This window comes from Allomuricauda sp. F6463D, from assembly GCF_023015965.1.
In the GTDB taxonomy this organism is placed as follows: Bacteria; Bacteroidota; Bacteroidia; order Flavobacteriales; family Flavobacteriaceae; genus Flagellimonas.
In genome coordinates this window covers 1,635,558-1,750,900 of the sequence record NZ_JALKAN010000001.1, presented here as the reverse complement: position 1 = coordinate 1,750,900, position 115,343 = coordinate 1,635,558, and the positions used below count along the sequence as shown (strand labels likewise).

Genomic DNA, 115,343 nt, shown 5'->3' with positions numbered 1-115,343 from the left:
AGCGTTTTCCCAAGAAAAAAAGAACGAAAAAAGCATGGACAAAATGTGGGGAGATTCCCAAGTTACCTTAGATGCCCTGAAAAATGGGAAAGGTAAGTTGTTCGACGAAGGCAACTTCGGAATGTTTATTCATTGGGGACTTTATTCTAGCTTGGGTGGAAAATGGAAAGACAAAACGTATTATGGTATTGGCGAATGGATTATGAACCCGAGAGTGGCAAATATTCCGATTGATGAATATAAAAAAGTTGCAGAAACCTTTAATCCATCGGAATTCGATGCAAGGAAAATAGCACAATTGGCCAAGAATGCCGGAATGAAATATATTATTGTCACCAGTAAACATCACGAAGGGTTTGCTATGTTCGATTCCGAGGCAAGTGATTTTAATATCGTTGATGCCACACCATTCGGGAGGGATCCGATGAAAGAATTATCTGCCGCTTGCCATGAACTTGGACTGGGTTTCGGGTTTTATTACTCACATTTTCAGGATTGGACTACTCCTGGTGGCGGCAATGGTCCAGATACGGACGAGAATGGGAATGAGGTTGACTTTAAAGATTATTTCTATAATAAATGTAAGCCACAAGTAAAGGAAATCTGCACCAATTATGGCGATATAGATTTTATTTGGTTCGATACGCCGGGCGACATGCCCAAAGAATATGTAATCGAATTGGCTGATATGGTAAGAAAATTACAGCCAAATGCTATGTTGGGCAGTAGGATCGGTTATGGCATGGGCGATTATGCCAGCCAGGGTGATATGGAGGTGCCAACTCAGAATCTTAACGGCTTGTGGGAAACCGCCGATACCAACAATGATTCTTGGTCATATGCTTGGTACGATAATAATTTTAAGAGCCCAAAAGAAATACTTCATAGGCTCATTGAAACCATAGGTCGGGGAGGTACATATTTGTTCAATGTGGGCCCCGATGGCAAAGGGGAAATTCTCGAGATAGGGGTGAGATTCTTGGAAGAAACCGGAAAATGGATCCAGAAATATCCCCAGGTTATATATGGAGCAGGTCCTTCACCTTGGGGATATGCGTTGCCGTGGGGAGATGTTACTACAAACGGGAAATCATTGTTCCTTTCTGTAAGCGAATGGCCTCAGGACGGAAAATTGTATTTACCTGGCCTTGAAAATCAGATAGAATCAATAGAATTATTGAACGCTTCCGACGAAAGTAAGATTGATTTTCGCAAAAACGGTGATTGGTTGGTTATGGATGTTCCGTACAAAGCCCCGGAAGAGTTGATATCGGTGATTGAAATCAAATTAAAGGAAGAAGCGAACAAAGTGTCCATAAAAACGGTAACGGGCGTATACCCAAACATTGATACTCCATTGATTTTGGAGTTGGGCGAAGTTGCAAATGCTGAGCAAAAAGAAATCCGTTGGATGGAAAAGTTCGGAGAATGGAAGCACGCCAATCAGGTCAGTGGTTGGAAGGAAGATGGAACCGTTACATGGACAGTAAATGTACAAAAACCCGGGTACTATTATCTAGAACTGGAATATAAGGGAGAGGACAGGTTGGTGTGGAAAACGGTGACTGATGAAGCAATTATGGTGCAGAATCAACAAGCTGCCACGGAAAAGTACGCATTGTACAATATGGGAATAATTGAATTCAAAACGCCTGGAAAACATGTCATTACGACATCCTTGGTCGAAGGGAATAGGAGTACATCAAGCTTAAAATCATTAGTGTTAAAGCCTATTAATTAAATATTCAAATGTGAACCAATTTAATGAAGATATAGTTCTGACTATAAGACTAACAGTTCTTAATTGAAAATGAATCGGAATCGTAATAAAAATGCGATAAAAGAGAGCACCAAGCTATCTTGACCTGAGTTCATAAAACAGAAAAATTTTTAAATAAAAAATAAAGTAAAGACCTATGATAACACCCCGGGCATAGGGGATTATAACAACCAGTATAATGCACATAAATAAATTACTAACTAAAACTCTAAAAAATGAAAAAAAGCAAAATCAATTGCTCGCCATTTAACATGCGGTCAAGGTTGCTCTTTGGAATAGGATTTGCACAATTCTTATTCTTCTTTGGTGTCTCCCAGATCCATGCTAGCACATATACCGGTGACTCTCTTGCTAGTTTAATGGTTCAGCAGCAAATTACCGGAACAGTTGTGGACGATTCAGGGGAACTGCTTCCCGGAGTCAATGTCCTTGTTAAAGGAACGGTTAGGGGTACGCAAACGGATTTTGATGGCAATTATTCCATTGAGGCCGCAATCGGTGATGTACTTGTCTTTTCCTATGTTGGTATGAAGACTCAGTCCATCACTATTGAGGGCGACTCTAGTACTATAGATGTTGCAATGCAGGTGGATGCTGCGGGATTGGATGAAGTCGTTGTAGTGGGTTATGGTTCACGTAAAAAAGCAACACTAACAGGCGCTGTAGCAACAGTAAGTGGTGAAGAACTATTAAATAGCCATTCGGCTAATATTACTACGGGCCTTGCCGGTCAAGTCCCTGGTCTAGTTATCAACCAACGAGGTGGTAGACCTGGGGCAGAAAACGTCGAGATCTTTGTGAGGGGAAAGGGTACCTTGGGTGACGCAAATAATAGTCCTTTGTTGGTAATTGATGGAGTCCCTTCAAATGTTGACGCCCTCTCAAGGCTTAATCCAAATGATATAAAATCAATGTCCGTTCTTAAGGATGCTTCTGCTGCAATTTATGGGGTAAATGCTTCCAATGGAGTAATACTTATTGAAACCAAACGCGGTAACAAAGGCGATCCTGTTTACTCAGTATCAGGTACGTTTTCATTAACTCAACCAACCGTAAAACCTAACTGGACAAATTCATACCAGACAGCCGTTGCAATGAACGAAGAGGCAGCATATAAGGGAGCTCCTATCATCTATTCCGAGGAGGATTTGGAAAAGTTAAGGACAGGTTCTTCTCCTTTGACACATGCAGGCCAAGATGTTGACTGGTTTGACGAAGTATTTAAGGACTGGGCTTATCAACAGCGTTACAACCTTTCTGTAAGAGGAGGCTCCGAAAAGATCGATTATTATTTTTCGGGAGAACTATTAAACCAAGACGGGCAGTACAAAGAAAGCGATGCGGTGTATTTTAAGCGTTATCAAATAAGGTCCAACCTAGATTTCCAGGCATCAAAAGACCTTAAATTATCTGTAGATATTTCAGCAAATGTAAGTAATCAGAGTCAAGAACAATTAACGAGTCAGACGAGGTTACGTGCTAAACAAGCCTTGCCAGAGACTATTTTTAGGTATCCAAATGGTTTGGTCGGAAATATGCAATATGGTTATAACCCAGTTATAATGGGTTCCGAAGTATTTGGCTATGACCGGACAAATGGCACAGGAATTAGGGGCATTTTCCGTTACGATTATAAAATGGATTGGATTACTAAAGGACTTTCTTTTGCGGGATTCGCAAGGTATAGTGTTGATAATCAAAAAAATACAAACTGGTTGAACACATGGAATACTTATTCTTATGATGAAAACGCAGATGAATATATATCAATCCCAAGTGGTTGGACAACGCAAAACCCTTTACTACAAAAAGAATATAGTGATAGTAATTCAAGTCAGTTAAATGCTTATTTGAAATACATCAGGACTTTTGGTGACCATAGTTTTGATACGTTTGTTGGTATGGAAGCACGTAAGGGTACTGGCGAAGTACTGTTCGCATCCAGAGGAGATTATTTAACCAACATTGTACAGCAAATAAGTGCGGGGGATGAAGCAACTGACATCAATAGCGGTTCAGATTTTGAAACTTCATCATTAAGTTATTTTGGACGTTTTAATTATGGTTACAAGGATAAATACCTGATAGATCTTACTTTTCGTGCCGATGGAAGTTATAAATTCCCTAACGGACAAAAATGGGGTTATTTCCCAGCTGTATCAGCTGCGTGGCGTATTTCGGAGGAACCATTTTTTAAAAATAATATCGGTATTTTTAATTACTTCAAAATCAGGGGTTCCTGGGGACGAATGGGGCTAGATAACACAGAACCATTTCAATACTTGGCAACCTATTCCCAGGAACAAGGAACGTATAGGAGAACATACCTCGGAGAAGATGGGGAACCTGTTGTGTCGTTCACGTTGGATGGATATCCTAATTCTAATATTACCTGGGAAGAACAGGAAACCTTGGATATAGGAGTAGATCTGCAACTTTCAAATGGATTATTCAGTCTAACAGCAGATTATTTTAAAAACAGGAGGACTAAAATTTTGATTCCAAGAAATGAGTCGGTACCTGATTATTTTGGAATTACCCTGCCAGATGAAAACATAGGTATTGTTGATAGTTGGGGGTTTGATGGAGATGCATCCTTTAATAAGAGAGTAAATGAAGACTTTAATTTTTCAATAGCCGGTACCTTCACTTACACCAAGAACAAGGCCGTATTTTTAGATGAAGCAGCTGGAGTACTTGATTTTCAGAAAAAGGAAGGGCATCCAGTTGATGTAATTGATGATGGTGGAACCAGTCCACTTTCACGATTAATTTTGATTGCTGACGGACTTTACCAAAATCAGAGTGAAATTGATAATTCTGCGCACTTGCCGGGAACACAGCCTGGTGATATTAAATATGTCGATCAATTGACTATTGATACCGATGGCGATGGGGTTTATGACACTGCTGACGGTATTATAGATGATCAAGACCGGGTACGAGTTGATAAACCACGTACCCCAGAAATTGTGTACGGTATTAACTTAAGTGCAAAATATAAAACTTTTGATTTTGTTTTACGCCTACAAGGGCAGGCACGGGCATGGACCATGGTTCAACCTGAAATGCTTCGCTATGATAAAGCTTGGTTCGAAGGAAGATGGCAAGAGGAAGGCGATAATGTATATCCTAAAACCTATGCCTTTTTGGGAGATAACCAAATTGGAAGCCACAATAACGACAGACGTTCGACTTTTTGGTTAGTGGACGCGAGCTTTTTACGTGTTAAAGCGGTAGAACTTGGTTATTCTTTACCGCAATCTTTCCTTACTGGAACCAATATTAAAGAAGTGCGGTTTTTTGTGAGTGCAGATAACCTTTTCACCTTCGATAATATGCCAATTTCGCGTGATGTTGAACTAGATAGCTGGCAATCTTATGAAATTTCGCGGGTTATTTCAACCGGTCTAAGTATAAATTTTTAAAAAATTGAAATCATGAAAAATACAACATTTTTACTATTATTTATCATGACATTCATGTCATGTTCAAAGGACATGCTTGATTTGACCCCCAGAGACAGCCTTTCTGATGTAGATTTCTGGGAAAATGAAACCACAATCCAAGGATATGTCGATTATGCTTACCACATGGTAAATGAATATACCGCAACTAGGGTTACAGATGGACGAATGATGAGTTGGGGTCATTATAGGGGTGAAGCCGGCGATGAGGCTTTTGCACATATCCCATGGGGAGGTGGTCTTGAGATTACCGATGGTAAAATTAACCCTTCATCTGTGTCTTCAATAGGGTCGTGGTACGACAATTATAAAATAATTCAGCATATTAATATATTTTTCGAAAATTATGAGAATGGAAAGTTTGATGTAGCTGAAGATAAAATTAAATTATGGTTGGCTGAAATGCATTTTATAAGGGCCTATATTTATAACCAAATGATTAAAGCTTATGGTGGGGTGGTTATTTCTACAAAACCATTCACCTCGGATGACCCGGTTGATCAAAAAAGGGCCAGTTATGATGAGTGCGTTGATTTTATTTTAGATGATATAGCGGAGTCATTAAAAGGGTTGCCTGTTGAGCCGGCTACAGCTGGCCGTATTACTAGTGGTGTTGCCCTGGGATTAAGGGCTCAGGTATTATTACATGCAGCAAGCCCTTTGCACAATCCTACAAACGATCAATCCAAATGGGAAGCTGCAGCCGCAGCTAACAAAGCAGTACTTGACCTACCTCAATATCAATTGTATAATCCGGCTGATTATCGCAATGTTTTCTTTGATACTAAAAGCCAAGGGAACACCGAATTAATGCTTAGCAAGAACGCACGTGCCAATTCCGGTGAATTGATTTTCTGGTTTAATTTCCCTACGACATTGTTTGGCCCGCCCAGTTTTGGAGGATGGGGACTAGCCACTCCGATTCAGGCTCTGGTCGATGATTTTCAAATGGCGGACGGTACCCCTTACAACAGGGCTATTCATGGGGATGCCCCTTTTGAAAATCGGGAATTGCGTTTTTATGCCAATATTTTGTACGATGGTGCAGAATTCAGTCAAACCATGCCACGTGTTCCTGATGCCTCAGAGGTGGGCTACAAAATTGAAACAGGAACCTACAAATATATAGATGATTCAGGAGCAGTTATAACCCGGAATGGATATGACCGCCAAGGAGGTGTTTTACAGGAAGTAAATAACTACACCCGTACCGGTTATTATTGCCACAAATACGTAAGGGATGATACCACAACCAAATTTAATGTAGGTGAACCTGTTCAAATGATCATGATGCGCTTGACAGAGTTTTATCTTAATTACGCCGAGTGCTTGGTAATGCTAGGTAGAGGCGCTGAAGCACGTGACTATATTTTGCCAATTCGCCAACGTGTTGGCCTTCCTGACGCATCACTTCCAACAGTCATTACTATGGATGAGGTAATGCATGAAAGAAGGATTGAGTTGTGCTATGAAGGGTTTCGTTTCTTCGATGTACGTCGATGGAAAATCCTTGACCAGACCTTCAAGGATGCATATGGAGTGGATGTGGCAAATGATCTTACCGTTGATCCCCCGACAGCTACCTATGATTATTTCAAAGTACAAACGAGGACGTATGATGAAAAGCTATATTATATGCCTATCCCGCAAAGTGAGATTAATAAAAATCCATTATTGGAACAGAATCCTGGGTATTGAATCGTTAGAATGAGTTATGAGTTAGTTTTTTTATTAGGGTACACAAAGCTTTGTGTACCCTTTTACTTAAAAATAAATAGGTAAAAGTGCTGTACTATGGCCAATATCGATTCTAAGGATAAGTAGAAACCACTCATTTTTTAGAGTGAATATCTGTCTGCTTCATGCTGGATTTCAAGTGTTAATCTAGGAAAAGGTGGGTCCCAGTAAAATGTAAAACAACCGTCAATGAAATGTTCACAGTTCATAAAAACTGTGTGCTTTTTCCTATGAAGAACCGTAGTTGCATTAAGTTAAGAAGTGAGTGTAGGAGCTATTATTAATGAAAGCTATCAAAATGATACACATTTCCAGAGATAAAACGAAGCCAAATTAGGGTTGTTTGCTCACAAGGATACTTACAGCGAGAAAGAAGGAAAATTTTTGAATTACAACATAGTAGTTTTGAAAGAATATTATACATAGATTAAAAAGAACCTTTACCTGAGTCCTCAATGACATAATACATACAATTAATAATAACTGATTAGAGTAAAATATTGATAGATTAGAGAAACTACCCTTAAAAATGTTTCTTTTTTTTTGATAATTCAAAAACCTTTATGGATGAATTAATAAGCTTTAAGCCCATATAAAACCCGAGATTGATTAAGGATATAATATTAGAGTAGATATAAAACCAATATGTAACATGAAAATGGAACACCAGCGAAACCAAATTAAGTCATTTGTATTGATACTCATCTTAGGGTTGTTATATATGTCTTGTTCAACGATTTCAGAAGATAAGATACCTAGGGAGATTTATGTATCAGTTGATGGAAACGATGACGGAGATGGAAGTATTTCCAATCCTTATGCGACACTTCCCAGCGCTGTAAAAGCATCAAGAGATTTGCGAAAATCAGGGGTGGTAGAACCCATTATTATTTATTTAAGGGAAGGACGTCATCAGTTAAATCAAACCTTAGTTTTAGGAATAGAAGATGGAAGACCAACAAATTCCGACATGGCCATTCTTGATAAATATGGTGCAGGTGAGTCAACACAACCTGCGTATTTAACTATTTCTTCATACCCAGAGGAGCATGCAGTAGTGAGTGGTGGTGTTCCAATAACAGACTGGAAGCTGGTGAACACAGCACCCTCAGAACTTCCTTCAATTGCATTGGGTAATGTATGGGAAGCCGAAATTCCGGAAGGTCTTGATATATTCCGTACACTTTATGATGGGAAAGGACGTCTAACGCGTGCCAGAAATGACGGGTTTGCCCCAACTCAAAAAGGAGATAAAAAACACATCTATTTTCCGAAAGGTGCTTTGAAAAACTGGGATAACCTCGAGGATGTAGAGGTTCAGGTAAGACCTTTTCGTCCATGGGTAATTAACATGTTGCCTCTAGCTTCCGTAGACGAATCCGAATTAGTCGCTCAAACAGGTGTCTCCGCAACTTATGGTATAGATAAGTTGCCCGCTTGGGTCCATAACCCTTCAGGTGCCAGTATTTGGGTTGAAAATATTCTTGAGGCATTGGATGAGCCAGGGGAATGGGTGGTAAATACCAAGACCAATAAAATTTACTTGTGGCCATCTGATCCTGCCCAAGATGGGTCACCCCGGGGTATTTTGGCACCAACGACCAGTGAGCTTATTAGAGTTGAAGGAAATATTAATTATGATGGACCCACAGATAGTCCGGTTAGTGGAATAACCTTAAAAGGTCTCACCTTTACACATGCCGATCGTTTGGCTTGGACAAATGATGAAGACCGTTTAGGGTGGGGAATGCAACATGATTGGGATATGTTCGACAAACCTTCAGCGATGATTCGATTTCGAGGGGCTGAAAATTGTGAAATCATAGATTGTAATTTTCTTAATTCAGGCGGGTCAGGGGTAAGGCTAGATCTTTACGCCCAACGTAACCGTATTGAAAATTGTGAATTTGCCCATCTGGGTGAAGCAGGTATTCTTTTGGCTGGTTATGGGGCAGGGACAAAAGATGTTAATCACCATAATGATATTATCAATAACCACATTCATCATTTTAGTGAAATTACGTGGCACTCCCCAGGAATATGGGCTTGGCAAAGTGGTCATAACCATATTGCACAAAATTATGTGCATCATAGTGGCTATTCGGCAGTACTGATTACAAATCGAGTAGAGCCTGATAGATCCTTAAATGGTGAAGGAGGAAGAACCATTCGTCAAAATGAAATTCCAGAAGAAGTAAAGGTCAATACCACAGAAACGTATGAAAACTGGAAGGTTCGTGAAAAGTACAATCATTCAAGGCACAACCTTTTAGAGAACAATGAAATTACTCATACGGTACAATTATTATCAGACGGTAATGCCATTTATGTTTCAGGTGCAGGATCGGGTAACATCGTTCGTTATAATTATATACACGACAATTTAGAGCATTCCTTTCCTTCAGCAATCCGATGTGATGATGATCAGCATGAAACACTTATTTATGGCAATATTCTCTATAATAACTACGGGTTTTCAGCCCAAATTGCTTCAAAAGGTGTCAATGACATTATTAATAATTTCATCGTTGAGCCCTTGGTTTCACCGCACTGGGGTTATGTGAGTTTTGAATGGGCTAGTGTAAAAGGAGCAAAGGTTCATCACAATATTATTATTTCTCACCCTGATGGCGGTAATGCACATGGTGAAAGGCCTATTGCGAGAAGTGAGGACGGACACCCTTTATTAGTTGAAACAGAAATGGATTCAAACCTGTATTATCATCCCAGAAATCCAGAATGGATGGATGAGCACTTTGTTAAAATGCGGGCTGTAGGAAAAGAGCAAATGAGCATGTTCGCAAATCCTATGCTGGTTGACCCAGCCGGCGGTGATTTCGGTTTTAAACCAGATAGTCCGGCCATTAAGCTAGGTATCGAAACACTTGATGTATCGAAAATGGGACGGATAGATAAACCATAAATAATAGGTGGTCAATAAAATGAAAAAGACATTTAATAAACTGAGAATACGCTTATTTGTAAGTATCGTACTAGTCGTATCAATATCATTTGCACAAACAACACAACCATCCAACTTCTCGGATGATGACCTGATGAGTTGGTTTCGTGAAGCAAGGTTTGGTATGTTCATACATTTTGGCTCTACAACACCAGAGAGATTAAAAGATAGCGATTTGACTCGTACAGAGAAGTACGAAGCTGGTGTTCGTGAATTCAACCCAGTTGATTTCGATGCCAAAGAATGGGTGCGAATTGCGAAAGAAGGCGGAGTAAAATATATTGTTTTCACGACCAAGCATCACGACGGTTTTAGTAAATGGGATTCTGACCTGACCGAATGGGATGTTATGGATCAGTCCGTTTTCAAACGTGATATCGTTGGTGAACTGGCAGAAGCTTGCAAAGAGGCAGGAATTCGTTTGGGTTTCTACTATTCAATTGCCGACTGGCATCATCCAGAATATGATGCGAGTTATAGTAATAGAAACGGATTTCATTTCAACCCAAATCCAGATGCCGATATTACCAAGTACATGAATTTTATGTATGGACAAATAAAAGAACTATGCGAAAAATATCAACCTTCACTCTTTTGGTTTGATGGCTCAGCTGGTTTCAGGGATGCAGATCGTAAGCGCTTGCTAGGTATGCAGGAAATGGTGGATATGCTAAACTCTTATGGAGCAATCTCCAACAGCCGGTTGGGCGATGATGACGATTTGAAAATTGTCAATTATTTATCTATGGGCGACAACATGATACCTGCAGGAGATATTGGTGTTGACTTTGAGGCTGCTGGGACAATGAATGAGTCCTGGCATTTTAATGCGGAAGACGAGGATTGGAAATCTGAAAAAAGATTGCTTTCTAATTTAGTTGACATTACAGGAAAAGGAGGTAATTATTTGCTGAATGTTGGTCCGGATGACAAGGGTGTAATCCCTGATGCTTCCGTAGTCAGGTTAAAAGCAATGGGTGATTGGCTTGAAAAAAATGGCGAAGCTATATACGGAACCAAAGCTGGCCCCCATCCTCATGATTTGGGTTGGGGTACCATCACGCAACGTATGGATGGAGGGAACACTAAGCTTTATCTAAATGTGATTGATTGGCCAAAGAATGGGACTTTAAAACTATATGGATTAAATAATAAAGTGTTGGACGCATCGCTTCTAATCAGTGGCGAAAAACTAGCTTCAGAGACGAAATTTAATGCTATTGCAGGATTAAACGTCCTCACAATAAAAGTTCCAAAATCGGCACCAGACCCCAATGTTTCGGTAATTACTTTGAATATACAAGGCGCCGTTTCAATGAATCAGGAGCTTATGCAACAGCAAGACGGAACAGTTCTTCTTGATGGTTACCAATCAACTATACGAGATAAAGAATTTATTCCAGGAAAGCCGTTACGTCCTTTGGATCATAGAGTATTTACCATAACCAAAAGTGGTGATGGAATCAAACCGACATATGGAATGACGATTCAAGGTCTTAATCAAGTGGGGCAAGCACTCAGTTGGGATTTTAGATTGGTTGAACCAGGAACCTACGAAGTGGCGATAGTGAGTATGATCAATAAAAATACTGATTGGAAAACAGACGGTAGAATGCGCGTTACAGTTGCCGGACAGTCGGTAGAAAACAAATTGAAAGAACGTGAGCGTTTAGATGATCCCAGACAGTCGGATAAGTTGAAGAATTCAATTTCCATTCTCGGAACTGTAGAGATTGGGGCCGCTGGTATGCAAACCCTGACACTAGAAGTTGCTTCTGATTTTGTTGATACAAATCCAAGAATCCGTGCAGTACAACTACTACCCGTTAAGTAGGTGCTAGTGAGGGTTGTAAAAATAATTGACTTAATTCAATACAGTCTCTTAGTACAGATGTTCAAAAGCATGAAATTTAAAGTTAAAAAAATAATTGCATGAAAAATAGAGTGCTACTATTAACAATGATTTGCATGCTGTTAGCTCCTAAGTATGGGGTGGCACAAGACCATGACCATGGTGCTGGTAGAGAGCCGCATGTTCTTCCCCATGTAAAGGAATTTGTGCCAGGGGTTTATGCCACCGGATTTGCTCACAAGTATAAAAATGCAAACTGTGGATGGATTGCCATATCAAATGAATGTATGCTGGTGGATCTCCCGAGGGGCTTGGAACCTCAGATGTTTTTAAAAGAAGTAGAGCGGATTTCTGGCACTACACCCAATACATTAGTACTCACTAAATTTCAGGATGGAGATGAAAAGACGGTGAAATCCTTAATCGATCATGGAGTGAAACAGGTTTTGACAAGCCATTCGATTCGGAACGCACTTGTAGCAACTAAAACTATCCGAGAAGAATTTATTCGAGGAATGTCTACACCAAGTGAAATTGGTGACAATAGCAATTCCATTAAATTTATGCCACTGGATGGAATTGTTGGACCTTACGGAGCAGCTGTTTATTTGCCCAATCAAAGTGTACTATTTACCGGGCCCTTGGTGGTGAATGGACCTTATACGGATTTGACTACATCTAATACGGCACATTGGATTACCGCATTGGAACATCTCGAGTCCCTAAATGCCAAACATGTTATTCCCGGATACGGTTCATGGGTAGGTGATAACGTCATAGATTTTGAACGGCGGTATTTGGTTGAATTACGTCGGCAAATTGGCTATGTGATTTCGCAGGGAAGACCCAGGGAATTGATAACGGATTTTGAATCTCACTACCTGCAGCGTGAAGTCCGTATTCAGCCAGATTACGTTGTTTGGAATCCTTATGATGCTCCGAAGCGTGAAGACCTAGAACATGTTTATGATGAAATGACCGTTCCCAATGCCCCTTTCAATGGGCAAGATCCAAAACCTTCCAAGGAAAATCCGCAAGCTTTAGTGTTGTATGCCGATCAACCACATGAACCCGGCTACAGCCCTCCAGGTCTTCGTCTCGTTTTTGAACAAACCGGTGTCACACCTCACTTTACTGTGGATGTTCGTGCTCTGACCGAAGAGAACTTGAGTAACATTGATTTACTGGTGATTTATCGTGATGGGCTCCTACGGCCTAACGCTGATAAAGATTCGAATTATATCTGGATGACACCAGAGCAGGAATCAGCAATCGTAAACTTCGTAAAAAATGGGGGTGCATTTTTGAACCTTCACAATTCAATGGGTATGTACCCAAAGGATGGTGCCTATCTTGATTTGGTGGGAGGACACTATGTCGGGCACGGTCCACTGGAGCGGTTTCGTGTTGAAGTGGTAGATTACGAGCATCCCATTACCCAGGGTGTTGAAGATTTTTCAATCGCCGATGAGCAGCACACACCACCCTACGACAAGGACAAGGTAAACTTACTTTTACAAAGTAGAGCGGATGGTGCCGAGCCTGCCGCTGCTGGTTGGTATTATGAGCCTGGCAGTGGACGACTTTGTCACCTTGCACCCGGCCACACACGAGAAGCCTTATTTCACCCCATGTACCAACGATTGCTGCGAAACGCCGTTAATTGGTTGTTGCGACGGGAATGATATTCAGAATGAATTTCGGAAGTCAATCCTAATATTTGAAGTGTTTTAATAAAGAAAAAGAACCATTAAAATATAAATTAATAAAATCTTGGAAAATATTCCATCACCTATATGACCATTCCGAAAAACGCTTTTTGGAGGATTTTTCATTTAAACCAAATTACAATCAACAATGGGACACAACAAAATAAAAACCGATAAGAACTTTATTTTATTATTTCTTACAGTTATTGTAATTAGTTTTTCTGCTTGCAATAATGAGAAAAATAACAAGACCAATATCTATGTGTCGCCACAGGGAAATGATGCCAATCCGGGCACAAAGGAATTACCCTTGGCCACTCTTAATGCCGCAAAGAATCATGTTCGAAAAATCAAGTCTTCAACAAAGGGAGATATCAATGTGTGGCTTCGGGGCGGGAAGTATAATTTGGATGAAACCGTAGTGTTTGGTTTGGAAGACTCTGGAGAAGGAGAATCTATGATAATCTATCAAGCTTATCCAGATGAAAAACCGGTGTTTACTTCGGACGTACCTATCAAGAGTTGGAAAAAACTGGATAGTGAAAATACGGCACTCCCAAAAGCTGCCGTCGGAAATATTTGGGTTGCAGATGTACCAAAAGGGAGAGATATACCATGGCGTTTTTATACCTTATATGACACTGATGGACGATTGCCAAGGGCAAGATCAAAGGGGTTCATACCTACCGAACCATCTGTAATATTGTCCGATTCTACTGACAGGGATATGCTACATTTTCCAGAAGGAACCCTTAAGAATTGGTCAAATTTAGAGGATGTTGAGATTGTTGTACGTCCTTATCAAGGCTGGGTTATGAATATACTCCCGCTGGAATCGGTGGATGAAAAGGCTAAGATTGCCACCACGGCTTTCACTGCCACCTATTTGATGAAAGAACTTCATTTAATCCGAGGAAAAGAGTCTGCTTGGGTCGAAAATGTGATGGAGGCACTTGATGAGCCAGGTGAGTGGGTTTTGAATAGTAAAGAAGGAAAACTCTATCTCTGGGCAAGAAATGGAAAGCAGCCTCGAGAAATTGTGGCTCCCTTGTTAAAAGAGTACATCCTTGTAGAGGGACAGGTTAATGAAGTAGGTGTTGCTGATACACCTGTTCGTAATTTGAGCTTTAAGGGTTTGACCTTTATGCATGGTGAACGTTATTCATATACTGAAGATGACAAAGGTCTTCAGCACGATTGGGAAATGTACGACAAGGCCAATGCCTTGATCAGATTTCGCGCTGCGGAAAATTGCATAGTAGAGCAATGTCACTTTCTTCAGAGTGGGGGAACTGCGATACGATCAGACTTATATGGCCAGAAAATTACCATTAAAAATAACCATATAGAGCATATTGGAGGAACGGGTGTTCTTCTTTGTGGATATGGGCCAGGAGCAAAAGATGTTAATAAGTACAACCTTGTATATAATAACCACATACAAAATGTTGGTGAAATCTATTGGCATTCTCCGGCTATATTTCTTTGGCAAAGTGGAGAGAACCGCATCGCCAATAATCTAATTCACAATACACCTTACTCGGGTATCATCATTTCCGGACTTTTAGATAGCTTCAAAACTAGGAGCGAATACAAAGAACTGGATTTGTCCAATCCTTTCGAAAATAGCATAGAGAGTGACGAGTCGCTTCATTTTGCATATGACAACCTCATCGAATACAATGAAATTCACCATGCCGTAGAGTTATTGGGCGATGGCAATGGTATCTATCTTAGAGGTGCGGGTACAGGAAATCATATAAGCCACAATTATATACACCACATGCTACAGTCGATTGTTATGCAAAGCCCTATTCGTACAGATGGTCTGCAGAGAGGAACGCGCATAACCGGAAATGTGCTTTATAAATGTGTGTCACATGGTATCCATTTAAAGCATAACAATCATGCAGATAACACTATTATCGTCGATATGATAGCACCGCAACACAATGGTGAAACACGCCCACCCTCTTACCTTAAACTCCGTACAGGCCCCCTCACAGGGGGAGCCATTCAGCGAAATATACTCTATCATACAAAAGGAAATGTCGATTTCTATGATCAGGGGGTTGCTGGCGGGCATCTACCGGCATGGGCAAAGGAAGCGGATACGGATTACAACATTTATTATTGCGCCGAAAATCCTATTGTGGGCGAACAAGTACTCAAGAAAGCTCAGAAGGATGGCATTGATATGCATAGTTTGGCCACCGACCCATTATTTGTCGATCCAGGGAATGGTGATTTTAGATTAAAACCAGAATCACCGGCTCTAAAACTGGGTTTTGTCCCAATCGATATGTCCAAGATAGGGTTGAGAGACATTCCGTAGGATTCCATGTTAAGGCTACTATTAAGCGCCTATTAACCGGATGAAGAATAAGATTGGACTACTAATTATTGTTTGTTTTCTACATAGAAATAATAAAATATGATGAATCTATTTAAAAGGATTACAATTCTGGTAATTATCGGTAATTGCCTAAGTCTTTCGAGTTGCAGGAGCAATAAAAGTAAAGTTAACCAAATCGATTATGTGACCGAAACAGGGGGCAAAGTGGATTTTGGAAAAACGGAAGTTTCTGCTTACACGCCTGAAATAAGAGCGAACATGGAAAAGTTATATGAAGACAAATTTGGAATGTTTGTTCATTGGGGACCTTATGCGCAGCTTGAAGGGGTCTGGAAAGGAAAAGAAGTTTCGGCAGAATGGATTATGCACAACGCTAAAATTCCGGTTGATGAATACGAACAGTATGCTGCTAGTTTATTTAGACCCGAAAAATTTAAAGCTTCGGATTGGGTCGATATTGCCGAAAACGCAGGTATGAAATTCATTGTTCTTACTGCCAAGCATCACGATGGATTTGCCATGTATGATTCCAAAAACCCATATAATTTGGTTGATTTTGCTGGTTTTGATAGAGATATTCTAAAGGAGTTATCTGAAGAATGTGCAGAACGGAACATGAAATTGGGATTTTATTATTCACAAAGCCAGGATTGGCATGAAGAAGGCGGAGCAGGTAATAGCTGGGACTTTGGCAGTAGAATTAAACCTCAGGATAAATTTGATGCATATTTCAACGAAAAAGCTGTTGAGCAAGTGAAAGAATTAACCACTAATTATGGAGACATTTTTATGGTATGGTTTGATACCCCCATTCAAATGGATGATGAGAAGTGCCAATTAATGATGGATATAGTAAAAGACAACCAACCAGGAGCATTGGTTAATTCAAGATTAGGACAAGGTTTTGGACATTTTGATGTGTCTATAGATAATGGTAAAACGCCAAGTGTAAGTAAGGCTACTTGGTTGTCTGATTTAAAGGTGCCATGGCAGACACACGAATCCGTTACTCAACGTGGCTGGGGCTACACTTCTTATGGTGGCGAAAACGACCGTTCAGATGAATACAGTGATTTCATTTATAGTCTCTGCCGCATTGTAGGTAATGGAGGCGTTTATTTATTGAATGTTGCACCACGTCCCGATGGCACCATACCGCAATCACAAGTAAATAGCATAACAGCCATAGGCGACTGGCTCAAAGTAAACGGAGAAGCTATTTATGGCGCTGATCCTAGCCCGTTGAAATTCCCTCCATATGCCATTACAAGTAAACCTGGTAAAATATATCTTCATATTAAAGATTTAGTTGATAATCAGGTAGTACTTAACGGCCTTTTATCTAAGGTTAACAAAGCATATTGTTTGGCTGATCAAACAATGCAATCATTAGAATTTGTTCAGGAAGGAGAACTTTTAAGTGTAACTGTCCCAGAAGCGCTTAAGCAACCTAGAGTAACTGTGGTTGTATTGGAAATTGAAGACGAGGCGGCTAAAGTAATCAATGAAATCATCCAACAAGAAGCCGACGGTACAATTAACCTTCCTGTGGCAAAATGTGAATTTGCAATTAGAAGGATAAGTTATGATTATGAAGAACAGGTAACGCATAGATGGGGAGAGAATAACAAACAAGGTTTGATTTGGACTGTTAACATAACTAAGCCAGGAGTTTATAACGTCATGAGTGAGGATAACGGAAATAATGATTATGTTTTTGAGTTGCGAACACCGTCTGACACCTTGGATATAGCTCCTAAAGGAAATATTGGGGAAATGACACTGAAAAGTCATGGAACTATTCAAATTAATCAGAATGAGAATGTCACAATATCCGCTTATCCTAAAGCCTTAATTGGCATGTCAAGTCGATTTAACTTCAAAGGATTAAAGCTTGTACCTGTAAAATAGCCGTTATATATTTATATGATTATGAATTATAAAAAAGCACTTATACATCAAAAGTTCATACTATTTGTTGCAATTGTTTTTGCAGCTGTAATGGTTCGAGCTCAAACCAACACGAAACCATTAAGAGAATTACTGGACAGCAAGGTTTATCAAGTTCCTGAGGTTTTTTGGGAACCAACCAAAGATCAAGGGGATATCAAAGCACTATTTTATGAAACCCTTCCATACAAAGGAAAATCCACAAGAGCTTTTGCCTATTTGGGCATTCCAATAAGTGACAAACCAGTACCAGCAATGGTATTGGTGCACGGAGGAGGAGGTAAGGCTTTTCATGAGTGGGTAAAAATATGGAACGATCGCGGTTATGCGGCAATTTCAATGAGTTTGGAAGGACACATGCCTGATTCTAGTGGAAACGGAAAATTGACTCACGATTACAGTGGGCCTTCACGTGTTGGACGATTTGATGATGTCGATTTGCCAATAGAAGAACAATGGATGTATCATGCTGTTTCTGATATCATGATAGGGCATTCACTCCTGGAATCATTAGCTGAAGTTGATGCTGATCGTATTGGTATTACAGGGATTTCATGGGGTGGTGTATTAAGTAGTCTGATGTCTGGACTCGACTCAAGGCTAAAGTGTGCCGTGCCTGTTTATGGTGCAGGATATCTCAATGAATCATTGGGACATTTTGGAGAGCATGGGAATAAACCTCCAGAATTCATTGAGAAAAAGAAATTTTGGGATCCATCACAACAGTTTTCTACAGGTTCTGTACCGACACTTTGGGTCAATGGTGATAGTGATGGGCACTTTTCTATTAATATAACATCTGATTCATATAAAACTACAAGCGATCATGCCTATCTCACAATTCACCCTGGTATGAAACACGGACATAAACCAGGTTGGGAGCCTAGTGAAGTACCAGAAATATATGCTTTTGCGGATTATATATTAAAGGGGAAAGAACCGGGATTAGGTCGTATTATCAAACAACCATCGCGAAGAAATGTTGTTCTTGCTTATGAGTCTAAAGCAGCTATTCTGAAAGCAACAATTTATTACATCACCGAAGCGTTGACCTACCGCAAACTTGATCCCGAATCAATTCATTCAAGTCCAGGCCCTTGGTTGAGTATGCCTGCGATAGTGGACATTTCAAAAAATGAAATACATGCTACACTTCCCAAAGAAGCGCTCACTTATTATGTGAACATACAAGACTCACGGAGTTTTATTTTTTCTTCAGTTTTGGTGGAATTAAAGAATAAATGATGAGAAAAGGTATAAAATTGATATGGTTGTTGTTTGTTTTTATGATGGTAATTTTCATTGGTCAAATAGCATCATCAAACACTAATGTTTCTGAAGTGACTAGTTCGATAATTTTTCCTAATTCCGCTCCTAGAAATACCTTCATGGTATTCGGAAATACTTATGTTAAAACTCCCGAAAAGGCTCAGACAAGCATTATGGCGTCCATAAACAAGGCGGTGGAAGATGCCGATATTGATTTCGTTATCATAGTGGGTGAGTTAACCATTAGTGCCGGGATAGATCAGTTTAATGTGATTAAGTATGTGATGAATAATTCACCAGTGCCAGTTTATGTGACTGCCAGCAATCATGACCTAGTATACGACAATGGTGACTGGAAAACTGGTAATGACGATGACTATGACCGATTTCGGAAAATGCTGAAGACTGAAACTGAGTACATCCTCTCTAAAGGTCGAAGCCGTTTTATTATGCAATCCCATACCGATAGTATTGGAACCGATTTTACCAGTTACGAGCTGGCAAAGCTTGAAAACAATAAGAGATATGACTTTGTTTATCAGGTTACGGAAGTCCCCTTGATCGCTCCAATCAACCTCACTAGCAAGCCGGTTGTTGGTATCAGTGGCGGCAATCCCAATGGAGTTAAGTTAGAACCGCTTTCCGGTCGCCATGTCCGAGTCTGGCCCACGGAGAATAAGATCAATGATGATGAAGATGACTATCTGATTTTTAAAGAGAATGAAGGTTTTCTGGTGGTGGATTCATACGTTGATCGTAGCTTGAATAAAAGCTTCAAAATTATTATTGATCGCTCTGCGGGAACTCTTTCTGTTGAGAGTCTATGATAATTTATATATTCGAACATCTTTATTCTGCCTTGCCCTATTGGTTTTTAGCCTAAGGTATAATTAAACCCCATAGCGTATTTAGCCCAAGCGAGAGTAGGCTGGGTACTGGGTGCGGTGGTTTTTGAAGGCTCCTAGATTTCAAGAAAAGTAAAACTAGCCTAGCCCGAGATTGTTATTTGAGTTTTTGTTTACTTTTTTATCGATGAACCTATTTTTAGAAAGTGACTTCAAGCGCATATCCATAATTTCCCAAGGGGAGCTCATTTAGGTTTACTTCCAAGCCTTGATCATTTTGTTTCCAGTCAATCTGAGCGCTACTTCCGAGAAGGGTAACTTTTTTAATTTTACCACGACTCAAGGCAAGGGATTTAATCTTGATAGGACCATCGGCCTTTACCAAAGAAATTGCATAAACACGATTCGCAAGAGATGTAAACCAGAAATCATTACGGGTAAAAGTACGATTAAAACCTTTTTCTGCCCGATCTTGGGTTCCATCCAATAAGGTTTCTTCCTTGCCTTCTTTGGTTATTTCCCAACGCGTTGTACCATAGATGGCCTTGCCGTTAATCGATAACCAATTACCGATTTCTCGTAGTCGGATTGCACTTTCTTTAGGAACACGTCCTGTTCCATCTGGCCCTATATTTAAGAGGTAATTTCCTCCTTTTGATGCTATGTCTACCAGGTAGTACAAGATTTCTTGAGTGCTTTTCCAATCATCATCATAGGATTTATAGGCCCAGGAATTGTTTGTAGTCCCACAAGTTTCAAAATACTTAGTCAATTGATCTGATACTGAAGGGATTTTATTGTCTCCCGCATCTAAATAGTCCCCAAAATCAAATCCAACTCTCCGGTTTACCAAAATGTTGGGGTTGGTGTCGTAGATAAGTTTATAAAAGTCAAAGGCTTGGGCCTCGGTGATAAAACCATCACCATCAAACCAAAATAAGCGTAATTCCGGAAGTAGGTCCAGTAACTCCTTAACTTGGGGTATGGCTTTGTTTTCAATATAGGAGGCATGGTAATTAGGGCTGGGATCCCAGAGGTTTTTTCCAGTCGCGTGGGTGCGTATTCCAAAAGAGTCATTGTGTTTTTTAACATTGGCATAATTCCCATCCGTGCCATCATACCAATCGTTGCCATGGGAATAATAAACGCTAAATGCTAAACCTTCGGCCAAACAGGCATCGTATAATTCCTTTATGACATCAGATTTGTAGGGTGTGGCATCTACCATATCATAAGTAGAGCATTCAGAATCGAATAAGGCAAACCCATCGTGATGTTTGGTGGTAATGACCACATATTTCATGCCGGCATTCTTAGCTAGTTTGGCAATGTTTTGGGCAAAGGAGGTATCCGGATTAAAGGTCTGGGCCAATTGGGCGTACTCATTCCTTGGAATTTGGAATTTATGCATCAACCATTCTGAAACCGTCGGACCTGGGTTTTTTGAATCTTCCATGCGCTCACCCTTCCAAACACCTCCCGCTTGGGAATACAAGCCCCAATGAATGAACATACCATATTTAGACTCTTTGAACCACTCTAAAGCAGCTTGTTTTTCTGAAGATTGGTGCATTTGTAACCATTCTTCATAATATTGATCGGTTCCAAAACCTAAGTTCCTGGAGTACAAGGGGGTAATACGAATTTTGTCAATTCCTGAATCAATATTCAGGGTCAAAGTTTGCAAACCAGCTTTGTTGTATTTGATGGTGGCATTCAGTTGTGAGACTGTTTTTTTTTCGTCTGCTTCCTCAATTATAAAGGTGGTTGGCGGCGCTTCTTCTAGTTGTACGTCAGCGCTACTTATGGCAATTTCACCTAAGGGGGATTGCTGTTCTCCATCCCTTAAAATTTGTAGGTTGTAAACGCCGGGCCGATTGAGTTGAAATTCCCAGGATAACTGGTCTGCGGTATCTATCGCATCGGCTGCATCAAGGACCACCCAAAACTTGGCATCTTGTACCGCCAATTTTGATTGCTGTTTACAACCACATAGAAACCCTAAGGTTAGGATTCCACAGAAAAACATTTTGGATAAATAGTTTATCATTTTGATGTGGTTTTATAGGGTTCCCTATTCGGAAATATTGATCTGTTTCTTTTGAGGGGGGACACGTCCATATGAAGGGTCATAAACAGGTATGCCCATACCCTTGGGAGTTTGCCAACCTGGCTTAGCTTTGTGCGTCACATAGGCATAGTAAGGGGTGGCCGTTAAATCAGGTCCGATAAATACCGGAGCAAGTTTAGTGACTCCTTTTTTTAAATTCATCTTAAAGGTAACCTCTTTGGCACCCTCAGGAATATCTATGGTCTTATCAAAGTCTCCGATACGCATACGAGCCTGTTTATAGTTGAAAGCCTTACCATAGGTCCCATCATTGATGCCTTTGTCAGCTTCCACGGGCCAGCGCCTCAAGGAAATTTCATATTCCCCATCCTGCTCTACCTCAATGGCCCAATACGATTCTTCAGCAACATCCCCATTGATGATATGCCCTTGGTTCCATGGTGGAAGTCTATCGATCAACCAGTCATGGGAGGACAGGGAAACAATGGGTGAGCGGTCTGACCCGATAATCATATAACTGGTTAAATCATGTTCTTGGGAAACATCGTTCCAGAAAGTGTCGTATTGATCGCGAAGTTGTTTCAGTACTTCCGGGTGCTGATCGGCAATATCAGTGTTTTGCTTTGGATCTTGATCTAGTTGATATAATTCTTTACCGTTTACCAAACGCCAGCGGTCGTACATAACGGCACTTTTACGCCACTTTATGGGGTCAACAACACGTTGGGATTCCACAACCAACGAACGCTCGGCCCAATTAGGGGCATCTGTATATAGCAAATCACGAATACTTCTGCCATCATATGAGGTTTCTGGAGTCTCCAATTCGCAAAGGTCGATTAGGGTTGGAAGAATATCAATATGGGCCGTAAGCGCTTCGATGGATTTTCCTGCTTCGATGTTTCCATTGGGCCAACGAATTATAAAAGGTACTCGATGTCCACCTTCATATTCGGAATTTTTCATTCCCCGCATACCGCCGTCAAAACCTCTTCCATCTATTATACCACTGGCCGTGCCGTTGTCGGTCATGAATACGAGTATGGTGTTGTCCGCAATACCCTCTTCATCTAGCATTTGGGTAAGTGCTTTTAGGTTATCATCAATATTGGTAATCATCCCATAGAATTCGGGCGAAGAAACCCGCGGATCATTTTCATATGGTTTTACATATTCTTCCGGACAGTATAATGGCTTGTGTGGTGCATTAAGGGAAATATATGCGAAAAATGGCTTGTCTTTATTGGTTTTGATGAATTTTTTCCCTTCGTCAAACCAAACATCAGTACAATAGCCTTCAAAGCGTTGAGGTTTTCCATTTACAATATAGGTATCATCAAAATAATCGTTCCCCCAGTAATCCGGGGCCTGCCCCACACCACCGGCCTTATGGTAAACACTGTGTTGGAAACCACGGTCTTCCGGGCGGTAAGGATAGCAATCCCCTAAATGCCATTTACCAAATAGGCCCGTTGCATACCCGTTGGCTTCAAATACATCGGCCATTGTGGTTTCTCGTTTACGCAACATGTTGCGTCCTTGTACAGTATGCCAAACGCCTACGCGGTCAGAGTATCTTCCTGTCATCAAAGCAGCTCGGGTAGGTGCACAAGTTGGATCCACATGAAAATTGTTCAAGAGGGTTCCTTCCCTGCTCAACTTGTCTATGGTAGGGGTGTTTATAGCTGGGTTTCCAGTAAACCCCAAATCACCATAACCTTGGTCATCCGTAATGACTATGACCACATTTGGTACTTTCTTATTTTCTACATCATTTTCTGATTCCTTCTTTTGCTTGACCTCCCCACAACTGATTAATAGTAAGTTGAGGACAATTGAAGCAGTTCTTAAACCATATAAATTCATCTTTTTCCTTTAGGATATTTTGCTATTTAATTTTCATTTGTTCTTATACTAGTTACATGTAATTACATGATTTTCTCTTAGTTTCCCTTATTTGATTTTCAAAGCAATGAAGCAAAAATTTTTCATGGACCTAAACTTTATACTTCCTTGCCATTATTGTTTGGGAAATCACCAAAAGCGGTCAAACGATCAATTTGTTTATCTGGAATAGTACCAACTGCTGTTAAGGCTGGATTGAGCATTACTGTACCAGTCTTGTGCGTGTTTTTTAACTAGCATCCACCTTCAACCAATTAGAGTTCAAATAATCCTAAATTAAGACATTTTTTTGTTAACCGACGTTCTAATTAACTTTCAAAGGCCTTTTAAATCATACTATAAATTGGAAATTCTCCTCATAGTTGTTCAAAATTAGTAGGGTACTCCATTTAATGTCTTCTCTATTCAATCATTCCCTTGCTTATATCAATCAACTATTATTTTCAAATAGGAATGCTCAAAAAATCTTAGAGTTAACACTATGAGCATGGTGTTTGATAATGTGTTGCTCTAACTCGCTTGTTTACTGTGTTTTATGCTGTAATAGTTCTTGCTAAGTTGGATAGGGTCATCATCATTCAAATGAAAAATTGGTTGCTTATTTTTACTCAATGGCTATAATTGGGATTATTCAAAACTTTTTATATTTATAGGTTTGATATATTATTTTATGTGATTTTTTTACTAAAATGTGGATTTAATAATTGAATTCTTAAATAGTTATAGTTTAAATTGGAAACGTTTATAAGAAATAATGGTGATAGTAAGAGTTAGGATAAAAGATGAATAGGGATTTTATTACTATATGATTATGAAGAGAAGGTCTATAGGCTATCTTATAGTATGTCTTTCTCAATTTGCACTGTTAGTGTGGGGTTTTTCTATACCAGTATTTGGCCAAAAATTTGAACGATTTTCCAATGCAGAGGGATTTAATCAGAATACCATCACTTCCATCGTCCAAGATAAATACGGCTTCATCTGGCTCGGAACGCCTAACGGACTTATCCGTTATGACGGATATGAGTTTAAGACCTTCACCACCCAGTCGGAAACTGAGGGAAATATTCATAGTAATTTCATTTCCAGTTTATGCACGGATAGTCAAGGTGTAGTATGGATAGGTACAGATCTCGGGTTAAATGCTTATGTTCCTTCTTTGGAACTATTTCACACCGTACCCTTGCCTAAAAAGTTGCACGTCAATACTATAAGCGCTAGGTCAGAAGGGCCTGTTTGGTTTACTGGAGAGAATGAGCTGTTTGTTGCTAAATTAAACCATAAAAAGGACGGGGTTTTCAGTGTCTCTAATAACCTTTTAAAAAGCGAACCTGATATTGCAATTATCAATAGTTTTGGGTTTTTGGACTCTTCTTCAATCGTCCTTGCTACCAATCAAGGTTTGAAGAAGTTGAATTTGATCACAAAGCCTCAACTAGATTTTCCTGAAGTAGAATCCATAATTACTATTGAATCTTTTAAAGATGAGGAGGTAACTAATGTTTTGGTTCAAAAAGGTCTTTTTTGGATAAGTACAACTAAGGGCTTATACAAGGCCACTTTTGAAGGGGACAAAGTGCACGTTTTAGAGGTGTATGAAGATTTAGGTGATATGGCCTCTGCTGATTCTGAGTTTGCTATAATGACAATCGTAGAGGATAATTCAGGAGCTATTTGGATCGGAACTAAAGAAGATGGGCTATTTAAATATAAAAATGGAAGTTTTAAGCACTTTGCTTACAATCCTAAAGATAAATCAAGTTTAAGTAGCCCACATGTTAATGCTATTTATCAAGATGATTTTGATGTATTTTGGGTTGGCACTGCTCAATCTGGCCTTAACAAACTCAATTTAGCGCAAAAACAATTTACTGCTTATTCCCATAATCCATATGATTCAAGGTCTCTTTCGGATAATCTATTGATGGCCATACTTGAAGACAATAAAGGCAAGTTGTGGCTGTCGGGATACGATAAAAACTTGTTTAGAACTACCACCTCTGTTACAGATACCACGGTAAATACACTAAGGTTTGAAACTTTAGAAGATAAATTGAATTTGGAGATTTCTGATGTAGTAAGGAGTATTTATGAGGACAGAGAAGGTTTCATTTGGTTTGGGACAGATTATAAAGTGATTGTTTACAATCCAAAAACTAAGCAATATAAACAAGTTTATTTTACAGAAAATGGAATTCCTTTCCACCATAGTGAAACAAGGAAAATTTATCAGATAGATGATGAAAATGTTTTGTTAACAGGTTCTTCGATTGTTGTAATTTCTAATCCTTGGCAGGTTATTCAAGAAAATGTAAAGCCGCAGATACCGGTAAAATCCAGTGTTCTCCTTCAATCTGAAAGTGTTCAAAGTTTAGTGGAGAATGAAAAAGGGTCCTTTTGGTTTGGAACAGATAAAGGACTGATACATGGAAATTTTGATGGTGAAAGTATAAAAATTGATCATAATATATCAGAAGATGCTACTAATGGGTTAAAATTGAGCTATCGTAAAGTATTTACTTTGGAAACGGATGATAACGGAGCTATATGGATTGGTACTTTTGGAGGTGGACTTAACAAAATGACCTTGAATGAGATGGGTATACCCACTCAAATGGAATACTTTAGAAAGAATGATTTGCTACCAGATGACGCTATTTATGGGATTTTAAAAAAAGGGAATAAGCATCTCTGGATGAGTACAGATATGGGATTGGTAAAACTAAATGTCGTAGATAACACCATAGATGTATTTGACGTTAGAGATGGACTACCACAGAATAATTTTAGACAAGGTGCATATTTCAAAGGAGCATCTGGATTTTTATATTTTGGAGGTTTAAATGGGTTGACAATTATAAAACCGGAAAACATTAAGCTTAATGAGCAAGCTCCCAAGGTGCTGGTAACTGATTTATTGGTAAATAATGAGCGCGTTAAAATTGGTGAAGAACAAAACAATCACGTCATTCTTCAAAAATCAATTTCAGAAACGGAGCACATTACCATTAATAAAACGCAACAACAAAGTATAGCATTTAATTTAGCGGTAGAACATACCGCCAGTCCATCTAAAAATAGATTGGCCTATAAGCTGGAAAATTTTAGCGAGGATTGGATAGAAGAAAGTTCAGGAAAAACCACGGTCACTTTTACCAATCTGGCAGCGGGTGATTATACTTTTAAAGTAAGAGCGGCAAATGGGGATGGTGTATGGGCTACGGATATAAAGACATTACAGGTGTCAATATTACCACCTTGGTATCAAACTTGGTGGAGCTATTTATTGTTTATTATACTTGTAGCAGGGATATGTGTTGGCATTGTGGTTTATTTTACGCAGCATGAAAAACTCAAACAGAGACTTAAGTTCGAAAAGCTAGATAGGCAAAGGCAACAAACAATCAACCAAGGTAAATTTCGTTACTTCACAAACTTATCCCATGAATTTAGGACGCCCTTGACCCTGATTTCAGGTCCTTTGGAACATATATTAATCCAGAATAAAGATCCAGAAAACAGAAAGTATTTGGAAATCATTCGGAAGAATACAAAGCGATTATTAAGCCTGGTGGATCAATTGATTACCTTTCGTCAAGCCGAGCAAGGCCACTTGAATTTACAACTAAGTAAAGATACCTTGGGAGGATTTATGTACCCCACTACAGAGGCTTTTGAGAATTATGCTCAAGAAAGAGATATTAATTTTTATTTTAAGGTGAGTTCCCCTGATGAAGAAATAATTATTGATGTTGAAAAAACGGAACGGATAATTTTTAATTTACTTTCTAATTCCTTTAAAAACACGCCTCCAAAGGGTAGTATAAGTGTCGAATCCAAAATCACCTTTGACCAGGGACAAAAAATAATCCATATCGATGTGATTGACAATGGCAAAGGTATTCCTGCCAATGATTTGGACAATATTTTCGAGCGATTTTATCAGTTAGGCAATAAATTTGGTAATGTTAGTGGAGGTGGTATTGGACTGTCATTTTGTAAGTCTTTGGTTAACCTACTAGGGGGGGATATTAGTGCGATGAGTAATCCAGGACTGGAAACTAGGTTCTCAGTTAGTTTACCGTCAATGACCATCTCAGAATATGGTTCTTTAGATATAGGGCAGTCAGAACAATCTTTTATCAAAGATTGGATACCTTTAGGAGCTGAAATTACTAAAACTGGAAATACCGTAAAGGAGAAGGTGGATACAAAAGATTTTAGTATCTTGATTGTAGAGAACGAAGAGGATGTTCAAACATTTTTAATTAGTACGTTGTCTCAAAAATATAATATTGATGTAGCTAACAATGGAGTGGAGGGCTTGGCTAAAATCAAGGATAAACAACCTGATCTAGTGATCAGTGATGTTATGATGCCCGAAATGGACGGGTTTGAATTGTGCAAAAAAATTAAATCAGATTTTGATTTGAGTCATATCTCTGTATTGCTTCTAACAGCTTTAGGGGGGCAAGAAGATTTAATTAAAGGACTGGAATTTGGTGCTGATGACTATTTGAGCAAACCTTTTTCCATTCGTCATTTGGAGCTTAGAGTTAATCGTCTCATTCAAAATAAAGCGAAGTTACGGCAGTATTTTACCAAGAATAGTGAAATGCCCAAGGAAGATATTGAAATTTCTACTCGGGATAAATATTTTTTGGAGAAAGTTATTGCAGCTATTGAAGAGAACCTTTCGGATTCTAATTTCGGGGTGGAAGAATTGGCATGCCAAGTAGGCTTAAGCACCTCTCATTTTTATAGACGATTAAAACAACTTACAGGCCAGGTGCCCAATGTGTATTTAAGAAACTTTAGACTGCAGCGTGCGGCCGAATTGTTGAGGAACAATGAGGGATATAATGTTACCGAGGTCATGTACTTAATTGGTATAGAGTCAAACTCCTATTTTTCAACGTCCTTTAAAAAACTCCATGGTGTATCACCATCAGAATTCATTAAACAAAAAGTAGTTTAATCCCTTTTTATCCTTTGTTCATTCGTATTTTAGGATTAGAGACCCTTTATAGTGTGTTAAAGTTCATGTGTAATACTTTACCGACTAGAATCCTTAGGTTATACCCCATTCTTCTATTTTTAAAATAGATATCGATTTGGTGCCTTTTAAATTGATTTTAAACTACTTTAAATAAAAAAAACCTGTAAATCAATGATTTACAGATTTAATGTGTTGTTTTGATAATGTTTTAGTGGAGCCGGAGGCACCAGAACCTACCTTTGGAATCCCTTTATTTATTGGGCTTTCGGGTCCATTTTAATTTTATGCTCACCGAATAGGTTACTTTATGATTAAACATTTGATTATCAATTAAATGTGATATAAGATGATCGAATTCATATGGTCTAAATGTTGGTTCTTTTAAATGCTGTCTATTTAAACAGTATAAATAATCTGTTCAATACTAAGCTTTGGCTGGAAGTGCGATTATACAGTGTTTCCCCTCTAGTCAATTTTTTCAAATAAGGATTTGGAAAGATGAGTATCTCGTAAAATTACTGTTTTAGCGGTAATATTTAGCCATTGCACTAGTTTAACTAGAGAACTTGATATTAATAGGTGATATTACTGCTATAACGGTAATTACAATCAAATTAATTGGTTTCAACAACTATTTAATTGATGAAATACGTATATTTACTGTTTAAACGGTAAAAATGTCGGATTTTAATTTAGGTTTGATGGTTAAAAACCATCGCAAGAAAGCAGGGCTGACACAGCTTGAACTGGCCAATTTGGCCGGTATAGGTAAGACAACCGTCTTTGATATCGAAAAAAATAAGGAGACTGTTCGTTGGAGCAACATCCTTGCCGTGCTCCAGGTATTGAACATAGAAGTGGAATTTAAAAGCCCATTGACTGAAAACGTATGAGAAAGGCAGTGGTATATACCCATGGAAAAAGGGCGGGTGTTTTAACGGAAATCTCTCCTCAGGAGTATATGTTTACATATGATGATGATTACAGTGGTCAGGCGATTTCATTGACCATGCCCGTTGATCAAAAGGAATTCAGTTTTAATGGGTTCCCTCCCTTTTTTGAAGGATTGTTGCCTGAAGGTATTATGTTGGAAGGACTACTTAAGATTTCCAAAATTGACCACAATGATTATTTCTCCCAATTAATGGCCACTGGTGCTGATTTGGTAGGTGCAGTAACCGTAAAACCTATGGAAGATGAATAGGTGTCCTATCACATATGAACCTTGCGGTATGGCAAAATATAGTGAGAAAGGTCTCAAAATGATTGCTGCCAAGTTGACCGGTTTAAATGATTTGCCCTATACAGCCTCGGAATTGAGGAGAGAGGCGGCAAACAGGGCAAAGAAATTATCCATACAGGGAGTACAGCCTAAATTAAGTGCGAATATTTCCGTGGTCGAACAAGAGTTTAAAGTAGTGGATCAATTCGGAACCTACATCATAAAACCCCAAAATGATATTTTTCCGGAATTAACGGAGAATGAGGACCTGACCATGCGCATGGCCAAGGTCCTTGGTATCAATGTGCCCTTTCATGGAATGGTTTATGGCAAGGATGGCAGTCTGTCCTATTTTATCAAGCGTTTTGACAGATATGGTAAAGGGAAAAAATATGCAACGGAAGATTTTGCCCAGTTGACTGGAAATACCAGAGATACCAAGTATCGTTTTAGTATGGAGAAATTGGTACCCGTTATTGAGGAATTTTGTACGTTTCCTGTGGTTGAGAAAGTGGAATTCTTCAAGAGAATGGTTTTTTGCTTTGTGACTGGAAACGAGGACATGCACCTTAAAAACTTTTCCCTAATTACAAAGAATGGCAAAACGACGCTGGCACCTGCTTACGATTTGTTGAACTCCTCCATTGCGATCAATAGTCCTGAAGAAGAAATTGCATTGAACCTGAAAGGAAAAAAAAGTAATTTAAAAGCATCGGACTTTACGGATTATTATGCGAAGGAGCGATTGCAATTGAACGAAAAAACTATAGAAACTATACTTCAGGACATGTTTAAGGCAAAACAGAAATGGAAGGATTTAATATCGATTTCTTTTCTTTCCGATGACATGAAAGAAAAGTATTCCAAAATACTTGAGCATCGGTTGAAGATGTTTTAACGATTCATTTATTGGTGTCTTAAGATCAAATCGATGTACTTTCGAATGAAGTGTTTGTTCCATATATACAATTTCATATTGTCATTTTATGATTAGATAATCGGATTTTTTCCGATTAGGTATACTTTTTAAAACAACTGTATGGAGGGTGGTAACAAGTGTACATCAGCAAGGATGTATTTAATGTATTGGACAATGAAGGTCGGATTCCTTTTATCCCAAATTGCTGCTTTGTATCAATAACATCCACATGGCTTTTTTTGCGTTTATAATGCCTTTGGGTTGATTTCAGTTCCAAAGATTTTTGTTCGAAGGACGTTTTTGGAGCTTTTTAAAGAATATCTTGGGGAAAGCCATAACAATCACATAGGTTACAGGTAAACCGATTTTATAGATTGTAACCTAATCACAGTTCTAATGTCCTATTTTGACAATCGTTCTATATTAAGTCCTATTATGCTGGAAACGCCGGACATAGTATACCACCTTCGCCAGACCAAAGTGAGCATAGCTAGCCGGTGGCTCAGTTTACCCGGCTCATCCAGTCAATGAACGGATTGTTTCTTTATTATAGAAATTAGTCTTAAAGATTATAGTTTATATGATAATTTGAACATCACAATTCTAGGCATCACTGCAGTATACTGATCGCTGATCAAAAAGTCGGAAAATGTGTTCTGCCTTTTAAACCTTACATCAAAAAGGTTTGTCGCCGAAATTTCAATCCCCCAAGGGCTATCTTCTTTTTGGTAGAACAGGGAAACCCCAGCTACATCAAAAATATTGGTAAGGTTTTCGCCTATATTTTTGTATTCATTCCTTTCAAAGTCTCCCTTCAAATGAAAGTCATCAAGAAAAATAAAATCTAAATATGCAAAAAACCTTGAATTGACGAAGTTATTTTTAGTAGAGGCGGTAGAGTAAATGGAAGGCTGATGTGCGTACCCAACTTCCAAATTGGGCCATTTTTCGAAATAAGTCTCTAACTTGCCCGTAGCCGAAATGGAACGTGAAAGGTTTTTTGATACATTGTCGTTGACCAATTGGTAGAATTCATTATGATTGCCCCTGCCCTTAAGAATCATTTTGACTTTACCGATCTTCTTGCCAAAGTTGAAATTGGCGGAGAAGGAATTTTCAGGTTCGTTGAACATGGTATAAGCTACAAATTGTTCAATACCTTCCAATATCGTGTTGTTTTTTATACTCTGTGTCTTTTTATTGTAGGTCAATCCAACATTGAGGTTCAGCCCCCTGAACAGGCTGAATTTGAAATAATTCAAAGAAAAGGAGTGGTAGCGTTCGCTTTGGAGATTGGGATCACCCAATAATACGGAATTGAAGGAGCCTAACAAAAAATTGGCAGCCAACTCCCCAATCCTTGGAAACTGCATGCGTTGCCTGTACTGAAAGCGTAATTTTTCACTTCTGTTGAACTCGGCTTCTACATTAAAGGCAGGTAAAAGGGCTTGGGTGTCGTTGTTGGTTGAAATTCCAACTTGGTCGTTGTCCCAAATATAATTGTGGTAAAAAAGACCTGATTTTACAGTAAAGATCCCTGCCAGAAATTTATATTCCAATCCCAAAAACGTATCATTGAACCGATGTTCAATGGAATTACCAAAACCATTTGTTGAGAAATCGTTGACGGTTTCGCTCACAAGCTGTTGGTATTCTTGACTTATAAAATTCTCAAATATTAAGTTGGTGCCAAAAGTGGTATAAATATGGTTGAAATTGTTTAGCACCCAATAATTTTTTAACACCATATCAAACGAAGTGCTTTGGTTTTCTTTTTGCTGAACGATATTGTAAATGTCATCTTCGACTAAAGGAACAAGTCCCAAAAGAAAGGTCTCGTTGGTTTTCCAGACATTATTTGGGGTGTTTTTTTTATGAGAAAATGTGGCTTCCAAACTAAGAGTCTGTGCGTTGGAATAACGTTTATTGTACTCTAGGTTTTGCTTGAGGTTTAAGTCGGATACATCCGAAATAGTATTGAAAATGGTGCTTTGGCCAAAGCTTTGGGTCAAAATGGTGCCATTTACCTCGTTGTTGGTCAATTTTACAAAAGAATTTACAGATAAGTTTGCCTTTCGATTGAGCTCGTGATCCAAGGTCAGTTTTCCCAATATGAAAAAATTGTCAAAATTGTTGTTAACGTTTCTGCTCTCGCCAAATGACCCATCCGAGTTGTTGTATATATTCAGGTTATCCGTTTCTGTTTCCGTATTACTCCCATTTGCGATGGTATACCCATTGATATCCGTTTTTGAGGAAACTGACTGCCTTATGTTGAGTGCACCAAAACGATTGATGTTGGACTTGAAGTCATTCTTAGCCAAAAACTGGGAAAAGTTATCACTGCTAAGTGAGATATAGCTACCGACATCACCTATCAGTTTTCCAAACCCACCATTGAACTCCAGATAATCTGCAAGGGTGAAACTTTTGATTCCCATATTGTTTAGGTCCCCGATAAAGTTCAGATTGGTCTCGGGACTATAATAGAAAAGGTTGGGGTGGACAACATACCGTTTTTCGATGCCCCCGCCTACTTCCATATCGCCAAAGGCAAATTTCTTCTTGTCCTCCTTGAGCTTAATGTTCAGGGCGAGTTCTTCGGAATCCTGGAGTCCTTTTAGGAACCCAACCTTGTTGTAGTTGTCCAGAACTTGGACTTGATCTACCACATCTGCGGGAATGTTGTTCACGGCCAATTTACTGTTACCGGTAAAAAAAACCTTGTTCTCCACCAGTACCTTGGTTACTTTTCTACCTTGTGCGGTGACATTTCCCTCCCGGTCTACTTCAAGGCCTGGAAGCTTTTTGAGCACTTCACGCAGTTTACGCTCTTCTCCCGTAACAAAGGCGTCGGTCTGATATATTATGGTGTCCTCTTTGATCTCGATGGGAATCTTATAATTCAACACCACCTCTTCCAAATCATTGGTCTTAGGGGTCAAGAAAAGGTTTTTGATACCGTCCTTGGTAGCCGTATGCTCGAAAGAAAGGCTTTGATAGCCTAGATAACTTACCTCGATGGAGTAGGTAATACCTTTATCCAACCGCAGTACATACTCCCCTTTTTCATTGCTAATGGCAAACCTAGTCCTTTCCATACTATTGTTGGGGAAGGCAAGAATATTGGTGTTCGCCAAGGGGGCCTTACCAATCGAGTCTGTCACATTACCGAACAAAACAATCTGGCCCAAGGCACTATTTAAGGAAAAAGCCAGTAAAATTGAAGTGCCTATTTTTTTTATCAAAGCCTGTCCGATGATTGTAATTAATTTATTTTACCGTTGTGCATTTTAATGGAAGTTTGTCAATTTAAAGTGCTAATTCTATTTGTTTTGAAATAGCGCACCCCATGTTTTTTCCATTAAATTTTGATAGTCTGTTTCAGTTATTATATTCTTGAACATTGGCCACTTGTCAATTTTTGTTTCGCCAAATTTTATATTGGAGCATTTGTATGTTAACAAAGGCTCTTTTAATTCCAAAATCAGTCCCGGGAGATTTCCGAAATATTCTTTAGGCCCTAATTGAAGTGGTATTTCGGGCGCGTACCACGCAATAATCTCTTGCGACTTTCCATTGACCTCTCTTAAAAAAACTGCTTTATGACAAATAAAATCACCTATTTTCTTTTTCTCATTTTGTAGCTCCCATTTATTTTCTTTTTTTTCTTTTAAAACGTTGATTTTTTTTCCATCGGATTCCGTAGCCCATATTTGAAGATTTTCTTTAAGATTACTATAGTAAATTCCATTACTGATAAATGATTTGACAAGATTGTCTAGTTCATTTCTTCCATCCAAGGAAAGTGATTGTGGGACTTTAAATATACCCCGATAACCATCGAATTCTAATTGTACCTTAAATTTTTTTATTTGATTGGCCGTATTGACCATCAAATTGTCCGAGGGCCTTGACTCGTTGTCGGATTCCATACGCTCGATGTATTCGTCCATATCAACACTATAGGTAACAACACCATTGGTATAGGTCTGAGCAATTCCAATAGTATAAGATGTAAAAAAAATAGCGAATAAAAATCGTTTGATCATCTTTGATTTATTTAAATGTAATTGTAAATCTTTGGGCTACTTGAGTTCAAGCAGCCCATGAGTGATTGTTCAAGTCTAGGTTATTAATTATAATAATCACAAAGTTCCTTTGCATAGGAATATGCTATCCCTGCCTCACCTATGCTGCCTGTCTCATCTAGAATCCTATATGCATAGTCCAGTGCAACATCATGACAAGTTAACCCAAATAGTTCCATTTCAAGGGTCTCGGAACCTTGTTTGACTTCCTTTGCGTTTGCGATTCCTATTGAAAACGCAAAAGCCGCCAGAAAAAAAATTGTTTTTTTCATTTTTTAAAATTTAAAGTTTACTAATTAATTCCCTATAGGTGGTACTAAAACTATCAACCTTTTTTGGGTAATCATAAGTGGTTATTAAGCATTTTATAAAATGCCGTTTATTTATGAACCATTAGGTTTATATTTAACGGAGGTAGTCTCAACATACATTTCCATTCTATTGTTAAAAGCTTAAATGATGATTCGAGACAGGTTTAATGTTGTCATTGTATTTTTTTTATTATCCATGATGACCATGAAAAGTCAAAACACTGATTTTGAAATGGCCGCTTATAATGTAGGGTTTGGAGCCCTTGTCGGGGGCGTCGGGGCCTTGATCAATAAAAAACCAAAGCAAAAGTTGGGAAACGCTTTCCTGTCTGGTGTTCTAAAGGGGTCTTTAGGAGGGTATCTGATATTTGAGAGTAAACGGACCATAAGAAAGATTGCATCGACGGAGAATTTGGAATATGCTTGGCCGGCCAAAATTGTTAATTCCTTGGGGACATCAGTGGTAGAAAGTGCCGCTAGAAATGATGGCAACTGGAACAGATGGTATTTGCATATCGGGTTCAATAGAATTGAGCTGGGCCTTTATGACAAACCAAGAATTAAATACAGAATGATGCCAGTGTCATTCTTGTTGACGGCTTACATAGCTTTTGGCAATAAGTTTGAATTGGAAAAAAGTCTATTGACCGGTGAGTTTATTTTTTCCAATGAAAATTCAAATATATTTTCAAATGATTTTGCCGCAGTAAATTTAGGCAATGTAATATTATATAAACCAACACAATATACCCCTGATTTGATAGCTCATGAAATTATTCATTCCTACCAGTATTACGATTTTAATTTTATCAACACATGGACAGAAAGACCCGTTTCAAAATGGTTGTCCAAAACCAACATCAATTCCAAAATCCTTGATTTTTTCTATTTTGACCTTAATGGAATTCCTTTGAGGGCGGCCTATTTGATTGAGAATACCACGGGGCCTTCATATTATGATAATTTTTTTGAATACGAAGCCGGGTACTGGTCGAATACCTTGGATAGGTAGTATAGGTTTTTATTTGGAAACCAAAGAGTGCTACCGGATACACGCGTTGAATTTTCCAATTTACCGATTGGAAAAATTTCTCCATGAATCTAAATTTGACTAAACCATTGAATTCTATGCGCTCATTGAGTTGTCATGACCTTAATGCGATAGGATTTGAGGGGGTAGGGAGGCATTTCTTTTAAAGAATTTACTGAATCCATAGAGCGTTTTGAATCCTAAAATTTGAGCAATCTCCTTAATAGGAGCAGTGTCCTGCAATAACGTTTTGACTTCCTCCGTGAGAATTTCACTAATATGGGCCTTGACTTTTATGCCCGTATGCTTTTTAGTTGTTCTAAAAAGATCAAACAACATTCCATACCAAGAAAAGGAATGGTGGTAATGATATCCAAGATGACCTGGATTACCCCAAAGACCGTTATAGAAGCTCCGTGACCCGGTTTGATTTCCACCTAGATGACTTGACAAGAGGAAACAGTTCGATAGTTATATAAATTATCCAATGCAATGTTCAAAATAATGATAGGTGGCCTACTGCCATTTTACAAACCAGACAAACAGGGTTTAATCTGTAATTATGCGAATTTGGTTCATGAGTTTCCTTGAAATATCATTGTCGATTTCTTTGCTGGTTGCACTTTTAATTAAAAGATCCGACTTCATGGTTGCACAACGCTCAAAACTGGAATTGAGATAGCTAAAGTTCATTTCAAATCTTGCAGAGCTATAATTATATCTTCCTATTTTTAGCTCAATAAGAAAATTAATCCCGAACATTAAAGGTTTAAAGATTTCAAGATGGGTTCTTTGTACATGAGGATAAATCTTCATTTTATTAAGGCTTTGTCTTGAAAATCCCAATTCGTTGAGAAAATTGTAAATATGCCTTAAGGAATAAGCATAGTAAGCATGGGTCTCCATTACCATATGATCATTTACATCAGTTCCGGAGACCCTATATCGAATGGTACACATTAATGTTTCCTTGATAACTATACAGACTATAACTTTTTGAGCTGGTGTCTCTTTTTACGGCCGCCCGTTTGAAACGCTCTTGAAATGTTGAAACCAAAATGGATGTCGGCATCAAAGAACCCTCCTGTAGTCTCTGTTATAAAGCCCTTTTCTATCATGGTGATGGAATTGGAAAGAATCAACTGGAATACGTGTCCTCCCGTTTCAATATCCACTCCAAAAGCCAAGGAATTTTTGGTATTCAGGGATTCCAATGGATTAAAGGTGTAATAATACTCAGCATTGAGAGTGACCCTATTGCTGAGTTTTATTCTGTTTCCGAACCCGAGTGCAAAAATATCGTGTGGATCATCTTTGGTCCGAACCGTATTGTTGTGAATATAGGTGGGGCTCAATTGGATGGAAATCCCAGGTGATAATTTGCTGCCTATAAGCACTTGGGAGGTGTAATATAGCCGATCGTTGAAATCAGGTTTATCATTGGGGTCATAATCCTTTATAGATTTGTAGGCAGTGCTCCCGAAAAGTGAGATAGTGGCAGGAAAAGCGTTTTTTCCGGTGCTCTGACGTACTAGTTTATATTTGAAAAAGCCATCATAGGTTTTTTCAAAACTACTCCTTCCAATGCCCAACATAAAATTATCCGTCAGCGCATGTTCAAAGGCAAACCGGATATTGGATTGATCAAGACCAAATAATTCATCTACACCTAAATTTACCCTTCCAAAACGATGGGATATGATAAATTCCAATGTTCCCTTTTTCCGGTTTTCGACAGAATGACCGTTTAAAATTCGGGTTCCCTTAAAAGTAGATGAAACATAATTTTTGGTTTCCGGTGCCTCATCTTCTAAAATCCCCAAAAGATCTTGTGCATATGATGTGGCACCCAATCCCAATAGTGCTATGAGTATAATTGCTTTTTTCATTTGAATTAATTGTAGGGTTGATGAATGAGTTCGAAGGATACTTTTATAGTCTTGGCAATATTATTGGCCACAATAGATGGTATTTTGATTTTATAATCTTTGACTTCCACAAGGAAGCTGCCAGTTAGAACAATACTGTCATCCATTTTTTTAATGTTGGCTGTGGTTTCAATGGGTTTTGAAATGCCCCGTATGGTAAGTTCACCTTGAATAGTTGCAGTTTTATCATTTTCCGTCAAATCCCCTAATTCCAAAATTTTCCCTCTGAAAATAGCTTTAGGATATTTATGCGATTCCATGTAGTTTTCGTTAAAATGTTCCTGCATCAATGATTTTTCAAAAATGAAGGATTGAATAAGCAATGACACTGCAATCTCTCCATCTGATGTATCAACAATACTTAAGACTTGGTTGTTCTCCGCCTCGATGTCCTCCACGGGAGAATGGGAATAAAAAGAAATATTGCCCTGTTTGGTAATATATTTTTCTTGCCCGTGGGCTAACCCTATAAACAGGGCCATGAATAGTGTAAGTGTTAACGTTTTCATATTTTTCTAATTGACTAAAACACAGTTTATAAGTATTACATCCATTAGGTATCCGGTACAAATACCCTTTACCATGATTTCTTGGCCTTCGCGCAACGAAACCATTTTTTTATTTTCCGTACCCGATAGATGGCATATGATACTTCCCATGGAGTCTCCATTGTTCAATGTAATTGTACCATTGCCATTAGCGGTTCCAAGTTTTTGTATTTTGCCCGTGACTTGGATAATCTGCTCCAGATATTTTGTGTTGGCACTTATTTCATCACTCTCAAAATCCTCTAATAAGGTTTGGGAAAGCAATACAAGGTCCGGGTCGGATTCAGCCACGTTCACATGGGGCTTGTTGTACATTCTTAATGCTATATAGCCGCCAAGTACAATAAGTACAGCTACAAGAACCAATATGATTTTATTTTTCATCGCGCTATCATTTCATTAATTATTTGGCGCTCCATTGTCCACCCAACAACGAATCAATTCAATTTCTTCATTGGTCAATGCCCCCCCAATGGGCATGGTCCTATTCACTACCTGGGTCTTGACAATCCCCGCATTGGTGCTTACTCCCTGGTATGTCCTTAAATCGGGGAATTGGGTTCCACTGTGGCAACTCAAGCAATTATTGGCTATAATGGCTTGGATGTCGTCTGTATAAGAGGCTATACATGGTTCTTCTTCCATGCCCACCATGTCCTCAATGATCGTGTCCTCTTCCACATTGGTTTCACATGAGGTGAAGAAGATGATGAATAGGCCGGTACATAGCATACCAATACCCATGCTTATTTTGTTTCTCATTTTTTTTGTTTTAATGGGACAAAAGCATCCCGATTTGGTGTTATATGATTTTTAAGGAAAAATGGAAGGTGTGGTAAAGACGTAGTCCCTATTTTTTACTGGCAAATGGCATTCTATACAGCTTTGGGTAAACGACGGATCTTCACCAAAAGGCTTTAATTCCGTGCCTAACCATCTGGCCCATCCCCAGCCGTGGGTGTCCTTGTACTTTTTTGCATCCTTGAACATGAATTCGGCATGGACAAAGGATGAAGGCACTAACGCTGCCTCCCAATTTTCATCGCTACGTTGCTCCCAGATGACCTTGCCCAAGATGGCACCATCCGGCCATGGATTTATTTCATTATCATCTATGGCCTTGATGGCGATATCATTTCCTAAAATTACCCTGAGTGAATTATGGTCTACTCGGAAGGAACTACTGACTACTTTCCAGTTCCTATAGTCTTCAGGAAAAGGAATCCCATTTGGGGATTTTTCAATCTTTTTTTCTTTTTCTTTATTTTTTTCCCATCTCTCATATTGCTTCTCATAGCGCTCTTTGTACTCTGCGTTTCCTGTATTGCTGGCGAAATTGTTCAATCCCTTGATATAGGTTTCCAATTCTTCCTCTTGGTTTTGTGTCAATTTTGCTTCTGGGTGAACAAATACATATTCCTTTGGAGGCATTATATCCTTTTTTACCTTAGTCAACATATTGAAGAGGATAGTTACTTGCTCCTTTTCCGAATATGTATCCCATTCTGAAAAATTGATATGCTGCCTTCCCTTCTCTACATCCGCTTTTACCATGTTGGCAATTATAGGGAGTTTATGAAACCATTTTAATCGGGTTTCATTGGAGTGGCAGTCATAACAGGAATTACGGACAATATTTTTGATGTTTTCTGGAGTATCGCCAAAATCACTGGTTATTGGCGGGTTTACCACAACATTTCTAAACTGTGAACCCAGGATTGATAACCCAATAAGAAAAATAAGAAGTAAAATATATCCTGATACTTTTTTGTTCATCTTTAAAAACTTTTTAGTGTATAAACCCGCACTTCAAATAACCAACCAATAAACTTATCTGTCCATGCTATGTATTAATTACTAGGAGCCGTTGGTGTGTCCACATTGGCAATAGGCCATACGCCTGGGGCAGGGAAGCTCACCCCTTTGTTGTCCCCTCGCTGATCATCTTGTCCGAAGTAGTACAACGGCCATCCCTTATAGGTCAATTGAGTTCTGCCATATACATTAATAGTCCCAAAATCTTCACTGTTCAGAATGCTTGGAATTTTATCCAAAGTGATTTCCGCAATGGGCCATACCCCATTGTTGGAAAAGTCTTCAGCGGTAAAGTTGTTCTGTCCGTTGGTATCATTTGCAAACGTATAAAGGGTCCTTCCATTGATGTCAACGATGTAGCTGGTCTCTCCATCTCCCTCTGTGTAATCATCAATGTAGTTTTTACCATCATGTCCTACCAATTGTTCTTTTGCATACATTAGGGAATAATCGGGTTTGGCCACGTACCAAACATGGTTTACATCGTCCCCATTGGTGTCGCCAGGAGTGTTATCGCTCATGTAATAGTATAGTGGCCACCCCTTGTAAGTGGTTTGCTTGGCCCCGTCCTGTCTTGTGATTTCACCAAAGTCCGAAGCGGAAAGTCCTTCGTCCAAAATCAGATCTTCTTGGTAAAACACTGGCCAAGTATCGATGCAGTTTCCAGCTTCTCCACAAGCAGATTGTCCATCTTGGTCTTTGGAGAAGAAATACAGCGAGTTCCCTCCAATGTCTGTTAAGATTTTACCATGGGTATCATTGTCAGCTAGTTTTACCGTAGCTTCTGCCTCAGCTTCAGGAGCGGGGGGAGTGTCCACATTGGCAATTGGCCATACGCCTGGCGCAGGGAAGCTCACCCCTTTGTTGTCCCCTCTCTGTCCATCTTGTCCGAAGTAATACAATGGCCACCCTTTATAGGTCAATTGGGTTCTGCCATATACATTAATAGTCCCAAAATCTTCACTGTTCAGAATGCTTGGAATTTTATCCAAAGTGATTTCAGCAATGGGCCATACCCCATTATTTGAGAAATCAGGGGCCGTGAAATTGTTCTGATCTTTGGTGTCATTGGTAAAGGTGTACAGGGTTCTACCATCGATGTCGACAATATAACTGGTTTCGCCATCGCCAACCGTGTAGTCGCCTGTATAGTGATTGCCATCGTGTCCAACCAGTTGTTCCTTCGCATACATTAAAGAATAATCGGGCTTGGCCACGTACCAAATGTTGTTCACGTCGTCCCCATTGGTGTCTCCCGGGGTGTTGTCACTCATGTAATAGTATAGTGGCCAACCTTTGTAAGTTGTTTGTTTATCACCATCTTCCCTGGTAATCTCGCCAAAATCTGCTGCCACAAGGCCTTCACCCAGTGTCAAATTCTCTACATAGAAGAGGGGCCAAATGTTGATGCAATCACCTGCTTCCCCACAGGCAGATTGTCCATCCTGGTCTTTAGAGAAGAAGTATAGTGAATTGCCATCACCGTCTGTTAGGATTTGACCGTGAGTGGCATTGCTTGCCAATTGCACACTTACTGTTGGTTCGGGTGTTGGTTCGGGTGTTGGATCCGGGTTTGTTGTTCCATAACCGTTGTCATCACTACTACAACCGTGCAGTAAAAACATTGATGTCACGAACAGAAGAATTGCTTTTTTCATGATTATTTACATTTAAGAGATTTACTTGTGCAAATGAACCCATATCAACCTCTTACCTCAAAAGAAAACTCCGTGACAGGGAAAAAAGCGCCGTGAAAGGGATAAAATAACCTTGAAAAAAAGGAGACTTCTTTTTGAGTTTCTTTTGTCACTTTTGTGACTTAACTTTTAAATGGATATATCTATTTTTAGCAACAAAATGTGCCAAATGAAGAAAGACAAACTCTATTTATTGACTTTTTTATCCTTGCTGGTTATTGTTTTTGTTACTGCTTATTTCAGTATGAATTACTTGGTAGGCCTTAGTACAGAACAATTTCTCAAAATACAATTGGAATCCAGTAAGCGTGAGGCACAAGAACTGGCCAAAATGATTACCTATCAAATCGATAATGAAATAGATGAGGAAACCATAGTACGAAACTTTCAAAATAGCATTGAGAACACGAACACCCAAGCGGGATTTGTCTGCATGTTTGATTGGTCCGGTAAGGAAATTTGTCATCCCGATCCGGAAAAAATAGGTAAAATAACCGGACCGAATGAATCCTATGTGAAAGGGGTGGGTCAAGAAGTGAATTCCAAAGACTTTTATACGTATTTAAAAAATCAAGAAACCGGTGGGGGGGTACGAGATTTTGAAGACCCCAGTAGAGATTCAGAGATCATTTACCTATATCCTGTAAAGAATACGGATTGGATTGTCGCGGCGCATGCTAATATGAATAAGATTCATGAAGAGATAGAAAGTGTCCAAGACCACTTTCTTGTTGTGCACGTATTAACAGGGTTGGCTATTGTTTTTTTATCGTTGGTAATGGTTCGATCTATTGGAAGTTCCTATGAAAGACAACTGGAACAGAAAAATGAAAAACTCTCTGAAGAGGTATTGAGCCTCACAAAATTAAACCATGATTTGGCAGCATACAAGAAAAAACTGGAAGCTACAGATACAAGTAGCTTAAAACCGGACGGTTCAGAGGGAAAGAAAAGAGTATTGACCTATTTAAAAAATGAGTTGGTCTCACTGAGCATCGAGGATATCGCTTATATCTTCACTGAAAACACAGTCACCTACGTAAAGCGATTGGACGGAAAGGTTACTACTAGTAACAATAGTTTGGAAGAACTCTCGAATGATTTAGACGACTCCCAGTTTTTCAGGGCCAACAGGCAATTTATCCTCTCCATCAACGCCATTCATAAGATTTTGAGGTATGGTAACAATCAGTTGAAAATTGAAGTGGTGCCAGAGTCCGACATTAACATCATCGTTAGTAAGAATAAGGCATCGGAATTTAAAAAGTGGCTGAATTCATGAATGTTGTGTAACTACTGCCATATAATACGGAAGACATAAGAAAAACTGTATTGCTCATTATTTCAATTTAAAATAAAGATAACGGCTTGTTTCTGTTCAGTACGACTCAAAAAAGTCAACCTTAAACGTTCCTAAATTGCCATTAACTTATGTTAGAATGAAAGGGTGATGCCAATTGTAGGCTATGTGTTTTTCTATGTATCCCAATAAGAAACGGTTTTCATATCACTTGGCTGGAAGCAATCATTGAATTCTATGTATTTATTGAATTGTCTTGATTTTGATGCGATAGGATTTCGGAGATAGGGAGGCATTCCTTTTAAAGAATTTACTGAATCCATAGAGTGTCTTGAACCCTAATATTTGGGCAATTTCCTTGATGGAAACCGTATCCCGGAGCAACGCTTTGGCCTCCTCCATAAGAATCGTCTTAATATGTGCCTTGACCGTTATGCCCGTATGTTTTTTGACCGTCTTGGAAAGATGATCTGGTGTTACGTTAAGACAATTTGCGTAAAACCCGACTCGGTGCTCCCTTTTAAAATGGATGGCCAATAAACCCATAAATTGAAGTACTAGCATATGTCCTGCTGTATGTGTAATGGAAGGAACTTTACCATCTTTTCGGAAAAGATCGCTCAATTCCCATAATAGCATGTAAAGCCCATGGCGAAGGACATAACCATGGGCCAAGGAAGTTGTTGGAAAGCTGACTTTGGTCCCTAATAATTGTAATAGGAGGAATAACCAAGAAACCTCTTTCTGCATAAGGTCAATGGACTGGAAGTTACTGCTCCATAGTCTTATAAGTGAATAGGGGAGCGGTCTTATGCCATTTTCAAGAACATATTTCATGGTAAAGCCGAGTACTCCGATATGTATTTTCGGGGAAGGCTTGTCCATGGACCAAGGTTCTTCTTTCGATATTAATAAGAGCTTGCCGGGATGTATCCTAAAATGATTCCCGTTGACTTGCAATTGTGCCTTACCCTTTTTAATAAGCAATAGGATAAAATAGTGAGGGTCAAAGGATGAGTTGGCTGACCGTACCAGGTTCTTATCCTTAATAAAAAGAATCAGTAACCCATGATTTAGGCGCTTGTCTAAAGTCTTTGGTGGTTTCAATTGCGGTCAAGGTTTCTTCATTTTGTAAATCTTGACATCAAGGCGGTCACAATAATGAAAAGATTGCATAACACATTTATGAACAAGAGCCAAGCCAGTTTCTCGGGATGTATGCTCTTGGCAACCCCTTCATAATTGTAATGATCCACAAGTTCATCATAACCGAACAGGTCTATAATGATAAAGATGGCCGATAGATTGAGAACAGCCAAGAATATGCCCCATATAATCCCCCATTTCCGTTTTCTATCCAAAATGATTTCAATCATTACTCTTGGATAAATGGTTTTGCTGTAATAGTGGAGCGGGATACAATTCTTTAATATGATTCATGACAGATTGGATTACCACACTGGCATTTGGGGTGGAAATATCCCAATCTTCGTCTTCAACCTCACTTGCACTTTCAGAAGTTGCCATAGGATGACTAGCATGTCGAATGATGGAAGTAAAGGTGAGGATGACCTGCTTATCGAAATCCGTAAGTACAGGGTCATCCATAATTTGTGCTTCGTAGGAAATCATACTATGGTATAACACGGCATATTCCTTATGCTGGATATTACCTAAGGTGTGGACGAAATCCATTATATGGGACTGCACTTTGTGGCTTACACCGAGGTCTTTGACGACTATTTGTAAGTTTGGCCCCTCCAATTCCTGCCATGTCATATCATCAAAGGAGGTATCATTAAGTTGATTGCTCCGATAAATTCGTCCTATCTCGTCATAGGGGTTGTCATTGTTATCTGGGGACAAAGTCATGTTTGTTGTCTCGGGTTTGAGTTCCTCAAAGATGTGGTAGTTAGTTGTTTGTTCATCTGGACTACAGGCAATGCATAGTAAAAGAATTATTGTTATGGTATATACAGATTGTTTCATTTTTGATGAGTTATTAAATTACCGATTATTGATTCGGTCCATACTCACCCGGGTAATCAGAACCTTTATCCTCCGGAGAATTCCGGTGGTCGTGATCATTGAATTCACTATAAAACTATGGGCAAAAGTAGTGTTCTTGCAAAGGTTTGTTCGGCGCTTTCAGGAAAATGACTGGATGGATTCCAGAAAACGTCCTACCTGCTTTTTTTCAATTTTGTAGGTAAAAACGTACAGTTATTGTATCTTGGGGAGTGGCTGCCCAGAGTTGGTCGTCGATGAAGCATAGCTATTCGGCCCCTTGGGAGCTGATTTAGGGTTCATTCCACTTTCACATACCATTACCAAGGCCTATGATTGGAAAACGGTTGTCATTTCTGTTTCTATTAGCCATGTTCACTATGAAGGGCCAAGAGCCCTTTGACATGGCTTCCGATACACTTACCGATTTGGGGTACGACGTGCTGTTTGATAGAATTAAAAGTGCAGCGAAGGGTTCAAGGAAACAAGGTGGATATCTTCACGCCTATTTGGCCAAAGCCAAGGTAGAGGACAATTTAGGAGAATTGGTGCAAGGATATAAAAACTACCTTCACCGCTCAGTAGGGAGAACCAAGCTAGCTTATGCGGACAGTATGGTGTTAACTTCCAAAAAAGCAGGGAAGCCCGATTTGATTGGAGCGGCCTATCTCACCAAAGGGATTGTGTTCTATAATTCCAAAACTTATAAAGAGGCCTTGGAAAACTATCTTTTGGCCGATCAGTATTTGGCAGGGACTACGAATGCCTATTTGCAGCACAAACTCAAATACAATATCGCCCTTGTGAAATACTATACAGAACACTATGACGAAGCACTTGACCTACTCAGGTCCTGCCGTTCGTATTTTCAGGAGAATAGTGTCCCTGGGTATTTGAATACCCTGTTGTTGCAGGGACGTTGTCATCAACAGATGAAGAATTATGGGCTGAGCCGTTCCGTTAACCGATTGGGCCTGATGGAGGGTGAAAGATTGGGCTATCCGGACTTGACTTTATATTTTCTGCAGTCCGAGGGAATTAACCATACCATGGAGGGGAATTATCTATTGGCACTAGCCCATTTGGACAGTAGTCTGCACCTTATCCGTGCCAGAGGAAACGATTTTGCCAATGAGGTGCTGAGCGAATTTTACCTTGGAAAAAGTCATTGGGAGTTGGGGCATCGGGAAAAGGCGGTGGAATATTTCAAAAAAGTAGATGCCAGTTTTACGAACCGAGGCTATATGAAAGCAGAGCTACTGAGTGCTTATCCCTATCTTACGGAGTACTATTCCTCTTCGAAAAACCAAGAACTTCGATTGCAATATCTAAAGAAACATATAGAGGCCATAAATTTTATGCGTTCCCAGAGCCAATATTTGGATGACAAGATAAAGGATGGCTATGACCTGAAAGGAATCCAACGGGAGAAGCAGTATATGGAGCGAATTTTATGGATAAAGGAGAGGAGGGAGCATATAGGTATTGCCATTGGGCTATTTTTAATTCTTTTATTTATAATGCAGGCCTATCGATATCAAAGAGCTCGAAAAATATACCGCAAAAGGTTTGAAGCCATCATTAATGGTCAAAACCCACAACCTAAGAAGCCAAAAGTAAAGAACAATTTCCCTTCTCAAAAACTAGAAATCTCCAAGGAGAAGATTGATATGGTTTTGGCCAATCTAGAAGACTTTGAAAAGAAAAGAAAGTTTCTGGATAAAAAAATGTCAGCAAGAAAGCTGGCGGTCATTTTAGAGGTGAACAATAAATACCTTTCCCTGATTATCACCCATTACAAGGGAAAGCACGTGATGGAATATATCAATGATCTTAGGGTAGACCATATCATTGCACAAATGAAACAAGATCGAAAACTTGCCCATTATAGTAATCGTTCATTAACTGAGGAAGCAGGGTTCAATAGTGAACGTACCTTTACCAAGGCCTTTAAATCGCGAGTGGGTATTACCCCCATATTCTTCATGGAACGGTTAGAGGCAGAGCAGAATGTCGGGTAGAAGGGCATAACATTCTGCTACCTGTGGGACTATACCCGAACAGGGGTATACAAAAATCACAACAAGGGTGTTTTTTGGGTGTGACCACTCGGGGCCGGGCTTTTCATTGCAAGGCCCTACCCATCGGAGACAGGGCTATTCACTGTAATCCCTGACATATTGGAGGTTGGGAAAATTGGGGGCTGAACCAATGCTGCCTGCCGGATCATCCTTGCCCTTTGATGACAGAACACGTTGCTAGCGAGAATTTACTTTGTACTCATCGATTCTAGTACAAAATCCGCTCTTTCTGTAACGGTTGTTTTGGGCACTTCCACGAGATCGTACTGATAGCTTCGGTACGTTTGGATCATTTTGTTATAGGTAAAGACTGCCTCGTTCCAATCTTGTTTTCGCTGGGCATCGGTTTGGTAGATGTCCTTCCATGGTGGCAATATGAATACCTGGTTGTTGTATCTGGTTGTTTCAGCAAAAGTCTTCATTTCGTTAGTAACGGGGATACCTTCCAGAGCAGCACAGCAAAGGGCATCCAAAAAGCCACGGTCGAAAAATACAGGTTCGGTGCCGGTATAACCATGGATTACTTTTTCAAAACTCTCAACCGACCGCTGATACAGTAATTCCATATAGTTTTTTTTGTTTTTCCAGGGAAGGAAATCACCATTGATAGCTTGTTGTTCTTGTATCAGTTCACGGGCGATTTCTGGGACAACGCTAAAGCTCCTGTTCTTTAGTTCATCCAAAAGGGTTGTCTTGCCCACACCTGGGCCGCCTGTGATGATATAAAACGGATTATGGTTTTTGGTATGTTTCAAGGTTGACGAAAATAGATTGGTTTTATCCGGTTTTTTTAATGGTCGGCAAAATTACAGACTTCTGGGGAATCGAGTAATCGCCATCGGATGATGGGAATAAGGGTTCCATCAATAGGTGTCGCAAAGTAAACGTCGCAGCCTGTCTTCGGACAAGGGACGGCATAAAGCCGTTCCTGTCGTCCCTTTATATTCCGTTTCCTTGCCACTCCACAGCCTGTCTTCCGTTTGGTGCGTCCGGCACATATTGTTTAACCTTAAATCCATAAATTATGTATTTGAACAGATTGCAACAGGACGAGGTCTTTGTACCAACACAAGTAAGACCTTTTGAAGAAATGACCGGAATGCCCACTAGGAAAGGCATGGAACAGGCTATTGTGAGTAATGGCAAGATTGTGAACGTTGTCTCCAAACGCTACGGGCACATTCCCAATGAACTGTTTTTTGGGAAGGCCGAGGCGCGGGTCATCAAAACCGGTCTGGCGTACCAACGTCAGATCATCAATCGTTTGGACCGGAGCTTCAGCATGGACTTCATCCTGACCGATAGCACCCAGTTTTCCGTGGGGCAGCGCGAGGATGCCATTCTGCCCATGCTCCGCTTTACCAACTCCTACGATGGGAGCGAAAGGACTTCGGGACATTTTGGGTTCTATCGCAAGGTGTGCTCCAATGGCCTGCACGTGGCACAGATGGAGATCGGTTTTTCGATCAAGCACCATAAGAACAGTGTGAACCTGATCATGCCCGAACTGGAAGGACTTTTTCAAAAGTTCATGGACAATGAGTTCTATACCATCTCCGATAGATTCCACCAAATGATGACCGTGGAGCTTTTGGATACCAAGGCCTTTGTGAAAGAGGTACTCGATAAGACCCCACTCTTCCGTTATGAATGCAGTGATACCAATGATGATCCCTCTAAAAGAGCCCGTGAAGTCCTTGATATCCTTGATGACGAGGCCACTCAACTTGGTGTGACACCAAACCTTTGGTTGGGTTATAATGCCTTTAATGCGGTACTGCATAGCAGTCTCAAAAAAAGCTTTTCACGTCAGGAAAGACTGGACAAGGAGTTGTTCCAGACCGTTTATGAAATGGCCTAATGCCAGCTAAGGCCCCTCCGGTGCCTAGGTAAAACCGGAGTTTTTAAGGGATGTTACGATGTTGTGTCAAGTTGTCTTTTATAGAGGGGTAGGGGATGGATATTTTTTATGGACCATGTCTTTTAGGGTCAAATAAGCGGGTTCATTGCCACATCACGCTGTCTTTATCAGCCGTTTGTGCCCCCATCACCCGCCAGGTGCTGGCCCATCCTTGACCGTGGTGTGGCAACTATATGGTAAAATTACTAAAAAGGATTGGTGATGTCATTGATATAGTCGATGATAAAAGGACTTACCTGCTCTGTACTGTCTACCCCATCCCATCATAAAGGTTTCCACAAAGCCTTTTACCTTGCCCAATACCCTTTCGGATGAGGTGGCCCTATCCCTAAGGCTGGGCCTTTCTTTTATTACAGCAATGATCTCATCCCGTAAGGGCTCCTTTTCCGTAAACAAGTAATTACTGACCAGATCGACTAATTTCTGGTAATCCAAGTTTTCGTCTTTGGCCAATTGAAGTATGGCCTTTTTCTTCTCTATGGTCCAAAAGGACTCGAATTCATTGGCCACCAGTTCGGAGTCCGTTATCAATGGTAGATTTTCTGTTATAAACTTTTCGATCAGTTCCTTTTTGCTCCTTAATTGCGTTTCTGAGCCCAACATGTCCGAAATCGCTTTTCGTTTCTCTTCTTGCTCCTTTGGCTCCGCATCGTGAAGTTTGGCCAATAGGGTCAAAATATACGTGACATTTATTTCATCCCTTCGGATCAGTTCCAGTTCAAAATCGATGTCGTTTAGAATGGATACCTTCTCCTTTTGGGTTTCCGATCGTATGGTGTCAGATAGATTCAAGTACTTGCTCTTGTAGTTTTCAAAGGTCTGCTCATCCATGCCAAGATCGTCAAAACTGAACTCCGTAAACGTACCAAGTACATTTTTTACCCGCATCAACTCCCTAAAAGCCTTAACAAATTCCAGTTCTTCCGCTTCGGATACCAAATCGTTAACACTGTCAAAAGTGGGGACAATGGCCCTTACACGTTCCACGGCCTCATCAAACTTTTCAATATAATCCCCATAGGGCTGCACAATGATTTCCTCCTTGGTCCGTTCATTGAAAAGCCTGGACAGGGAGCTGGAGGGCCTTCAATCACGATTGCTCGCATTGGTCAAGAAAACGCGGCAACGGCAGCTTACCAACCTGAAGAGCATACCGGGACTCGGGGACAAAACAGTGGCTCTTCTGATCGTGCTAACAGAGGGCTTTACGAAATTCGAGAATGCTGGGCAGCTTTGCAATTATTCAGGTATAACTCCGACGACCAGGCGTTCGGGCAGCAGTGTACGGGGAAAGAGCAGGATAAGCAAGGTAGGGAACAGGAAATTGCGGAATCTTCTATTTCTATGTGCCTTCTCGGCATGCAAGCACAATAAGGCATGTAAGGAAATCTATGAACGTTTGACAGGGAAGGGGAAGAGCAAGAAGCTGGCTTTGATAGCGGTATCCAACAAACTGTTGAAGCAGGCATTTGCCATTGCAAAATCAGGGCTGCCCTATGATGAGAACTATGTGTCGAGATTGGCTTAAAAAGACTTGTTTTTTAACTCAGTTCTTTGTTGTGCACAGTATTTTTAATTTTTTCTACTATTTCCATCTCCAAAAACTTCGGGTTCTTTGGAATAATCTCGATTTAAATCAACTTTGCATAGTTCAAACTTTTCCTCAATTGTTAAATTCGCTCGATATTCCTTTTCGTATTCATATTGTTTTCTTCCCTCAAATGAATTTATATCCAAACTATAACTAAATCTTTTATATTGTCTTTTTAGTGTTTCAGACCAACTTACTTTTGGAAAGTCCTTTGGCTTTTTATTCTCAAAAATTTCTTGACAAACTAAAAAAGCACTATTAAAGTCAAGCAAGTCCAAGTTAGAAATCCAACCTTTTGAGCATAAGTAAACAGGTAGTTCATAAACATAATTGTCGCCTTTTTTTATAACGCTCCAAATTTCAGAAATACTGAACTCAACAGGTGCATTATTATCTTTTGTTGTTTCAATTCCATTGTCGGTAATTGTCCAACGTCCTATTTTAATCTTTTTCTCCATATTCAATGAAATCCCAAGGAATTTCTTTTTTAAAGGTCTGAATACATTCCTCCATTAATTCGAGCGGAATATTTTCTTTAAAAATCCGTATTGTTCTTGTTTTTTCCGTATCGTCTCTAAATATTTCCGCAATCAACTCGTCATTTCGATAGATTTCAACTCCAATTCCGTCGCGTTCATTTACGTCACTTGCAATTATAACTCTATCTTTATTTTCTTTCATTTGCGTTCTGTTCAGATATTGTGCACAACGGTTCGTATAACCGCCAGTTACGAGTTAATATGCCTTAATTTTCGGTTTAGCACTAGCCTTAGCAATTCCGCGTGGATTCGGACGTAGTCGAATCCGCCGTAATTGCGGTTAGCATCTATGTAAAAGCAGCCTGTCGAGTATCTTTAAGATTCACCAAAATCAAAAGATATGAAAACACAACAGACCGCCTGTCCCAAGTTATTCATTGGTATCGACATACACAAGCGCAGTTGGAAGGTCCACTGTTCGACGGATTTGTCAGGTGGACGCACCTTTTCCATGCCTCCCGATCCTGGGAAACTATTCGAATACGTAGAGAGGCACTATCCGGATTACGATGTGTCCACGGCCTACGAAGCGGGATGTTGCGGTTACAGTGCGCACCGCGCCTTTGTGGGCTATGGTTGGAGCTCATTGGTCGTCAACCCTGCGGATATTTTCAGAAAGGGCAAGGAGCGCCATACCAAAACCGACCGTATCGATGCCCAGCTGATCGCCCGGGAACTGAAGGACGGCCGCCTGGAGGGCATCGTGGTCCTCGATAGATGTAGGGAGCAGTTGCGGAGCCTTTTCCGTCGCCGCAACGACCTGGTCAAGGACATGCGCCAGATCAAGAGCTACATCAAGATGCAGCTGTTGTATTGCGGGATAGTTGTTCCCGAGGAGTTCGACAATGACCATTGGAGCCACGGTTTCAGGGACTGGTTGGACGGCCTGGAGTTTGAATACGATGCGGGCAAAGAAGTATTGCACAGTCGTATGCGCACATTTCGGTTCGTCGACCAAGAGTTCAGGGACGTGTCCACCCTGTTGAGACGCCATACCAAGGCACACTTTAAAAAGGGTTACATGTTGTTGCGCAGCATACCGGGGATAGGCCCCATCGTGGCCAGTGGCATCTTGAGCGAGCTTGGGGACCTCCGCAGGTTCAACAACATCAAGCAGTTGGCGGGCTATGTGGGGCTGGCCCCGGGCATCTACCAAAGTGGGGATGCCATGCGGCACACGGGGGTGAGCATGCGGGCGCACCGATTGATAAGGAGCTATTTCATCGAGGCCTCCTGGCAGGCGATCAGGACGGACCCGGTGATGCAGGGGTACTATCGCAGGCACCGGGGCAAGAACGTGAAATCGGTGATCGTCAAAGTGGCCCGAAAGCTTTTGAGCCGGACATTGGCAGTTATAAAGACGGGCGTTCCCTATGAGATAGGGGTAGTGGAATAAGGAAATTTAAACGGATTGAAGAAACATAACAAAGCTCACAATAGAAGTAGAGAAGTTCGGATCACAGAACAATGTAGGTGACTATGAAGAATAGATCACATCGGTTAGCAAGTGACCAAACTTATTATAGCTTATAATCATACAGATGCTGGTGAACACTGAAAAGAAGTGTATCACATATAGGATGCCGAGCAAGTTATATTAAAAGAAAAGAGGGTGGTTTAAGTAAAAAAGAAAATATTATTTAACTTTAGAGAACTGGACTAGGGCTTTTCATAGGATACATTGTTGCCTGTAGTTTTTATATCATAGTTAGTTTTTTTTCTTTGATTAATTCGTAAGCGATTGTTATAGCATCTATTCCTTCATTCCAACTTGGGAACTGATTTTTAAAATGCTTAATCATATTAATAAACCTTCTTCCTTGATGCAATTTATTTGTTTCGTTTTCAGTTAGGCCTTTGAATTCAGATAATTTATTAATCACTTCAACTAAGTTTTCTCTCGGTTCAATCAAATTATTATTGTTAGCGTGCATTCTTATGCTAATTTCAAATAATGCTGCTATTCCGTAAATTGAATCAGGAATATCAGTATCAGTTATTTTTCCGTACTCATTATAGCAATCGAGATAAAATTTTTGAAGAGATGGATTCGCATTAAATAATCCCAAAAAATCAAAGTCATCTTTCCTTGCGATGTTGTCGGATGTAATTTTTCCTTTGTTATAAACAACTGTATGAGGCACTTCTCCTTTTACAGAATTGATAAACTCAAAATAATTTCCGTGTCTAATCATTTTAAATTCAGGGATGAATTTGTCAATTTTCGCTTTGGATTTTAAAACTTTCAGCATATAACCAACCGTAGTTGCAAATGGGATTATTAATTCTTTCATTCTGATTCTTGGTTTCGCAAATTACAGGCAACGGTCTATGAGTAGTTGCGTGGGTTAGCACTTAACTTTGCAAGTACACACCAAACTGAAAATCCGCGAGGATTTTCAGAAGTAGGCGAGAACAAGCAATTACTTATAGCCATCTTTGTTGGCAACTGGCTTTTATTTTTCCGATTCTACATATTTTTTAAAATTTCCTAAAATAGCTTGCCATCCTGCTCGTTGTTTTTCGTCCGAATTAGTTCCTTCTGCATCGAAAGTTTCACTTATGGTCACTTCATTTCTATTTTCTGAAAAGTCAATTTTCACAAATCTTCCATCGGCCATTTTGTATGTTATTAATTCCTTTTCGATTATTTTTTCATAATCTCCAGTAAAATCGAACCCCATACTACCATCTTTGGCTTCCATTCTCCAAGAGAATTTACCATTTGGTTTTAAATCATTTTCAGCTTTTGGACAGCACCATCCATCTGTGGCAAAATTCCAATTCTTGATGTGTTCAGGTTTGGTCCAGAAATCCCAGACTTTATTAATGTCTGCTTTTATAGTAGTTTGGACAGTTATTGTAGTATTTTTTGATTTCATTTTATTTATAGTTGGTTTTAAACTATTGCTAAATTCCGATTACGAATGATGTTATTGATTTTATTTTCACACCTCTTGCCCCTTTAAATCTGTAGAAGTCCGAGAACGCATATTTTTTCCCGTCTTGCATTTTCATGATTCCGCTTGCCGCTCCTTCCTTTCCATGAGACAATATTTGCTTAAGAACTAATTCGCTTACTTTTTCGGGTTTCATTTTTTCCAATTCCACAGTTAACTTTTCTTTCCCTTCGATTTTTTTGTCGCCAATTATATTCCAAACAATATCATCTGTTACGCTATCGACAATAAATTCAATGTTTCCTTTTGCAAAAGCAATATTAAAATCTTTTAGAAATTCCATTTTCGGTGAATTTCCACAATTCGGACTTGAGATAATTTTTGTCATTCCCTAAATGTTTGATTTCAGTTCGGTTTTTTAGCTTGTTGCCAACGGTCTTGTATAAGCGCAGTAGCGGTTTTTACGCACTAACTTTTTGGCTTAACAACGACCTTAAATTTATACTATTTCTTTGGTTTTATCACTTTTCCCGCTATTGCGCTTATACGTTGTTGTACATAGTGCTTTTGCGCTCAGTTTGTAGCGTTGGCAGAGACATACTCTTTTACAGTTTGGGTTGTGCGCTGGATGTTGCGACTGTAAATGTGTGTGGCTCGTAGCATTGGTTAATTCTGCGTTTCATTTACTCGATTAACAAATTGTTCCAATATCATAATATCAGCTCGATGTTCTGGTGGGAAACTTGATAAATATGCTTTGGGTACTACCAATTGCACATTGTATTGTTTCATTTCAGCAAGTTGGTTTTTCGATATTCCTTGTTGAAGAGTGAACAAGTGTTTTGTTTCTATTCTGTCAGCTTCATTTAAAATTTGTCGCCACCTGTCTTTACAAGTCGTTTTTGATGCCAACAAAATCAATTTATTTTCATTAAAGCTCGGATTGTGGTAAGCCTCAATATTTGGAAATAGGAAGTCAGGTTTTTTATTGTTTTCTGTGGTTACTTGAGTTTGAAAATTAAGTTCCGATATCCTAAATATCTCTTCTAAGTGGTGTTCGAGAGATTTTCCTGCACGACTTTTTCTGCGATTAAGGATTGTGTTGGCAGAAATAACCAATTCTTCAACAGAGGGAAAAGGATTTTTAATCAACTCAGCATACCTGTCATTTTCCAATGTTTTGAACAGGTCGTATTCCGTTTCAAGCCACTTTAAAATCTGTTTATCTGGATTCGCCTTAATTTGACTTGGCGTTACACCAAAGGAATTGATGTAACAATTTCTCGCATTTGTTGCTATTTCTAAAGTTGGTGGAAAATCGACGGCCAAAGCATTTATATATTGTAAAAAGCAACCAATTAATTGTTCTTCAGCTGTTTGCTCTAATTGCTTAGGTATTATTCCATTGGTTTCAGTAGATGAAATGTTTAGAGCAGTAAAAAAGTCCTCTATATCTTCATCTGTGCTTAAAACAAATGCCTCAAAGTAGTCGTTCGACCTTTTGGAAATTACAAGCAAATCACCAACATTATCGTCTGTTAAGTACGGAAAACCTCTTCCAAACCGAGTTAAGCGATACTCATTCCTTGTGCCTTTTCCGTAATAAATAAATCTGCTTGTCGTTTCAAAATCATCTTGCCATTTAATCGTGGCAAAATGGTCTTTGTTCGAGCCTTTTTCTCCCTCTGTTTCAAAAAATAATGGCCAAGAGCTTTTGTGCAAGTGAAAACCAGCTTGATGTCCTCCAGTTGAACCTGTATCGTTAGGCTTAATGAATTTGCTAAATGCTATTTCAGACTGCTGTGCTGATTGAATTGCTTTCTCTAATATGCTCATTTAATTTTGAAAGTTCTTTTACAATGTTGTTGCCGACTGCTTGTATCAAAGGCATTACAACAGAGTTGCCAAATTGTTTGTATGCTTGGTTGTTTGAAACAGGAATTATAAAATTATCTGGAAACCCTTGAAGCCTTGCACATTCTCTTGGTGTCAATCTTCTTGGATTCTTACCTCTTTGCGGAATTAATATTTCTGCTCCGTCTTTATAATACCGTGCACTCATTGTCCTCGATATTCCATTGAGGTCAGTTAATCCAAATCCAAATCCGTTACCTTTTGCTTGGTGCTTTTTCTTGTATTCTTGAAGATAATTCCACAATTTGTCTGAAAGCGTGTATTTATCGTCCACTTTTCGTTGAAGAATTTCTCGAATGGCAAAATTTGCAACTTCGGGCTGTGGAAATTCAAAGGTTTCTTTGCCTTTGAAAACCGATTTTTTGAAACCAACAATGATTATTCGTTCACGGTGTTGTGGAACATAATATTTGCCGTCCAAAACTTTGTAATGCAAGGAATATCCTAATTCGGTCAGAGTTTCGGTAATTATTTTGAATGTTTTTTTCTTATCGTGAGAAACAAGATTTTTGACGTTTTCGAGCATAAAAGCCTTTGGCTTTTTGTGTTTTATTATTCGAGCAATGTCAAAAAATAATGTTCCTTGGGTTTTATCCAAAAAACCGTGTTGTCTTCCAAGCGATTTTTTCTTTGAAACGCCAGCAATTGAAAATGGTTGGCAAGGAAAACCACCCAATAAAATATCGTGGTCTGGAATTTCTTTTTCTGAAATTTTAGTTATGTCTCCAAAGGGGACTTCGCCAAAATTCGCCTCGTAAGTTTGTTTTGAAAACTTGTCCCATTCACTTGAGAAAACACATTTTCCGCCATTATTCTGATATGCAAGTCGTATTCCTCCAATTCCAGCAAACAAGTCGATAAATTTGAAAGTCGGATTTTTCGGTGGCGGAAAAGGAATATCCCATTCGATAGGTAAATAATATTGAAAATCAGGTTCTTTCAGGATGTTATTTTCCTCGTGAAGTTCTGTAAGGTATTCAGTTGCAGTTGGCTTAAAATATTGTGAAACACCATTTTTGTGATTCTGAAAATAGTGCGTTAAGTACGCCAAATCGTTGTCAACTATTTTGTCAACTTTGATTTGTAACTCTTTTTTTATTTTCGAATATTTCTTGGCCATACTAATGCGTAAAGAAACAAAATTCTGAAAGCAATTCACAACATATTCAGTCGTGTTTGTTCACAATCTTGTTAACGGTTTTTCGAGCGCAAAGGCAGAAACAGCTCTTTTATTTTTCAGCTTGGGATGGTGGGTTTGGGAAAAATAAATGTGCTGTTTTAGCGGTGGGATTGCATTATGTACAACGCCCTGCTAAACCCAGAACGTTATCAAATTGCTTTTAGGTAATGTTGGGTCGGGTTTTTGGTGTTTTCAATCGTGGAGCCGAGGACTTACAGTCCCGACTGCATTGGCAATTTGGTTTAGCAGGGCGTTGGGACGGATGCCCAAGGGGCGGGAATTGCGGAGCAATGTAGCTACTTGGTTGAGGCCGGAGGCTTTCAAATTCCGTCCCAACGTTCTGTGTATGGTGTCGTAGCATCCCGCAGGGTGCTATGCACTATACACCTTGTTGTATGCCGTTTTTATTTTATTTATTACGTTCTTCTTAATCGTTTGCTTTGCAAGCTCTTTTGCAAAGCTTTGGATTGAGCATTGGCTTGTGCGGCTTTGGAAATGTGCTTGAAAATTGGGCTGGCTATTCATATTCTGTGTCTCATCATTTCATAAAATGGAAATAGAAGTTTAAATACTGTTAGCATTTCACTTGGCATGTTGGTCTCGGACATTTCATCATTCTGGATTTCATAATCTCTTCCTATGATAAAATACATTTGATTATTGTCCTTTTTAGTGAAATTATGAAGTACTTCTGGTGAAGTAAACTTGTTGCAAAACTCATTTACTCCACCTACTGAAATAAAATATTCATTAGGCAGTGATTTAATCATTTGGTAGAATTTGTCTCTGAAAGTTCTGTCTCTCATCTGTCCTTTAAAAAACTCTCTGTCGAATAATCCACCTTCATTTTCTTTTGCAAATAGTAGCCAAATCCCAATGTTTCTGACATCAATTCTAATTTGCAATCTTGCATGATGAATAAATGTCTGTTTGGCTTTTTGATCTGGGCCAACTAATTTTTGATACTCTTTAATTTCATTTACATTTTTTCCATAACTCAACCACATAGCATTGATTGCTCTTGGTTTCGAAGGGTCTATTAGTCTTATCATTGATATTAGGTGATCAGACATTGGATTAGGTTCTAAAATTTGGATTCCATAATCCTTAAATCGAGGAAAAACAATTTCATGTAACTCTATACATTTTGATCTAGCCAACTCTCTTTCGTCAACTGCTTCTTCACTGTCAGAATACCAAAGTTCTCGTCTAAATGCCCAATGATGTTCCTTCTTAAAAAACCTGTCAGAAAAATCAATAGCGTCAAGCGGATTAACTGTCGAGTGTGTCTTTTTAAGAACAATTGATTTACGTTTCCTTTTAAGTTCTTTCTCAGTTTCTTTGATTGACTCCAATTGACTTTCATACTCGTCAATATTTTCGTCTGTTAAAGGGTACCCATCCTTAAATAGTGAATTAAACCAATTCAAAATATGAAGACAGTCTGCTTGATTAGATATCTTATAATTTAATTCAACATTATTTTCAAAACCACCGTCTGTTAAATTAGCTGAGCCAACAAATGCAACGTATTCATCATTTGATTTTATTAAATATACTTTCGGGTGAAAATTGAAATCTGATTTATAAATAGCACACTCAAATGATTTTTTCTCTTGTTTGGCTTGCATAGAGTGTAGAACAGATGGAGGAGTTGGAAGGTCAATACCAACTATGTAATGCTGAATACAGCTCTCATTTATTGTGTTTTGAATGTATTCAAAGGTCTTGTCTTTTATTAGGGCAACAGCAAACCATGATTCATCTGCATTTTTAAGCAGAGGTTCAATTTCCATTTTTAGTTTACTTAATATCATATAGGATAAAAATTAGGCTGCCTTTGTTTCAGAATCATCTTTTATTTTGGCTATATAAAGTATCTAAAGTCATAAGCTCTATTACCAAGTTCTTCTAATTGCTTCCCCATTACCGAAAGTCGTTTTGAAAAGTCGATAGATACTGGCATTGTTTTGTATAGTTCAGCTCCATTCCAATTCATTTTGGTCAACTTCAAAATGTCATTCGCCACGGTTTCAATTGGGTCTGTTCCTCTAAATCGTTTTATCAATAAAGGGGAAGGGATACCTCTTTTTCCTTGGTAATATTTCCCGTTTAATTCAGGGCTTTCTACAATGCCATGTGTCCATAATAAAAAGCTGAATTCATCTAGTTGTATAATTGTTCCTCTATCAATTGGGAAACCATCATACTCATGTTTGCCTGTTGAATGATTCTTTCTGAGCTTTAATGCTCTCCAATTACTGAATTGTTGAATTTGAAGAAGTTCAATGTTATCAATGCCTTCTAAGGCATTGCAAATCCCATCCATTTCGTCTCTTGTAAAATGAGTGGTCTTATGTAATACCAATTTTTTGAGTCCAATTACAGGGTCTATTTTATGATAGGTATTTCGAATGTTGGTTATCAAACGAAATGCATCATCCTTACTCATGAATGGGTTTTTATTGTAAAAAATAGGCTTCTCAATTGGCTGAAGTAGAAACCTTAAACCGTTTCCATTACCGTCAAAAATCTGACTACTCCCTAAGACTACTTTTTTACTTGCGTTTTGTCGAACCGCATATCCTAACCCAACGAAGGCAGTTTCAGTATTATCAGTTTTGACTTTCCATGGAGTACCATTAGATTTTACATATATGCCAAGTGAAAGCCACCATTTAACTTTTGCTTGATCCTTATAATTGATTGATTTGTCTTCGATGAACTGCAATCGTAAACCTTTCTTTATTGCATAAAGTTTGAGTGAATCATGAAGGTCGAAGTAGGTTTGTTCATTCTTAAGTTCTCTGAAATTCGTCCAATAGTCTGGTATGTAAACCGCTACACAATCTATCTCTGTATTTTTTAAAGACAGCTTGTCAACTTTGTTCTTTATTAATTCATAGAATTGAATTGCGGAATATTGACTTACTTCTGTACTGTTAATTACAACCACATATTCGCTTTGAATAGAATTGGGAATTACTAAATGTTTTTTATAAACTTCATCAAAGCCTAGGTATTCTTTTAAGTACTCCTTTTCTGTTGTTGGTGTTACGGGGCTCAATAATGACTCTAAATGTGTTTTAACTCTTTCAAAACCTTTATCAGGAGAGATTATTGCTATTTGAATCTTAGGTGTACTGCCATTTGCTCCGAAACTTTCTTCAAGGGGTCCCAAAATTTTTAATCCATTTATTGGGTGTATGGATTGCTTTGTTTCGTCTTGATGATGAAAGTAAATTAGAGGTTCCTTTGCTTTCGAGTAACTATCAAAACAAAAGAAGCTATCCATTTTTTTTGCTGCTGTAGAGTAATACCCCGAAAGTTTTATTTCAAAATCACCAAGTCGAAAAGTGAGATCTGATTTCCTGTTCTTTAACTCTTTAAACCAAAAGCTTAACTTCTTTCCATATTTTCCATTCCAACGGTTTGAAACAATTGTATTGGTGATATCCTGAACAGTTTTCCTATCAGGCTCTTCGCCTGTAGTATTTTGTATATGAATGGTTGGGCAAATAAGGAGGAACAATTCCTTATTGACAAATTCTACTTTAAACTCAAATGCTTCAAAAACTTGAATTCCTTTTGGTATTCGGAAATTGAGCCATTTAGGAATGCTGTTGATTTCTTCTTGACTTAATGGATGACTTGTGGAATAAAACTTTCGGATATGCCTGCCTTTAGTGTGCAAAGCCAATCCATAATCAGAAATCAATGATTTTTCAATCAATCCATACAGAAGACCAATATAGAATGAATCTGGCTGATGGAAGAGATATTCAGGAATATCAACCAATCTTAGTTCGTCAGTAAAATAGTCCTTGAAGAGTTCCTTAATTTCATTCTCATTTCCGAAAAGTGAAAGAGTTTCTCCTTTACTAAAAGCGGCAACTACACTTGAACCATCTAATACTTCACGTAGTTTTTTCCATTTCCCTTCACCATTGATAGTTGTTTTTGTCGAAAATATTGCTTTTGGAAAAGACTTTGTTTTTACAGCATTTAAGAGAATAGGCGTAGTATTAGATTGATTTTGATTCAATCGAAAGAACTTTCTCTGTTCAAATCGATCATCAGCAATTGAATCAATCTGTTCATTTTTTAATTCACAAACTTTGTACAATTCATGAATGAAATAATCGAAGCTATCTATAACCATAAACCCTGAACGTCCGTTTTGGTTATTGGCTTTTTCTATAATCTTGATTAATCGTTCATTTGGAGCTATGTCTTTAGGAATACACCAAATCAGGCCTTTTGGAAAGGGATTCGATTCCTCTAATGATTTTTCAAGTGTCTTTAAGACAGATTCGTCACTACCTGAATAACCCACGACTAATAACCCTCGTTTATTAGTAGACTCTATAAAGTAATGATGAAGGTTCTCTTCAAGCTGTTGCAATTCCTCATCAGTGTTTTGCAAAGGATCGTAGCGGAAATCTCCATGAAGTTTTACTACAGTTGGAATATCTTTTCTGAAATTCTCAACAGAATTAGCATTTTCAGGTGATACAACTTGGCAGGTTATGTCAAGTTTACTTATTGCTCGTTCTATTAGGTCATCAAAGTTAGTTGTCCAAACAGTATTAAGCTTTTGTTTCTCAACTAGCACAGAAAGACACATAAACCCAATTGAAGGCTTTTTGTCTCTTACGAGATTAGTAAGGAACTCTTTTCTTACTAATGGGTCTGGATAACACTTTTCAAAATAGTGGGAGTAAGGGTTTAGGGTTTGAGTATCTTCTTCAACGAAAAAGCTTTGAATAACCTTCTTATTCGCATCAACTTTAAGATCTAGAAGTTTCTTTCCGTTAATTTCCCCACTAGTACTCAGGAGTTCTCTCTTAAAAAGCCAAACTAAATCGCTACCTGATGGAATTCCCGAAGAAATTGACGCACCTGCTCCAAGAAATAAATCAAACGACTGATTTGAAAGTACTTTATAACTTCTTAGAAATGTGTTTTTGTCAATTTTTATCATTCAGTTTCTATTACAAAGCGTTGGCGAAAAAATAGCTCTTTTGGTTTTTTTGCGATTGCCTGTGCGTTGGCAAAACCAAATGTGCTATTTGTGCGTTGGCTTTTCTTTTTTCAATGGCATACAACGGACTTGTGTATGAAACGTAGCGGGCAAAAAGACACCAGCTTTTCGGATTAACACAGAGCCGAATTTTTATATTTTGTTTTAATATTTCACTTTTAAAGCCAAATTAAAAATTTGGCGGTTTTTGCAAATAAATACAAGCCCTTTGGTTAAGCACTTATTAGCTATTTTTTATACACGTTGTTAGGGCAAGTACTTATTCCATAAAGTTGTAGTGTGTAAATCTCCAACCTTTTATTTTAGCTCCTGTTCTTTTTTGATATGCCAAATACTTTTGTACTAATGGTTTCCCTAATCGACTATTTAATATATTCCAAACTGATTTAGCTAATTCTTGAGGCTCGTCAGTTCCATTTCTCACAAATAATTCTCTAACTAGCAATCCAGCATCCTCATTTTGGATTGCTTTCTCTAATATTATTTTGTCAATTTTTTTAGCTAGTTCCATTGCGATATAAGGAACTTTAATGACATCAGCATCTTCTAGATTAAGTGGTGTGCCAACCGCAGAATACCTAGAATTCCAAACTCTAACTAAATCCTCTGAAGTTTCTCTTCCATTGTGAATTATTGCGTTTCTTACATATGTCCAATTGTTCCAATCTTCTACAAGTCCGTCCTTGGGGTCATTTATTTGATATTTCAATATTTGTTCTAATCGCTTGAACATTTTTAAATGCGATTTATTTCTAATATACTTTTGGGTAACTTTTTCCGCAAACCATTCTCTTACGCTATTATTTTCCATTTCTTCAGCTATATCCTTCGCCTCAAACGGCATTTCAGATTCTCCAACTAAAGATGGTTTTAAGTACATCATTCTTTTGACAATGTTATAGAGATACACTTCGAAAACTGTAATGAAATTTACTATTGAATTTTCGCGTGTAAGCTGTAATACATTATTATGATTTGCTAAATACGTTTTTGGCGGTAAGTCAATACTTGAAAAAGGTGTTTTATTATCTCCAGGAAACAAAGTAATTCTTGCAGGCAAATCGGCTTCTGGTATTCCATTCCACCATCTTTCGGAATAAATCAATGAGGTGTTTATTTGCCAATAATTTCGGATTTCCGCTTCAATAGATTTGTAGAAATGTTGAAGAGCTAATGATTTTCCGTAATTTTTCTTTGCCATATGCTTTTTTCGTATTTGCCCTAACGGTCTTGTATATGAAAAGTAGCGGATTTTAAGTACAAACTTTTCAGGTAAACTCTGACCTTAAATTTATGTAATTCATTTTGATTTAGCACTTAACCGCTATTTTTTATATACGTTGTTACCCACTGGCTTTATTCCGTTCAGCTTGGTTTTCAGCGTTGGATAAGACATACTCTTTTGCAATTTTTGGCTTGTGTGTTGGTTGGTGCGAATTGCAAATGTGTATGGCTTTTAGCGTTGGCTTTTTAACAACAACTTTTATTTTCTTGAATTGGTGGACAAGCAACTGTTCCGTATGAGCAATAAACACAGCAATCTCCTTCTTTTGGTTTCAAAACCGTTTTACAATTCTCGCATTCGTAGAAAAATTGACAAGCGTTTGTTGGCATATCTTCTACTTTTTTATGTCCGCAATTAGGACAAGTGATTTCTGATTTTAATTGGACTTCCATTAGTTTTCTTTTTTGTCGGTTACTTTATAACCTGTTGAGTTAATTGCATTCTCGATTTCTGTTTCGTTGGTTTTGGTTTTGTCAAATTCAACGATTGCATTTCCATTTTCGTAAGACGCTTTTGAGTTCACAATTCCGTTGAGCTTATTTACTTCGTGATTTACGTGTTCTTCGCAACTCGCACAAGTCATTCCGCTTATTTTAAATTCAGTCGTTTTAATGTCCGATTTGTCAACTACGATTATTTGCTTTTCTGTATTTGGGTAAAATATTCCTGAATAGTATGGAAAAACCAACATTACAATTGCAAATACAGTTACGATTCCTAAAAACTTTTTTGATTGAATAAATTTTGGTTTTTCGTCCGTCTCGCATTCGCAGTCAATTTCTTTTTGAGGTTTTAGTTTTTGATACCAAGCAAAACCAAGAACTAAAATTGTCAGTCCGATTAAATAAGGTCTAAAAGGTTCAATCCAAGAAAATGCAGAAGCAATTCCGCTTGTTCCTGCGATTAGAGCCAAAACTGGTGTAATACAACACAAGGAAGCTGTAATTGCAGTTAACAAACCTGCACCAATTAATTTATTTTCACTTTTCATATCGTTTCTAAAATTTTGTTTTTATCAAGTATCTCAAAAAACGGATTTAGTAATTTTTCGTATTCAGCCGTAAGTGAGTAAAAAATTGTTTGAGCATCTCTTTCTGTTTCTAATAGATTTCGGTCTTTCATTTTCCTTAAATGTTGAGAAATAGCGGATATGTTCATTCCAAGAATATCGCTTAAATCACAAACACAAAGTCTTTTTTCTATAAAGAGTAGGTAAAGTATTTTCAATCGAACGCTATTTCCGACCAATGAAAGTCCATTTGCCAAATAGTCGAACGATTCGTCTAATTCCGAAACGGTTTCTTTGCAACGATTTATTTGTTCAATATCAGCTTGTTGTCTTATGCAATAATTATTTTCCATATAACAAAGTTACGTTTATTTCTTATTTAAGCAAATACTTAAATACATAATTTTCAAGCGTTGGGAAAATTTTAGCTCTTTTGGTTTTTACAGCGTTGGATTTGTGTGTCGGAAAAAACCGAAAGTGCTAAAATATGCGGTGGGTTTACAGCTTGTGGGTAACGGATTTGTGTATGATTAGTGGCGTGTTTAAGCACCTAATTTAGCAAATAAAAACCGAATAGAAAATCCACGAGGATTTTCGTAAGTAGGCGAGAACCAGCCATTAATTATACACGTTGTTGTAAGTAGTGCTTTTTTAGTTCACTTACTTAATTTCAAAATCCGAAATGCTCCTTGAATTACCAATGCAAAAACAATTGTTCCGATAATCAAATCAGGTTTATTAGAACTCAAATAATGCACTAAAATTCCTGCAATAATTACTCCCAAATTGATAATCACGTCATTCGAAGTGAAAATCATACTCGCTTTCATATGTGCTTCTTCTTTGCTCTTTGACTTTTGCAAAATATAAAGACAAATTCCGTTTGCAATAAGTGCAAAAATCGAAACTATAATCATTGTTGAAAAATCGGGAAGTTTCTCGTTTCCGAAAAATCTTCTCAAGACTTCTACAAATCCAATAATCGCAAGTATTATTTGAAAATATCCAGCAAGTTTGGCAATCCGTTTTTTCTTTATTACTGTTCCGCCAACCGCAAACAAACTAATCCCGTACACAAAACTGTCCGCAAGCATATCTAAACTATCGGCAACAAGTCCCATAGATTTTGAGATAATTCCTGTTGTCATTTCAATAATGAAAAAAGCAAAATTTATGGCAAGTACAGACCAAAGTAGTTTTTTCTGATTTTCGTTTTCTTTAAATTCCGTTTGGTCGGTTTGTTCCGTTGAGATTTTTTTTCCACCTAAATTCAGTTCGATAACTGACTTTTCGATTTGGTCAATTTCTCCGCTGTGAAAAACGGTCAATTTTCGATTAGGAATATCAAAGTCCAAATTCGCAATGCTTGAAATTCCGTCCAATTTCATTCGGATAAGATTTTCCTCTGAAGGACAATCCATTTTGGTAATTTCAAATATTGTTTTATTCACTTGGTTTCTGGGTTTTTCGGCATTACTTACAACTTGTTTATATACCCAACTTTTATCAGCTTATACCTCCAATGGTGATGGCTATGCCCAAGTAAGAGATATTTTATTAAGCATATTTTTTAGCAATGCTCAATTTAGATTTTGGGTAAAATGAAGTTAAATGTAAGAATATTCTATAAAATGAAAATGTGGAATTCTGTAAGGAATTCTAAAAAAGGAAGAAGCTATAAGTTGGATGAAATTAGAAATTATTGATTTTTCTTATTCAATTTCGAAATCAAAATCGTATAAAACTTTAACGTGTACCCCCAAACCTTTAGCTATTGGAAGCAGGGTAGTTACTTTTGGTTCGTTTTCGGCACTAATGATTCGATAGACTTGTTTACTTTCGATATTACCCAAGGAGGCAACTGTTTGAACATCCGTATCATGTTCATTGATTAACCTTAAGAGATTCTCTCCTAATTTTCTTCTATATGCCATCCTCCAATCTTTCATCAAGGCAATGTCTATGGTTTTTAGGAGAAAAAATTGTCAAGTTTGACAATAACTCTAAAATTTTACTATATTCGTTTTAGTATTAAGTATTTTTGCGATTCTTCGTTTAGACAATATTTGAAGCTTTCGCTTAGAGTCTCGTACTAGAAAACTGGTAATTTTTATGGAAACGAGATAATAAGTAGATTGCTCACGACCCGGGGCGTGGGCTCTCTTATTGTTTCCAAGGCATACCAGTGCCCCTAGTGCAATAAGTTGAGTTCCGCGCCTTTTTTTTGGGTAAATGGTTCATAGCAACTTTTTCTAAGCGTTTGTTTTCTTTAGTTCTTTCGGGGTATCGCCCAACCATCTGGGTTATGGGAAACATTTGGCAATTTTTTTATGTAGGGTTCACACCGTGTTTTTGTTCCATTTTCGGGGCCTGTCACTCGGTGTTCGATATCCTGTTCAAGAAAAAGCCAAAGAATCCCGTTTAATCCTTGGACTATAGTTATGGGATACACGTTACACACTTTTCCGGTTCACGATATCCTTTGGTCCCATAACTGATGACTACATTTTTTTGGGCAACCGGCCCGATCACGAAACCATGGTCTTTTTGGTTTGGGAATCCTATTTCTGGGTATGCTATTACCCGGACAGGATGGCCTATGTCCGAACCTTGATGTCCTTTTTGGAAGTTACGGATTTTCCGTGACTTATGGGGCAGTGTGGAGAATAACTAACGCTTTAATCAAAAGAACTCAATTTATGCAATTAGCTACAATACGCATGCGCAGGTTTTTCCTGTCCGTGCTCCTCTATGTCTTTTTAACACCACTTTTTTCATTCAATGTGCAGGCGGGCACTGTCTTGGAACCACCACAGGCCACCATTACCGGCACCGTGACCGATATGTCCGGGAAACCCCTGGCCGGGGTGAATATTGTGGTGGAGTCCAAGAATATTGGTGCCATGTCCGAATTGAATGGTTCCTTTTCCATTCATGCAGGTTCTTCGGATGTCCTGGTCTTTTCCATGGTGGGTTATAAAACGCTTTCCGTGCCCATTGGGGGTAGGGAAGAGCTCTTTGTTGCCTTGGAGGAAGATGTAACGGTACTGGGTGAGGTGGTCCTCAATGCGGGTTATTATACGGTTTCCGAACGGGAAGGGACGGGCACTATCGAAAAGGTGAGTGCCGTGGAGATCGAAAAACAGCCCTTGTCCAATCCGTTGGCCGCACTGCAGGGCAGGGTGGCCGGTGTCGAGATCAATCAGTTCTCTGGATTGCCAGGTTCCAATTTCAATATTCAGATACGGGGTAGGAACAGTATCCGTCCCGGGGCCAATGAACCGCTCTATGTCATCGATGGCGTTCCCTTTGCATCGGGTAGCCTCGGGGAGGAGCAGGCCTCACTGCCGTTGCCGGGAGGTGCCATCAGTCCCTTGAACAATATCAATCCCTCTGATATCGAGAGCATCGAGATTTTGAAGGATGCCGATGCCACGGCCATATATGGTTCACGAGGGGCCAACGGGGTAGTGCTGATTACCACTAAAAAAGGCACGTCCGGGGATACTAAGGTCGAACTCCATGTGCAGACGGGATTGGGATCTGTAACTCGGAAGCTGGACCTACTGAATACCGCCGAATACCTTATGATGCGGAAGGAGGCCTATGCCAATGATGGGATAGATCCCTTCCCGAGCAACGCCTATGATGTGAACGGTACTTGGTATCCCAATAGACAAACGGATTGGCAAAAGGCCCTTTTTGGCCGTACCTCGTACTTGACGGATGTAAGGGGTTCCATCTCAGGGGGCAACGCGTCGACACAGTTCTTGGTCAGTGGCAATTATTATTCCCAGAGCAGTGTGTTCCCTGGGAATTTCAGTAATAACAAGGTATCGGTATTGAGCAACCTTGGCCATAGGACAAAGGACAATCGCTTCTCGGTACAGCTTTCCACCAGTTTTACCTCCAATACCAATGACCTGCCCGGGGACGGTCTATTGGTATTTCAGGCCCTACAATTGGCACCCAATGCCCCTGCGCTGTACACAGAAGAGGGGGAGCTTAACTGGGAGGGTTCCACGTGGCGAAATCCCTTGGGCGCTCTCAATGGGGTCTATGTTTCCAAAGGCACGACCTTGATTAGTAATGTCAGATTGACCTATAAGCTTTGGGGCGAGCTGTCCCTGACCACCAATCTCGGGTATACGGAAAACCACCTTCGTGAACTGAACACCGTACCCTCGACCATCTATGACCCCGCGTACGGGATTGGTCCAGAATCTTCCTATGCGGTGCACAATACAGGGGAACGCAGTTCCTGGACCATTGAGCCACAACTGCAGTACCAAAGATTTTTTGGCGGACTGAGACTTACTGCGTTGGGAGGGCTGACCTTTCAAAATCAGGAGACGAAACGGCGCTCACAGTTTGCCTTTGGGTTTACCAATAACAGTTTGATCGAGAACCTATCGGCGGCTTCCGAGCTGTATCCCGTGGCGGATATTACGGAGCAATACCGATATCAGGCATTCTATGGACGGATCAACCTGTCTTTACATGAGCGTTATTTCGTGAACCTGACCGGAAGAAGAGACGGTTCAAGTCGGTTCGGACCGGATAAGCGCTACGCGAATTTTACTGCGATCGGTGCGGCTTGGCTTTTTGGGAGCGAAAGCTTTGTGAAGGAGGGACTCCCCTTTGTAAGTTATGGAAAACTGAGGGGCAGTTATGGGACTTCCGGGAACGATAAGATCGGGGAATACCAATACCTCGATACTTATTCCTTTGGTTCCCAGCAGTACCAAAATACCATTGGTCTGTATCCTACGCGATTGTTCAATCCCAATTTTAGTTGGGAGGAAAACAAAAAGTTGGAACTGGCCCTTGAACTGGGATTGTTTCAAGATCGGATCTTGCTGAACACAAACTACTACCGTAACCGGTCCACCAATCAATTGGTGGGGATTCCCCTACCAGCCACAACGGGTTTTTCATCGGTCAATGCCAATTTGGGCGCAACGGTCGAAAACAGAGGCTGGGAACTGGAACTCTTAGCCCATTTGATCCGTAAGGAAAAGTTTAGTTGGACCATGGGATTGAACATGACCTTCCCCAAGAACGAATTGCTGGAATTTCCCAATTTGGAAGGGTCAACCTATGTCAATCAGTACGTGGTCGGCAAACCCTTGAACATTGCCAAGGTCTACCAATGGAACGGGGTAGATTCCCAAACCGGGCTCTATACATTTGAGGATTTTAATGGCGATGGTGCCATTGCAAGCCCGGATGACCGCCAATTGGTGAAGGAACTCGATCCCTCCTATTATGGAGGACTGACCAGTAACCTGGGTATCGGCAAGTTCACCATGGACCTGTTGTTTCAGTTTTCCAAACAGGAAGGCTATAATTTCTGGGCCACCGGAGGTGTATTGGTGGGCAGGTTGGGCAATCAGCCCAAATCGGTGCTACAAAGGTGGCAGGAAGGAGGGGATATGGCCCCCGTGCAGCGCTTTTCCACGGGCACATCACAGACCACCCAGGCCTTTAGGAATTATGGGCGGAGTGATGCCGCTATATCGGATGCCTCTTTCCTTCGTTTGCGGACGGTATCCCTATCCTATCGATTGACCGATAGGAAAGTACAAGGGTTTGGCTGTGAACTGTTCCTCAGGGGACAGAATCTTTTTACAATCACGGGCTTTGAGGGGCTGGACCCCGAAACCCAGAGCAATCAGGCCGTACCACCCTTACGGATGGTGAGCCTTGGAACCAAATTAACTTTTTAAACAGAAATTATGAAAATGCGAAATATGCAACTTTATAGGTTTGGTCACCTCATGTGCGGTGCTCTGCTGTTTTCCATCCTGTTGTCCTGCGAGGACTTTTTGGAGGTAGACCCACCGATCGATCAATTGACGGGAACCGTGGTGTTCGAGGATGCCGCTACCGTGGATGCCGCCTTGGCCCACATCTATGCGGAACTGCGGGAAAGTTCCCCAGTGGCCGGGACATCCAATGGACTGGGGTACCTCATGGGACATTATACGGATGAACTGGAGCTCTTTAGTCTTAATCTGCCCGATGTGGACAATGTGGCACAAAATAGTGTATTGCCCAGCGATAATACCGTTCAGAACCTCTGGAACTCCAGTTACAACCTGATCTATGCCGCCAACCGTATTCTTGAAGGTGTGGAAGAATCCAATGCTTTGACGGAAATGGAAAAGGACCGGTTTAAGGGAGAAGCCCATTTCATCAGGGGGTTGCTACATTTTTATGTGGTCAATCTCTTCGGGCCAGTACCCTATGTCGACACTACGGACTATGATGCCAATCGTGAGGTATCCCGCATCGAAGTTGATCTGGTGTACCAAAACATCTTGGAAGACCTGAATATGGCCAAAGCCTTGTTGTCCCCCTCGAATGGGGATATGGAACGCCTGCGCCCGGACCACTGGACGGCGGCAGCCCTGTTGTCGCGTGTCCATCTCTATTTGGAAGATTGGGAAAAGGCACTGGCCGAAGCTTCTTATGTTATCTCCAATGGTGGGTTTGCCCTTTCCCCTGATCTTAATGGGGTGTTCTTGAAAGAGAGTCCGGAGACCCTTTGGCAATTGGGTCCCAACCTTTCAGGGGACAACACCAATGAAGGATTTACTTATATCATAGTATCGGGACCGCCCCCGAATTCAGCTCTGTCCCAAAGGCTGTTGGCCAGCTTTGAGGAAGGGGATGCCCGAAGTACTTTATGGGTAGGGGCCGTATCCGAAGGAGAACAGGTGTGGTACTTTAACAATAAATACACGGAATTTGCTCCAACAGCAGTGACTAGGGAGTATTCCGTGCAGTTCCGCTTGGCAGAACTCTATTTGATCGTTGCGGAGTCGCAGGCCTATTTGGGAAACCCAATACAGGCCTTGACCTATCTCAATGCCCTTCGCAGTAGGGCCAATCTTGATCCTTTGCCCTTTACGGATCAGACCACCCTGGTGGAGGCGATCCTTGCGGAACGAAGGGTAGAGCTGTTTTTGGAACAGGGACACCGATTTTTTGATTTGAAACGGACCAAGAGGGCCGATGCGGTGTTGGGGGCTTTCAAGCCCGGTTGGGAAGGCACCGATAGCTTACTGCCCATTCCGGAATCGGAACTCTTGTTGAACCCTAAACTACAGCCACAAAATGAAGGATATTAATAAAAATCATACCCCTATGGCAAAGTACATGAAATGCCAATTTTTGTTTTCATGCATTGTTTGGTTAGTCGCCTGTCCCCTCTGGGGGCAGGTTTTTTCAGGGGTATCCGCAGAATTGAAGGACGAACGTCTCATACTTGGATTGGAACCAGAGGTCTTTGGGGTTCCCATGTTGTTTGTCCGGCATGGTACCGGGGACCATCAAGTGGTGTGGACCAGAGAGGAGGATTATGTGCTTTTGACCATACCAAGGGTCAAATCCGAATTGGATATTGAACTTCCCCTATTGGGAAACCAAGCAATTGCATCAAGGGTCATCGGCCGTTTTCCCATACTTGGTGATGGACCGACCGTACATATCGATGCGACCGACTTGTTTTTACAGACCCACATCCCATGGCAGCCCGGACCACCGGAAAGTGTACTGTCCAACCTGTCCTATATTGAAGAAGTGGTCTATTTGGACAATGAGACCATAGTACGGACCCAAAGGACAGTGCCCTATAGAGGGGCCAGCAGGACGGTGGAGGCGGATTTCAGCCTCTATAGGTTGCCCAAGGCCATGCAGCCGAGATTGTACGATCATCGCATGGCCTATTCATATGAGAATCAAAATTTTTTGTTGGGCGAACAACTTCGTACCGAAAGAGGCAGTATTACCCGTTGGCGCTTGGAAAAAAAGAAGGGGGCAAAAAAAATAGGGGACCCTATCAAGCCAATTGTATTGTACCTTGACCCTATAACTCCTGATAAGTGGAAACCTTTTCTAAGGGCGGGTGTATTGGAGTGGTCCAGAGCCTTTGAAAAAGCAGGGTTCTCCAATGCCATCGAGGTACGTGAGCTACCTGAGCACTTGGATGGACGTATCGGGAACAGTGTCAATTTTTCCATGATCCGTTGGAACAGACATGCCAAGGTGAGGAATCCCGAAGTTTCTGGTGGCGGGTCTTCCGCAATCACCATCATTGACCAGCGTAGCGGGGAGATCCTTAAAGGGGATATCCTTTTATCCACTTTAATTCCTGGACTGTCCGAAGATTATTTAATCCGTTGTGCCCCCTTGGATGAAAGGGCATGGGAATATCATTTTTCCGATGAGCTGAACGGGGCGCTGATCCAATACCTTACGGCCCATGAAATGGGACATATATTGGGTATAAAGGATGCCAATTTCGGGGAGTATGCCTACCCCTTGGAAAAGATGAGAGATCGATCCTGGTTGGAAACCATGGGACATACTCCCAGTATTATGAATTATTGTAGACATAATACCGTGGTGCAACCTGAGGATGGGATACCACCTTCACTATTGATCCAACGGGTGGGGCCTATGGATGAATTCCATATTGCTTGGGGATATCGATTTTTTCCGGGGACACAATCCCCTGAGGATGAATTGCCCTATCTTGACGCCATGGTCAGCAAACAGGACAGTATTCCATGGTTGCGATTCAATAATGGTCAGATGGAAGTTTTGGGGCCAGGTACGGTCAATGAGGTGGTCGGGAACGATGACCCCGTGGAAAGTGTACGTTTGAGCCTTAAAAATATGAAACGGGTCATGGATCTGTTGCCCAGTTTGAACAATGATCAGCGGGACAACACTGTATTGGTTCGACTCTATCATAAGACCCTTAAACTGTGGTACAATTATATGTATCAGATCGTATCCATGATAGGGGGCTATGGCATTCAATATAAAATGGGATCTCAGGATGGTGCTGTGTACGACCCCATTCCGATGGCAAAACAAGAGGAAGCTATGCAGTTTTTGCTCAAACATGCCTTTGCCCAACAAGCGTGGTTGTCCAATCCTGAGTTTTTGGATAAGATACAATATTCCACCAATGGAGATCAATTTCTGCAGTATCAAGTGAAGTTGTTGAATGAAGTATTGGATGGCCGTCGTTTGAAAAGACTGGAATTTATGGAAGGTTTGGAATCCCATCAAGGCATATCAAAAAAAATGATGTCCCAGTTGCGTGCCGGACTTTTCTCCGATTTAAAGAATGTGGATAGGCAACAACAGGAGTTGCAAAGGGCCTATATCGTGCAGTCCGGCAAATGGATCTCCCATAGAAAAAACTACTTCTTTGCCGTTCCAAGAACCGATGCCAATATGTACAGTGATTATGCCAAAAGTGTGCTGCTATCAGAAATCTATACGGTCTGGGATCAGGTCAACAAGGCACTGAAGGCCCATAAAGATGCCATAGTCGAGGCCCATCTGTTGTTGTGCCTGCAATTGATGGAGGAATTTGTTCCTTCGGATTAGGTTATATAAGAAAGGAGCCTTCATCAAGGCTCCTTTTCTGGATTAATTGGGCGTAGTTTTCTTTAATTGAAAGCTACAGGAGGTGCCATTTTCATCACGATAAACCTGGAACCCGTCCGAGGTACACAAATAAGTGCCCGCTAGGGAACAATCCAGATTGTTCACCTGTTCACAAGATTCCTGTGGGTCAGGTTGAATATATCCCTGGGTAATCATGGATGCATCGGCCGATTCTAGTTCAACGGCGGTAAAGGCACTTGCGGCAATGGCAAAAACGATGGTCAAGGCCGGCATTACAAATTTGATTGCTTTTGTTTTCATAATACATAGATATTAAAATGATGATCTACTCTATTAATGGGTTTTCGATCTTCTCCCAGCTACAGGCCTGTAGTTTCTTCGGTGTTTGTTGTTTGGTCAAAGTAGGCTTTCCCGGTGCGGTACACGGATAACTGGTCACCGATCAGAGCAATCACATATGCCCCTCGGATCGCAAATTCCCGAACCTTGTTTTTTCGAATATGGTACAGGTAAAAACTGAACTCGTATGTGCCTCTTTGGTGGTTGTATACATCTATGATGGAGGCCTGGTCCAACATGGACTTACTTTCATTTCGGCCCAATCGATCCGATTGTACCAAGAATAGGTTCCCGTCCATGGCCCCCGATCTATTGACGATCAAAGGAGGGGCCTGTAATTGAATTTGGTCGTGGCTGTTGGCTTCAGCTACTTGAATTTGACCCTGCTCTACCGTATCTATGGTCCGTTGGTTTTTTGGATTTTCCATCTTGGAATCCAGGACTATGAATATGTTACGGTAAAAATATAGATAGCCCAAGTACATGCCGTCCCCGCTTTGAACCAACATCCCGTCCACATCGAAAATACCATCCAATTGGGTCTCCAATAGGGTGGTGTCCAAACGGATGTAAAAACTATCTGTTTGTTGAATTATACCCAAGGCGGACCGTTGGGTTTGGCTGCTGATGGTACGGATAAACAAATGGTTGCTGTCAATGGGTATGGCCCGGTTGAAAAAGGCCGTTTCTTCCATCCAAGGGGCGGCTTTCCAGTCCCCAATCGTTCCCCGGAGGATAAAGGGCATGGTTCCGTCCATGATATAGAAATAGGGAGGGAGTACCCTGGTCTCCAAGGAACGGTACCGAAGACCTTTATTTAATGGTTCCATGCGGATATGGACGGTATCCCGGGTGCCCAAATCCACACGGAGCAGATGCCAGGGTGCTGTGCTATTGCCCAGGTACAGGAAATCTGTATCCCATCCTGCTACATAATAGGAATTATAGCCAATGTCCAGATTATATGTTTTGACCACTGGATGGGGTGGATACCTCCGGGTAAAAGCATTGTTGCGGTGAACCTGCTGTTCCGAAAAGAGAAAGACGATGATGACCGCTCCTATACTTAGAGAGGCAGTGCCCAATAGTTTGAAAAGGACGCGGTTTATACCCATGGTTAAGGTTTTAGGATTTTGGGTTATTGGGTTGGATCAGACGACTCCAATCTCAGGATACCGATGACCGCCAAGGCCACAAAGAACAGGTTGAATACAATATGTTCGGTCCAACCCATATTTTCTAGAACCCCTCCACAGGAACAGGGGATGTAATCACTGAAGTTAATTACCAGTGCAATATAGGTAGTGAACATGACCATCAGGGCAAAACTGCCATACAGAGCCCATAATCGGAATTCGTTGAACACGAATAATATGACCAAGAAGTATTCCACTACGGGAATGCCCCATGCCGCCTCATTGGCGTAGGCCGTAAGTACTGGAGACTGGCTCAATTGGATTGTGAACTGTTGAAAATCCATCAGCTTGCTCGTTGCAGCATACACAAATAAAAAAATGAACAATACTACAATGGCAGTGATAAGATGTTTCTTATGGACAGCGTGTACTTTCATGGATTCATGGGTCAAATTAATTGAACTCTGTTTTTGGGGAAACTTGTAGCATATCATACATATGATATTACACTGCTAAACTATTGGATAACAATGGTGTAGAAAATGGTAAAACACGGGAATCGGTTGGCAAAATCCGGTTATTTGCAGTTTTTTTCTTTAAGAGGTTGTCGGATCAGTAACCTTAAAGTCGAGTGTAGAGTGCTTTCAAGCTTATTTTTGAACATATCCATGCTACGTTTTACAGTGTTATTTATAAAATGCCCCTGTTTCTGTGGTGCATTTCCATTTACCGCACTGTTCTTTGTTCAATACAGTTACTGTAAGGCTTTTGGTTGATTAGTGGGCTCATGTAGCCCGTGTTAAAATCCCTAGTTTTGTAAACTACTGATATTTTACTTTTTATTTCTTGATTGGGTTGGTCATATTTGAAGAGTTCATCGATCATGATGGAAAGACCCCAATCTTTAACGACCTGTTTATGTGCCTTAACCTTTTAAATATGAAAAGAACATTGCACAAATCCAAACTTGAAATAAGAATAGCGGAAATCGAATCATCAACATCCAGTACCATTGATGCAGCCATGGAGATTATTGCCCTCTGCCGTACCCGTTTATGGGAACTTAGAGACAAAGTTACCGTTCAAGCGTTTTCGGACGACCGGGAGGAAATTGAGTTTTTTAAATACACCAAACAAATACCCATGGTCAACCTAATCTATTATACTGAAGTACTGGACTTTGAACTTAATTGTCCTGCTACGGATCTTGAGGCGTTACGAAAACTTGTCAAGGCCAGATCCAAGAAATGGAATGCCTTTTTCACAACGCACTCGGATTTTATAAAATATATGAAATTGAAGTTGAACCATTTCGATGCACAGTTCTTTACCCGAAAGTACACGGTAGATTACTTTGGTAAGTATAAGCCTTCTTATATGCTCGATCCCCAATTCAATACTTCACATGACCGCTTGTGGGCAAGGATACAGGCTGGTCAACAGGCCATGATATACATCCGAGATCGGTTGGCAAGTACTATAAACTCCAATAAATCGAGTGATCTGTATTGGACTTCCTCTAAAGTTTCCTTGACCGAATTGGTATATGCCCTTTATGTATCCCGGGCCTTTAATCATGGGAAAGCGGATATCAAACAAATAGCCAGGGCATTTGAGCATATGTTCAATTTCAATTTAGGGGATTGCTATCGCACCTATATTGGGATATGTGCAAGAAAAAAGGACAGGGCCAAATTCTTGGATGAACTGTCATATCGGTTATCCCAACATATCGAAAAAAGCGATGCCTAATGTCTTTTTTCAAGTTCGGTTTTGGTGAAAAACAACATTTTAGCATAGTCTTCGACCCAATCTATCTCATGCTCGGCATCAAATTTTACGTCCAATAAATAGGGCTTGTCGTTAGCCATGTTATACGATTGTAAAAGGGCTGTGTATTTTCCGGGACCCGATGGTGGGATTAAGTAATCATTAAACCCTATGATCATAAGTGTGCTCGGATATTCCTTGTCCTTGGATAGATTCACGACTGGATCCATTCGAAGTAAATCCTGGTAACTTTCCTTTTCTTTGATGCTCCCAAATTCAAAAGCTGTATCGGAATCGTCAAAGCCTTCCATATATTCGGTCCTGATCACATTCAAATTGGGGACGAAGCCCGTAAAGACTCCATATAGATCCGGTCGTTCGTTAACGGCCATGCCGCCGGTTATCCCCCCGGCACTGCTAACTGTGAGCCCAAGTCTCTTGGGATGGATGTAACCATTGTCGATTAAAAATTGACTGCAGGCGTTCAAATCTTTCCAAGAATTCGCTTTGGAAGACTTCATGCCCGCTTCATGCCATTTAGGTCCTTTTTCTCCACCGCCCCTGACATGGGCAGAGGCATAGATGTTCCCCTGATGGACAAAATCTGCAATAGGGGAGTGGAACCACGGGGTTTCTGAGATGCCATAAGCTCCATAGGCCGTGATAATGCCCATGGATTCCTTATCAAATGCGTGGTCTTTTCTCCTCACGATGCTCAGTGGAATCTTTGTGCCATCGTGTGATGTCACTTCCACGACTTCACTTATAATATTCGAAAACTCGGGGAAATCCGGCCACATGCCCAATTTCACAAACTCAAATTTTCCGGTCTCCGGATCTAAATAATAATCCTTCGGGTTGGAAGTCCACCCCGATAGGGAAACCCATAGATCATTCTTATAGGGAGAACGGTAGTCGAACGTTATTTCACCTGCAGCAGCAGGTAGCTCTATTGGCACATCTTCCGTATTTTCCATGTATCTATACAAAACCGAAGCAATACCGTTGGTGCTCACGGTATAATATATATTGTCACGGGTAACTTTAAATCCACTCAATTGGTCTTCTCCCTTGCCTGAGTACAACACCTTTGGATGTTCAAAATCGGCATCTTCCAAATCGACCATGCATAATTCTATATTATCCTCATGAAGTCGCTTAAAATAATATTTGCCATCGCGTTCCGTACCCCAATCATGGAATATCATGTCGTCACTGGAGTATAGTTTCTTCCAGGAATACCTCCCCGCTTTATAATCTTCAATTGGAATGTAATAACTATCCCAAAAATCCGATGCATTCCCGGCATAAATGAACATAAAGTTGCTCTGGCTTGAACGGAACATGGGTACCGGATAGTACTCTTGATTTAGATGTACCCCATTTTTACCATCTTTGAATATGGATTTAGCTGTCCCATCCAAGTTGTCCAGACAATACAATGCCGTATAGCTATTTCGATCATTGTGGTCTTCCCCATAGTTCGGATAGGCAATAAAGGAAATGCACTTGTTGTCCGGGGCCCACACATAACCGCCTGCTTTTTTAGGCTTTGTATTTACTATAGGCTCTCCTATGGTTTTTTTGGCCTCGCAATCCAAAATAAGGAGTTCGTCAAAAAAATGGCCTTCCTTTTCCATGGCCATGGCCACATATTTCCCATTATAGGAGGGTTTGTAATAAGCGATGTCATAGGAGCCATCCTTATAGACTTTGGGGTCGTACAGCAATTGGGAGCTGCTCCCTTTCTCCTGACGATATAACAGGTTTCTTTTGTCCTTGGCCCTTGATAAATAAAAGGTAGCACCGGATTCATTATAAAAAATCCTGCGTGCCGGATCCTTTTCCTTGTTTTCCAAAGAATCGTAGTAGGCGTAAACTTCCCGGTACTGCGGTGTCGCATCAAAATAGGATTCCGTGATGGAGTCCTGCTCTTTGAACCATTGTACAATGGAGGAATCGTTGATTTTTTCAAGGTTGGAGAACGCATTTGTGTATGAAATTCCATAATGCTCCTCTACCACACTGGTATTAGGGATTTCGGGATAATCAAACCTATGTTGTTCGTTTTTTTTGCATCCCAATACAAGGAAAATGGTCAGAATGGCAAGTACTAATGATCGTTTCATATACGGCAACATACTAAAAATCCCTATTTGTACATAGGGATTTTAGTGAAAAAAATTAATGGTAGTGTTAGTCGACCTTTTTTATTTTTCCTTTTTCGATGTCACCATCGTCTCCTCCTCCTTTGATTTTTCCGATGTGTTTCAATTCGTTTTCCTTGAACATTGTTTTGATGTTTTTGATTTTTTCCATGGTGTAATGGTCTTTTTACGTTTATATATTAGACTGGTCCAATCTAATGGATATCCCTGTTTTTAGAATAAAAAATTATCCTCATTTTATAAATTGCCGTTTTTTTGATGTTCAAACTGAAAGGCGAGAAGTCGGAGTTGACATGTTATCCGTATTTTCGGATTGTCATGACGTGATACAATGAAGTCATTGTGGTGTATATTGTTTTGAATTATTCGATGTGCGTTGGATCGCGCCCTTATCCTTCATGTACTATACGGAAAGGATTACACGGATATTAGTAATGTTACCTTGGGTGCACTTGTTCTGGGTAGCAACCAACAGGTCTTCAAGATTCAATTATACTGTAAACCAAGAATTATGATGAAGAATTCAACTGCTTTTCAATTGGCATCGACCGTTCAGCTGATGGGAATGATCTTTCTGTTTTTTTTAAATTCCTGTAGATCGCCCAAGGTGTTGATCGATGCAGAAGTGCATCATGAAATGACTTTTGGCAAAGGTCAATGGATACTGGTCGATCCGATTTATGATAGGAATTGGAACCATTTTGAAGATTTGTACGTGGAAGGGTTCACATCCCTTATTGGTGATTCGTTGCATACCCTGAACCAGGTCAGACAAACCCATCTATTGGCGGAAGAACTAAATTTTGAGCAATCAGGAAGGAGTTTGGAGGAGCTTGGGACAATCTTGAAAGAATTTGATTATCTGATCATGTGCAAGGCGCTGACAGTGGCAGAAGAAGCATCTTCCATTTCATCACATGAGATAGGCCAAGGAGCGTCCGTATTCCATAATGAGGTGACGGTCGGTATTGCCATATACGACCTGAAGGAACAACAGCTCATTTCAAAAATTACTGGAACGGGAACAAGTCACGATGTTTCCAGCCCAGGTGATTCCTGGCGCCTGATGGATACTCCGGATGTGATTGCCCATAAAACACTACAAAAGATATTGGAACATTATGGACTTCACTGATCCCTGTTCATGATAAAGCCAAGGTTGACCTGTATCATGACCGGGAAAATACCAGCGTTTCCCTTGGTGTCAAAATATAATTGAGGCCCTACGTCCACTAGAAGCCTAACTTTATCAAAGGTACGTTGGATACCCCAAGTAGGTCCGACAACGAAATCCAAATCGTCCGTTCTTGTTACGTTTTCCGCTATGGAAGGCCCGCGCCCCATGGCCCTAAGGGAAATAAAATTCCCAGCATTGTGCATAATTGACTTTCCTTTGCCCTTCCTTGATCTTCTATTGTACAAAAATTTGAACTGTGTATCCAAGAAAGGGGCTATCACATAGTTGAACCCATTGTTTTCTATAGCCGTTATTTCATCATAAGCTCCACTGTACCCAATGCCGAGTCCAAAGCTAATAAGGGGTTTGTTGCCCAAAGGAAGCTCATAATCCAATCCTGGATTGATAATGTTGACGATGAGCCTTTTCTGAAGGCCGTCAGCGCTCTGTCCGAAAGTATAGGTGCAGAATAAGAGCGCGATAATAAAAAGATTGTATTTTTTCATGTCAATGGTGTGTTTGTAACTAAGATATGAAATCAGGCCATCTCAGACGGCCTGATTTCAGTCAATTCTTTTATTCTCAAGTTAATCTGCAGCAATGACCTTACTGCCCTTAATTGTCCCGTTCCTTAAGGCCAAGCCATAAATGTCAACTTTGGCCACATCATATTTTTTGGCCTTGAACTGTTTGAAAAAATCAAAGTTTACATTGCCACTATCGATACCATAACCTAGGGTCAAAAGAAAATTGAAGTCGAAGCGATGGGTTTCATTGGATTTTCCCCTTTTTATCCGATTCATATCGATCATTTCCATTTTGTTATCGCTAAACCGGACAATTTTAACGGCCACCTTGTCCTGGTTGATTTCATTTTTTAGGGAAGTCAGTGAGGTCTTGGTAATCTTAGCCAATAAATTATATACCGAAGAATTAAGGTTTCCCACGGTAAATTCTATTTGTTTATTGATGGTTTTTCCGAAGATGTCGTCTACATATATTTCCAGATCGATCAATTTTTCGTCTTCGCCCCAAACCGGCCAGTCTTTGGGCCTTGGTGGTTGTTGACCTACAAGGACGTTTCCTGTCTCCCCATCATAGACAACACCCTTGTACTTATAAGTGACGTGTTTGGTTACCATCGGAGCATTAGGTTTAAGTACATAGTTATAGGTGAATTTGACGGCGTTAATTCCCAATTGCACATATTCTGCTGTACTGGATTCGCTCCAACCGATCAGTCTCTTTTTTTGATATTTGACCTTTGTCCCAATGGATGCCCATAAGAAATAATTCTCGTTCCAAAACTGGGTCTGTACCCTATGGGTCGAATCGTGATATTCATTGCATTTTTCACGATCACCGAATATACTTTCCCAGATACTGTCCTCATCGTAGACGCACGTCCTGAATCCTTGTGGTTTTAATATGGGATAATTTGTGGCCGTGGTCGTACCGCCTGAGGATCCACCAGTGGATCCGCCACCGGAGTATCCGCCACCACCGCCACCGCAGCCATCTATTTCATAGCGCAAAATGGCATCCGTGACCTGTACTACGGTTCCCTGTTTGGGACTAATGGATAAGCTGCTTTCGATTTCAGCTTTTTTTATCGCACACCTATGGGTCAAACCTCTAGGTTTAAAACCTTTTTTATTGCCCAATTCCTTCAAATACGTTTCCAGTTTTTTCTTGTCTTCCCTTTTACAAAAATAGAGTCCGTCGGTTGTATACCGGTAATAGGAATCGCCGACGATAATGCCTCTGTCCCTATCCAAAAGGGCTGCAAATCTTGGGTCGGAGATGACCTCGTCATCCAAGTCGATAGCATCATCGTCCTGACCTCCCTTTAAAGAATACAGGATGCCTGATTTCTGTAGCCTTCCCAATTTTTTAGAAAGAAAACTTTGTACCTCGGGTGACTCCAAATCATCAAAAACAGGTCTCAGCGATTGAAATCCATTATCCGTTAGTTCTTGGATCTTTGCGTTGAACGTAGTTTTGTCCGTCTCTTCCAAGAGCTTTGCCAAGGATGCCTTATCGGTGAATTCAAGGGACCCTCCTTCTGTCAAATGCACAGCTACTTCAGATGCATCAGCTGGGGTTGCTGCCGTTTCCTCGTTCAGGTCGAGTTGATCCTCTTTTTCACAACTGAGGAAAAATAGGACTGTACTGGCCAATGATAGTGTTAAAAATGCTTTTTTAATCATGTTGTTCAGCTTTTAAATAGTTATGGTAGTGTTATTGTTCAAGCCGAAACTAATGGTTAATAAAATTCAAGGCATTTTAATTTCTGCGCATTTTATAAATTGCTTTTCTTTAGTTTCCTAAAGTAGACCGCCGGGGTCACCCCGATCTTGGATTTTATGGCCCGGGCAAAGACATCCAAAGAGCTGAACCCGAACATTTCTGCAATCTGAATTGTAGAATGGGTATCGATGATTTGAGGGTTTTCCTTTAAATGGTTGATGGCATAGGTTACCCGAAGGTCTTTTAAATAATTGGAAAACGTTTGCCCTTTATAGGTATTGATGATTTTTGAGAGATACGAGGTGTTTGTATTTAGGTCAGAGGCCAATGAATTTTGACTGGTTTTTTGCTCAAGGTAACCGAGGTCTGTTTCCCATTTATCCAAAGCTTTGAGTGTACTTTGAACAACCTCCGGGTCAATATCCATTTGAGCAATATCATCCTTTTTAGGGTAACGTTTTAAAGGCTCGACATCTTGATGCATGATTTCCCTCAATTTCTTTTGTGTCCTGCTGTATTTGATGAAGTAAAGCGCCAAAAGGAAAATGAGCAGGACGGATAAGAGGATGTAGTTCCGAATCGTTCCTTCTTTCTTTTGGATCTCATCCGACAATACTTTTTTGGAGGCCTCTTGTTCTGGAAGGTCAAATTCGGTCCACAGGATACTGCGGATCTCTTTTTCCGCTGTAGTCAAGATACTGTCATAGTAGACCAATCGATCGGCATAATTCTTTACCATGGGTTCCTCGTCTTTTGAGATGGCCTCTTTTAAAAGGAATTGAAAGATTTCCTTCACATTGTCCATTAAAGGATAACCATTCTTGTTCAGTAAGGAATCGATTCGTTTGAAATATCTCCTTTTTTTTGCTGAATTTCCAATTTTCCCCTCGATCATGCCCAAATAAAAAAGGCGGTCCGCATGCGAAAGATCGCCAGTACCCTTTACATATTTTAACAGCGTATCCCTAGACTTGATATAGTTGCCATCATAATAGTTTATCTGTGCATAGAGCGCACTTAAAGATCGATAGGTGTCCAGATCCTTCATCTGGGAAGAAAGGTCCAGGCCCTGTTGGGCATAGTGCCGTGATGAATCGATTTTTTTGATTTGTAGATAACATCGGGCAATGTTATCCAATGTAATGAGTTTGGTCAAATCATAGTTATCGATTTTTTCTTCATACGTATTTAAATAATCCAAAGAAAGTCGAAGTAGGGATATCGCCCTTTCTTGATGGCCATATTCTCCTTTAATGATGGCTATGGCGTTGAAACAGTCGACTATCCGTTCATAATCACTGGCTTTTTTGGCAAATTCATAGGCGGTTACAAATTCCCTGACCGCTTCATCAGGTCTATCGGCTTCATACAACAGACCTCCTTTGGTGTAATGCACTTTGGATGGGAATCTTTTTTCATGGACACCTGTGGATATTGCGATGGCGGAATCCACATATTTGATGGCCATGGCAAAATCCTCGCCCCACACCCGTTTTCTATATGCCTCGGCAAGTTGTCCCGTGTCCTTTGCGTATTTGGCTTTGAGGATATGTGCATCAAAAACCTTTTTTGAATACAAGGTGCCATATTCCAGTTTATTTTCGATCCGATCAAGGGAATCGAAGGACAGTTGGAGCAATTGATCTTTGTTCAACTCCTGTGAAAAAACTGGAATGGTCATCATTGACAATAAAAGAAATACTAGATAAGGCCGCATAAGATCTCTGTGTTTTTTAATTTAATATATCGGTCCATAGTCCTCTGAACTGGTAGAAAACCCTCTCTAACAGGGAAGCTTCCTGAAGCACTATTTTGGCCGTTCCCATCATTTCCTGTTTGAACTCGATCTCCTTCCCATAGGTAGTTTTTAAATGGGGCATCTCAACATATACGGAATAATAGACATCATCCCCTTTTTTTGGCGTTAAGGACATCTGTGACACAACCCCCTCCAATAGACCCCATTCCCGATAGGGATAGTTGTCCAATTTGATGATAACATCTTGGCCTTTTTTGATTTTGGCGGAATTTCTGATGGGAACTTTGCATTTGCCGATTAATCGGGCCTTTTTGTTCGGCACTACGGTTAAGATATGCTCCCCTTGGGATACCTGTTGATGGGTACTCCAAATGTCAAAAACCGTTACCGTTCCAGAGACCGGGCTTACTAATGCATAGTTGTTTTCCCATTCATCCATTTTACCTTTCAATTCTTGTTTTGCCAATTGAAGTTCCGAGAAATAGGATGACGCATTTATAATATCCCTGTTCAATGATTTTAAACTAAGATTTTTCAGGCTCAATGTATCCACTTGTAATGCCTCCAGTTCTTCTTTGATCGTATTGACCTCGTTTTGTGCGAACAACATTTCTTGTTCGTTACCATCCAATTGCTGCTGTGAGATTACACCCTTTTCAAGAAGAGCTTCCTGTCTATCATAACTTTGCTTGGCCAGGGAATAGTTCCTTCTTGCGGTCTTTAATTGCGACCGCTTGATGGCTATCTGACTTTTGTACCTTGCCAACCTTAGGTTCAGGTTCTTGCTTTCAAGTGCTTCCTGGCCCAGGTTCAAATAAAGTAGATAGTTTTGGTATGCTTTTAAATATTTCTGATAGGACGTATGCATATTTACTTCGAGTTCCAGGTCACTGGGGAACTTTTGAAAGAGCCCCTCCAGCGTATGGATCAACGTGGTGTCGTTCAATTGCTGCCTTAGGTAAAATACATCCTCCCATTTTGAAGGGTTTTCCACAATGGCCAGAATTCCTCCCTTGTCCACTTGCCGACCTGCCCCAAAATTCATATAGACCAATTGGCCTTGACGCTTACTATAAAGAGCGACCGGAGGATTTTCACTGGTCACCAGTATATCTGCTTCAACTACTTCGTTGTATTGTATAAAGTAGGCCAGTAGCACCAACAAAATAAAGAAAACGAAAAAAATCAGGTTGCCTCTCCGAACCATCCAGCTTGGGGGACGGTTCAAAAAGTCTTCTGAAAAAACTACCTTATCTTCCATAGTCCACCGAATCCATTTGATATTGTACCAATTTCCAATACACTCCCTTTTTACTCAAGAGATCTTGATGTGTTCCTTGCTCTTTCACTATTCCGTTATCCAGAACGATAATGTTGTCCGCATTACGGATAGTGGATAACCGGTGCGCCACAATAACAACGGTTCTGTTTTTGTTAAAGGAATCCAAGTTGTTCAGTATTCCCTTCTCATTGATGGAATCCAGCGAACTGGTGGCCTCATCCAAGAAGAAGTAGTCCGGGTCTTTGTATATGGCCCTTGCCAATAATACCCGTTGCTTTTCTCCGCCGCTCAATCTAATCCCATTTTCCCCGATCTTTGTATGGGTACCGTGTGGCAAATCATCGACAAAGCTCTTTAACATGGCATAGGATAAGGCCGTCTTAAATCGATCCTTATCCAAGGGGACCTTGGATTTGGATTCGGTTATATTGCGTTCTATAGTATCCTCGAAAAGACTTCCCTCCTGCAATACCACACCACAGTTTTCTCTCCAAATTCTTGGTGCTATACTCGATAATGGTGTGTTTCCAACAATGATCTTTCCCTCGGTGGGGCTATGGAACTGTAATAGAAGCTTGAGCAAGGTCGATTTTCCTGATCCACTGTGTCCAACTATGGCGGTTACCTTTCCTTTAGGTATGGTTATGGAAACATGGGACAGGGCTTCCTTGGTCCCCGGAGGACCATATCTAAAAGACACCTCACGGAGATCAATGTTTTCATGGACCTTTTTTTCAATTGGGTTCAAATCATGACCCTCTGGTTCCTCGTTCCAAACTTCAAAAAGCCGCCTCAATGCCAATTCCGCTTTTTGGTAGTCCAATAAAAAATCCATCATCTTGCTCAAGGGAACATTAAGCTGACCAATGATGAACTGGATGGCCAACATCACACCAAGACTGAAGACTCCTTCGATAACGGCATAGGCCGATAGAAAAATAATGGCTATATTCTTTAGTTCATTGATAAGCTGTCCTCCATTGGTCTGTAATTGATGGATTCTTAAGTTTTTTGATGTGACCCCAAACAGTTCCAATTGTGTAGCGTACCACTCTTTCTTCCGTCGATCTTCGGAACCATTGACCTTGATGTCTTCAATATTGTAAATGATCTGTAGGATCTTGGATTGACTTTTTGCACTGGATTTAAAGTAGGCAGTGTCCAACAAAGCTTTTTTCTTCATGAAAGCCAATGACCAAAGCAAATACATTCCAGATCCGATCAGAAAGACCATAAATATCCTGAGGTTGTAATAGGCCAGCACAAAACTGAAAAGCAGAATGTTGAATACATCGAATAAAAAAGTCAAGGAACCATTGGTGAAAAATTCCTCGATCCGCTCGTTGTCGTTGATACGCCTTACCAAATCACCGATGCCCCGACCTGAAAAGAACGAAATAGGCAATTGTATCAATCGCGTAAGGTAATCATTCATCATTCGGATGTTTATCCGCATGGACATATGCAACAAGATCCAATCCCTTAAAATGGCTATGGCCCCTTTTGACAATACAAAGAATACTTGCCCTATCAGAATGATTTGGATAAAATTCAGGTCCTGGTTCTCGATACCATAGTCAACTATGCTCTGGGTAAAGAAGGGCAGGGCCAATTGGATAATGGACGAGAGCAAAAGCCCTATGGCCAATTGCCCGACCAACTTTTTATAATCAAAAAGGTATTTTAATGCATGTAGGAGGTGGCTTTTGTTTTCTGCCCTGCCCAATTTTCCCTTGATGAAAACATCCATCGGTTCCAAAAACATGGCAATTCCTTTCTTTTCCGAAGAAAGCCACCCTCTTTTGAACGCATCGGAACTTAAACTATATTTCCCCTTGGCTGGATCGGAAATATGTACTTTGGTAGGGGTTATGCGATAGACCACCATAAAATGATTGCCTTCCCAATGAACAATGCATGGCAATGGGGCTTTTTCAATAAGGTCTTCCCATGTGATCAAGACCGAGAAAGTCTCTAAGTCGATTTGTTTTGCAGCTTCCTTGATACCTGCCAATGAAACCCCCTCTCTATCAATATAAGCCGCCTGTCTAAGACGCTCTAAGGGCACCTCCCTGCCATAGTATTTTGCGATGATCCTGAGGCATGTGGGGCCACAGTCCATCTTGTCCAATTGCCGATAGTTGGGAAAAGTGGTGCGAAACATGGTTAGTGTTTATAGTGCATAAATATAATGGATTAAGAATTTACAGCGATATAGTAAACATTAATCCTACGATACTCCCTGATAAAAGTAGTTCAAATGTTAAAATTTGACCCAACTTGGGAACAACTTGTGAATTTGTTTTTACCCCGATCCTCAAATTTGATGGTAAACTAAATGTAGAATTATGCCAGCAAATATTGTTACCCAAGAGGATTTGGAGGGATTCAAGAAATCTCTTTTGGAAGAGATCCGGGAAATGTTGTTAAAACACGACCGTATTACCTTGGATCGATGGATCAAGTCAAACAGTGTCATGGGCAAATTGGGGATAAGTCCGGGGACACTTCAGAATTTCCGGATCAATGGAACCATACCATATACCAAATTAGGAGGCATCATATACTATGATGAGGAGGAAATCCATAACATCCTTAAGAATAACAAGAATTTTATGTTAAAGAATCGGTCATGAAAATAGCCTTTTACAACATACAAAACATCTTTCATCGTCATATAGATTTAGTAGATAGGTATCGTGACGAAAATAGATCCCGATGGATAGCGGAGTTTGAGACCCTGTTGACCCAGCCTGAACGTACCCCAAAACAATATGATAGGATGAGGATGCTTTCCCGTTTATTGGAATTTGATAACCAAGGACAGATGCCCTATTTTACGGTAAAGAACACCATGGGCCAATTACGGATCAGAAAAGGTTTGGATGGGGAGATGTCCAAAGCATCCCATTTGACCGATTGGGAAGGGTGGGCCAAAGTTGACTCTTTGCCAATCCATGAAATTGCTGTCAGGAATAAGGCTAAGGTCATCAACGCAATAGACCCAGACATTCTGGTTTTATCTGAAATAGAGGATAGGCATTCCTTGCTTGAGTTCAACCGCCATTTCATTTCCTCCGAGGGAAAAACAACCTTTAAGGAACTTGTTTTTCTTGGAACCAACGATCCATGGGGCCGTGGTATTGGTGTTTTGGCAAAAACTGGATTCAACCTTATCTCTATCAAGACCCATGTCAATGAACTGGACGAAGCGAACAAACCCTTGTTTGACGTGGATTTACAGGAATATGTGTTTAGAACAGATAGTGGATTGAATCTTGTGGCCTTATGTACCCATTTCCTCGGTAGTGGGAATGAAATGGAACCATTTCGTAAACGGCAAAAATTACAAGCTGGACATATTGCAAGACTTGTTGCCCAAAGACAAAAAAGTAGCGAAGCCAATATGGTGCTCATGGGTACTTTGAATGCTCCCAGCTATAGCAGTTGCATAGCCCCACTGACACAGGACGCTGAATTGTCGGACATTACAAAACACCCTAGGTTTTGGTGTACCTTGGATAAAGGTCAAGATGCTGATTATTTTAGAATGGGGGCATTCAAAAAGGGCGTGAATATTCCACAGCGGGATTATTTAATGCTATCCAAGAATCTTTTTGCCGCTATTGAAAATTGTGGTTTGGTAAGAAAGGGGGTATGCTACAAAAAGCGACCAAAATGGGATGTCTTTGGAAGTGTGGAAAATGAGGTATATGCAGCAAGTGAACATCCCTTATTGTGGAGCCAAATTCGATTGTGACCAACCAGGGAACAGTCTGGTACATCCATCGATTCAGCGAATAATGGTCTTAGTGCAATACCTGGGATTTTGTCCGAACAGCATTATAACTTTCCGAAATCATAACCGTAGGTTAGAAAAGGAATCATGAAAGTGGTCCGCTCATTAAAATAAACCGAATTCCCAGCAAGGTATAGTCCTATCATCAATTTGGATTTTCCTATACCGTATCCCAACGATACGCTATTTGAACCAAACTTGTAATCGGCTAGATAGGTTTGCACACCAGTTTCTTGTCCATTCATGTCATACAATGGTTCGTGCACGCTGAATTCACTGTTGCGATTTAATAGTGAATATCCCAAGCTGATGATAAGGGAACCTTTTCCAAAAACCTCAAACATATAGTTTGCCCGAAAGTGATATCCTATAAGCAATCCTCTGTCCGTACTTGACAAAGTATTGTTCGGGCCCTGACCGGTGGTAACGATATCATGCCTAAAGGAATTGTTGAATCCGATAGAGAGATTATGGGTTAAGAAATAGGCTGCTCCTATATTCAGTGCCATACCGGAATTTTGTAGGTCTATATTGGTATAATTTGCTTCCTTTGATAAACTGGAAACTCCAGCATTATAAATAGGGGTGATACGGTATTCAGGACCCACGTTAAAAAACAAATTTCCCTTTCGCATATCCTGAGAAAAACAGGATGCAGTTGTCAAAAAAATAATGACAAGATAAACTATTTTAAATCGCATATGATGACCTTTTGAATGGTAAGCCTTCCTGATACTACCTATTGCTTTAACACTATCCACTAATTGGTAAATTTAATTCTTCCAGAATAATTATCCTCTGGATTCGATATGGTCCTGCCAAATGCATAGGGAATACCATCGGTGGAAGCATTTCGATTAATGGAATATACTCGGTTAAAATAAGGTGTTTGGTAGGAGCGATACCCAAACAAATTATAGTTTGGCCGTGCACAGTCACAACTTGCGGGAAGTAAACTGGTTTGAATATATTTCTTGGGTGCAGGCCATGAGTCATATTCATATACGGTAAATACAAAGCTGCTATTTGACGATTCTGAACCGATTTTAAAGTTTACCGTTTGAAATGATCCGATTTCGCTATTGGAGATTTTAGTGATCGCTTTTCTTGATCCGGTCAAATTTAGATAGCTACTGGAAAAGCTTATGGAGTAATCTCGTACAAACTGGTCTCCGTCAAAACTCACTTTTACCCCTTGAAACTCAATATCAGCTTTCTCTATCCAAGATTCTTTTTTATCATGGATTTCAATTTTTTCTATCCGAAGTGTGCTTGGTGGGGCGTACCCTCCCGAACCTGTTCCTCCTCCGGAATAGCAATCGGTGTATGCTATTTTTTTTATTCCTTCAATGGGTGCACAGGATACAATAGAGAGCATGTAAACAGACTCTTCCAACGTACTTTTCTGCGACATAGAGAGAAATTCATCTTCTGTGAAATCACCATCCACCAGTATTAATTCTCCTTCTTCATTCAAATGGTAGGCCTTCACATACTCTGATTCTGTATCTGGGTCAAAACTATTGATAAGATATAAGGCATTTTCGGCATGAAGCTCTCCTTCCTTGATCCTGGTCAAAATAGGATACCAGGTTTCTCCGTCTAAATCGGAAAATGCTTCGAGTGAAAGATGTTCTTCACCCTTTCCGGATGGGTAAAAGCCATCCAATAGACTGCTCATATAAACTGCAGGTCTTTCCCTTTTACTGGCCTTGAATTCCGTCAGTTTTTCAAAACCAGGGTTGATGTCCAGTATATGTTCCATAAGCGATGTTAAATGGTGTTCCTTGTAGTTCAATTGTTCTTGTATGCTAGCATTCCCAATATAGTTTTTATCAAGTGGTGGATTGGATGTCATATCATTGCTCTCTTTAGGTATGACAACTTCACTCGAACACGAAGCGATTAGGAGACAAAGTATGGGGATGGCATAAAAGGTGGGATTCCTCGAAAGGAACACTAAAGGGGTTTTACAGAATAGGTGGGAGCAGGTGATTCTTCTTTTGCTATACATTTTCATGGTCTTTAAAGTTGATGGCGTGTGATTTCTTTTTTTATGTTACAGGTATATGTTCCCCGATACGTTGTGATGTTTTTTATCATTGCGGAACAGCCCTTCAAATTTTATTTGGATTTAGGTCTTGGCTGATACGACGCTTTTTTGTCTGCTTTACTGCAATTGTACAAGACGATTCCGGTTTCTAAAGTCGACTTAAATTGCCAAACCGACAATGCATTGTTTCGGCGATTTATAAATTGCGTACAGAAATAAATGAAACCCTACTTTTAGGGACTTTTATCATAGTTTTTTACCCATAAGAATCAAATGAAAGTGTGTCCCTGTTAAAACAACAAGGCCATTGATGTTATGGGTTTGATATTTGCTATTGCTGCTTCACAATAGCTATCACTTGGTTTGGTTAGATCATGTGGTAAACAAAATGTATCAGGTCATTTGGGCACATCCAATAAGTTAGGTTTATGTATTGGATCTGTCTGTAAAGGCTTTTCTTAATCCCTTGCCTAATAGAATCACAATTTTACGGATTACGATGTACAAGTGTATCCCTAGTGTTTTCATTTCAGTATGTTATGGATTCCCATTACTATGGCCAACCCCAGAGCCTTGATTTTGCCGTCTTCCTCCAAGTGTGTTGCCTCATCCGAATTGGACAAAAAGCCCAGTTCCAATAACAGGGTTGGGCACACCCCCCTGTTGTCCCGAAGTACCTGAAAGTTGGCCCGTTTCACCCCACGGCTTCGGTACCCTAAGTGTTCTTGTAAGTACTCATCCATTGTTTTTGCCATGGACAGGCTCTGTTCTGGGATCGAGTCATTGAACACATATATTTCAAGTCCCATGGCCTTGGTGTTATTGGCATGGTTACAGTGTAGGGAAACAAAGATTTTGGGATTAAGGATTTTGGCCAGTTTTGTACGATGTCCCAATGAGATCAATGTATCGCCATATCGGGTCAAGTAAATGTCGTATCGATCGTCCAACACTATCTTATGATAATGTACAATGGCTTGCGCAATCTTTAAGGTCAAGTCTTTTTCCCTTAGACCATTTATTCCAACTGCCCCACGATCAGTTCCTCCATGTCCTGGGTCTATAACGATGATTTGTTTTTCCTGTCCGCATACCGTGATAAAAACTGAAAATAGGGACAACAGGAATATGGTCTTTGTTTGTTCCATATCATTTCATATTTAAAGATTCATTGTGCAATCTTTAACGGTTTCCATAAAAAAGTCCTGATTCCTCAAAATTTAACGCTCTTGTCCGTTAATTTTTAGGGTTTTTATACCCTTTCCAAGGGTTCCCGATACTTTTCGAAAAAGTTTATTCATCAATAGGCTCAATCAGCCGTAAAACGAAAAATCATGAAAAAAACAGTTGTATTCATTTGGACAATGCTCCTAACGGGCATCCCTGCTTTTGCACAGATCGGGGGCATCGAGGATTCAGTCAACGACATCTCGGATACCATCCGAACCATTTTCCCCCTGCTTTTGGGAGTCATCTTTTTAGTTGGCTTCCTTTTCAATGCGGGCCACTTTTTTGGTGAGAACGCCGATCTCAAAAAAGGCATCACTCGGGTATTGGTGTTCGTGCTCATTGCCGGGGCCGTTGTCGGGATCTTTACCTATCTCATTGGAATCGTGGTTTAAAGTAATATCCATCACATCTTCAATGAGAAAGTACAAAATATATAAGGACATCCGTAAAGGGGCAAGGATATGGGGGCTTCCCATATCCCTTTTTGCCCTTTTGATACTCTCCATCCTGGCATCCCTTCTCATCATCATTTTTTCCTTTAGTCTTATGGTCATTGTTCTGGCCATGGGATGGAACCTGTGTTGGTATGTCGGTCTGATTAAGATGGCATCAAAAAAGAATCTTTTGGACTTCAACAAGGTCTTTCCAGACTGTATCAGCAATAAACCCGATAATCTATTGAACCATGTCGAAAATTAACATCGCATCACATCATCCCATTTTGGACATTCAAGATAATATCATCTTTGCCAACAATGGCAATGTGTTGGCCTGTTACAAGGTTTTGCTCCCTGAGATCCACTCCCTGTCCGAAACGGATTTTGAAGGGTTGCACAGCAATTGGTCCCAGGCCTTTAAGTCCCTTCCCATTGGAACTGTGATCCATAAACAGGACATGTACTTGAAATCCTCCTTCACCTCGGATTATCTACGCAAGGATACCTTTCTGTCCAAGGCGACCCATGATCATTTCAAGGGAAGGGAATATATGGAGCACCAAAGCTATCTGTTCTTTACCTGTCCCAGGAGGACGGGTTTCAACAATCCCAAATATGTCAATCCCTTTGCAAGGGTATCCAAGGCATTGCCCAGGGAGTTAGATGATAGCGTGAAACAGTTTTTGGATGCGGTCAACGATGCGGTGAATTATCTCAACAATGGACAGAAAATTCGCTTGGAGCCCATGGTGGACGGCGAAATTTTGGCTTTGACCCAAAACCAGCTCAATGGCCATAACCCCGATTGTGACACCGATATCGTTCTGGACGGCCCCAAAGTGGCCATCGGCAACCATCACTTTGATGTACTGGCCATTAATAGTGAATCCTGTTTTGGGGACAGCGTACAGACCAGTAAAATCAACGAAAGGTTTACCTCGGATGATTTTTCCTTCCACCAAGGGTTCATCGACGGTCTTGGCCTTTCCCTCAAGGAAAACCATATCATCAACCAGATCGTCTATCTGGATGATAGGCACCACTGGAGAAGACAGCTGGAGAAAAAGGTCGAGGAATTGAAAAAGAGTTCCAATTTTGGGACACAGAACAAGGTGGCCCTCAAAAAAATCGAACATATCCTGGACCAGATCAACCAGGATGACCAAGCACGAATCGTGCGTGGACACCTCAATATCATCCATTGGCACCGGGATGGGGAGCAATTGAAACGTACCAACGCACAGGTCAGGGCCGAACTGAAGGAACTGGATATGGTGCCCTATTACCCGTGTGGCAAGGAACGTAAAAATTATATCCTGAACAGTTTCCCTTGTTTTGCCCCCAATTTCTCCAATGAGGATCTCTATGTTGCCGATCTAAAACACGCACTTTGTCTTTGGATCAATACCACCAATTACAGCACGGACAGCACGGGAATCGTGTTCAATGATCGGGAGTTCAACATTCCCGTGCTGAAGGATGTCTGGGACGAACAGAAAAAGCGCATCAAGGCGAGGAACTTTGCCATTTTTGCCCCAACTGGGGAGGGGAAGTCCTTTTTGGCCAACAACATTCTCCGTCAATACTTTGAGTCCGATGTCCGACTGGTCATTATCGATCTGGGCGGTTCCTATACCAAGTTCGCCAGCCTCTATCCCGAGCAGTGCGCCGTGCTTCGCTATGAAAACGGCAAGAGCCTTGGTATCAATCCCTTTTATATATCGAACAGCGAGGATGTAACCCCAGAACGCTTGGAGGATCTTTCCCTTTTCCTGTTCGAGTTAATGGGCAAGGGGACTAAATCCCAAAAAGAAACCTCGGTGGCTTTGAAGAAAATATTACTGGCCTATTATAAGGAGAACCAAACTGCACTACATACGTTGGACAGTTTTTACCAATTTGTCAGCCGACATCAAAAGGGCTTGTTGTCCCGATTGCAGATTCATGCTGAATATTTTAATATTAATGGGTTTCTCCACATTCTTTCCGAATATGTTGGGGACGGAATCTACAGCTTTCTTTTTGTGGCAAGCGAAGATCGGCCCTATCGATTGGAAGATAAGCGACTTATCGTTTTCGAACTTGATGAAGTGAAGGACAATAAGGAAATCCTCTCCGTAATGCTCAAGCTCATCAAAACGGCCATTCAACGGACCGTATGGATAAACAGGGAGGAGCGGGGCATCATCCTCTTTGATGAGTTCGCCAAACAGCTCAAGTTCGATAATGTACTGGAGAGTGTGGAGTTTTATTATCAGGCCATCCGAAAACAGGAAGGGGCGATAGGTATCATCCTCCAGTCCATCAATCAACTGCCCCAGAACCCGACCTCGGCCAGTATCTTGGAGAACACCCAGATCATCTATAGTCTTCGGAACGAAAAGGGCTATGGTGCATTGAAGGAAAGGCTCCACCTTTCCTCCCATGACCTGGACCAACTGAGATCTATGAGGAACAATCTCACGGGAAAGCGCAAGTACACCGAAATCTTCATAAAAATCGGGAAGGAAAGCAACATTTTTAGATTGGAGGTTCCCCCGGAAGTATATGCTGCCTATCTGACCGATGGCCCGGACAACAAGGCTATAATGGAACTCTACAAGGAAACCGGTTGTATGGAAACGGCCATCAAAAAATTCATTCATCAAAAATCAATAACATCATGAAAAACAAGATTACAACATTAAGTATTGCCCTGACCTTAGCTATTTTAATGCCTGCAGGTGCTGCCTGCCAAGGGATGCCGGTGTATGACAACACCAACTTCATCACATTGGGCAAACAGATCATTGAATCAGCCAAACAGACTTCTGAACTTTTGAAGACCGTGGAATTTTTACAGGAACAAAAGGAGCGCATCGAAAAGGTCAGCGATGTCATCAAACAATTGAAGGCCGTCCGAGAACTGGCAAAGAACAACCAACGCCTTTTCGATATGGCACGGAACGACCTCAGGGAAATTCTAAACTCACCGCATATCCATCCCGAAGAGGTAGAACGCATTTCGGAATCCTTCAATGCCATTATCGAGAGTTCATTGGAAGATCTGGAATTTGTGGAACAGATCCTTTCCAGTGATTTTTTGAAAATGACCGATGCGGAAAGGGCCACGGTACTCAAGGAAAAGGAAATGCGCTCCAAGGAAATGGTAGGCGAGATTGAACGCAAGGCCAAACGGTACAGGGACATCATTTCCTTTCGGGAAATGCAGGCTACCATCAATAACCGTAAAACAAAGTATTGATCATGGCGGGTTTTGTATTGAGCATCGGTTTGGAGTATGTGGATGCGGTGTACGACACTATCACCGGAAGTGACTTTTCCCAGTACACCATTGTGGGCATGAAGGCCCTGGCCATCCTCTTTTTCTTGATCAACATCATGAAAAAGTACAATGAGGGAGTGGCTGAACGGGATGGACATACTTGGGGACTGACCCCAACAGAACTGGCCAAGAACTTCGCCGTGGTCATTTTGGTCATATTCTCAGATCAGGTCTTGGGGGTCTTCGACAACATTTTGGTAAGTATAGAGACCCAATACCGCAATACAGCTCCGGATCTTGTACCATTACAGTTGCAGGATATTTCCATTGAGGAGGATACTGGTCTTCTGGATGCCGCGAGTAAAGGATTGGCCCTTTTGTACGAGGCCCTGGTCAGTCCTTTGTTCGGAATGCGCATCTTGGCCTTTATCATCAGTGTGTTCCTGTGGTTGTTGGACCTGTTCATCTATCCACTTTTTTTAGCGGAACGATTCTTCCTACTGGGTATCATGAGGGCCTTTTTTCCCTTGGTCATCAGTCTGGCGGTCTTTGAGAAGTTCAGGAGTCTTGCCTATACCTTTTTTAAGCTCTATGCCGCTGTGTATATGTTGGTGCCGGCCTTTTTCTTAGTGAACATTTTTATCAATGCCCTTTATACGGAATTGACCACGGATTTTTGGGTCAACCTATTTGGAACGGATTACGGCAGTTCGGTCTTTGCCCCCTTGGTGGAACTGGGTACCATAGGGTTCATCGTCTTTTTGAAGTTCAAACTGTACCGAAGGGCGACCTCCTTTTCACTCAAACTGTTTGGTGCCTAAAGCACGCTATAATACTCAAATGATATGAAGACAATGTATAAAAACATAGATGGAATCCTAAGATTCAACCGTTTTGTGGTCTTGGCCGTAGTCACCGCATCATCCATTGCCACGATTATTTCTGGTCTGGTATCGTACAGGATGTACCGAGAGACCAAGGAAGGGGTGTTTGCCATTGGAACGGATGGGTCTGTGATTCCCTTGAAATGGGTCGATCAGAAAGAAAATCTTGAAGTAGAGGCCCTGGCCCATTTGGAACTGTTCCACAACTATTTCTATGGCATTGATGCCAGCAATTATGAAAGGAATATTGAAAAGGCCCTTTGGCTCGGGGACAGTTCGGTGGACAATGTGTATCGACAGAAAAAGGCCGATGGGGTCTATAACCGACTCCTGCAATATTCATTGGTACAGAAGATCATTTCTGTGGATGCTGAGCTTACCCTCCAAGAAGGAATCTGTTCGTTTAGGACCGTTGTGGTCTTTGGAATCGACCGTGGGACTGTGACCGATATGTATGAACTTAAGACTTCCGGGAACCTCATTCGGGTGGACCGGAATTTTCCCAACAATGCCCATGGGCTGTTGATCAGCAATTATTTCGAAAATTCATTGAGAAAGCTCGATGGTCAACATTAAAAAATAACAACATGAAATTGGATAAAAAGAAAATCGTTTTTGGGATTATCATCGGTTTGGTCATCATTTTTATGGTGGTCTATTCCATGGCCTTCCTGACCAATGGGGATGATAATGGCAAGCAACTTGCCCAACCCCTGGTACCCCAATTGGAGGAGGCAAAAAAGGAATATTCTTCCAAGTTGGAGGCCATCAATGACCTCAAGGAAGTGAAGACTACCAATGCTCCCAGCATCTATGATGAGAAGTTTTTGGATTCGACGGGACTGTTTGACCCGGACCTTATCTATCGGGAAAAGGCACAAATTGTGGACAGTATCTACAGATTGGGGAGAATCGATTATACCCAGGGGACATACCGGAAACCTGTAGTGAAAAATGAGGTGAGGGTCAGTGCTCTTGGGAAAAAAACCGAACAAGAAACTGTGTCAAAACCAAAGGAGGTCATAAAACCTACATTACAGGAAATGGCCTTGGAACAGCAACTGTTCTTCGCCTCCGATCCCTTGCCGGATAATTCAAATGATGACCATAGGGCCATTCCGGCCATAGTGGAGAGAACACAGACCATTAGGGCCAACGATAGATTGGAATTCCGTACTCTGAAGGAGGTTGTTATCGATGGTAGGACCATCCCAAAGAACACGGTGGTGTTTGGTATGGTAGCCTTCCAGCCCAACAGGGTTGTTCTGGACATCGAGAACATAGACCATATCCCCATTAAACTAAAAGCCTATGACTATCGGGATGGATTGGAAGGGCTTTATATCAGGAACACCTTTAGGGCAGAGGCCTATAAGGAGATGGTGGACGGTACCATAGATGATATCAATGTGCCAGGTGTTCCCCAAATCAAGGGACTGAAGAACATCTTTAAACGCTCCAACCGAAAGGTGAGGGCTACGGTGAACAAAAACTATAAAATCTTATTAAAAACCAGCCCATAGTGGCTATTAAAAAAAGAGCTATCATGAAAAACGTATGTATTATTTTGGGCATGTTGTTGACCATAGCAGCACAGGCCAGTAGCACAAAACCATTGGATACCATTTATGCCAATGAGCACATGAACATGGCCCTTTTCTTTCCTTCGGAAATCAAACAAGGGATTGTAGGCAACGGTAACTTTGTCTTTACCTATGATCGGGAAAACCAACAGACCTTGGGACTGCTAAAAGCGGTGCCAGGGAAGGACAGTAACCTGTTGGTGATCACAGATGACGGAAGTATCTATTCCTACATTATCAGCTATGCCAAGGAACTGGAATACCCCAATCGTTTCATCACTGAGCAAGAACGTATCGGGAGAGAAAGGAAGGGAATGGAGAAGGATACCCCAAATATGGTTCCTAGCGAAAAGGTTTGGGATCCTTCTGTCTCTCTTGAAAGGGTAAGGGAAAAGTATAAAGAATCCTGCGAGGCCCTGTTGAAACTCCCAGAGCGGAAAAACATCAGAAAAAGAGACCAGGGCCTCTCCTTGGCTATCAAGAATATGTATAATTTGGAAGATGAAGTTTATATGCAATTTGAAGTAAGTAACAATTCCGGTGTCCGGTTTGATTTCGGGGAATTGGAACTTTTCAAAATCAGTGGGAAAAAGGAAAGGAATGCCTCCTATCAGGAATTGGAACTCCTGCCTTTATTCAGACACAACGTCCCGAAGAATATTGACCATGGCCAAACGGCCAGGTTTGTTTATGTGTTTCCGAAATTTCACTTGGACAAAGGGGAAAGACTTAAGGTCAACCTTTCTGAAGAAGATACATCGAGGATAGTTGTAATGACTTTTAAATAATGGTTTTGATGTTTAAAAGCTATTTCCTTAAAACGACCTTTATACTGTTCTCGTTGGTACAACTGTTAATATAAATGGTACTTCCTTGGAAATCGGTCGACGTACTGGCCCCAAGACTATGCTCAATACCATTCTTTACCGTCTTACATTCCACACTGGGACTATTGCCCAATTTATGAACCTTCTTGGGAATGGTTAGGATACAACCATTGGCACCCCAGTGTTCCAATCTTCAATATCATAATTAATTTTGGTGCCCTTCTCCCCGAGTTTATCAAGTAATAACGAAAAGAGGTTTAGGATACAAGCTGCCAATGCATATCCTCAGAGAAGGAGGCAAAAGGTAGTAAGCCTAATAGTGTCAAAACAAACCATGCGACAATTAAACAGTAGAAAAGGGTGCCGAAATAGTAATGGTTCCTGTTTAGTATTCCCACAATGATGTTTTTTGCTATAAAAAAACCCGCAATTTGAACATTGAATTATAAAATTCTAAGCCAAAAAGGAAAATTTGTTGGTTTGTCGTTTCGTGTAAGTGTTTTTTATTGATGAGCATATTTATGCCATGCCTTTATTTGGATTCAAAGGATTTAAAGCACCATTTCAGTAAACTTTCAGGCTATGGTTTTTGGATATGCACGTGTGAGTACCAAGGAACAATGTTTTGACCTTGAATTGGTTTTCCTCAAGAAAGGAATCCCACAAAAGAACACTTATCCGGGCAATGGGTTGAGAGCACTAAAGAAAACAGCTTGGGCAAGCACCTGAGATATTCAAATCGGGACTATACGATTATAGTATCACAAGTATCAGCTAAATTTAACATAGATGACATAGTACATTTCATGGAATTTGTCTCTAAGTTAAATCAAAACAGATTCTATTTCGAAAACTTAAACCCCAATGCTCATGTCAAAAAAACAAGTTGATTTCGAAAGTGTCGTAAAACATATTTACATTGAGCTGAACAAGGAAGCTGATCGGGGGCAAGTAGCTTCATACATTCCAGAGTTGGAAAATGTAAATCCTAAACACTTTGGTATCCATTTAAGGCCAATTGATGATTCTTCCATAGGTATCGGTGATTTTTGCACCTCCTTTTCCATTCAAAGTATTTGTAAAGTACTCAGTTTAGCCCACGCACTGCAACTATTGGGCGCCGATCTATGGAAAAGGGTCGGTGTTGACCCAACCCATGAACCTTTTAATTTTTTATCCTTGACAGAAAAAGGGAATGGCATACCCAACAACCCCTTTATCAATGCAGGTGCTTTGGTTATCTGTGATATGTTATATTCCCAATTGGAAAATCCCGAAAAAGACTTTTTGGAGTTTGTCAGAAACTTGAGCAATGACAATTCCATTGATTATGACAAAAAGGTATATGGATCGGAAAAAACAAACGGTCATAGAAACCATGCAACTGCCAGTTTGCTGAAATCACTTAACAATTTACATAACGATGTAGAGCAAGTTTTGGATTTTTATTATTTACAATGTTCATTGCGTATGAGTTGCGAACAGTTGTCAAAATCATTTTATTTCTTGATGAACGGAGGAAAGAACATTGTTGGGAAAGAGTTTTTGAGTCCTTCCCAAACCAAACGTTTGAACGCCATCATGCTGACCTGTGGTTTTTATAATGATGTGGGCGGCTTTGCCTTCAATGTGGGCTTACCTGCTAAAAGTGGTGTGGGAGGTGGCATCATAGCGATTCATCCCAAAAAATACTGTATTGCCACATGGTCACCCGGGTTAAACCAAAAAGGAAATTCCCTTTTGGGCATAAAAGCACTGGAAATGTTCACTACGGAAACAGAGCTTTCCATCTTTTAGTTCATTTTAGAAGGAACATTTGCCAAAAACACAATGGTAATTTTACATTTTGTTTAAAAACAGTTAAGTTCGTTGTGCTGAATCAAAAAACACCCCTCCGAAAGTTTTGGAAGAAAAGATGGCATGGCAAAGTTGACCTCCAGAGAATTACGCCCTACCGAAAACACTGAGCAAGAAAATTTATGGAAACTTTTTCTGGAGGGGGACATGAACGCTTTTCGCTCCCTATACAGTACCCATTATAAAATGCTGTACAATTTTGGGAAAAAATACCTTCCTCCTACCGAAGTCGAAGATTGCATCCATGATACCTTTTTGAATATACTCCATTATAGAAACAATATAGGGGAGGTGAAAAAAGTCAAGACCTACTTGTTTAAAAGTTTTAGGAACCAGCTCTTAAAAACCAAAAAAAGCAAGCAGGTCGAATTCCATCTTACCAAAGAAATAAATATAGATAATGGCGATCCCGTTGAAAATGAAGCTATACTTAAAGAAGTAAAAAAATTGATCGAACAACTGAGTCCAAGGGAAAAGGAAATCGTATATCTGAAGTATTTCCAGAACTTCAACAATCATGAAATATCGGATCTCTTGAACATTAAATACCAAACCGTGCGAAACATTTTGGCCGGTGCTATCAAAAAACTCAGAACACTGGGCAAAGATTACATTCACTTATTATTCTTGCTGATCAAGAATTAGAGCAATTCATTTTTTCCATAGTTTATACGGTATATTGATATTTAGTATAAAAAATTAACATTAATAACGTGGTACATTTTGGAAAACACATCTCATAAAAAGTAATTGTAATAAACACTTCGCTTTTTGATGATGAAAAAAACCAATTTTTACTCGGCCATTGTTATGGCCTTTCTACTTTTTCAAAACTTCTTTGTTTTTTCTCAAAACACCTTTTTTGAAGAATACCGACCGTTTAAAACAAATATTCCTTCTCCAGAAGAGTTCTTGGGATATCCTATTGGGGATTCCCATACCCGACATGATCAAGTAGTGGCCTATTTGACCAAACTTGCCGAACTTTCGGACCGGGCCACAATGACCGAATATGGAAAGACTAATGAAGGTAGGAAACTATTTATTTTGACCATAACAAGTCCGGAAAACCATCGTAACCTATCCAATATCAAGAAAAAACATTTACAGGTTGTTGATCATAACACGGACATTACCGATTACAGTGACCTCCCTATATTTATAAACTTGGCCTATAATGTGCACGGAAATGAACCTTCTGGAACAGAAGCCGCCTTGCTCACGGCCTACACCTTAATAGCCTCCAATAATCCCAAGGTTGTTGATTACATAAATAACGCTGTCATTTTTTTAGACCCCACTATTAATCCTGATGGAAGGGATAGGCATACCAATTGGGTCAACACATTTAAAGGAAGCCCATTGGTGGCAGACAAGTTCGATATAGAGCACAACGAGGGATGGCCACAAGGAAGGACCAACCATTATTGGTTCGATCTCAACAGAGACTTACTTTTGGCGGTACAACCCGAAAGCAACGCCCGTTTGGAATGGTTTCACGAATGGTACCCAAATGTAGTGACCGATTTTCATGAAATGGGCACCAATTCCACCTTCTTTTTTGAGCCCAAGCCCCCTTCTGCCTCTCTGGAACCAGTTACACCCGATGAGAACTATACCGTTTTGACCAAGATCTTCGCCAAACAGTTTGCTGCTGACCTGGACAGTATCGGTTCCTTATATTTCACCAAAGAAAGATATGATGCTACTTATCCTGGGTATGGGTCAACATATGGTGACCTTCAGGGCTCTTTGGCCATTTTATTTGAACAGGCCAGTTCCCGTGGTCACCTTCAAGAAACACCAACGGGCAATCTTTCGTTTCCTTTTACCATCAAAAACCAATATGTAACGAGCATGGCCACCATTAAAGCGGCCTTGAATAACAAAGAACTGCTCTATGACTATCAAAACAGATTCTTTAAAGCATCGATTGAAAAGGCAAAAAAAAGCAGTACAAAAGGCTATGTCTTTGGGGATTATCAAGACAAAAACAGAACAAAAGCTTTTTTGGATCTATTGTTAAAGCATAAGGTAAGAGTTTTTGCAACCGGCAATGATGTTGAAACCAAAAAAGGGGTTTTTAAAAAAGGAACTTCTTATATAGTTCCTTCCGAACAACCACAATATCTAATGGTACAGACCCTTTTTGAAACCCACAAAAAATATAGGGATAGTGTATTTTACGATGCTTCCTCATGGTCCTTGGTCAACTTCTACAACATGAAATATAGTCCATTGTCCAAACTTCCAATGTTAGAGCAACGAATTACCAAGGAAAACAACAGGATAAAACTAGCCCCTTTAAAACAGAGTTCTTATGGATATCTCATCCCATGGGACGATTATTATTCCCCTGCAGCGTTGTATCAACTCCAAAAAAAAGGAGTGGTCGTGAAGACAGCACAACAACCATTTAGCATTATATTCGATGGAGATAAAAAATCATTCAGCAGAGGCACATTACTCATTCCGCAAAATATACAAGAGATGGAGCCTAATGTTCTTTTTAAAACCATAACCCAAATATGCACACAAACCCAAGTACAGGCATATCCGGTGGAAACTGGGTATAGCACATCGGGAATAGACCTTGGGAGCTCTAATTTTGTCACTCTCAAAAAACCAAAGGCCATGATGTTGGTAAAAGGAGGGGTTTCGGTATATGAAGCAGGTGAGGTATGGCATTTATTGGAACAACGTATGCAAATGCCCATTAGCAAAGTACCCGAAGATATTTTTTACAGAACAGATTTGAGCAAGTACAATACCATTGTTCTTGTTTCGGGAAGGTACAACAGCTTGAACGAGCAAAACCGCAACAAGTTAAAATCGTGGGTGGCCCAAGGCAATACTCTGATTACTCTTAGAACGGCAAGTTCCTGGGCCATCAGAACAAACCTGGTCAATGAGAATTTTGTTGACCTGGATGAACCTAAGGACGAAAAAACCATAGAAAGATTGAACTATGGCGAGGCTAGGGAATATCTAGGGAAAGAATATATAGGTGGTGCCATTTTTGAAGTGGATTTGGATATCACACACCCTTTGGGGTACGGTTACCACAATAGATTATTGCCAGTTTACAAAAACAACCGTATTTGGATTGCCCCAAGCAAAAATAGATTTTCCACAGTGGCACAATACACCCAAAATCCACATATTGATGGGTATATACAGGAACACTATATAGAAGACTATATGAAAAAATCGGCTTCTTTGCTTGTTGATGGAATTGAAAAAGGAAGAGTCGTCATGTTTGCTGATAACCCTAATTTTAGAGGAGCATGGTATGGCACCAATAAATTATTTCTCAATGCTATTTTCTTTGGTTCTATAATCAATGTTCCCTAATGAATCATATAGAAATGTTGTAAAAATATCGTGTTTTAAGAAATTTTAACATTTTTTCTATAGTACAAAGCACAAAATACTACTCTTAAACAAAAAAGCATCCAATGCAACATTCCATTATTACCATTGACAACCTTTTGAACAACGACAGCTTCATTGCTTGGGTCGTTTCCGACAGGGAACAACATTCGGAATATTGGAATGGAATTAAGGAAGAGCTTTCAAAGGACGTTGCCGAAACGCTTGAAAGAGCCGCAAAGATCATCGAGAAAATTAAGGCACAATATGCAGATGCAGATGAAAGCCGCATAACATCTGACTTTATACAACAGCAGTACATTAAGTTGCTCGAAGCACGCAATTCCAAAACCATTTCTTCGGAAACCAAAGTCTTAAAAATCCGGACAATCTTGAAATATGCTGCCATTTTGGTTTTATTATTGTCCATTTCTGGCATTTATTATTACTCCGAAAAAATGGATGGTGCCTTCGAAAACCATTTGATTTCCACGACATACAACAGCAAGGATATTCTTATAGAAACACCCGGCCATAAATTTTTTGTAATTGATGATAGCACAAAGAACAACTGGTTGGCCGACAATGGAATTTTTGTAAGTGTAACCAATAAACAAATAAAATTTGTGGCCAGTGACAATGCAAAAGGAAGTTCCGACGAACCCTTTAAAGTTTACACCCCAAATGACAAACATTATCATGTTATCCTTACGGATGGAACAAACATTGAGCTCAATGGAAATAGTATATTGACATTTGGCTTATCCGAAGAATCCAACAAAAGAAATGTTGCGCTTATTGGAGAGGCATTTTTTGATGTGGCCCGAAACGAGCATGCTCCGTTCTTGGTAAAATCATCCGACTTGAGCGTTAAAGTGTTGGGGACCGAGTTCAATATATCCAACTATCCCGAAAATGGCTATACCAGTACAACCTTGATCGAAGGTTCGGTGGAAGTCAGCAATGCTTATAACAAAAGTGTGGTCATCAAACCCGGCAATCAGGCGCGGTTGTACAAGGGCAGTGAAAACATTGAAGTTAAAAACGTTGATGTTCAGGAAGTAGTGGCCTGGACTTCTGGAAGAATGATCTTCAACGATGAAAAATTTGTGGATCTTATCCCAAAACTCAACCGTTGGTACGGAGTAAACTTTATCCTTTCCGATGAAGAACTGAGCAATGTCCGTTTTACCGGGACCCTGAAAAAAGAGAACGACCTCACTCATTTTTTACAGATGCTCAAATACACCGAGGGAATCAACTATGAAATTTCAAACAACGAAGTAAAACTATTTATTAACCAATAATTTTAAAAACACAATGCGAGCATCAATAAACTAACTACAGGTATACTCGAATAATTCAACCTAACTTTTTTTAAGTAAAACTAACTCAACATGTACAAATACTTATTAAAGAAGTTCTCAAAAGGAACTCTCTACACGGTATTAATGCTCTTTTTTTACCTAATGCCCACCAATATGACCACGGCCGGCATTATATTACAAGAAGAAACTTTGAGCATTGATCAAAAAGTCTCCATAGAGGATCTTTTCACTTTAATTTCCAATAAAACATCGTACGATTTCTTTTTTAACAGCGGTCTACAAGATCTGGGAACCGTCATAGACCTAAAAGTTGAAAACGCTACGGTCAAGGAAGTCCTCAACAAAGCACTGAACGGGCTTCCGTTGGAATATTCCATTAAAGGAAACGACATCCTGATTCGAAAAAAAACTATAGGAGCAAATGCACAGGGCAAGAAAAATGTATCGGGAAAAGTCAATGATGAAAACGACAATCCCTTGCCCTATGTAAGTGTCATTATTAAAGGAACCGACACAGGAACGGTAACGGATTTTGATGGAAAGTTCAACATCAATGTAGCATCCTCGGACGTTCTTGAGTTCTCCTATATGGGGTATGAGGATAAAATCGTGAATGTGGGTGACCGTACCTATTTTGATGTAAATCTGGTTCCACAGTTCAACGTACTGGATGAAGTAATCGTAGCGGGCGTGGCGACCGGTACCGAGCGAAAAAAGATGTCGGTAAGTGTAGCAAAATTGAATACCGATGAGATAAGCAAAGTTCCGCAAGCATCCATATCATCCTCCCTACAGGCCAAAGTTGCCGGGGTAAGCGTTACCTCTTTCAGTGGTTCGCCCGGGTCCAGCCCAAACATTGTACTAAGGGGATCCACAAATCTAACAGGCAACAATGGTCCTATGATTCTGGTGGACGGAATTATTCTTCAAGGTTCGTTGGCAGACATCAATGTGGACGATATAGAATCCATGGAAGTCGTAAAAGGTGCCGCTGCATCTTCCTTATACGGATCAAGGGCTGCAAATGGGGTCATCGTGATTACTTCCAAACGGGGCAAGAAAATTGCGGATGGCAAAACTTCCATTACCGTAAGGAGTGAAACTGGTTTTCAACGCGTGGCCAATTATTTGGATCTATCCAATTCCCACCACTATATGCTTTCCCCGGATTGGCTCTCCTCAGAAACTTTCACAAAATACTACTTTGTGGACTATCCCAGCGATTATGTTTCCGGATGGGACCCGCGTATCCAAGGCAACCGCGTGGAAAAGGAAGACCACTACCAAGATATGCCCTACAGGGTGGACAATAACCTACAAGAACAAATGTTCAACGATGGGCAATATTCCACCAATTATATAGGGATTGGACATAGAATAAACAATACAAATCTATACCTGTCCTATGAAAACAACCAAAACCAGGGTATCGTAATAGAGACCGGGGGATACAAAAGGAACAGTATCCGGGCAAATATCGACCACGCCATATCGGACAACATCAAACTATCCGCCAGCAACAACTTTATCCGAACTTCAAATGACTTTTTAGGTGGAGGTACAGCTGCATTTTTTGAAGTATTGATGAGCGATCCGGATGTGGATTTACTAAGCAATAATGTGGACGGCCAGAAATATAACTTCTATCCCAACCATTGGAATACCCAGTTTGCAAATCCTTTGTACGACTTATGGAAAAAAGAGAGCAAATCCAGAAAAACAAGGTTTTTGGGTTCTTATGAAATCGATTGGAAATTTTCCGATTGGTTGAGCTTTAAAGGGGCATACGCCATAGAATCACAAGATTATAGAAGTACGGACTATGTTCCCAAAGGTACGATCGTAGATCTTTCCCCAAACCTGATGGACCCCAACGACCCCACAAGTATAGATTATGGTAACCCTATTGAACCACAATATTCCGATGGAGGACTTACAAAATATACCTCGAACATTTTTAACCAAACCGTAAGGGCGACCATCAACTTTAAAAAAACATGGGGAGAGCTGGATTTTAATGGCAAATTGAGCTATTTGTACGAGAAAAACCACTTCGAGAATGTTTCCACGGAGGGTTCCGAATTTACCTTGCCAGACCTACCTTCCTTAAACTATTTTACGCGTGACAATATTTATGCCGATGATTCCAATACCGATATCAAAGCTGAAAACTATTTTGCCATAGCGTCCTTTGTATATAAGGATAGATATATTGTTGATGGACTATATAGAAGGGATGGTTCCTCGCTTTTTGGTTCCAATGAAAGATGGCAAAACTATTATCGTGTATCGGGGGCTTACCGGCTTTCAAAGGATATAACTCTACCGGGCATACAGGAATTCAAGTTAAGGGCAGCGTACGGTACCTCAGGATTACGTCCAGCCTTTTCAGCTCAGTACGAGACGTTCAATGCGAACGATGGTACCTTTACCAAAAGTACTTTGGGAAATGCCAATTTAAAGCCTTCCCGATCCAATGAACTTGAACTCGGGATAGAAACTTCATTTTTGAACCGGTTTAGATTTGAAGCCACCTACTCCAATACCAAGGTGACAGATCAGTACTTACAGTCCCCGTTACCATCACATGCAGGAGGTTTTCCCTATCAATGGGTGAATGCAGGTGAGTTGGAGACCAACACTTTTGAAGCTTCCCTCAACTCCACCATCTTTTCCACAGATGATTTTTCTTGGGACATCAATCTTGTTTTTGACAGGACACGTCAAAAAATCACCAAACTCGACATTCCGGAATATAGGACCGGCCCAAGAAATGCTTTTAAGATTCGTGAAGGAGAAACGTACGGAAGTATGTATGGAGTAGATATTGTCAGGAGTTTAGAGCAGATGCAAACCCAATTGCCTGAAGGGGATGAAATCAGTGAATATAGCATCAACCGAGATGGACTGGTCGTGAAAACCGCCGATATTGGCACCGCCGAGGAGAAGCCTTATGTCATCCTGGATGAGACAGGTGCCGAAAAAGAATTGAAGATCGGGGATATCAACCCTGATTTTAGATTGGGACTCAACACCAACCTACGATACAAAGGATGGTCGCTCTATATGCTCTGGCAATGGAAACAGGGAGGCGATCTTTATAACGGGACCGCCCAGTATTTGGTAAGGGACAATCGACATGCCATGATCGATCAATTGCACACCGCGCCCGAAAACAAGAAAACAGTGGATTACTATCAAGTTTTGTATGATGCGCAGGCACTCAACGGCTTCTGGGTGGAAGATGCCTCATTCGTGAAACTAAAGGAAGCCGCGATCTATTTCCAGATCAATAAAGAAGATTTGGGCAAAGCGGGAAATCTGTTCGATTATGTTAAAATAGGGGCTTTGGGAAGAAACCTCCTCACGTTCACCAAATATTCCGGCTATGATCCAGAGGCTGGATACGACGGTTTCCTCTTCGACAATTTCGGGTATCCAAATTTTAGAAACTATACACTTTCCGTTGAATTCAAACTATAAGAACCATGAAAAATTCAATACAAAAAAATATACGCTTTCTTATGTTTTTCATACTACTTACGGCGTGTGAAGATTTGGAAGTGGAAAACATCAATAACCCTGATAGAGAATCCGTACTGACAGAGACGGATGGGGTAAGGGGGCTTGCTGCAGGCCTTTTCAATACCTGGTTTATCCAAGAGCAACATAATTTTGGGTCACCTGGCCCTGCCATGTGGGTCATGGCAGATTGGGGTACGGTAAACTTTGCTAATTATGGGACGCTGGATATGAGCCAAGAACCCAGGGTCTTTTTGGATAATAGTAGTTCGTATGCCTACCATCCATTTATTCGCAATTATTGGAGATATATGTACGGTGTAGTGACCACGGCCAATGATGTGGCCCTAGCCATAGATAATGGACTCGAAATCGGAGATAGGGGCAGCGAAACCATGATGGTAAAAGGAATGGCCCATTTTATGCAAGGTCTTGGCAACGGCTATATTGGTTTAGTTTTTGACAAAGGTTATCCATCGGATGAATATACCGATTATGAGAGCATAGAGGCCTCTGGGTATATGACATCTATTGAAATGGCTATTGGCCAATTGGAAAAGGCCATAACCATATTCGACAATACCAGTTTTACTCTGCCCGATGATTGGATTAATGGAAATTCCTTTTCCAATGAAGATATGTCCAGATTGGCACATTCTTTTATCGCTCGTTTATTGGTCTATGCCCCTCGAAATGAAGAACAGAGCAATGCAATAAGTTGGGAGAAGGTTTTATACCATGCTGAAAGAGGCATTCTGGAGGATTTTACCGTTGAGGGGGACGGAAATGGAGGCGACAGAAAATGGATGTCATGGTACAAATACTACATGGCCCGTCCAAATTGGGGAAAGGTAGATATGAGGATTGTACACATGATGGACGAGACCATTCCTGCAAATTGGCCTGAAGATGGTGATGTGAGCGATCTTCCCCATGAAGGAAAAATCATTTCCAATGACGCTAGGGTGCTCACTGATTTTGAATACAACACATCCAATAATAGATCGGAAAGAGGAAAATATAGATGGTCCACATATCGCTATTCACGTTTGGATGGCTATATCAATGCCAATTTCTTTGCACCTGTTGTAATGATGCGAAAGGCAGAAATTGACCTCTTCAAGGCAGAAGCCTTGCTCCGATTGGGTCGTCTGCAGGAAGCCGCCAATACCATCAATGCGGGTACAAGGGTCCAGAGAGGAGGATTGTCCGCCATTCAACCAAATGAAACAGAGATTATGGAAAGCATAACTTACGAAAGAGCAATAGAATTGCCCTTGACCGGTATGGGCATTCAATACTTTGACATGCGTCGAAACGGACAACTGCAGGATGGCTCCCTTTTACACTTTCCCATACCTGCACAGCAATTAGAGATTATGCAGGAGCCTTTTTACACTTTTGGAGGGATAAACCCCCAGTATGGAACCCCCAATGAAGATGTTGCCACAGATGGATGGTATAGACCATAAAAAACTAAAATAATCCAATAAAAAAACCAAAATGAAGACTCTTAAATACCTATTGTCAATAACTATAGTGGCCCTAATGGCTCAAATGAATATTTCATGCTCAGAGGACAATGAACCTGTATATCCGGGAACCATTATTCAAATAGATACGGTTTTCGTAAAAGGTGTAAACATAACTTACCCCACATTTACCGGTTCCAATACCAGAGACGACAGATTTTATGCATTCAGTGGGAGTAGTTCGGATGATTTAAGTTCTTTGTCCGGTGAAGAATGGACCTACGAAACATGGATCAAGGTGGACCCAGAAGCTTCGATTGGAGATAAAAATGCCAATGCGGGAAAGGATACCAATGGAGCATGTATCATGGAGCGAGGTCGAATTTTTGAACTATATCTCATCGAAGATGAAAATGCCGACTTCGCCATCAAATACAATCGTCTCAACAGCGATAACGAAGCAGTAGGTACCATGCAGTCCGATCAGTCCAGTGTTAATCTAAAATTTAACGAGTGGGCTCATGTGGCTATAAGCCGCTCCGCCTCGGACAATACCTCTAAATTTTATATCAACGGTGTTTTGGTGGACTCAAGTACCGATGATTTATGGATCCAACCTGTCAACGATACTTGGCTGGACTTCAACTATATGTATCGAGGTGGTGAGGTCAATTTTTTTAAAGGCTCTTTTGATAACATAAGGGTTTCGTACACGGATCGATATCCAACAGCCTTTACCCCGAATCAATATGAGCGTTTTGCGGTAGACAGTAACACATTGCTTCAAATGGATCTTGATAACAACCTCACTCCCTTTGATCCTGTTAACAACTTTGACAAAGTGGATATAAAAGGCGTGTACTCTTATTACATCCAAGTGGTCAACACAGTAACATGGACGAGCGAAGATTCTGTACTGCCTACCGGTGATTAATACATTTGTTCTCAAAAACAGCTTGCGGTTAGGGGCAATTCAGTTATTCTGTTGCCCCGGTCAAGCTAACAAAAACACAGGTTATATGAGTACCAGGGCCAAAATATTGAAATTCGTTTTATTCCTTCTTATAAACATATCCTTTGCTTACTCCCAGGATAAAGGAAATGCACAAGACACAGCATTCATCTTTTATTCCAAGTTGATGGGAACTGAACAACAGATTAAAAATTTCTATATCCTAAATGGAGATGATAGGGTGGAGACCTATGTTTTTAATTTTCAAAAGGGCGGGTATGTATTAGTGGAATCATCCAAAAATCAAAATCGTATCACCGCTTTTTCTGAAAAAGGTGAATATCTTTTAAAGAACAAGGCTCCTATTCCATTGATGATAAACGGGTCAATTGAAAAACACTCCCAACAGTCACAAAAAATCGATCTACCTTCTTCCAAAACAGGACTCACCAATAAAAACATGTCACCTTTCCTAACCGATGTATGGGGAGGGGTGAATTGTGTCGATGATAAAGGAAATACGGTATATCCCTCCAATTATTATACGCCAGACCATGCTTCTCCAGGATGTGTGGCCATATCCATGGGACAAATAATGCATCATTACAAGTGGCCTAAAACGGGTGTCGGAAACAATACCTATTCCGACAACTATAATGGAGAACTGAGAAGACATTCAGCTTTTTTTGATGGAACCACGTATGATTGGGATAACATGCTGGATGAATACATGGGCAAATCATCAACGGATATAGAGCAAAAAGCAGTGGGGACCTTAATGTATCACACCGGAGTCGCTCTACAAATGGACTATGAACCTTCTGGCTCTACCTCGAACATTAAGAACACGCCTTTTGTTTACAAAAACTTCTTTCGTTTTTCCGGGCATTACCAAGATGTAGATTGGCCGGAATTCTGGGCGCTCCTTTACGAAAATATTCAACAGGGAAGGCCTGTTCCCGTAGCTGTGGATGCCAGTCGCACAGGTGACGGCCATGTCTTTGTGGTCAATGGCTATCAAGAAGTGGATGGAGTACCGTTTTACCACCTGAATTGGGGGTGGTACAACGATAACAATATAAATGGTTGGTACAATATCCAAGGATGGACATCTGAATCACCGGGCTACAATACCATAACAGGGGCCGTCTTTGATTTACTGCCCAATCCCGAGATAACCCAAGTAGAAGAAAGCGGGGATGGAAATGAATTGACTGTAAAATGGGAGGTAAGCTCTGGGCTGCAATGGGATGCTTTTACCTTGGAACAAAGGATAGACAATGGTGCATGGGAAGAGACTGCCACGGATATAGGTACTACATCTTTTACCATCGCCAATATACAGGGCCATGTGTATCAATTTAGGGTAAAAGCAAGGGTGAACGGACAATATTATGATGATTCTTGGTCAGAAATCATGGTTCATTCCATAGATCAAAATTATAAAGGGTACGTTTCTTTTGGAGGAAATCAATATGTCTATGCGAGGCAAACACCCGAAAACAGTCTCGATTTTTCCAACGATTATACATTTGAGGCCTGGATACGATTAAAGGAAAACAATACAGATGGCAATGTAATTTTGGACCAAGAAGATGTATTCTCATTTGATGTTGTAAATGTATCAGCTTCGGATTATGCCGTAAGGTTTAAATCCTATTCCGATAGCAATGAACTTTCTTCCTCTGCAGAAGGTATCACCATTCCTTTTGACACATGGGCACATATAGCAGTGTCCAATACCGAAAATATTACCCGATTGTTCATTAATGGAGTATTGGCCGATGAACATCAAGGTGGAGGTTTTGAGCTCAATGCATCCAACAATGCCCTTAACATAGCCGAAAAATATCATGGTGGCTATTCCTCATGGCTTGTTGGGGATATGGACCAACTCCGAATTTCAACAACAGGAAGATATCAGAGTGGTTTTATTCCGAATAAGTACGTTCCTTTTGAGGTGGACGACCAGACTTTGGCATACTTTATTTTTCAAGATGTTCATAGGGTGCGCTTAAAGGATGAGGCCCATACCCTTAGTGTTATCATTAAAAATGAACCGGGCCAGGCAGAATGGAATTTTGAAACTTTTGTTGCCCCTCCAGGGGACATGGATGGTGATGGTGTTCCCGATGACCTTGACCAATGTCCTGGCACTCCAGAGGGAAGTACAGTGGATATCTATGGCTGTGATACTTTTCACTTACCCGTCAAT

At 40.3% G+C, this 115,343-nt stretch carries 90 protein-coding genes and 1 pseudogene (2 of these 91 cut by a window edge); 44 read left to right on the top strand and 47 right to left on the bottom strand.

Annotated features, from left to right (window positions below; genetic code table 11):
- From MWU56_RS07745 to MWU56_RS07700, 10 genes are all read left to right on the top strand, one after another.
- Positions 1–1,741, top strand: the 3' portion of a protein-coding gene (locus MWU56_RS07745; RefSeq protein ID WP_247043461.1) for an alpha-L-fucosidase. The gene continues 71 nt to the left of window position 1, outside the view; 1,741 of the gene's 1,812 nt are visible here — the last part of the coding sequence; its start codon lies beyond the left edge, outside the window; it ends in the stop codon at positions 1,739–1,741.
- 254 nt (positions 1,742–1,995) lie between these two features.
- A complete protein-coding gene (locus tag MWU56_RS07740) occupies positions 1,996–5,208 on the top strand; it encodes a SusC/RagA family TonB-linked outer membrane protein (RefSeq protein WP_247043460.1) in 3,213 nt (1,070 codons plus the stop codon).
- Between the two features lie 12 nt (positions 5,209–5,220).
- A complete protein-coding gene (locus tag MWU56_RS07735; protein WP_247043459.1) occupies positions 5,221–6,945 on the top strand; it encodes a RagB/SusD family nutrient uptake outer membrane protein in 1,725 nt (574 codons plus the stop codon).
- 691 nt (positions 6,946–7,636) lie between these two features.
- A complete protein-coding gene (locus MWU56_RS07730) occupies positions 7,637–9,907 on the top strand; it encodes a right-handed parallel beta-helix repeat-containing protein (protein ID WP_247043458.1) in 2,271 nt (756 codons plus the stop codon).
- A 19-nt stretch (positions 9,908–9,926) separates the two neighbouring features.
- Entirely contained in the window at positions 9,927–11,780 is a 1,854-nt protein-coding gene (locus MWU56_RS07725; RefSeq protein WP_262917783.1) for an alpha-L-fucosidase, read from the top strand.
- Positions 11,781–11,878: 98 nt separating this feature from the next.
- The gene (locus MWU56_RS07720) at positions 11,879–13,483 is read left to right on the top strand and encodes a ThuA domain-containing protein (protein ID WP_247043456.1); all 1,605 of its coding nucleotides are present in this window, start codon (positions 11,879–11,881) and stop codon (positions 13,481–13,483) included.
- A 172-nt stretch (positions 13,484–13,655) separates the two neighbouring features.
- Positions 13,656–15,842: a right-handed parallel beta-helix repeat-containing protein gene (locus MWU56_RS07715; protein WP_247043455.1), complete on the top strand. Its 2,187-nt coding sequence runs from the start codon at positions 13,656–13,658 to the stop codon at positions 15,840–15,842.
- 99 nt (positions 15,843–15,941) lie between these two features.
- A complete protein-coding gene (locus MWU56_RS07710; RefSeq protein WP_247043454.1) occupies positions 15,942–17,774 on the top strand; it encodes an alpha-L-fucosidase in 1,833 nt (610 codons plus the stop codon).
- Positions 17,775–17,795: 21 nt separating this feature from the next.
- On the top strand, positions 17,796–19,058 hold the full coding sequence (locus MWU56_RS07705; protein WP_247043453.1) for an acetylxylan esterase: 1,263 nt from the start codon (positions 17,796–17,798) through the stop codon (positions 19,056–19,058).
- Positions 19,055–19,909 carry a hypothetical protein gene (locus MWU56_RS07700; RefSeq protein WP_247043452.1) on the top strand — a complete coding sequence of 285 codons (855 nt, stop codon included), beginning with the start codon at positions 19,055–19,057 and terminating at the stop codon, positions 19,907–19,909. Before MWU56_RS07705 ends, MWU56_RS07700 begins: the two co-directional genes overlap by 4 nt.
- Before the next feature lie 217 nt (positions 19,910–20,126).
- Here the strand turns inward: MWU56_RS07700 and MWU56_RS07695 are convergent, their stop codons facing one another.
- Both MWU56_RS07695 and MWU56_RS07690 read right to left on the bottom strand, forming a co-directional pair.
- Positions 20,127–21,977: an alpha-L-fucosidase gene (locus MWU56_RS07695; protein WP_247043451.1), complete on the bottom strand. Its 1,851-nt coding sequence runs from the start codon at positions 21,975–21,977 to the stop codon at positions 20,127–20,129.
- Positions 21,978–22,001: 24 nt separating this feature from the next.
- A complete protein-coding gene (locus tag MWU56_RS07690) occupies positions 22,002–23,864 on the bottom strand; it encodes an arylsulfatase (protein ID WP_247043450.1) in 1,863 nt (620 codons plus the stop codon).
- Positions 23,865–24,714: 850 nt separating this feature from the next.
- Here MWU56_RS07690 and MWU56_RS07685 point away from each other — a divergent pair.
- The 4 genes from MWU56_RS07685 (at position 24,715) to MWU56_RS07670 (ending at position 31,022) form a co-directional block, all read left to right on the top strand.
- The gene (locus MWU56_RS07685) at positions 24,715–28,881 is read left to right on the top strand and encodes a hybrid sensor histidine kinase/response regulator transcription factor (RefSeq protein ID WP_247043449.1); all 4,167 of its coding nucleotides are present in this window, start codon (positions 24,715–24,717) and stop codon (positions 28,879–28,881) included.
- Positions 28,882–29,579: 698 nt separating this feature from the next.
- The gene (locus MWU56_RS07680) at positions 29,580–29,795 is read left to right on the top strand and encodes a helix-turn-helix domain-containing protein (protein WP_247043448.1); all 216 of its coding nucleotides are present in this window, start codon (positions 29,580–29,582) and stop codon (positions 29,793–29,795) included.
- Positions 29,792–30,106 carry a HipA N-terminal domain-containing protein gene (locus MWU56_RS07675; RefSeq protein WP_247043446.1) on the top strand — a complete coding sequence of 105 codons (315 nt, stop codon included), beginning with the start codon at positions 29,792–29,794 and terminating at the stop codon, positions 30,104–30,106. Before MWU56_RS07680 ends, MWU56_RS07675 begins: the two co-directional genes overlap by 4 nt.
- Before the next feature lie 28 nt (positions 30,107–30,134).
- Positions 30,135–31,022 (top strand): HipA domain-containing protein, encoded by an 888-nt coding sequence (locus MWU56_RS07670; RefSeq protein WP_247043445.1) that lies wholly within the window; start codon positions 30,135–30,137, stop codon positions 31,020–31,022.
- Positions 31,023–31,612: 590 nt separating this feature from the next.
- On the opposite strand, the gene MWU56_RS07665 is transcribed toward MWU56_RS07670, so the two are convergent.
- The 3 genes from MWU56_RS07665 to MWU56_RS07655 all read right to left on the bottom strand — a co-directional run bounded on the left by MWU56_RS07665 (position 31,613) and on the right by MWU56_RS07655 (position 35,406).
- Complete coding sequence (locus MWU56_RS07665) at positions 31,613–34,291, bottom strand: TonB-dependent receptor (RefSeq protein WP_247043443.1); 2,679 nt, start codon at positions 34,289–34,291, stop codon at positions 31,613–31,615.
- A gap of 78 nt (positions 34,292–34,369) precedes the next feature.
- Positions 34,370–35,095 (bottom strand): GLPGLI family protein, encoded by a 726-nt coding sequence (locus MWU56_RS07660; protein ID WP_247043441.1) that lies wholly within the window; start codon positions 35,093–35,095, stop codon positions 34,370–34,372.
- Between the two features lie 83 nt (positions 35,096–35,178).
- Positions 35,179–35,406 (bottom strand): hypothetical protein, encoded by a 228-nt coding sequence (locus tag MWU56_RS07655; RefSeq protein WP_247043439.1) that lies wholly within the window; start codon positions 35,404–35,406, stop codon positions 35,179–35,181.
- Between the two features lie 244 nt (positions 35,407–35,650).
- Here MWU56_RS07655 and MWU56_RS07650 point away from each other — a divergent pair, with 244 nt between their 5' ends.
- A complete protein-coding gene (locus MWU56_RS07650) occupies positions 35,651–36,457 on the top strand; it encodes a hypothetical protein (RefSeq protein ID WP_247043437.1) in 807 nt (268 codons plus the stop codon).
- Between the two features lie 141 nt (positions 36,458–36,598).
- On the opposite strand, the gene MWU56_RS07645 is transcribed toward MWU56_RS07650, so the two are convergent.
- The 8 genes from MWU56_RS07645 to MWU56_RS07610 form a co-directional block, all read right to left on the bottom strand.
- Positions 36,599–36,928: a helix-turn-helix domain-containing protein gene (locus MWU56_RS07645; RefSeq protein ID WP_247043435.1), complete on the bottom strand. Its 330-nt coding sequence runs from the start codon at positions 36,926–36,928 to the stop codon at positions 36,599–36,601.
- Positions 36,929–37,024: 96 nt separating this feature from the next.
- Complete coding sequence (locus tag MWU56_RS07640; protein WP_247043433.1) at positions 37,025–37,435, bottom strand: thioesterase family protein; 411 nt, start codon at positions 37,433–37,435, stop codon at positions 37,025–37,027.
- A 26-nt stretch (positions 37,436–37,461) separates the two neighbouring features.
- Positions 37,462–38,364 carry a DUF5777 family beta-barrel protein gene (locus tag MWU56_RS07635; RefSeq protein ID WP_247043432.1) on the bottom strand — a complete coding sequence of 301 codons (903 nt, stop codon included), beginning with the start codon at positions 38,362–38,364 and terminating at the stop codon, positions 37,462–37,464.
- Positions 38,365–38,369: 5 nt separating this feature from the next.
- Positions 38,370–38,912, bottom strand: coding sequence for a YceI family protein (locus MWU56_RS07630; protein ID WP_247043431.1), 543 nt, complete (start codon positions 38,910–38,912; stop codon positions 38,370–38,372).
- Between the two features lie 6 nt (positions 38,913–38,918).
- On the bottom strand, positions 38,919–39,335 hold the full coding sequence (locus tag MWU56_RS07625; RefSeq protein WP_247043430.1) for an OB-fold putative lipoprotein: 417 nt from the start codon (positions 39,333–39,335) through the stop codon (positions 38,919–38,921).
- Positions 39,336–39,350: 15 nt separating this feature from the next.
- Entirely contained in the window at positions 39,351–39,713 is a 363-nt protein-coding gene (locus tag MWU56_RS07620; protein WP_247043429.1) for a c-type cytochrome, read from the bottom strand.
- A gap of 51 nt (positions 39,714–39,764) precedes the next feature.
- Positions 39,765–40,727 carry a cytochrome P460 family protein gene (locus tag MWU56_RS07615; RefSeq protein WP_247043428.1) on the bottom strand — a complete coding sequence of 321 codons (963 nt, stop codon included), beginning with the start codon at positions 40,725–40,727 and terminating at the stop codon, positions 39,765–39,767.
- A gap of 74 nt (positions 40,728–40,801) precedes the next feature.
- Positions 40,802–42,424: a hypothetical protein gene (locus tag MWU56_RS07610; RefSeq protein WP_247043427.1), complete on the bottom strand. Its 1,623-nt coding sequence runs from the start codon at positions 42,422–42,424 to the stop codon at positions 40,802–40,804.
- A 208-nt stretch (positions 42,425–42,632) separates the two neighbouring features.
- Between MWU56_RS07610 and MWU56_RS07605 the strand changes: the two genes are divergently transcribed.
- Positions 42,633–43,745: a LytTR family transcriptional regulator gene (locus tag MWU56_RS07605; protein ID WP_247043426.1), complete on the top strand. Its 1,113-nt coding sequence runs from the start codon at positions 42,633–42,635 to the stop codon at positions 43,743–43,745.
- Positions 43,746–44,006: 261 nt separating this feature from the next.
- Here MWU56_RS07605 and MWU56_RS07600 read toward each other — a convergent pair whose 3' ends face one another.
- The 3 genes from MWU56_RS07600 to MWU56_RS07590 are packed head-to-tail and all read right to left on the bottom strand — an operon-like array spanning position 44,007 to position 45,752.
- The gene (locus MWU56_RS07600) at positions 44,007–44,870 is read right to left on the bottom strand and encodes an AraC family transcriptional regulator (protein WP_247043424.1); all 864 of its coding nucleotides are present in this window, start codon (positions 44,868–44,870) and stop codon (positions 44,007–44,009) included.
- Between the two features lie 17 nt (positions 44,871–44,887).
- Entirely contained in the window at positions 44,888–45,139 is a 252-nt protein-coding gene (locus MWU56_RS07595; protein ID WP_247043423.1) for a hypothetical protein, read from the bottom strand.
- Positions 45,132–45,752 carry a hypothetical protein gene (locus tag MWU56_RS07590; protein WP_247043420.1) on the bottom strand — a complete coding sequence of 207 codons (621 nt, stop codon included), beginning with the start codon at positions 45,750–45,752 and terminating at the stop codon, positions 45,132–45,134. The genes MWU56_RS07595 and MWU56_RS07590 overlap by 8 nt, the downstream gene beginning before the upstream one ends.
- A 398-nt stretch (positions 45,753–46,150) precedes the next feature.
- Between MWU56_RS07590 and MWU56_RS07585 the strand changes: the two genes are divergently transcribed.
- Positions 46,151–47,791: an AraC family transcriptional regulator gene (locus tag MWU56_RS07585; protein WP_247043419.1), complete on the top strand. Its 1,641-nt coding sequence runs from the start codon at positions 46,151–46,153 to the stop codon at positions 47,789–47,791.
- A 248-nt stretch (positions 47,792–48,039) separates the two neighbouring features.
- Here MWU56_RS07585 and MWU56_RS07580 read toward each other — a convergent pair whose 3' ends face one another.
- Entirely contained in the window at positions 48,040–48,606 is a 567-nt protein-coding gene (locus MWU56_RS07580; RefSeq protein ID WP_247043418.1) for an AAA family ATPase, read from the bottom strand.
- A gap of 269 nt (positions 48,607–48,875) precedes the next feature.
- On the opposite strand from MWU56_RS07580, the gene MWU56_RS07575 reads away from it, so the two are divergent.
- Positions 48,876–49,712 (top strand): DUF932 domain-containing protein, encoded by an 837-nt coding sequence (locus MWU56_RS07575; RefSeq protein WP_247043417.1) that lies wholly within the window; start codon positions 48,876–48,878, stop codon positions 49,710–49,712.
- Between the two features lie 264 nt (positions 49,713–49,976).
- Here the strand turns inward: MWU56_RS07575 and MWU56_RS07570 are convergent, their stop codons facing one another.
- The gene (locus MWU56_RS07570; RefSeq protein ID WP_247043416.1) at positions 49,977–50,801 is read right to left on the bottom strand and encodes a type I restriction endonuclease subunit R, EcoR124 family; all 825 of its coding nucleotides are present in this window, start codon (positions 50,799–50,801) and stop codon (positions 49,977–49,979) included.
- A gap of 10 nt (positions 50,802–50,811) precedes the next feature.
- Here MWU56_RS07570 and MWU56_RS07565 point away from each other — a divergent pair.
- Positions 50,812–51,300 (top strand): annotated as a pseudogene (locus MWU56_RS07565) (IS110 family transposase); the annotation flags it as partial.
- A gap of 44 nt (positions 51,301–51,344) precedes the next feature.
- Here the strand turns inward: MWU56_RS07565 and MWU56_RS07560 are convergent.
- Entirely contained in the window at positions 51,345–51,821 is a 477-nt protein-coding gene (locus MWU56_RS07560) for a hypothetical protein (RefSeq protein WP_247043415.1), read from the bottom strand.
- Positions 51,805–52,044: a hypothetical protein gene (locus MWU56_RS07555; protein WP_247043414.1), complete on the bottom strand. Its 240-nt coding sequence runs from the start codon at positions 52,042–52,044 to the stop codon at positions 51,805–51,807. The genes MWU56_RS07560 and MWU56_RS07555 overlap by 17 nt, the downstream gene beginning before the upstream one ends.
- A 198-nt stretch (positions 52,045–52,242) precedes the next feature.
- Between MWU56_RS07555 and MWU56_RS07550 the strand changes: the two genes are divergently transcribed.
- Complete coding sequence (locus MWU56_RS07550; RefSeq protein ID WP_247043413.1) at positions 52,243–53,298, top strand: IS110 family transposase; 1,056 nt, start codon at positions 52,243–52,245, stop codon at positions 53,296–53,298.
- Positions 53,299–53,599: 301 nt separating this feature from the next.
- Here the strand turns inward: MWU56_RS07550 and MWU56_RS07545 are convergent, their stop codons facing one another.
- The 13 genes from MWU56_RS07545 to MWU56_RS07485 all read right to left on the bottom strand — a co-directional run bounded on the left by MWU56_RS07545 (position 53,600) and on the right by MWU56_RS07485 (position 67,183).
- Positions 53,600–54,196 (bottom strand): hypothetical protein, encoded by a 597-nt coding sequence (locus MWU56_RS07545; RefSeq protein ID WP_247043411.1) that lies wholly within the window; start codon positions 54,194–54,196, stop codon positions 53,600–53,602.
- A 162-nt stretch (positions 54,197–54,358) separates the two neighbouring features.
- Positions 54,359–54,784, bottom strand: coding sequence for an SRPBCC family protein (locus MWU56_RS07540; RefSeq protein WP_247043410.1), 426 nt, complete (start codon positions 54,782–54,784; stop codon positions 54,359–54,361).
- A 28-nt stretch (positions 54,785–54,812) separates the two neighbouring features.
- Positions 54,813–55,190 (bottom strand): nuclear transport factor 2 family protein, encoded by a 378-nt coding sequence (locus MWU56_RS07535; protein ID WP_247043408.1) that lies wholly within the window; start codon positions 55,188–55,190, stop codon positions 54,813–54,815.
- A 278-nt stretch (positions 55,191–55,468) separates the two neighbouring features.
- On the bottom strand, positions 55,469–56,638 hold the full coding sequence (locus MWU56_RS07530; protein ID WP_247043406.1) for a type II restriction endonuclease: 1,170 nt from the start codon (positions 56,636–56,638) through the stop codon (positions 55,469–55,471).
- The gene (gene dcm / locus MWU56_RS07525; protein ID WP_247043404.1) at positions 56,595–57,836 is read right to left on the bottom strand and encodes a DNA (cytosine-5-)-methyltransferase; all 1,242 of its coding nucleotides are present in this window, start codon (positions 57,834–57,836) and stop codon (positions 56,595–56,597) included. The genes MWU56_RS07530 and dcm overlap by 44 nt, the downstream gene beginning before the upstream one ends.
- A 581-nt stretch (positions 57,837–58,417) precedes the next feature.
- A complete protein-coding gene (locus MWU56_RS07520; RefSeq protein ID WP_247043402.1) occupies positions 58,418–59,692 on the bottom strand; it encodes a phospholipase D family protein in 1,275 nt (424 codons plus the stop codon).
- A 71-nt stretch (positions 59,693–59,763) separates the two neighbouring features.
- Positions 59,764–62,880 (bottom strand): SIR2 family protein, encoded by a 3,117-nt coding sequence (locus tag MWU56_RS07515; protein ID WP_247043400.1) that lies wholly within the window; start codon positions 62,878–62,880, stop codon positions 59,764–59,766.
- A gap of 319 nt (positions 62,881–63,199) precedes the next feature.
- On the bottom strand, positions 63,200–64,141 hold the full coding sequence (locus tag MWU56_RS07510; RefSeq protein WP_247043398.1) for a hypothetical protein: 942 nt from the start codon (positions 64,139–64,141) through the stop codon (positions 63,200–63,202).
- 269 nt (positions 64,142–64,410) lie between these two features.
- Entirely contained in the window at positions 64,411–64,617 is a 207-nt protein-coding gene (locus MWU56_RS07505) for a DpnI domain-containing protein (protein WP_229669510.1), read from the bottom strand.
- On the bottom strand, positions 64,617–65,216 hold the full coding sequence (merTP, locus tag MWU56_RS07500; RefSeq protein ID WP_247043396.1) for a mercuric transport protein MerTP: 600 nt from the start codon (positions 65,214–65,216) through the stop codon (positions 64,617–64,619). Before merTP ends, MWU56_RS07505 begins: the two co-directional genes overlap by 1 nt.
- Positions 65,213–65,587, bottom strand: coding sequence for an ArsR/SmtB family transcription factor (locus MWU56_RS07495; RefSeq protein ID WP_247043395.1), 375 nt, complete (start codon positions 65,585–65,587; stop codon positions 65,213–65,215). The genes merTP and MWU56_RS07495 overlap by 4 nt, the downstream gene beginning before the upstream one ends.
- A gap of 303 nt (positions 65,588–65,890) precedes the next feature.
- The gene (locus MWU56_RS07490; protein WP_167919739.1) at positions 65,891–66,685 is read right to left on the bottom strand and encodes a cation transporter; all 795 of its coding nucleotides are present in this window, start codon (positions 66,683–66,685) and stop codon (positions 65,891–65,893) included.
- A 261-nt stretch (positions 66,686–66,946) separates the two neighbouring features.
- Positions 66,947–67,183, bottom strand: coding sequence for a hypothetical protein (locus tag MWU56_RS07485; protein ID WP_247043394.1), 237 nt, complete (start codon positions 67,181–67,183; stop codon positions 66,947–66,949).
- Positions 67,184–67,933: 750 nt separating this feature from the next.
- Between MWU56_RS07485 and MWU56_RS07480 the strand changes: the two genes are divergently transcribed.
- From MWU56_RS07480 to MWU56_RS07470, 3 genes are read left to right on the top strand one after another with little or no spacing between them, the layout of a single operon-like run.
- The gene (locus MWU56_RS07480; RefSeq protein ID WP_247043393.1) at positions 67,934–70,963 is read left to right on the top strand and encodes a SusC/RagA family TonB-linked outer membrane protein; all 3,030 of its coding nucleotides are present in this window, start codon (positions 67,934–67,936) and stop codon (positions 70,961–70,963) included.
- Positions 70,964–70,972: 9 nt separating this feature from the next.
- Positions 70,973–72,370, top strand: a complete 1,398-nt coding sequence (locus MWU56_RS07475; protein ID WP_247043391.1) for a RagB/SusD family nutrient uptake outer membrane protein — start codon at positions 70,973–70,975, stop codon at positions 72,368–72,370.
- A 16-nt stretch (positions 72,371–72,386) separates the two neighbouring features.
- Positions 72,387–74,645: a zinc-dependent metalloprotease gene (locus tag MWU56_RS07470; protein WP_247043389.1), complete on the top strand. Its 2,259-nt coding sequence runs from the start codon at positions 72,387–72,389 to the stop codon at positions 74,643–74,645.
- A gap of 42 nt (positions 74,646–74,687) precedes the next feature.
- Here MWU56_RS07470 and MWU56_RS07465 read toward each other — a convergent pair whose 3' ends face one another.
- From MWU56_RS07465 to MWU56_RS07455, 3 genes are read right to left on the bottom strand one after another with little or no spacing between them, the layout of a single operon-like run.
- On the bottom strand, positions 74,688–74,966 hold the full coding sequence (locus MWU56_RS07465; RefSeq protein WP_247043388.1) for a DUF6520 family protein: 279 nt from the start codon (positions 74,964–74,966) through the stop codon (positions 74,688–74,690).
- A gap of 59 nt (positions 74,967–75,025) precedes the next feature.
- Positions 75,026–76,120, bottom strand: coding sequence for a hypothetical protein (locus MWU56_RS07460; RefSeq protein WP_247043387.1), 1,095 nt, complete (start codon positions 76,118–76,120; stop codon positions 75,026–75,028).
- A gap of 23 nt (positions 76,121–76,143) precedes the next feature.
- Positions 76,144–76,578, bottom strand: coding sequence for a MauE/DoxX family redox-associated membrane protein (locus MWU56_RS07455; protein WP_247043385.1), 435 nt, complete (start codon positions 76,576–76,578; stop codon positions 76,144–76,146).
- Between the two features lie 502 nt (positions 76,579–77,080).
- Between MWU56_RS07455 and MWU56_RS07450 the strand changes: the two genes are divergently transcribed.
- Positions 77,081–77,893: an RteC domain-containing protein gene (locus MWU56_RS07450; RefSeq protein ID WP_247043384.1), complete on the top strand. Its 813-nt coding sequence runs from the start codon at positions 77,081–77,083 to the stop codon at positions 77,891–77,893.
- On the opposite strand, the gene MWU56_RS07445 is transcribed toward MWU56_RS07450, so the two are convergent.
- Both MWU56_RS07445 and MWU56_RS16545 read right to left on the bottom strand, forming a co-directional pair.
- On the bottom strand, positions 77,890–80,040 hold the full coding sequence (locus tag MWU56_RS07445) for a prolyl oligopeptidase family serine peptidase (RefSeq protein ID WP_247043382.1): 2,151 nt from the start codon (positions 80,038–80,040) through the stop codon (positions 77,890–77,892). The genes MWU56_RS07450 and MWU56_RS07445 overlap by 4 nt on opposite strands.
- 67 nt (positions 80,041–80,107) lie before the next feature.
- Entirely contained in the window at positions 80,108–80,230 is a 123-nt protein-coding gene (locus MWU56_RS16545) for a hypothetical protein (protein WP_262917782.1), read from the bottom strand.
- 360 nt (positions 80,231–80,590) lie between these two features.
- Between MWU56_RS16545 and MWU56_RS07440 the strand changes: the two genes are divergently transcribed.
- The gene (locus MWU56_RS07440) at positions 80,591–81,214 is read left to right on the top strand and encodes a hypothetical protein (protein WP_247043380.1); all 624 of its coding nucleotides are present in this window, start codon (positions 80,591–80,593) and stop codon (positions 81,212–81,214) included.
- Here MWU56_RS07440 and MWU56_RS07435 read toward each other — a convergent pair.
- The 5 genes from MWU56_RS07435 to MWU56_RS07415 form a co-directional block, all read right to left on the bottom strand.
- A complete protein-coding gene (locus MWU56_RS07435; RefSeq protein WP_247043379.1) occupies positions 81,208–81,762 on the bottom strand; it encodes a hypothetical protein in 555 nt (184 codons plus the stop codon). The genes MWU56_RS07440 and MWU56_RS07435 overlap by 7 nt on opposite strands.
- An 81-nt stretch (positions 81,763–81,843) precedes the next feature.
- Positions 81,844–83,466: a hypothetical protein gene (locus MWU56_RS07430; protein WP_247043378.1), complete on the bottom strand. Its 1,623-nt coding sequence runs from the start codon at positions 83,464–83,466 to the stop codon at positions 81,844–81,846.
- Between the two features lie 92 nt (positions 83,467–83,558).
- Positions 83,559–85,223 carry a helix-turn-helix domain-containing protein gene (locus MWU56_RS07425; RefSeq protein ID WP_247043377.1) on the bottom strand — a complete coding sequence of 555 codons (1,665 nt, stop codon included), beginning with the start codon at positions 85,221–85,223 and terminating at the stop codon, positions 83,559–83,561.
- A gap of 16 nt (positions 85,224–85,239) precedes the next feature.
- Positions 85,240–86,526 (bottom strand): HlyD family secretion protein, encoded by a 1,287-nt coding sequence (locus MWU56_RS07420; protein ID WP_247043376.1) that lies wholly within the window; start codon positions 86,524–86,526, stop codon positions 85,240–85,242.
- Positions 86,516–88,711, bottom strand: coding sequence for a peptidase domain-containing ABC transporter (locus tag MWU56_RS07415; protein ID WP_247043375.1), 2,196 nt, complete (start codon positions 88,709–88,711; stop codon positions 86,516–86,518). Before MWU56_RS07415 ends, MWU56_RS07420 begins: the two co-directional genes overlap by 11 nt.
- A 184-nt stretch (positions 88,712–88,895) precedes the next feature.
- Here MWU56_RS07415 and MWU56_RS07410 point away from each other — a divergent pair, with 184 nt between their 5' ends.
- Together MWU56_RS07410 and MWU56_RS07405 are read left to right on the top strand one after the other, a co-directional pair.
- Complete coding sequence (locus tag MWU56_RS07410) at positions 88,896–89,183, top strand: helix-turn-helix domain-containing protein (RefSeq protein WP_247043374.1); 288 nt, start codon at positions 88,896–88,898, stop codon at positions 89,181–89,183.
- Complete coding sequence (locus MWU56_RS07405; protein ID WP_247043373.1) at positions 89,180–90,307, top strand: hypothetical protein; 1,128 nt, start codon at positions 89,180–89,182, stop codon at positions 90,305–90,307. Before MWU56_RS07410 ends, MWU56_RS07405 begins: the two co-directional genes overlap by 4 nt.
- Positions 90,308–90,390: 83 nt before the next feature.
- On the opposite strand, the gene MWU56_RS07400 is transcribed toward MWU56_RS07405, so the two are convergent.
- From MWU56_RS07400 to MWU56_RS07390, 3 genes are all read right to left on the bottom strand, one after another.
- Positions 90,391–91,047: a hypothetical protein gene (locus MWU56_RS07400; protein ID WP_247043372.1), complete on the bottom strand. Its 657-nt coding sequence runs from the start codon at positions 91,045–91,047 to the stop codon at positions 90,391–90,393.
- A 59-nt stretch (positions 91,048–91,106) separates the two neighbouring features.
- Positions 91,107–92,204, bottom strand: a complete 1,098-nt coding sequence (locus MWU56_RS07395; protein ID WP_247043371.1) for a hypothetical protein — start codon at positions 92,202–92,204, stop codon at positions 91,107–91,109.
- A 719-nt stretch (positions 92,205–92,923) separates the two neighbouring features.
- Entirely contained in the window at positions 92,924–93,547 is a 624-nt protein-coding gene (locus MWU56_RS07390) for an N-acetylmuramoyl-L-alanine amidase (RefSeq protein WP_247043370.1), read from the bottom strand.
- Between the two features lie 186 nt (positions 93,548–93,733).
- Here MWU56_RS07390 and MWU56_RS07385 point away from each other — a divergent pair, with 186 nt between their 5' ends.
- Genes MWU56_RS07385 through MWU56_RS07350 form a run of 8 tightly spaced genes read left to right on the top strand, consistent with a single transcriptional unit; the run spans position 93,734 to position 100,586 of the window.
- A complete protein-coding gene (locus tag MWU56_RS07385) occupies positions 93,734–94,021 on the top strand; it encodes a hypothetical protein (protein WP_247043369.1) in 288 nt (95 codons plus the stop codon).
- 22 nt (positions 94,022–94,043) lie between these two features.
- Positions 94,044–94,328, top strand: a complete 285-nt coding sequence (locus MWU56_RS07380; RefSeq protein WP_247043368.1) for a hypothetical protein — start codon at positions 94,044–94,046, stop codon at positions 94,326–94,328.
- Positions 94,315–96,732: a TraG family conjugative transposon ATPase gene (locus MWU56_RS07375; protein WP_247043367.1), complete on the top strand. Its 2,418-nt coding sequence runs from the start codon at positions 94,315–94,317 to the stop codon at positions 96,730–96,732. Before MWU56_RS07380 ends, MWU56_RS07375 begins: the two co-directional genes overlap by 14 nt.
- The gene (locus MWU56_RS07370) at positions 96,729–97,310 is read left to right on the top strand and encodes a conjugal transfer protein (RefSeq protein ID WP_247043366.1); all 582 of its coding nucleotides are present in this window, start codon (positions 96,729–96,731) and stop codon (positions 97,308–97,310) included. The genes MWU56_RS07375 and MWU56_RS07370 overlap by 4 nt, the downstream gene beginning before the upstream one ends.
- A gap of 2 nt (positions 97,311–97,312) precedes the next feature.
- Positions 97,313–98,152 carry a hypothetical protein gene (locus tag MWU56_RS07365; RefSeq protein WP_262917781.1) on the top strand — a complete coding sequence of 280 codons (840 nt, stop codon included), beginning with the start codon at positions 97,313–97,315 and terminating at the stop codon, positions 98,150–98,152.
- A 24-nt stretch (positions 98,153–98,176) separates the two neighbouring features.
- Positions 98,177–98,791 (top strand): conjugal transfer protein TraK, encoded by a 615-nt coding sequence (locus MWU56_RS07360; protein ID WP_247043364.1) that lies wholly within the window; start codon positions 98,177–98,179, stop codon positions 98,789–98,791.
- Positions 98,792–98,802: 11 nt separating this feature from the next.
- Entirely contained in the window at positions 98,803–99,738 is a 936-nt protein-coding gene (gene traM, locus MWU56_RS07355) for a conjugative transposon protein TraM (RefSeq protein WP_247043362.1), read from the top strand.
- A 23-nt stretch (positions 99,739–99,761) separates the two neighbouring features.
- Positions 99,762–100,586 (top strand): DUF4138 domain-containing protein, encoded by an 825-nt coding sequence (locus MWU56_RS07350; RefSeq protein ID WP_247043360.1) that lies wholly within the window; start codon positions 99,762–99,764, stop codon positions 100,584–100,586.
- A 19-nt stretch (positions 100,587–100,605) separates the two neighbouring features.
- Here MWU56_RS07350 and MWU56_RS07345 read toward each other — a convergent pair whose 3' ends face one another.
- Positions 100,606–100,815: a hypothetical protein gene (locus MWU56_RS07345; RefSeq protein WP_247043358.1), complete on the bottom strand. Its 210-nt coding sequence runs from the start codon at positions 100,813–100,815 to the stop codon at positions 100,606–100,608.
- 392 nt (positions 100,816–101,207) lie between these two features.
- Here MWU56_RS07345 and MWU56_RS07340 point away from each other — a divergent pair, with 392 nt between their 5' ends.
- The 9 genes from MWU56_RS07340 to MWU56_RS07300 form a co-directional block, all read left to right on the top strand.
- Positions 101,208–101,354 carry a hypothetical protein gene (locus MWU56_RS07340; protein WP_247043356.1) on the top strand — a complete coding sequence of 49 codons (147 nt, stop codon included), beginning with the start codon at positions 101,208–101,210 and terminating at the stop codon, positions 101,352–101,354.
- A 141-nt stretch (positions 101,355–101,495) separates the two neighbouring features.
- A complete protein-coding gene (locus tag MWU56_RS07335; RefSeq protein ID WP_247043354.1) occupies positions 101,496–102,422 on the top strand; it encodes a glutaminase in 927 nt (308 codons plus the stop codon).
- Between the two features lie 123 nt (positions 102,423–102,545).
- On the top strand, positions 102,546–103,127 hold the full coding sequence (locus tag MWU56_RS07330) for an RNA polymerase sigma factor (protein ID WP_247043351.1): 582 nt from the start codon (positions 102,546–102,548) through the stop codon (positions 103,125–103,127).
- Between the two features lie 129 nt (positions 103,128–103,256).
- Positions 103,257–105,836 carry a M14 family zinc carboxypeptidase gene (locus tag MWU56_RS07325; protein ID WP_317236519.1) on the top strand — a complete coding sequence of 860 codons (2,580 nt, stop codon included), beginning with the start codon at positions 103,257–103,259 and terminating at the stop codon, positions 105,834–105,836.
- A gap of 104 nt (positions 105,837–105,940) precedes the next feature.
- Positions 105,941–107,161 carry a FecR family protein gene (locus MWU56_RS07320; RefSeq protein WP_247043349.1) on the top strand — a complete coding sequence of 407 codons (1,221 nt, stop codon included), beginning with the start codon at positions 105,941–105,943 and terminating at the stop codon, positions 107,159–107,161.
- Between the two features lie 90 nt (positions 107,162–107,251).
- A complete protein-coding gene (locus MWU56_RS07315) occupies positions 107,252–110,665 on the top strand; it encodes a SusC/RagA family TonB-linked outer membrane protein (RefSeq protein ID WP_247043347.1) in 3,414 nt (1,137 codons plus the stop codon).
- A gap of 5 nt (positions 110,666–110,670) precedes the next feature.
- Entirely contained in the window at positions 110,671–112,176 is a 1,506-nt protein-coding gene (locus tag MWU56_RS07310; protein ID WP_247043345.1) for a RagB/SusD family nutrient uptake outer membrane protein, read from the top strand.
- A gap of 31 nt (positions 112,177–112,207) precedes the next feature.
- The gene (locus MWU56_RS07305) at positions 112,208–113,110 is read left to right on the top strand and encodes a LamG domain-containing protein (RefSeq protein WP_247043343.1); all 903 of its coding nucleotides are present in this window, start codon (positions 112,208–112,210) and stop codon (positions 113,108–113,110) included.
- An 85-nt stretch (positions 113,111–113,195) separates the two neighbouring features.
- Positions 113,196–115,343, top strand: the 5' portion of a protein-coding gene (locus MWU56_RS07300; RefSeq protein ID WP_247043341.1) for a C10 family peptidase. 705 nt of this gene lie beyond the right edge of the window; the window shows 2,148 of its 2,853 coding nt (coding positions 1–2,148); the start codon lies at positions 113,196–113,198; its stop codon lies off the right edge, out of view.

Bases quoted from the DNA above. Each gene is read 5' to 3' on its own strand.
- MWU56_RS07635 (WP_247043432.1), bottom strand. From the start codon at position 38,364: ATGAAAAAAGCAATTATACTCATAGCACTATTGGGATTGGGTGCCACA.
- MWU56_RS07385 (WP_247043369.1), top strand. From the start codon at position 93,734: ATGAAAAAAACAGTTGTATTCATTTGGACAATGCTCCTAACGGGCATC.
- MWU56_RS07360 (WP_247043364.1), top strand. From the start codon at position 98,177: ATGAAGACAATGTATAAAAACATAGATGGAATCCTAAGATTCAACCGT.
- MWU56_RS07640 (WP_247043433.1), bottom strand. From the start codon at position 37,435: ATGTGTACCATTCGATATAGGGTCTCCGGAACTGATGTAAATGATCAT.
- MWU56_RS07695 (WP_247043451.1), bottom strand. From the start codon at position 21,977: ATGATAAACTATTTATCCAAAATGTTTTTCTGTGGAATCCTAACCTTA.
- MWU56_RS07400 (WP_247043372.1), bottom strand. From the start codon at position 91,047: ATGCGATTTAAAATAGTTTATCTTGTCATTATTTTTTTGACAACTGCA.
- MWU56_RS07680 (WP_247043448.1), top strand. From the start codon at position 29,580: ATGTCGGATTTTAATTTAGGTTTGATGGTTAAAAACCATCGCAAGAAA.
- MWU56_RS07605 (WP_247043426.1), top strand. From the start codon at position 42,633: ATGAAGAAAGACAAACTCTATTTATTGACTTTTTTATCCTTGCTGGTT.
- MWU56_RS07340 (WP_247043356.1), top strand. From the start codon at position 101,208: ATGGTTTTTGGATATGCACGTGTGAGTACCAAGGAACAATGTTTTGAC.
- MWU56_RS07435 (WP_247043379.1), bottom strand. From the start codon at position 81,762: ATGAAAAAATACAATCTTTTTATTATCGCGCTCTTATTCTGCACCTAT.
- MWU56_RS07445 (WP_247043382.1), bottom strand. From the start codon at position 80,040: ATGAAACGATCATTAGTACTTGCCATTCTGACCATTTTCCTTGTATTG.
- MWU56_RS07560 (WP_247043415.1), bottom strand. From the start codon at position 51,821: ATGGAGAAAAAGATTAAAATAGGACGTTGGACAATTACCGACAATGGA.
- MWU56_RS07700 (WP_247043452.1), top strand. From the start codon at position 19,055: ATGATGAGAAAAGGTATAAAATTGATATGGTTGTTGTTTGTTTTTATG.
- MWU56_RS07555 (WP_247043414.1), bottom strand. From the start codon at position 52,044: ATGAAAGAAAATAAAGATAGAGTTATAATTGCAAGTGACGTAAATGAA.
- MWU56_RS07370 (WP_247043366.1), top strand. From the start codon at position 96,729: ATGAAAAACAAGATTACAACATTAAGTATTGCCCTGACCTTAGCTATT.
- MWU56_RS07615 (WP_247043428.1), bottom strand. From the start codon at position 40,727: ATGAACAAAAAAGTATCAGGATATATTTTACTTCTTATTTTTCTTATT.
- MWU56_RS07535 (WP_247043408.1), bottom strand. From the start codon at position 55,190: ATGACAAAAATTATCTCAAGTCCGAATTGTGGAAATTCACCGAAAATG.
- traM (WP_247043362.1), top strand. From the start codon at position 98,803: ATGAAATTGGATAAAAAGAAAATCGTTTTTGGGATTATCATCGGTTTG.
- MWU56_RS07395 (WP_247043371.1), bottom strand. From the start codon at position 92,204: ATGACATCCAATCCACCACTTGATAAAAACTATATTGGGAATGCTAGC.
- MWU56_RS07405 (WP_247043373.1), top strand. From the start codon at position 89,180: ATGAAAATAGCCTTTTACAACATACAAAACATCTTTCATCGTCATATA.
- MWU56_RS07335 (WP_247043354.1), top strand. From the start codon at position 101,496: ATGTCAAAAAAACAAGTTGATTTCGAAAGTGTCGTAAAACATATTTAC.
- MWU56_RS07455 (WP_247043385.1), bottom strand. From the start codon at position 76,578: ATGAAAGTACACGCTGTCCATAAGAAACATCTTATCACTGCCATTGTA.
- MWU56_RS07350 (WP_247043360.1), top strand. From the start codon at position 99,762: ATGAAAAACGTATGTATTATTTTGGGCATGTTGTTGACCATAGCAGCA.
- MWU56_RS07365 (WP_262917781.1), top strand. From the start codon at position 97,313: ATGGCGGGTTTTGTATTGAGCATCGGTTTGGAGTATGTGGATGCGGTG.
- MWU56_RS07660 (WP_247043441.1), bottom strand. From the start codon at position 35,095: ATGATCAAACGATTTTTATTCGCTATTTTTTTTACATCTTATACTATT.
- MWU56_RS07710 (WP_247043454.1), top strand. From the start codon at position 15,942: ATGATGAATCTATTTAAAAGGATTACAATTCTGGTAATTATCGGTAAT.
- MWU56_RS07530 (WP_247043406.1), bottom strand. From the start codon at position 56,638: ATGAGCATATTAGAGAAAGCAATTCAATCAGCACAGCAGTCTGAAATA.
- MWU56_RS07430 (WP_247043378.1), bottom strand. From the start codon at position 83,466: ATGATTAAAAAAGCATTTTTAACACTATCATTGGCCAGTACAGTCCTA.
- MWU56_RS07475 (WP_247043391.1), top strand. From the start codon at position 70,973: ATGAAAATGCGAAATATGCAACTTTATAGGTTTGGTCACCTCATGTGC.
- MWU56_RS07505 (WP_229669510.1), bottom strand. From the start codon at position 64,617: ATGGAAGTCCAATTAAAATCAGAAATCACTTGTCCTAATTGCGGACAT.
- MWU56_RS07575 (WP_247043417.1), top strand. From the start codon at position 48,876: ATGTATTTGAACAGATTGCAACAGGACGAGGTCTTTGTACCAACACAA.
- MWU56_RS07310 (WP_247043345.1), top strand. From the start codon at position 110,671: ATGAAAAATTCAATACAAAAAAATATACGCTTTCTTATGTTTTTCATA.
- MWU56_RS07510 (WP_247043398.1), bottom strand. From the start codon at position 64,141: ATGGCAAAGAAAAATTACGGAAAATCATTAGCTCTTCAACATTTCTAC.
- MWU56_RS07465 (WP_247043388.1), bottom strand. From the start codon at position 74,966: ATGAAAACAAAAGCAATCAAATTTGTAATGCCGGCCTTGACCATCGTT.
- MWU56_RS07650 (WP_247043437.1), top strand. From the start codon at position 35,651: ATGAAAAGTCAAAACACTGATTTTGAAATGGCCGCTTATAATGTAGGG.
- MWU56_RS07470 (WP_247043389.1), top strand. From the start codon at position 72,387: ATGGCAAAGTACATGAAATGCCAATTTTTGTTTTCATGCATTGTTTGG.
- MWU56_RS07690 (WP_247043450.1), bottom strand. From the start codon at position 23,864: ATGAATTTATATGGTTTAAGAACTGCTTCAATTGTCCTCAACTTACTA.
- MWU56_RS07715 (WP_247043455.1), top strand. From the start codon at position 13,656: ATGGGACACAACAAAATAAAAACCGATAAGAACTTTATTTTATTATTT.
- MWU56_RS07595 (WP_247043423.1), bottom strand. From the start codon at position 45,139: ATGATTGAAATCATTTTGGATAGAAAACGGAAATGGGGGATTATATGG.
- MWU56_RS07480 (WP_247043393.1), top strand. From the start codon at position 67,934: ATGCAATTAGCTACAATACGCATGCGCAGGTTTTTCCTGTCCGTGCTC.
- MWU56_RS07375 (WP_247043367.1), top strand. From the start codon at position 94,315: ATGTCGAAAATTAACATCGCATCACATCATCCCATTTTGGACATTCAA.
- MWU56_RS07735 (WP_247043459.1), top strand. From the start codon at position 5,221: ATGAAAAATACAACATTTTTACTATTATTTATCATGACATTCATGTCA.
- MWU56_RS07725 (WP_262917783.1), top strand. From the start codon at position 9,927: ATGAAAAAGACATTTAATAAACTGAGAATACGCTTATTTGTAAGTATC.
- MWU56_RS07485 (WP_247043394.1), bottom strand. From the start codon at position 67,183: ATGAAAGATTGGAGGATGGCATATAGAAGAAAATTAGGAGAGAATCTC.
- MWU56_RS07625 (WP_247043430.1), bottom strand. From the start codon at position 39,335: ATGAAAAATAAAATCATATTGGTTCTTGTAGCTGTACTTATTGTACTT.
- MWU56_RS07655 (WP_247043439.1), bottom strand. From the start codon at position 35,406: ATGAAAAAAACAATTTTTTTTCTGGCGGCTTTTGCGTTTTCAATAGGA.
- MWU56_RS07670 (WP_247043445.1), top strand. From the start codon at position 30,135: ATGGCAAAATATAGTGAGAAAGGTCTCAAAATGATTGCTGCCAAGTTG.
- MWU56_RS07305 (WP_247043343.1), top strand. From the start codon at position 112,208: ATGAAGACTCTTAAATACCTATTGTCAATAACTATAGTGGCCCTAATG.
- MWU56_RS07620 (WP_247043429.1), bottom strand. From the start codon at position 39,713: ATGAGAAACAAAATAAGCATGGGTATTGGTATGCTATGTACCGGCCTA.
- MWU56_RS07630 (WP_247043431.1), bottom strand. From the start codon at position 38,912: ATGAAAACGTTAACACTTACACTATTCATGGCCCTGTTTATAGGGTTA.
- MWU56_RS07495 (WP_247043395.1), bottom strand. From the start codon at position 65,587: ATGGAAAATAATTATTGCATAAGACAACAAGCTGATATTGAACAAATA.
- MWU56_RS07325 (WP_317236519.1), top strand. From the start codon at position 103,257: ATGATGAAAAAAACCAATTTTTACTCGGCCATTGTTATGGCCTTTCTA.
- MWU56_RS07705 (WP_247043453.1), top strand. From the start codon at position 17,796: ATGAATTATAAAAAAGCACTTATACATCAAAAGTTCATACTATTTGTT.
- MWU56_RS07610 (WP_247043427.1), bottom strand. From the start codon at position 42,424: ATGAAAAAAGCAATTCTTCTGTTCGTGACATCAATGTTTTTACTGCAC.
- dcm (WP_247043404.1), bottom strand. From the start codon at position 57,836: ATGGCCAAGAAATATTCGAAAATAAAAAAAGAGTTACAAATCAAAGTT.
- MWU56_RS07585 (WP_247043419.1), top strand. From the start codon at position 46,151: ATGAAGGGCCAAGAGCCCTTTGACATGGCTTCCGATACACTTACCGAT.
- MWU56_RS07740 (WP_247043460.1), top strand. From the start codon at position 1,996: ATGAAAAAAAGCAAAATCAATTGCTCGCCATTTAACATGCGGTCAAGG.
- MWU56_RS07540 (WP_247043410.1), bottom strand. From the start codon at position 54,784: ATGAAATCAAAAAATACTACAATAACTGTCCAAACTACTATAAAAGCA.
- MWU56_RS07315 (WP_247043347.1), top strand. From the start codon at position 107,252: ATGTACAAATACTTATTAAAGAAGTTCTCAAAAGGAACTCTCTACACG.
- MWU56_RS07730 (WP_247043458.1), top strand. From the start codon at position 7,637: ATGAAAATGGAACACCAGCGAAACCAAATTAAGTCATTTGTATTGATA.
- MWU56_RS07410 (WP_247043374.1), top strand. From the start codon at position 88,896: ATGCCAGCAAATATTGTTACCCAAGAGGATTTGGAGGGATTCAAGAAA.
- MWU56_RS07550 (WP_247043413.1), top strand. From the start codon at position 52,243: ATGAAAACACAACAGACCGCCTGTCCCAAGTTATTCATTGGTATCGAC.
- merTP (WP_247043396.1), bottom strand. From the start codon at position 65,216: ATGAAAAGTGAAAATAAATTAATTGGTGCAGGTTTGTTAACTGCAATT.
- MWU56_RS07545 (WP_247043411.1), bottom strand. From the start codon at position 54,196: ATGAAAGAATTAATAATCCCATTTGCAACTACGGTTGGTTATATGCTG.
- MWU56_RS07720 (WP_247043456.1), top strand. From the start codon at position 11,879: ATGAAAAATAGAGTGCTACTATTAACAATGATTTGCATGCTGTTAGCT.
- MWU56_RS07420 (WP_247043376.1), bottom strand. From the start codon at position 86,526: ATGGAAGATAAGGTAGTTTTTTCAGAAGACTTTTTGAACCGTCCCCCA.
- MWU56_RS07685 (WP_247043449.1), top strand. From the start codon at position 24,715: ATGAAGAGAAGGTCTATAGGCTATCTTATAGTATGTCTTTCTCAATTT.
- MWU56_RS07590 (WP_247043420.1), bottom strand. From the start codon at position 45,752: ATGAAACAATCTGTATATACCATAACAATAATTCTTTTACTATGCATT.
- MWU56_RS07425 (WP_247043377.1), bottom strand. From the start codon at position 85,223: ATGCGGCCTTATCTAGTATTTCTTTTATTGTCAATGATGACCATTCCA.
- MWU56_RS07460 (WP_247043387.1), bottom strand. From the start codon at position 76,120: ATGGGTATAAACCGCGTCCTTTTCAAACTATTGGGCACTGCCTCTCTA.
- MWU56_RS07675 (WP_247043446.1), top strand. From the start codon at position 29,792: ATGAGAAAGGCAGTGGTATATACCCATGGAAAAAGGGCGGGTGTTTTA.
- MWU56_RS07415 (WP_247043375.1), bottom strand. From the start codon at position 88,711: ATGTTTCGCACCACTTTTCCCAACTATCGGCAATTGGACAAGATGGAC.
- MWU56_RS07440 (WP_247043380.1), top strand. From the start codon at position 80,591: ATGATGAAGAATTCAACTGCTTTTCAATTGGCATCGACCGTTCAGCTG.
- MWU56_RS07390 (WP_247043370.1), bottom strand. From the start codon at position 93,547: ATGGAACAAACAAAGACCATATTCCTGTTGTCCCTATTTTCAGTTTTT.
- MWU56_RS07320 (WP_247043349.1), top strand. From the start codon at position 105,941: ATGCAACATTCCATTATTACCATTGACAACCTTTTGAACAACGACAGC.
- MWU56_RS07450 (WP_247043384.1), top strand. From the start codon at position 77,081: ATGAAAAGAACATTGCACAAATCCAAACTTGAAATAAGAATAGCGGAA.
- MWU56_RS07380 (WP_247043368.1), top strand. From the start codon at position 94,044: ATGAGAAAGTACAAAATATATAAGGACATCCGTAAAGGGGCAAGGATA.
- MWU56_RS07520 (WP_247043402.1), bottom strand. From the start codon at position 59,692: ATGGAAATTGAACCTCTGCTTAAAAATGCAGATGAATCATGGTTTGCT.
- MWU56_RS07515 (WP_247043400.1), bottom strand. From the start codon at position 62,880: ATGATAAAAATTGACAAAAACACATTTCTAAGAAGTTATAAAGTACTT.
- MWU56_RS07330 (WP_247043351.1), top strand. From the start codon at position 102,546: ATGGCAAAGTTGACCTCCAGAGAATTACGCCCTACCGAAAACACTGAG.
- MWU56_RS16545 (WP_262917782.1), bottom strand. From the start codon at position 80,230: ATGGAAAAAATCAAAAACATCAAAACAATGTTCAAGGAAAACGAATTG.